This window comes from Methylorubrum suomiense (assembly GCF_022179765.1).
Lineage (GTDB): Bacteria > Pseudomonadota > Alphaproteobacteria > Rhizobiales > Beijerinckiaceae > Methylobacterium > Methylobacterium suomiense.
The window spans coordinates 1-113,715 of the sequence record NZ_BPRE01000013.1 but is presented as its reverse complement, the minus strand read 5'-3'; the positions used below and the strand labels follow the sequence as shown (position 1 = coordinate 113,715).

Annotated in this window: 103 protein-coding genes, 2 tRNA genes and 2 pseudogenes; 46 read left to right on the top strand and 61 right to left on the bottom strand. The window is 66.1% G+C overall.

Features of this window, described 5'->3' with window-relative positions:
- Positions 1 to 178: 178 nt before the first annotated feature.
- The 22 genes from MFF26_RS19135 to MFF26_RS19035 all read right to left on the bottom strand — a co-directional run bounded on the left by MFF26_RS19135 (position 179) and on the right by MFF26_RS19035 (position 14,802).
- Positions 179 to 1,414: an AAA family ATPase gene (locus MFF26_RS19135; protein WP_238308355.1), complete on the bottom strand. Its 1,236-nt coding sequence runs from the start codon at positions 1,412 to 1,414 to the stop codon at positions 179 to 181.
- Positions 1,411 to 1,704: a hypothetical protein gene (locus MFF26_RS19130; protein ID WP_238308354.1), complete on the bottom strand. Its 294-nt coding sequence runs from the start codon at positions 1,702 to 1,704 to the stop codon at positions 1,411 to 1,413. Before MFF26_RS19130 ends, MFF26_RS19135 begins: the two co-directional genes overlap by 4 nt.
- Positions 1,705 to 1,731: 27 nt before the next feature.
- Positions 1,732 to 1,989, bottom strand: a complete 258-nt coding sequence (locus tag MFF26_RS19125) for a hypothetical protein (protein ID WP_238308353.1) — start codon at positions 1,987 to 1,989, stop codon at positions 1,732 to 1,734.
- A 451-nt stretch (positions 1,990 to 2,440) separates the two neighbouring features.
- Positions 2,441 to 2,647 (bottom strand): hypothetical protein, encoded by a 207-nt coding sequence (locus MFF26_RS19120; protein WP_238308352.1) that lies wholly within the window; start codon positions 2,645 to 2,647, stop codon positions 2,441 to 2,443.
- Between the two features lie 163 nt (positions 2,648 to 2,810).
- Complete coding sequence (locus tag MFF26_RS19115) at positions 2,811 to 3,812, bottom strand: phage portal protein (protein ID WP_238308351.1); 1,002 nt, start codon at positions 3,810 to 3,812, stop codon at positions 2,811 to 2,813.
- A 162-nt stretch (positions 3,813 to 3,974) separates the two neighbouring features.
- Positions 3,975 to 4,790 carry a hypothetical protein gene (locus MFF26_RS19110; protein ID WP_238308350.1) on the bottom strand — a complete coding sequence of 272 codons (816 nt, stop codon included), beginning with the start codon at positions 4,788 to 4,790 and terminating at the stop codon, positions 3,975 to 3,977.
- A 257-nt stretch (positions 4,791 to 5,047) separates the two neighbouring features.
- A complete protein-coding gene (locus tag MFF26_RS19105) occupies positions 5,048 to 6,376 on the bottom strand; it encodes a phage terminase large subunit (protein WP_238308349.1) in 1,329 nt (442 codons plus the stop codon).
- 2 nt (positions 6,377 to 6,378) lie between these two features.
- Positions 6,379 to 7,068, bottom strand: coding sequence for a terminase small subunit (locus tag MFF26_RS19100; RefSeq protein WP_238308348.1), 690 nt, complete (start codon positions 7,066 to 7,068; stop codon positions 6,379 to 6,381).
- A 13-nt stretch (positions 7,069 to 7,081) separates the two neighbouring features.
- Complete coding sequence (locus MFF26_RS19095) at positions 7,082 to 7,336, bottom strand: hypothetical protein (protein WP_238308347.1); 255 nt, start codon at positions 7,334 to 7,336, stop codon at positions 7,082 to 7,084.
- Between the two features lie 776 nt (positions 7,337 to 8,112).
- Positions 8,113 to 8,979: a transcription termination/antitermination NusG family protein gene (locus MFF26_RS19090; RefSeq protein WP_238308346.1), complete on the bottom strand. Its 867-nt coding sequence runs from the start codon at positions 8,977 to 8,979 to the stop codon at positions 8,113 to 8,115.
- A gap of 11 nt (positions 8,980 to 8,990) precedes the next feature.
- Complete coding sequence (locus MFF26_RS19085; RefSeq protein WP_238308345.1) at positions 8,991 to 9,176, bottom strand: hypothetical protein; 186 nt, start codon at positions 9,174 to 9,176, stop codon at positions 8,991 to 8,993.
- 7 nt (positions 9,177 to 9,183) lie between these two features.
- On the bottom strand, positions 9,184 to 9,531 hold the full coding sequence (locus MFF26_RS26630) for an NrdR family transcriptional regulator (RefSeq protein ID WP_373324501.1): 348 nt from the start codon (positions 9,529 to 9,531) through the stop codon (positions 9,184 to 9,186).
- A complete protein-coding gene (locus tag MFF26_RS19080; RefSeq protein WP_238308344.1) occupies positions 9,528 to 10,112 on the bottom strand; it encodes a hypothetical protein in 585 nt (194 codons plus the stop codon). Before MFF26_RS19080 ends, MFF26_RS26630 begins: the two co-directional genes overlap by 4 nt.
- A 13-nt stretch (positions 10,113 to 10,125) precedes the next feature.
- The gene (locus MFF26_RS19075; protein WP_238308343.1) at positions 10,126 to 10,974 is read right to left on the bottom strand and encodes a hypothetical protein; all 849 of its coding nucleotides are present in this window, start codon (positions 10,972 to 10,974) and stop codon (positions 10,126 to 10,128) included.
- Between the two features lie 49 nt (positions 10,975 to 11,023).
- Positions 11,024 to 11,437 (bottom strand): GIY-YIG nuclease family protein, encoded by a 414-nt coding sequence (locus MFF26_RS19070; RefSeq protein ID WP_238308342.1) that lies wholly within the window; start codon positions 11,435 to 11,437, stop codon positions 11,024 to 11,026.
- 5 nt (positions 11,438 to 11,442) lie between these two features.
- A complete protein-coding gene (locus tag MFF26_RS19065; RefSeq protein ID WP_238308341.1) occupies positions 11,443 to 11,691 on the bottom strand; it encodes a hypothetical protein in 249 nt (82 codons plus the stop codon).
- On the bottom strand, positions 11,688 to 12,965 hold the full coding sequence (locus tag MFF26_RS26720) for a DNA cytosine methyltransferase (RefSeq protein WP_505744338.1): 1,278 nt from the start codon (positions 12,963 to 12,965) through the stop codon (positions 11,688 to 11,690). The genes MFF26_RS19065 and MFF26_RS26720 overlap by 4 nt, the downstream gene beginning before the upstream one ends.
- Positions 12,962 to 13,378 (bottom strand): VRR-NUC domain-containing protein, encoded by a 417-nt coding sequence (locus MFF26_RS19050; protein ID WP_238308340.1) that lies wholly within the window; start codon positions 13,376 to 13,378, stop codon positions 12,962 to 12,964. Before MFF26_RS19050 ends, MFF26_RS26720 begins: the two co-directional genes overlap by 4 nt.
- Entirely contained in the window at positions 13,375 to 13,506 is a 132-nt protein-coding gene (locus MFF26_RS26510; protein ID WP_283207413.1) for a hypothetical protein, read from the bottom strand. The genes MFF26_RS19050 and MFF26_RS26510 overlap by 4 nt, the downstream gene beginning before the upstream one ends.
- Before the next feature lie 2 nt (positions 13,507 to 13,508).
- Positions 13,509 to 13,739, bottom strand: coding sequence for a hypothetical protein (locus tag MFF26_RS19045; RefSeq protein ID WP_238308339.1), 231 nt, complete (start codon positions 13,737 to 13,739; stop codon positions 13,509 to 13,511).
- Positions 13,740 to 14,126: 387 nt separating this feature from the next.
- Complete coding sequence (locus MFF26_RS19040; protein WP_238308338.1) at positions 14,127 to 14,378, bottom strand: hypothetical protein; 252 nt, start codon at positions 14,376 to 14,378, stop codon at positions 14,127 to 14,129.
- Positions 14,379 to 14,514: 136 nt separating this feature from the next.
- Entirely contained in the window at positions 14,515 to 14,802 is a 288-nt protein-coding gene (locus tag MFF26_RS19035; protein WP_238308337.1) for a hypothetical protein, read from the bottom strand.
- 89 nt (positions 14,803 to 14,891) lie between these two features.
- Here MFF26_RS19035 and MFF26_RS19030 point away from each other — a divergent pair, with 89 nt between their 5' ends.
- The 30 genes from MFF26_RS19030 to MFF26_RS18885 all read left to right on the top strand — a co-directional run bounded on the left by MFF26_RS19030 (position 14,892) and on the right by MFF26_RS18885 (position 35,340).
- A complete protein-coding gene (locus tag MFF26_RS19030) occupies positions 14,892 to 15,557 on the top strand; it encodes a S24/S26 family peptidase (RefSeq protein WP_238308336.1) in 666 nt (221 codons plus the stop codon).
- 620 nt (positions 15,558 to 16,177) lie between these two features.
- On the top strand, positions 16,178 to 16,378 hold the full coding sequence (locus MFF26_RS19025) for a hypothetical protein (RefSeq protein ID WP_238308335.1): 201 nt from the start codon (positions 16,178 to 16,180) through the stop codon (positions 16,376 to 16,378).
- Positions 16,378 to 16,803, top strand: a complete 426-nt coding sequence (locus tag MFF26_RS19020) for an XkdD/Y8K6 family phage-associated protein (protein WP_238308334.1) — start codon at positions 16,378 to 16,380, stop codon at positions 16,801 to 16,803. Before MFF26_RS19025 ends, MFF26_RS19020 begins: the two co-directional genes overlap by 1 nt.
- Before the next feature lie 140 nt (positions 16,804 to 16,943).
- Positions 16,944 to 17,111 carry a hypothetical protein gene (locus MFF26_RS19015; RefSeq protein ID WP_238308333.1) on the top strand — a complete coding sequence of 56 codons (168 nt, stop codon included), beginning with the start codon at positions 16,944 to 16,946 and terminating at the stop codon, positions 17,109 to 17,111.
- Positions 17,098 to 17,448: a hypothetical protein gene (locus tag MFF26_RS19010; RefSeq protein ID WP_238308332.1), complete on the top strand. Its 351-nt coding sequence runs from the start codon at positions 17,098 to 17,100 to the stop codon at positions 17,446 to 17,448. Before MFF26_RS19015 ends, MFF26_RS19010 begins: the two co-directional genes overlap by 14 nt.
- A 4-nt stretch (positions 17,449 to 17,452) precedes the next feature.
- Positions 17,453 to 17,800: a hypothetical protein gene (locus MFF26_RS19005; RefSeq protein ID WP_238308331.1), complete on the top strand. Its 348-nt coding sequence runs from the start codon at positions 17,453 to 17,455 to the stop codon at positions 17,798 to 17,800.
- On the top strand, positions 17,797 to 18,063 hold the full coding sequence (locus MFF26_RS19000; protein WP_238308330.1) for a hypothetical protein: 267 nt from the start codon (positions 17,797 to 17,799) through the stop codon (positions 18,061 to 18,063). The genes MFF26_RS19005 and MFF26_RS19000 overlap by 4 nt, the downstream gene beginning before the upstream one ends.
- Positions 18,064 to 18,792: a hypothetical protein gene (locus MFF26_RS18995; RefSeq protein WP_238308329.1), complete on the top strand. Its 729-nt coding sequence runs from the start codon at positions 18,064 to 18,066 to the stop codon at positions 18,790 to 18,792.
- On the top strand, positions 18,789 to 19,529 hold the full coding sequence (locus tag MFF26_RS18990; protein WP_238308328.1) for a trna delta -isopentenylpyrophosphate transferase: 741 nt from the start codon (positions 18,789 to 18,791) through the stop codon (positions 19,527 to 19,529). Before MFF26_RS18995 ends, MFF26_RS18990 begins: the two co-directional genes overlap by 4 nt.
- 194 nt (positions 19,530 to 19,723) lie before the next feature.
- Positions 19,724 to 20,155, top strand: a complete 432-nt coding sequence (locus MFF26_RS18985; protein WP_238308327.1) for an HNH endonuclease family protein — start codon at positions 19,724 to 19,726, stop codon at positions 20,153 to 20,155.
- Positions 20,152 to 20,601: a DUF1367 family protein gene (locus MFF26_RS18980; RefSeq protein ID WP_238308326.1), complete on the top strand. Its 450-nt coding sequence runs from the start codon at positions 20,152 to 20,154 to the stop codon at positions 20,599 to 20,601. The genes MFF26_RS18985 and MFF26_RS18980 overlap by 4 nt, the downstream gene beginning before the upstream one ends.
- On the top strand, positions 20,602 to 21,006 hold the full coding sequence (locus tag MFF26_RS18975; protein WP_238308325.1) for an HNH endonuclease: 405 nt from the start codon (positions 20,602 to 20,604) through the stop codon (positions 21,004 to 21,006).
- 2 nt (positions 21,007 to 21,008) lie between these two features.
- On the top strand, positions 21,009 to 21,494 hold the full coding sequence (locus tag MFF26_RS18970) for a helix-turn-helix domain-containing protein (protein ID WP_238308324.1): 486 nt from the start codon (positions 21,009 to 21,011) through the stop codon (positions 21,492 to 21,494).
- The gene (locus MFF26_RS18965) at positions 21,491 to 21,940 is read left to right on the top strand and encodes a winged helix-turn-helix domain-containing protein (RefSeq protein ID WP_238308323.1); all 450 of its coding nucleotides are present in this window, start codon (positions 21,491 to 21,493) and stop codon (positions 21,938 to 21,940) included. The genes MFF26_RS18970 and MFF26_RS18965 overlap by 4 nt, the downstream gene beginning before the upstream one ends.
- The gene (locus tag MFF26_RS18960) at positions 21,937 to 22,737 is read left to right on the top strand and encodes an adenine nucleotide alpha hydrolase family protein (RefSeq protein ID WP_238308322.1); all 801 of its coding nucleotides are present in this window, start codon (positions 21,937 to 21,939) and stop codon (positions 22,735 to 22,737) included. The genes MFF26_RS18965 and MFF26_RS18960 overlap by 4 nt, the downstream gene beginning before the upstream one ends.
- Positions 22,734 to 23,078, top strand: a complete 345-nt coding sequence (locus MFF26_RS18955) for a hypothetical protein (protein WP_238308321.1) — start codon at positions 22,734 to 22,736, stop codon at positions 23,076 to 23,078. The genes MFF26_RS18960 and MFF26_RS18955 overlap by 4 nt, the downstream gene beginning before the upstream one ends.
- A 5-nt stretch (positions 23,079 to 23,083) precedes the next feature.
- On the top strand, positions 23,084 to 23,287 hold the full coding sequence (locus tag MFF26_RS18950; protein WP_238308320.1) for a hypothetical protein: 204 nt from the start codon (positions 23,084 to 23,086) through the stop codon (positions 23,285 to 23,287).
- On the top strand, positions 23,284 to 23,793 hold the full coding sequence (locus MFF26_RS18945) for a DUF4326 domain-containing protein (RefSeq protein WP_444543616.1): 510 nt from the start codon (positions 23,284 to 23,286) through the stop codon (positions 23,791 to 23,793). The genes MFF26_RS18950 and MFF26_RS18945 overlap by 4 nt, the downstream gene beginning before the upstream one ends.
- A 708-nt stretch (positions 23,794 to 24,501) precedes the next feature.
- Positions 24,502 to 25,053, top strand: a complete 552-nt coding sequence (locus MFF26_RS18940) for a hypothetical protein (RefSeq protein WP_238308318.1) — start codon at positions 24,502 to 24,504, stop codon at positions 25,051 to 25,053.
- Positions 25,054 to 26,514 (top strand): hypothetical protein, encoded by a 1,461-nt coding sequence (locus MFF26_RS18935; RefSeq protein ID WP_238308317.1) that lies wholly within the window; start codon positions 25,054 to 25,056, stop codon positions 26,512 to 26,514.
- A complete protein-coding gene (locus tag MFF26_RS18930; protein ID WP_238308316.1) occupies positions 26,511 to 27,149 on the top strand; it encodes a hypothetical protein in 639 nt (212 codons plus the stop codon). Before MFF26_RS18935 ends, MFF26_RS18930 begins: the two co-directional genes overlap by 4 nt.
- Positions 27,142 to 27,447: a hypothetical protein gene (locus MFF26_RS18925; protein ID WP_238308315.1), complete on the top strand. Its 306-nt coding sequence runs from the start codon at positions 27,142 to 27,144 to the stop codon at positions 27,445 to 27,447. The genes MFF26_RS18930 and MFF26_RS18925 overlap by 8 nt, the downstream gene beginning before the upstream one ends.
- A gap of 35 nt (positions 27,448 to 27,482) precedes the next feature.
- Positions 27,483 to 27,818 carry a hypothetical protein gene (locus tag MFF26_RS18920; RefSeq protein WP_238308314.1) on the top strand — a complete coding sequence of 112 codons (336 nt, stop codon included), beginning with the start codon at positions 27,483 to 27,485 and terminating at the stop codon, positions 27,816 to 27,818.
- 188 nt (positions 27,819 to 28,006) lie between these two features.
- Positions 28,007 to 28,249, top strand: coding sequence for a helix-turn-helix transcriptional regulator (locus MFF26_RS18915; protein WP_238308313.1), 243 nt, complete (start codon positions 28,007 to 28,009; stop codon positions 28,247 to 28,249).
- Positions 28,250 to 28,254: 5 nt separating this feature from the next.
- Positions 28,255 to 29,385 carry a tyrosine-type recombinase/integrase gene (locus tag MFF26_RS18910; RefSeq protein ID WP_238308312.1) on the top strand — a complete coding sequence of 377 codons (1,131 nt, stop codon included), beginning with the start codon at positions 28,255 to 28,257 and terminating at the stop codon, positions 29,383 to 29,385.
- Positions 29,386 to 29,516: 131 nt separating this feature from the next.
- On the top strand, positions 29,517 to 29,759 hold the full coding sequence (locus MFF26_RS18905; protein ID WP_137827699.1) for a hypothetical protein: 243 nt from the start codon (positions 29,517 to 29,519) through the stop codon (positions 29,757 to 29,759).
- Positions 29,760 to 29,866: 107 nt separating this feature from the next.
- Positions 29,867 to 30,274, top strand: a complete 408-nt coding sequence (locus tag MFF26_RS18900) for a helix-turn-helix domain-containing protein (protein WP_137827700.1) — start codon at positions 29,867 to 29,869, stop codon at positions 30,272 to 30,274.
- A 153-nt stretch (positions 30,275 to 30,427) separates the two neighbouring features.
- Positions 30,428 to 31,603 (top strand): methionine adenosyltransferase, encoded by a 1,176-nt coding sequence (gene metK / locus MFF26_RS18895; protein ID WP_137827701.1) that lies wholly within the window; start codon positions 30,428 to 30,430, stop codon positions 31,601 to 31,603.
- A gap of 12 nt (positions 31,604 to 31,615) precedes the next feature.
- Positions 31,616 to 32,353 carry a tRNA (guanine(46)-N(7))-methyltransferase TrmB gene (gene trmB, locus MFF26_RS18890; protein ID WP_137827702.1) on the top strand — a complete coding sequence of 246 codons (738 nt, stop codon included), beginning with the start codon at positions 31,616 to 31,618 and terminating at the stop codon, positions 32,351 to 32,353.
- Positions 32,354 to 32,514: 161 nt separating this feature from the next.
- Positions 32,515 to 35,340: a bifunctional transaldolase/phosoglucose isomerase gene (locus MFF26_RS18885; RefSeq protein ID WP_238308311.1), complete on the top strand. Its 2,826-nt coding sequence runs from the start codon at positions 32,515 to 32,517 to the stop codon at positions 35,338 to 35,340.
- A gap of 103 nt (positions 35,341 to 35,443) precedes the next feature.
- On the opposite strand, the gene MFF26_RS18880 is transcribed toward MFF26_RS18885, so the two are convergent.
- The 9 genes from MFF26_RS18880 to MFF26_RS18840 form a co-directional block, all read right to left on the bottom strand.
- Positions 35,444 to 36,091, bottom strand: coding sequence for a DedA family protein (locus MFF26_RS18880; RefSeq protein WP_137827704.1), 648 nt, complete (start codon positions 36,089 to 36,091; stop codon positions 35,444 to 35,446).
- Positions 36,092 to 36,172: 81 nt separating this feature from the next.
- A complete protein-coding gene (locus tag MFF26_RS18875) occupies positions 36,173 to 36,415 on the bottom strand; it encodes a hypothetical protein (RefSeq protein ID WP_238308310.1) in 243 nt (80 codons plus the stop codon).
- 225 nt (positions 36,416 to 36,640) lie between these two features.
- Positions 36,641 to 38,101: a methyl-accepting chemotaxis protein gene (locus MFF26_RS18870; protein ID WP_137827705.1), complete on the bottom strand. Its 1,461-nt coding sequence runs from the start codon at positions 38,099 to 38,101 to the stop codon at positions 36,641 to 36,643.
- A 395-nt stretch (positions 38,102 to 38,496) separates the two neighbouring features.
- A complete protein-coding gene (locus tag MFF26_RS18865) occupies positions 38,497 to 39,375 on the bottom strand; it encodes an MBL fold metallo-hydrolase (RefSeq protein WP_137827706.1) in 879 nt (292 codons plus the stop codon).
- 80 nt (positions 39,376 to 39,455) lie between these two features.
- On the bottom strand, positions 39,456 to 42,656 hold the full coding sequence (locus tag MFF26_RS18860) for an efflux RND transporter permease subunit (protein WP_238308309.1): 3,201 nt from the start codon (positions 42,654 to 42,656) through the stop codon (positions 39,456 to 39,458).
- A gap of 142 nt (positions 42,657 to 42,798) precedes the next feature.
- Positions 42,799 to 43,941: an efflux RND transporter periplasmic adaptor subunit gene (locus MFF26_RS18855; protein ID WP_171015387.1), complete on the bottom strand. Its 1,143-nt coding sequence runs from the start codon at positions 43,939 to 43,941 to the stop codon at positions 42,799 to 42,801.
- A gap of 116 nt (positions 43,942 to 44,057) precedes the next feature.
- The gene (locus MFF26_RS18850) at positions 44,058 to 44,381 is read right to left on the bottom strand and encodes a rhodanese-like domain-containing protein (protein ID WP_137827709.1); all 324 of its coding nucleotides are present in this window, start codon (positions 44,379 to 44,381) and stop codon (positions 44,058 to 44,060) included.
- A gap of 137 nt (positions 44,382 to 44,518) precedes the next feature.
- Positions 44,519 to 45,829, bottom strand: coding sequence for a glycosyltransferase family 4 protein (locus MFF26_RS18845; protein ID WP_238308308.1), 1,311 nt, complete (start codon positions 45,827 to 45,829; stop codon positions 44,519 to 44,521).
- A gap of 314 nt (positions 45,830 to 46,143) precedes the next feature.
- Positions 46,144 to 46,674 carry a hypothetical protein gene (locus MFF26_RS18840; protein ID WP_238308307.1) on the bottom strand — a complete coding sequence of 177 codons (531 nt, stop codon included), beginning with the start codon at positions 46,672 to 46,674 and terminating at the stop codon, positions 46,144 to 46,146.
- 1,217 nt (positions 46,675 to 47,891) lie between these two features.
- Between MFF26_RS18840 and MFF26_RS18835 the strand changes: the two genes are divergently transcribed.
- The 3 genes from MFF26_RS18835 to MFF26_RS18830 all read left to right on the top strand — a co-directional run bounded on the left by MFF26_RS18835 (position 47,892) and on the right by MFF26_RS18830 (position 50,134).
- Entirely contained in the window at positions 47,892 to 48,140 is a 249-nt protein-coding gene (locus tag MFF26_RS18835; protein ID WP_238308306.1) for a hypothetical protein, read from the top strand.
- A 47-nt stretch (positions 48,141 to 48,187) separates the two neighbouring features.
- Positions 48,188 to 48,316, top strand: a complete 129-nt coding sequence (locus tag MFF26_RS26505) for a hypothetical protein (protein WP_281405157.1) — start codon at positions 48,188 to 48,190, stop codon at positions 48,314 to 48,316.
- A gap of 747 nt (positions 48,317 to 49,063) precedes the next feature.
- Positions 49,064 to 50,134 (top strand): fatty acid desaturase, encoded by a 1,071-nt coding sequence (locus MFF26_RS18830; RefSeq protein WP_238308305.1) that lies wholly within the window; start codon positions 49,064 to 49,066, stop codon positions 50,132 to 50,134.
- A gap of 186 nt (positions 50,135 to 50,320) precedes the next feature.
- Here MFF26_RS18830 and fdhF read toward each other — a convergent pair whose 3' ends face one another.
- From fdhF to MFF26_RS18815, 3 genes are all read right to left on the bottom strand, one after another.
- Positions 50,321 to 53,290 (bottom strand): formate dehydrogenase subunit alpha, encoded by a 2,970-nt coding sequence (gene fdhF / locus MFF26_RS18825; protein WP_137827711.1) that lies wholly within the window; start codon positions 53,288 to 53,290, stop codon positions 50,321 to 50,323.
- Between the two features lie 64 nt (positions 53,291 to 53,354).
- Positions 53,355 to 55,073: an NAD(P)H-dependent oxidoreductase subunit E gene (locus tag MFF26_RS18820; protein ID WP_238308304.1), complete on the bottom strand. Its 1,719-nt coding sequence runs from the start codon at positions 55,071 to 55,073 to the stop codon at positions 53,355 to 53,357.
- Between the two features lie 60 nt (positions 55,074 to 55,133).
- Positions 55,134 to 55,445 carry a hypothetical protein gene (locus tag MFF26_RS18815; RefSeq protein ID WP_137827713.1) on the bottom strand — a complete coding sequence of 104 codons (312 nt, stop codon included), beginning with the start codon at positions 55,443 to 55,445 and terminating at the stop codon, positions 55,134 to 55,136.
- An 893-nt stretch (positions 55,446 to 56,338) separates the two neighbouring features.
- Between MFF26_RS18815 and MFF26_RS18810 the strand changes: the two genes are divergently transcribed.
- Entirely contained in the window at positions 56,339 to 57,199 is an 861-nt protein-coding gene (locus MFF26_RS18810) for a transglutaminase-like domain-containing protein (protein ID WP_137827714.1), read from the top strand.
- Positions 57,200 to 58,164: 965 nt separating this feature from the next.
- Here the strand turns inward: MFF26_RS18810 and betA are convergent.
- From betA to MFF26_RS18785, 5 genes are read right to left on the bottom strand one after another with little or no spacing between them, the layout of a single operon-like run.
- A complete protein-coding gene (gene betA, locus MFF26_RS18805) occupies positions 58,165 to 59,853 on the bottom strand; it encodes a choline dehydrogenase (RefSeq protein WP_137827715.1) in 1,689 nt (562 codons plus the stop codon).
- Between the two features lie 34 nt (positions 59,854 to 59,887).
- Entirely contained in the window at positions 59,888 to 61,357 is a 1,470-nt protein-coding gene (gene betB / locus MFF26_RS18800) for a betaine-aldehyde dehydrogenase (RefSeq protein ID WP_137827716.1), read from the bottom strand.
- Positions 61,358 to 61,400: 43 nt separating this feature from the next.
- Complete coding sequence (gene choV / locus MFF26_RS18795; RefSeq protein WP_137827717.1) at positions 61,401 to 62,630, bottom strand: choline ABC transporter ATP-binding protein; 1,230 nt, start codon at positions 62,628 to 62,630, stop codon at positions 61,401 to 61,403.
- Positions 62,627 to 63,484: a choline ABC transporter permease subunit gene (gene choW / locus MFF26_RS18790; protein WP_137827718.1), complete on the bottom strand. Its 858-nt coding sequence runs from the start codon at positions 63,482 to 63,484 to the stop codon at positions 62,627 to 62,629. The genes choV and choW overlap by 4 nt, the downstream gene beginning before the upstream one ends.
- A gap of 53 nt (positions 63,485 to 63,537) precedes the next feature.
- Positions 63,538 to 64,482: a choline ABC transporter substrate-binding protein gene (locus MFF26_RS18785; RefSeq protein ID WP_137827719.1), complete on the bottom strand. Its 945-nt coding sequence runs from the start codon at positions 64,480 to 64,482 to the stop codon at positions 63,538 to 63,540.
- A gap of 253 nt (positions 64,483 to 64,735) precedes the next feature.
- Between MFF26_RS18785 and betI the strand changes: the two genes are divergently transcribed.
- Positions 64,736 to 66,709 carry a transcriptional regulator BetI gene (gene betI / locus MFF26_RS18780; RefSeq protein WP_137827720.1) on the top strand — a complete coding sequence of 658 codons (1,974 nt, stop codon included), beginning with the start codon at positions 64,736 to 64,738 and terminating at the stop codon, positions 66,707 to 66,709.
- Between the two features lie 4 nt (positions 66,710 to 66,713).
- Here the strand turns inward: betI and MFF26_RS18775 are convergent, their stop codons facing one another.
- Together MFF26_RS18775 and MFF26_RS18765 are read right to left on the bottom strand one after the other, a co-directional pair.
- A complete protein-coding gene (locus MFF26_RS18775; protein WP_137827721.1) occupies positions 66,714 to 67,667 on the bottom strand; it encodes a TorF family putative porin in 954 nt (317 codons plus the stop codon).
- A 1,566-nt stretch (positions 67,668 to 69,233) separates the two neighbouring features.
- On the bottom strand, positions 69,234 to 69,716 hold the full coding sequence (locus MFF26_RS18765; protein ID WP_137827723.1) for an Hsp20 family protein: 483 nt from the start codon (positions 69,714 to 69,716) through the stop codon (positions 69,234 to 69,236).
- Positions 69,717 to 70,230: 514 nt separating this feature from the next.
- Between MFF26_RS18765 and MFF26_RS18760 the strand changes: the two genes are divergently transcribed.
- From MFF26_RS18760 to MFF26_RS18750, 3 genes are read left to right on the top strand one after another with little or no spacing between them, the layout of a single operon-like run.
- Positions 70,231 to 71,649, top strand: a complete 1,419-nt coding sequence (locus MFF26_RS18760) for a cytochrome ubiquinol oxidase subunit I (protein ID WP_137827724.1) — start codon at positions 70,231 to 70,233, stop codon at positions 71,647 to 71,649.
- 10 nt (positions 71,650 to 71,659) lie between these two features.
- Complete coding sequence (gene cydB, locus MFF26_RS18755; RefSeq protein WP_238308302.1) at positions 71,660 to 72,667, top strand: cytochrome d ubiquinol oxidase subunit II; 1,008 nt, start codon at positions 71,660 to 71,662, stop codon at positions 72,665 to 72,667.
- Positions 72,667 to 72,804 (top strand): DUF2474 family protein, encoded by a 138-nt coding sequence (locus MFF26_RS18750; protein ID WP_137827726.1) that lies wholly within the window; start codon positions 72,667 to 72,669, stop codon positions 72,802 to 72,804. The genes cydB and MFF26_RS18750 overlap by 1 nt, the downstream gene beginning before the upstream one ends.
- A 346-nt stretch (positions 72,805 to 73,150) precedes the next feature.
- Here MFF26_RS18750 and MFF26_RS18745 read toward each other — a convergent pair whose 3' ends face one another.
- Both MFF26_RS18745 and MFF26_RS18740 read right to left on the bottom strand, forming a co-directional pair.
- On the bottom strand, positions 73,151 to 75,163 hold the full coding sequence (locus tag MFF26_RS18745) for a M10 family metallopeptidase C-terminal domain-containing protein (protein ID WP_137827727.1): 2,013 nt from the start codon (positions 75,161 to 75,163) through the stop codon (positions 73,151 to 73,153).
- Between the two features lie 434 nt (positions 75,164 to 75,597).
- Entirely contained in the window at positions 75,598 to 77,730 is a 2,133-nt protein-coding gene (locus MFF26_RS18740; protein WP_373324500.1) for a protein-disulfide reductase DsbD family protein, read from the bottom strand.
- Between the two features lie 223 nt (positions 77,731 to 77,953).
- Between MFF26_RS18740 and MFF26_RS18735 the strand changes: the two genes are divergently transcribed.
- Entirely contained in the window at positions 77,954 to 78,469 is a 516-nt protein-coding gene (locus MFF26_RS18735; RefSeq protein WP_137827729.1) for a TlpA family protein disulfide reductase, read from the top strand.
- A gap of 94 nt (positions 78,470 to 78,563) precedes the next feature.
- Positions 78,564 to 80,117, top strand: a pseudogene (locus MFF26_RS18730) (ABC transporter substrate-binding protein).
- 67 nt (positions 80,118 to 80,184) lie between these two features.
- Here MFF26_RS18730 and MFF26_RS18725 read toward each other — a convergent pair.
- From MFF26_RS18725 to MFF26_RS18685, 9 genes are all read right to left on the bottom strand, one after another.
- The gene (locus MFF26_RS18725) at positions 80,185 to 80,880 is read right to left on the bottom strand and encodes a c-type cytochrome (protein ID WP_137827732.1); all 696 of its coding nucleotides are present in this window, start codon (positions 80,878 to 80,880) and stop codon (positions 80,185 to 80,187) included.
- Positions 80,881 to 80,902: 22 nt separating this feature from the next.
- Positions 80,903 to 80,995, bottom strand: a tRNA-Sec gene (locus tag MFF26_RS18720).
- A gap of 37 nt (positions 80,996 to 81,032) precedes the next feature.
- Positions 81,033 to 82,490 carry an L-seryl-tRNA(Sec) selenium transferase gene (selA, locus tag MFF26_RS18715; protein ID WP_137827733.1) on the bottom strand — a complete coding sequence of 486 codons (1,458 nt, stop codon included), beginning with the start codon at positions 82,488 to 82,490 and terminating at the stop codon, positions 81,033 to 81,035.
- Positions 82,487 to 84,463, bottom strand: a complete 1,977-nt coding sequence (gene selB / locus MFF26_RS18710) for a selenocysteine-specific translation elongation factor (protein WP_238308301.1) — start codon at positions 84,461 to 84,463, stop codon at positions 82,487 to 82,489. The genes selA and selB overlap by 4 nt, the downstream gene beginning before the upstream one ends.
- Before the next feature lies 1 nt (position 84,464).
- Positions 84,465 to 86,012, bottom strand: coding sequence for a PhnE/PtxC family ABC transporter permease (locus MFF26_RS18705; RefSeq protein ID WP_210236177.1), 1,548 nt, complete (start codon positions 86,010 to 86,012; stop codon positions 84,465 to 84,467).
- Positions 86,009 to 86,677 carry an ATP-binding cassette domain-containing protein gene (locus MFF26_RS18700; protein ID WP_210236178.1) on the bottom strand — a complete coding sequence of 223 codons (669 nt, stop codon included), beginning with the start codon at positions 86,675 to 86,677 and terminating at the stop codon, positions 86,009 to 86,011. Before MFF26_RS18700 ends, MFF26_RS18705 begins: the two co-directional genes overlap by 4 nt.
- Positions 86,678 to 86,684: 7 nt before the next feature.
- Positions 86,685 to 87,587 (bottom strand): putative selenate ABC transporter substrate-binding protein, encoded by a 903-nt coding sequence (locus MFF26_RS18695; protein WP_137827734.1) that lies wholly within the window; start codon positions 87,585 to 87,587, stop codon positions 86,685 to 86,687.
- A 74-nt stretch (positions 87,588 to 87,661) separates the two neighbouring features.
- Entirely contained in the window at positions 87,662 to 88,126 is a 465-nt protein-coding gene (locus MFF26_RS18690; RefSeq protein ID WP_137827735.1) for a MarR family winged helix-turn-helix transcriptional regulator, read from the bottom strand.
- 138 nt (positions 88,127 to 88,264) lie between these two features.
- Positions 88,265 to 88,975, bottom strand: a complete 711-nt coding sequence (locus MFF26_RS18685; RefSeq protein ID WP_137827736.1) for a recombinase family protein — start codon at positions 88,973 to 88,975, stop codon at positions 88,265 to 88,267.
- 217 nt (positions 88,976 to 89,192) lie between these two features.
- Here MFF26_RS18685 and MFF26_RS26500 point away from each other — a divergent pair, with 217 nt between their 5' ends.
- A complete protein-coding gene (locus MFF26_RS26500; protein WP_281405158.1) occupies positions 89,193 to 89,318 on the top strand; it encodes a hypothetical protein in 126 nt (41 codons plus the stop codon).
- 278 nt (positions 89,319 to 89,596) lie between these two features.
- On the opposite strand, the gene MFF26_RS18680 is transcribed toward MFF26_RS26500, so the two are convergent.
- From MFF26_RS18680 to MFF26_RS18650, 7 genes are all read right to left on the bottom strand, one after another.
- Positions 89,597 to 91,177: a TolC family protein gene (locus MFF26_RS18680; RefSeq protein WP_137827737.1), complete on the bottom strand. Its 1,581-nt coding sequence runs from the start codon at positions 91,175 to 91,177 to the stop codon at positions 89,597 to 89,599.
- Positions 91,178 to 91,306: 129 nt separating this feature from the next.
- Positions 91,307 to 101,779 carry an Ig-like domain-containing protein gene (locus MFF26_RS18675; RefSeq protein WP_238308300.1) on the bottom strand — a complete coding sequence of 3,491 codons (10,473 nt, stop codon included), beginning with the start codon at positions 101,777 to 101,779 and terminating at the stop codon, positions 91,307 to 91,309.
- Between the two features lie 103 nt (positions 101,780 to 101,882).
- A complete protein-coding gene (locus MFF26_RS18670) occupies positions 101,883 to 104,024 on the bottom strand; it encodes a site-2 protease family protein (protein ID WP_238308299.1) in 2,142 nt (713 codons plus the stop codon).
- Positions 104,021 to 105,433, bottom strand: coding sequence for an efflux RND transporter periplasmic adaptor subunit (locus tag MFF26_RS18665; protein ID WP_137827740.1), 1,413 nt, complete (start codon positions 105,431 to 105,433; stop codon positions 104,021 to 104,023). The genes MFF26_RS18670 and MFF26_RS18665 overlap by 4 nt, the downstream gene beginning before the upstream one ends.
- 1 nt (position 105,434) lies before the next feature.
- Positions 105,435 to 106,214 (bottom strand): efflux RND transporter periplasmic adaptor subunit, encoded by a 780-nt coding sequence (locus MFF26_RS18660; protein ID WP_137827741.1) that lies wholly within the window; start codon positions 106,212 to 106,214, stop codon positions 105,435 to 105,437.
- A gap of 427 nt (positions 106,215 to 106,641) precedes the next feature.
- A complete protein-coding gene (locus MFF26_RS18655) occupies positions 106,642 to 107,076 on the bottom strand; it encodes a response regulator (RefSeq protein WP_137827742.1) in 435 nt (144 codons plus the stop codon).
- A gap of 31 nt (positions 107,077 to 107,107) precedes the next feature.
- Positions 107,108 to 107,623 carry a GAF domain-containing protein gene (locus tag MFF26_RS18650; RefSeq protein WP_137827743.1) on the bottom strand — a complete coding sequence of 172 codons (516 nt, stop codon included), beginning with the start codon at positions 107,621 to 107,623 and terminating at the stop codon, positions 107,108 to 107,110.
- A 445-nt stretch (positions 107,624 to 108,068) separates the two neighbouring features.
- On the opposite strand from MFF26_RS18650, the pseudogene tnpA reads away from it, so the two are divergent.
- Positions 108,069 to 108,407: pseudogene (tnpA, locus tag MFF26_RS18645) on the top strand (IS200/IS605 family transposase).
- A 485-nt stretch (positions 108,408 to 108,892) separates the two neighbouring features.
- Here the strand turns inward: tnpA and MFF26_RS18640 are convergent.
- Positions 108,893 to 108,966: transfer RNA gene (locus MFF26_RS18640), tRNA-Gln, on the bottom strand.
- 367 nt (positions 108,967 to 109,333) lie between these two features.
- Between MFF26_RS18640 and MFF26_RS18635 the strand changes: the two genes are divergently transcribed.
- The 3 genes from MFF26_RS18635 (at position 109,334) to MFF26_RS18625 (ending at position 111,081) form a co-directional block, all read left to right on the top strand.
- Positions 109,334 to 110,053 (top strand): cytochrome c biogenesis CcdA family protein, encoded by a 720-nt coding sequence (locus tag MFF26_RS18635; protein ID WP_137829773.1) that lies wholly within the window; start codon positions 109,334 to 109,336, stop codon positions 110,051 to 110,053.
- 79 nt (positions 110,054 to 110,132) lie between these two features.
- Entirely contained in the window at positions 110,133 to 110,696 is a 564-nt protein-coding gene (locus tag MFF26_RS18630; protein WP_137829810.1) for a metallophosphoesterase, read from the top strand.
- Positions 110,697 to 110,772: 76 nt separating this feature from the next.
- Positions 110,773 to 111,081, top strand: coding sequence for a hypothetical protein (locus tag MFF26_RS18625; RefSeq protein ID WP_137829774.1), 309 nt, complete (start codon positions 110,773 to 110,775; stop codon positions 111,079 to 111,081).
- On the opposite strand, the gene MFF26_RS18620 is transcribed toward MFF26_RS18625, so the two are convergent.
- On the bottom strand, positions 111,042 to 111,407 hold the full coding sequence (locus MFF26_RS18620) for a hypothetical protein (protein ID WP_137829775.1): 366 nt from the start codon (positions 111,405 to 111,407) through the stop codon (positions 111,042 to 111,044). The genes MFF26_RS18625 and MFF26_RS18620 overlap by 40 nt on opposite strands.
- 955 nt (positions 111,408 to 112,362) lie before the next feature.
- Between MFF26_RS18620 and xoxF1 the strand changes: the two genes are divergently transcribed.
- The coding region (xoxF1, locus tag MFF26_RS18615) for a lanthanide-dependent methanol dehydrogenase XoxF1 (protein WP_238308298.1) at positions 112,363 to 113,715 on the top strand (1,353 nt) is incomplete at its 3' end.

Here is a 113,715-nt window from a genome sequence, read left to right as displayed (position 1 = left end):
GTTCAACCGCTACCGTCTAGCCAAATACCCACGTTCCGCACCACTTGCGCCACCTTGCAAAGTGGAGTGTCGCAGACTGGCGCACTGGCGCGTTTCGGCCAATTCTGCGCCAGTGCGCCACTTGCTCCACCTCCCTTTAGGGAGAGTGGAGTAGTGGAGCGGCGCAAAGGCCCGGTTTTCAGTCCGTCGCGAGTTCTCCCACCACCACGCATTTGCGGGCCTTACGGCTCTCGTCTTGGATGGTCTTAACCTTGACCATGCCGGATGCGAGCCAAGCCTTGAGCGCGGTCTTGATCGTGTTTCGGTCCTTCGGTGCGGTCGGGTCCAAGCCCATGACTTCGCCGATGAGGTTTCCGATCCAATCGGGCGACTGAACGCTCTCGCGCCACGGGCCGCTTTGCGCCATGCGCCGCTGAACCTCCCGCAGGTGCGAGACAGTGACGGCCTCCATGGCATCCGGCCATTGCCATGCGGTGACGACGCCAACGCTATCGCCGTCGAGGGGGATGCCCTTCACCTTCCCGCCGTTCGGCAGCATGACGCTTTCCAGCTTGAACCACGTTGCCGCGTCGGACGATGCCGGGGCGAGATTGGCCTTGCCGCTGTCCACCCGGAAGTGCGAGCGGCGGTTCTCGATGCCGGCGCGCTCGGCCTCTTCCTTCGACATAACGTTGAGAACCCTGCCGGCGCGGGCCTTGGACAAGAGCGCCGAAGCCCCGCGTGCATCCTCAACTTGGACTTCGTTGCCGCCGGTCTTTTTCGAATGGTGAATGAGATCGATCGCAATCTCGGTCCGGTCGGCAAGGTCGGCCCATGCCGTGGCGACGGCGTTGATCGCCCCGTTGCTGTTCTCGTCCACCTCATGACAGGACACGAACGGATCGACCATCATGCAATCGATCATCTTGCCGAGAATGTCGGTCCGCAGGTTCTCAAGAACCGGCTCGGCCAATACGATGCCGCTCCGTTCCTGTCGCGCGACGACGATGCCGCCGTCCCGGCCCGAGTTGACATAGAGGAACCCGTCGAGGTCGGCGGGGTCGATCCCGTAGTGCAACGCCGTGGCGATGACGCGCCGCTGTAACTCGTCATAGGGGTCTTCAAGGTTGACGTACCACACCCGGCGCCGGCCGAACGGCTGCTGCCCGATGAGGTTGCGGCCCGTCGCGAGCGATAGCGCCTCGGCGATGGCGAGCGACGACTTGCCGACGCCGCCCGGACTGATGGTCGCCGAGATGAACTTGCGGATGAGATGGCGGCCTAGGAGCCATTCCCGGCGGGGGATTTCGGCGGGGTCGATCCACTCGAAACGCCGCGCCTGGATGCCGGCCGGTTTGGTTTGCGAGGGGCGCGCCGGAGCGGCCGGAACCTCTTCCTCTAGCGGCGGCCACGGGTCCAAGGGGGCGCCCTTCATGCGCGTTCCCCTCTACGCTGGCGACCGTTGAGCCCGCGTTCTGCGCGCCGTTGCTCGGCTTCCGTGGCCGCCTTGGAAACGGCTTCCTCCATGAGCTTCAACGTGGCGACGGCATGGCGAATATGCGCCACCGCGCGCCGCGCATTGTAGAGCGCCCCGGCATCGGCCAAGACTGAGAATTGGTCTACGGCGAGCGTCGAGTGAAAAGCCGTCAAGGCCAGCTGCTCGGCTGCGACTTCGCGCAACTCGTCAACCGTTCCGGCCGGAGCCGGAGCGCGGGGTTCAGGCATCATGATCGGGAAGCCTTTCGCCCTGGTCTAAACCGGGCGGTTGATCGCGGCGTAGCTCGCCAGAACCCGGCGGCGGTCGAGCGGATCAAGAGCGTTGAGGGCGGCTAGGACGACGACGGGGCCAACGGTCGAAACCTCGGCGCGTCGCAGCTTGTCGGACAGGTCGTCGCCGCGCGGGCCGCACGTCAGGTGGACGACGGCGCGCAGGCACCGCAGCCGGGCCATCCGCTCGCCGGGACGAAGGTCGAGGGCGAACGGACCCCATTGGTCGGCGGCGGGGATCATCGAACCACCGGCCGATGCGTCGCGGCGAGGGCCGCCGCACGCGCCTCGGTTTCGTGCCGGGCGATGGCCGCTCGATAGGCCGCCGCCGCCGGGCTGTCTGCATCCACTTGTGCGAGGGCGAGACGTAGCCGGGCGATGGCCCCGGCAGGGCTTTCGGCCATTCGTGACCCCATGGTGATAGGTGCGATCTTCCCGACCTTGGCCGGTCTCGATGCGATGCATCTGCCGGGGCCCCGGAGGTCGAGTGCCGTTTGCGGACGGATCGCGCGCCCTCTGGAGAACGGCCCCGGTGTTAGAATTAGGTGCGGCTTCCCCAACCTTGACTGCCGATTGACGCGCTCTGTCGAGGCGGGCCGGGCGCAGAGGTCGGGTTCCCGTTGTTGGGCGAGCCGCTGCGCCCTCAATGCACAGCCCGGCGTCTCAGTCTGGCCGGATGAACCGGCCGGAAACTCTACTGGCGTACCGACGCCTCAGCCTGCGTCATGCGCTTGGCAAGATAGGCCCTTAAAGCCGACTTCGTCGCGCAAGGCGTGCGGCCAAACTTGAAGGTCGGCAGGTCGCCAGACAGGGCGCGGTGTTTTGCCTGTCGGGCCGTCCAACCCAGGAACTTTCCGATGGCCTCATAGCCAGTCAGCACGTCGCTATCTTGATCCGTCATCGCATGGCCTCTTGCACCATTCTTGCGCAACCGTGCGCCACGGCCCGGCCGGGCAAACGTGAATTATCTTGTACCCTCAGCACTTTAGTTGTCCGTCCCTGTCCCCGCTTGGACAACAAAAAAGGGCACCAAGAAGCGCCCTTTCTTGAACGATAACATACACTTAGCTACAGAGAGTTTCGTAGTAGTTCCTCAGATCGCTTTCGCCGGTCGATTGCAGCCCGGCGGGGGCCTGACCGAGCAATCGCGTCACCGGAATGTCGGCCGCGCCCGAGATCTCCTGCATGGCCCGGATGTGGATGTCCGAGAGGCCGCCGAATTGGTATGTGCGCTGGTGATACTTCTCGTCCTTGCCGAGCAGCAAGGCGTTGTTGATCGCCTTCAGCATGTTGGCGAGTTGGAACCGCTTGACGATCCGGGCTTCGCCATCTGGAGTGCCGATCCCGCTGAGATCGACTTCGAACACATCGACTTTGGCCTCGTGCAGTAGCGAGGCGATGACCGACGACACCGTGCCGGACGTGTTCAGCGTGTCCTCGATCGCCGTGAAGATGCTGTCGCCCCACGTGTTCGTGGTCTGAGCGAACATCGGAGGCAGCGGGGCGCCGACGAACGGCAGCACCCGAGACGCGTGGATCCGAACCTCAGCGCCGAGAGCGGCAAGCCCGCCGCGCACCACCGGCCGGTACATATAGGTCTTGGGCTGGCCGAACAGCGGCGAGGCGATGTCGGCTTCCCACGTGTCGATCAGCAGCCGAGGGCCGACATCGACGTGGAGGTAGTTCAGGTCGCCCGGTCGCATCTTCGACACGTCGAGCGGTTCGGACGGCTCACCGAGGCGCGGGTTTACGCCGACGATGATAGCGGCCGATCCGTAGAGGCGACCCCACCGCTTGGCAGCGGCACACTTGGCCTGGACACCGAAGCGCTTCTCCTGCGCCTCGAACGCCTCCACGAAGTCCTCTTCCCCGGTCCAGCCGCGCCACCGACGGGTGGCATCGTCCACCGGGATGTCGATGATCTTCCGACCAAGCCAGCCCGAGCGGTACATGGCCTCGAACTGCTCCGGCGTGTGAGGCCGGACGTACCATGTGGTGGCGGAAGCCTTGTCCTTCGCCGTGCCGAGGTTGGCGACGATGTTGGCGAGGCCGTCGTTGACGAGCATGGCGACCCTTTCAGCTCGTCAGGCGCTTGACAAATTTGGGGTATCGGGAACATCGGGCTGATGAGTGATCCATCGGGCCGGACACCACACGGGAAAATCGGGTTGATCGGCCCATCGAGAGCATGAAGGCGGCGCGTAGCCCCACACAGCGCAGAGCCGCCTTCATGCGGGTTTAGTTCGCTCTCGTGCATCTCGGCAGGCGGCGCACATGCACCGGCCATCGTCGCGAGGTAGAGCGCCAAACTCCATGATCGCGTCAGTCAGCCAGCGCACCCCAGCGGTATCGCTGAACTTATCCCACCGATTGGCGGCAGCCTCGGCAATGGCGCGGGCCTTTTCATAGGTCTCGCTATTCTCTCGCCCAGCCGAAACTTGCAGGCGCCTCCGGTCCAGCCGCTCAATCTCAGCGAGGATCAGGGCTCCGGCCTTCACGAGGTTGTCGCGGTAAGATCGCGGCTTCCACCACTGAAGCTCCCAGGGCCATAAGGGGCCGGGACCGCCGAGCGCATCAAGCTGCCGACCGGCGGTCGCATAGGCCGCCGCCGCCGCCGCAAGTTGCCCGCCGTTGTGGGCGTCATCATGCTCCGGCGTCCAGCCTTCTACCTCAATCTGTCGTCGCCTATCGGCCAGCACATCGCGGGCGGCCTCACTCACATCCCGCTCGGCGATCATCAGCGCGTCGCTCATCTCCTCAAGCTGCTGCCCGCAAGCGAAGTTGCGCGCTATGAGGTCCGCGTTCTCACGCTTCAAATCCGCGACCTCGGTTGCGCCCACGCCCTGTCGATACCGATCCCAAGCCTGAACTACGGTGCGACGGGTGGCGTCATCTGCCGGTGGCAAGTCCGCCGCCTCATCCACGCCGAGCAGCGCGTCGAAAGCATTGCGAAGCATCTTCGCAGAGCCTGAACGACCGATGCCCTCAAGCTCCTGGGCGACGCCTTCGACCGCTGCGGCGGCATCGACGTATGATTGATCCATGAACAGGCTCCAATCCGATATCTGATTGAAACCTAATCCGACATCGGATACGGGTCAACAAGCGATATCGCATTGGAGGCGATTTTGGCCCTACCGCCTCGTGAGGATCGCCCGAACGCGGGACGCCTCCACCTTCTCGGCAATTGCGGAAATCGCCTTGGAGGCCTCGCCAGCGGCCGAACGCCCATCGCCCATGACCAGAGCCTTGAACGAGGCAGACGCCGCCTGACGGGCTTTCTGGCAAGACTGACAGGCCATCAGAGAAGGTCCATGGTGGAAGGGCCCCCGACGATCATCAAGTCGGTGAGCGCCCACACCAGAGCGTCGGCCCGGTCAGGCGACCCCTCGCCGACGAAGCCGGTCGGCGTGAAGTTGCAGAGTTGGTCTTCCAGATCCGGCAGGTCGCCGACGTGGCTGACCCTGCCTTGCTCGTAGAGTGCGGACACGGGCTCGGCTCGAACCGCCTTGCCGCGCGTGGCGACCACCTCCTTGAACGCTGCCGTGCGGTCTGCGGTAGCCACGGTGAAGCGAACCATGTCGCCGCCGTAGTTGCGCTCGCCGATGATCCGATCCGCGTTGTAGCGGTGGTAGAGATCGACCGCTCTACGTCCCCACCCTTCCGGGGACAGGTTCACGGAGCCGTCCGCGAGAACGTAGGCCCGCCCATCCAGGCCGAGACCCGCGACGATGATACCGATGTCGTCCCCGCCGCCGTCGCCTCGGGTTCCGGACGGATCCACCGAAACCACGATGCGGCGCATCTCAGGGGCTTGCGCGACCCGCTGGCTGTCGATGCCCGGCATCGTCTTGCCGTCGGGGGCCTTGCGGTCCTCCAGCGACCAGAGCGCGCCGTTGACCTCGCTCGCCCACTCACCGGCCTCGAACCGAAGGCGACGCGCCGCCGACATGGAGGCCAGCACGTCGAAATACTCGGAGGGCAGGTTCTCGGCGTTGTCGGCCGGGTTGACCTTCATCTCCACGTAGTCGGCGGGGTTCGGCAGGGCCTCCTTCGTGCCCGGCTTCACCTTGGACCGGAAAAGCTGGTAGCTCCAATGCAGCTTCGACGGCGGGTTGCAGTCAAAGTAGGCCTTGAGGCTCAGGAACGCGCGGCCCGTGGCCTTGGCGATCGCCGGATCCAACTCACAGCGCTGCGCCAAGCGGGACATCGCCGTCTCGACCGACCCCCACGGGATCTGGCTGCTCTCGTTGAAGTAGAGCGTCGCGTACTCCTGACCGAGGATCTTCTCGACCCGCTCCTTGTCGTCAAGGCCGCCGATCCAGATCTGCGACCCGTTCGGCAGGGCGAGGAAGAAGTCGGTCTTGTCGAACCGGGCGCGCAGCCCCGCGAAGCAGAGCTTGAGCACCTTGGGCATCGTGTCCGACCACACCGACGTTTTGGCGTGGTTGAACCGGAACCGGAAGATGGCGTGCCGCGAGCCGGGCGCGTTGATCGCTCGCTGAATGACCGCACGGACCAGCAGGAACGTCTTGCCTGACCGGGATCCGCCCCGAAGCATGACATTGCGGGCGGGGCTGCCGAGAAGGCGGTTGGCTTCCTGTTGTTTGGCTGTCAGCCGCGTCTGCACGGCTAAAGCTCTGCGTCGTCCCGCGTCACGTTGAGGACCATGTTGCCAGAGACCTCAAGCTTCTCGGTGAACATGCCGAGGTGCTTGGCGACGTTCTCCCAGGCCTTGGCCCGGTCCTCCATCTGGATCTCCAAACCGTCCTTCGTGTACTTGGCGCCGCGATAGAGCAGCTTCGCCGATCCCGTCAGCTTTCGGCTGTCCAGGGCATGCATCCGGCCAACACCCTCGCCGAAGCATTCGGGGCAGTCGGGATGCGGATCGCGCTTGGCATCGAACCCGATGCCGCCATGCTCATCCAGCGAGACGATGTGATCTCGGTCGCCCTTGTAGGGCTTGTCCTTGGACGCCGTCGCCTGCGCTCGGGCCAGCTCGGCGGCAGTGAACTGATAGAGGTGATACTCGCCGTAGCAGTAGCGACAGCAGCCGCGGCGGTACTGGACGACCTCGTTGGGGTCCGCGGTGCCGACGCTGTGCCAGAACGCGAGCACGTCGTCCGCGGTGATCTTGGTGCGCTCGGAACGGGCTTTCTGCGCCTCGGCGATAGCAGCGGCGACTTCAGGTTTCTTCAGGTTCTCTTGGCCAACGGAATAGGCCGTTGCCTTGCTGTACCCGGCGCGGATCGCGGCCTGGGTGGCGTTTACGTCAACGAGGTATTCCTCAACGAAGCGCGCCTGTTTGTCGGTAAAGGCCATGGGTGTCTCGCGCCTACTGCGCGGTGTCCTGCTGCGGCTCCCAGCCCATGACCCGCTTGAGATAGTCGCCGATCTTGGCGATGGCGCCGCAATGAGCCTTGGTCACACCGTAGGTCGTCAGATGCTCGCCGTACGGGTCAGGGTCAGCGCCGACCTTGCGAGCGTAGATGATGACTTGGTCGTATCCGTACGTCTCGGCGATGTGACGGGCGGCCGTGATCGGAATGCGCTTCATCACCTTGGTCTTCGGCTCGGTCTCTGAGCCCATGGTGATGGCCTATGTGCTAGGGGAGGCGTTCAGCGGTGAGGCCGAGGGCGAAGAGGGCCGCAAGGATCAGGGCGTAGACGAGGACGAAAGTGGCGGTCAAAAGCCCATCCGAGGGGCGGGACGCAGCGCAGACGGCGGGGGTGGGCGCCGACCCTCGGACCACTCGCCAGTTGCCAGCCAGTTCTCGTCAATCGGGCTATGACAGCCCATGGTCAGGCGAACCGCGCGACGCTTACCGGTGACCGCGTTCTGTTGGTAGGCGTAGACGCCCATCTGTCGGATAGTTCGCCATGCGAACAGGGACTTGAACCAGCGGATCATCTCAGGATGTCTCGCCCTTGAGGAACTTAGCGATCGTCTCCGCCCGACACAGCACATCCTCTACGGGGGCGTCGGGGAGTTCTTGGCGGGCGAGGGTGTAGGCGCGAGCGCGGATGGCTTCGGGAGTCTCGGGCTTGGCGACGGGCTGCGGTGAAGGGTCGATGCGGGGCGCCTACGTCAATAGACCAGGGAGGTCCGCGTTTACGGCTGGCGGCGCCGCCGCATCGATCTGGCCACCACCCAAGACGTTCAGCGTCAGGGTGCAGAGAAGGCGCATAGCGGGATGCGCTGACTGTGCCTGGGTGGTGATGGGGGAATGCTGTGCGCGCCAGGGACAACTCTCTCGGGGGCATCGTCGCGCGCGGCCAGATCGGCTTTGCGGACAACGATGACCCAACGGGGTTTCACCCTCTAAGGCTCACGCGCGCTGAAAATTAAAGAAACGGACGCGCTTGTCAAGCACGCCGCAGGGCAGAAACGCCATTGACCTCCGGTCTCGTCAGGTTTTCCAGATCCTTGACCGAGATGCGGGTGATGACGGCGCGGCCGAACATTTCCGTGATGATGCGGACATGGCCGCTTTCATCGTTGTCGTTCTCGGCGACGTAGGGGCGGCCAGCAAGCGGACCCTTCGTTGGACGGACGACATCACCCGCCCACACGGGAAGAGCAGCACGACGCCGGATCTCTTCTGCTTTCGCCGCGTCGGCTTCGGCTTGAGCCTTCATGCGACCTTGCTCGGCGACGAGGACGGGGCGCTTTCTCTCGTCGAACCAGCCGAGCCGTTCTTCGTCAGCCAAAGGCGCGAGCCCGCAGCGCTGGCCATCGGCGTTCTTGTACTCAAGAGGCATGGCGACCGGCACGCCGTGGAGGCCGAGGACGTGATGCACCTTCAGCTTGGACTGGCCCCAGCCATCGCGGGCGAACAACGGCGACCATGACGGCGGCAGTTCATAGGTCGTGCCGGAATTGCCCTGGCGTGCGATAGGAAGGGGCAGGAGGGCGAAAACGTATCCGCGCAGCAGTGGGCGCTGCAATTCGGTCGGATAGGCCTCCTTGCCCTTCTTTCGGCGCTGCCAGTAGGTTTCCGTCGGGACGTATGTGGCGATGCCAGCATCCGACAGGCCATCGGCGCAGTGAAACTCGCCCTGAGGGTTTGTCACGATGCAGAACCAGCCCATGCCCGGCTCGTTCTCGATGATGGGCGCACCCCGCCGCTCGTCGGGCGGGATCGGGATTTCGCCGGCCGCATTCGGCTTCCAACGATAGTTGTCGTTGTCGGATTGGAAGCCGTTGCGGCTGCCGTACATCTTCGCGCCCATGTGTGGCCTCCTCAGATCGGACGAATGTGAGCGGCCTCGGATGCGCCGAGATACCACCGCCACCGGGGCATGCGGGTCCAGTGCTTGGCGCCGTGATGTTCCACGTAGCCAGAGACGATCTCGTCGGCGTCGGCGCCTATGCGCTCGCAGTAGGCCCGAGCGTCCTGCTCCTGCGATCGGTTGTTCAGCGTGAACACGTCTCGTCTACCTCTGCGCTTGGGATGGGGATGCGGGAGAAGGTGGGACGTTCCACGCTTCAAGGATTTCGGACACGGCCCGGCCGGTCTCGGCGGCCTCGATCCTCGCGTCACGCAGAAGGATCCTTCGTGCATTCCGCGCCTTTCGAACGGCAGGGTCGAGGCGCTGGAAATATGCCGTTGCACGGCGAGTTTCGTTCCTACGCATCCGAACAAGGTCGGCGAGGCCTTCCTGCGTGTTGAACCGATGGCCGCAGCCCTCACAGGCTCGCCGACGCTGGATCACGCGAGCGTTGTCCTTGTGCGGTCGGCTGCTCACGACCTTCGTCTCGGCAGAGCACTTCGGGCAGATCATGGCGCGCTGCCCTCGGACGACGCGGACACAGCAGACGCCTCGCGCCGAATACGTCGGGACTCCAACTCTCTAGCGACCTCCATCCTTTCAGGAGAGGGAGCGGTCGGCATAGGATCGTGCGGTACGAGCGAAGCGCCTGCAATCATAGCGATGACAGCAACTGCCTCAGCCGCCGCAGCGTCGCGCTGCTCTTGCGTCACTTGCTCAAGCTTCGGGGGTAGCTGCGCATTTAATACCGCATCAAGGTCGTAACGCTCGACCTTCATTTCAGTAATCGTCTCATTGACTGCGCGGCGCATGTCGGGCGGGGTCGGCGGAAAGCTGTAATTCGGCCATTTGAACGCCCGCTGGTTCCAAGCTTTACAGGCGCGGTGTACGGCTCCAATGGGCTGATCTTCGACCGCCTCCACGAAGTCGGCGACCATCATCTTACCGCCGCCGCCGTCCAAGGCGCGCAGCGCAGAGAAGCCCATCAAAAACCCATGTAGTCGGTCGTGAACTTGTTTCCGATCAAAACCGTCATCATCCCATCCGGCATCGGCCGCTGTCAGTCTAGCGTCTACGTCGGCACGTAGGGCCACCAAGCGAGCCCGTTCAGCCGGCGCCAGCGCGAAGCCGGTCGAAGTCCAAGAGCCGTCCGCGTTCCGTTTCGTCAAACCCCGTAGTTCCTCCAGCCGAGCGCGCTCGACCTTGGTCATCGGGGCGACCGGTTCGTTGGGCACGAGGTTCGTCGAGATGTGCGAACGGGTCGCGATAGACTGAGACATCACCCTGACCTTTCTGCCTGCCCATTTCGGAGAGACCGTTGCCGCGCGAGGGGAGCGTTGAAGGCGAGCCGCGTGGCGGTGGCGCGACGGCGGCGCGCTCAATGTCCTCGTCGAGGATGCGGTGAAGCGCCTTCGACCAATCGGTTTTGTAGGCGATGTCGCGGTGAGCGTTTTCGTGCGACCAATCGATCAGTTTCTGACACGCCTTGTCGGCGATCTCTGGCGCCAATCCGACCCGCTGGCATTTGGCGTAGTGGCTCGGCGCAGGCTGGAGGTCCTCAGGGCAGAGCACGCCGACCGGTTTCGGAGCCTTTTTGAGCTTTGATTTGGGGGGGACAGAGCCCCCTTTAGGGGGCGAAGGGGGGTAACCCTCTAACTTAGAAAAAACTGTATCCGCTGCGGCATTTGCTTGTTTCAGGCTGTCCGCGCCGTCCGCAGATGTCACGGTTTGTCCCGTGATGTCACGTGATGTCACGTGACCAGAAATGATTTTGTCTCTCTCACGCTGCTCCTGCTTTCGTTGCCGATCAGCAGAGCGTCGCGCCTCCAACGCTGCGCTTGCCTCAGCGCGCGTGGCGTCCTCCACATCACGCAGCATCGAAGCCACGGCTTCGGCCTGCTCATCGCTAAGGCTAAGGCGCGCCAGTTGCGCGAGAGTGCGAGCAGGAATGGTCATTGACCGTCCTTGGCCTTGCCGCCGCAGGGAAGGTGACTGAAGGGCGCGCTCATGGCGTGAACCGCCAGCCGCGCAAACGACGGATAACGCCCTCGGCGTATTCGCGACCACCCGCGAAGTTTAGCAATGACTCCGCATGCTTCGGGTCAATGTCGTGCATCTCACAACGGCTCTGAATGATCGTAATGATCATGTGCACGGCCGAGGCGGGATCAATGTCGAACCACTCGCCTGAAGTGCGAAAGCCAGAGTTGTATTTGTGGAATGCCCCCTCCACATCGGCAGCAACCTTTCGGGTTTTGAACCGAAAGCGTGCGACCTCAATCAACGGCGACGGACATCCGGTTTGGATCGTCCGCAGCCGTGATGTTGGTTCGTCGGATATGCCCACCTTGATCGGCCGCTTCGGCGCACCGCCTGTGTAGTCGGCCACGACGTAGATCCAGGTGCACAGTTCACTCATGCACCCTACTCCGCAGCTATGAGATTGCGCTGGCCTGACGCGCGGGCTTGAGCCTCGGCACAACAGTCCGGATCGATGCAGGCGGAAATCCCGCGAGTGTTCTTGAACTTGCCGAAGCCGAAACAGCCGGCCTCAACCGCCTTGCACACGTCGCAGTCGTTCATCGTCCCGGCAGGCGCCGCTTCCGTCGTCTCACGAGCCCATGAGGGGGCGAGATGATCGGGGTCGCCGACGAGTTTGGGGCGGACCTTCATGCCGCCACCTCAGTCAGTAGCGGCAAGCCTTCGACCATCTGGATGCGATGACTGATCCAGCGCATAACATTCGCCGCCATGGAGTTGCCGAGGGCCTTGTAGCGGGGGCCATCGGGCAGCAGTCCGCCGCGCCATGGCACGAGGGTGTAGTCGTCGGGGAAGCCCTGAAGGCGCTCGCACTCGCGGGGTGTTAGGCGGCGGACGACCCAGCCGCTGGCTACGCCGTTCGGCCGCTTGGCCTTCAGCGTCGGGCTGATGCCCTCAATAATGCCGAGGCCACTGCGCTCGGCCGCAGTCCCTCTGGCCCCCTCGCCAGAGCGGTCGAAGGCATCACACGAAATGCCGAACGCCACCGCGAGCTGCCCGCCGGCGTTCGCGTGCGATCGATCAAAGCCCATCGCGCGCAGGGTCGGCGTCGCGCCTGCGTCGGTCGCGTCGGCACCGTGATCCTTGCACGAGAAGGCGATGAGGTTCTCATCTAGCGGATTGTTGCTGTGGCCGCCGGAGACAAGCGTTGAAGCGACCGGCACGATAGGCGTACCCCGTCCCGTCCCGTCTCTGCTGGCGTCAAAGCCTTCGCCACGTAGGCTGTGCGCTACGAGATGGTCGTGCCTTCCGTCGCCGCCGTCCGGCCAGCCACCGCCGCCAGAGCGTGCAGCAAGGCACCCGGCAATTCCCGTCCCCGCTTCTCGGCGCGGCGGAGTATCCCCGCGCAGGCACGCGCGCTCAAAAAGTACCGCTGCGGGACGGCGCCAGTCTCCAAGATGTCCGACAACGAACACACGCCGTCGTCTCTGAGGGACAGCCCGGCCAAACCCGTCCACTCGGACGTGCTGAGCGTCCAGCACTCGGTAGGCGAACCCATACCCGAGTTCGACCATCCCCCCGAGGATGGAGCCAAAGTCCCGTCCTCCGTTCGTTGACAGGACGCCGGGGACGTTCTCCCAGACCAGCCATCGGGGGCGCAGGCGGCGAGCCAGAGAAAGAAACTGGAGGGCCAAGTTGCCACGGTCGTCTGCCAGTCCGCCTCGAAGTCCTGCGATGGAGAAGGATTGGCAGGGGGTTCCCCCCACGAGAAGGTCGATTGCTCCGTACTGGCCCTCGCGGATCGTCGTGAAGTCGCCATGCAGCGGAGTCTCCGGCCAGCGGTGAGTTAGCACGGCACGCGGTGCCGCTTCGATCTCGGAGAAGAATTGAGGCTGCCAGCCGAGCGGATGCCACGCGACCGTGGCGGCCTCAATACCGGAGCAGACGGACCCGTAGCGAAGCGTCATGCTGCGCCTCCGGTGCGAATAGCGGCATCCCGAGAGGCCACCGGCCAGCTACGCACGGCCTCACGCGCATCGGTGATCGAACGGACGACAGCGACGGGGTAGCCGCACTCTTTCAGGCGGTCATGGATGACGATCTGCTCGGGAGAGGTCTGACCGCGCGGTGCTTTCACTTCGAGGTAGGCGGTGAAAGGCTCGCCGTCCGCAGTGCGCCCCACGATCTGCAGATCGGGCCAGCCTGGCTTCGTGCCGAGCCCGCGATTGCGTCCGTTCTCGCCCTTCGACATGCCGCCGTTGGGGGAATGGTGGATGAGGAAGCCGTGCGGCAGGGTCCGGCCGAGATAGGCCAGGATCGCGCGCTGGATGTTGGCTTCGGGCGACTGTCGGGGCGCAGTCAGACGGAACGGCTTCGTCACTGCGCGCGCTCCCCGAACCAGTCGGCGATGCGGTAGCAGCGACCGCCGAGCCAGATGCCCAGCCGATTGAAGAAGTCCTGTGCAAACGCGCAGAAGGTGCGGCGCCAGCCGCCAGTCAGAGCCTGCATAATCAGAGCCTCGCCAACATGGCTTCACGGGCAGCAATTTCGGCACGCAGGACGGCGGCGCGCTCGTCGCGCACGGCTTGGTCGAGCCAAGCGGGCGGCGTCGCGAAGGCCGTCGAGAGGAAGTCAGGGCCGTAAGCCGAGACGAGCCGAGCGAAGTGGACGACGCTCGGCGCGGAGCCGCGATCCAGCCACTTCTGAACGGTTCCGGCCGGCACGCCGCTGTCAGCGGACACGTTGTCGGCCGTCTTGAGCGGGTGTTGCTGGCGCAGGAACGCGATGACGCGCTCTCCGACATTTGTCCGAGCGGCAGAGTCAGTTTGCCGAGAACGAACGGGCTTCTGACTCGCGGCGGCAGCAGTCTGTCTCATCGATCTCTCCGATGCTGTGAGCATCGGACGAGAGACGGAGACCCCGGCTGTGAAGGAGGCGGCAGACATCTCAACGGCACCCGGTCATGAGGATCGGGAGCAGACAAAGCGAACGGAAGACGCTGCGAGCCCGGCAAGGCAGACAGCGACAGGACCAGACGACAGCGCCGGCAAGCGCGGTCGCCAGATGATGGCCCGGCTCGTGCGGATGCACGGCGGGCGAGGATGCGTGAAGGAAGGATGAGGCGGCGGTCATGCTCGCGCCTCGGCAAGGGCGCGATTGCAGGACACGGCGAACCGCTCCATGCGAGTAAGCCGACGAAGGCGCGAAGCTTGCGCCAGCGTGACTTTTTCGAACTTCACGTCGAGGGTGTGCACGCGGGCACAGACCCATGAGCGACCAACAGCGTGGCCGATGGCTCGGTAGGTCAGGCCCTCGGCGCGAAGGGCTCGCATTCGATGCCGCTCAGGCATCGTGACAGGCTTGGCGCCGATCCGCTTCACCGCTCGCCTCCCCATTGCAGGACGGGAAGATCACCGCGTGAGGCGGACGCCTTGAGTGAAGCGAGGCCACCGAAGACGGTCGCTGTCGTCAGGACAGCGAGGGCGATGTATGCGAGGCGAGCAAGGATGGGTCGGGTCATGCCGAAGCCCTTGCAGGCTCAGCGGTGGAAACCGCTCCGCGCGGCTGGCTCTTCAACGTCTCACGGAGAGGCGCATCGGCCTGGTGAGCCGCATGAAGGGACCGGATGCTGATGCCCCGAACCTTACGCTTACGCGCCGACTCTACGACGGCGGGCCACAGGAACGGGTTGATCTGCATCCGCACCTTCATAGTGCCGATATGCGTCGGGCTCTTGAGCCCGATGTCGCGAGCCAAGTCGGATTTGTTCGGAAAGAGGTCGAGGAGGGCTGCAACGGCGCTCATTCGTCCTTTCTACTGCGAGTAGAAACAACTTGCAAGCCATATTCGCACCCACCGTAGAAAGGTATTTGTTACAGCGGGCAGCTATGAGAATGCCGCCCCCGCCGCCTGGGTTGGAGACCCGTGGCGAACGCCTCAAATGGGCTCGCGAGACCTATCAACGCCTTCGCGGCGAACGACTTTCCGCGCGCGCTTTCGCGGTCGAGCACGACGTCGCCGTGCCGACTTATGCGACGCATGAAAGGGATGGCGGCGAGGGTGGGAAGAGGTTCCCCGAGGACTTAGCCGAGCGATATGCCCGCATTCTTGGTGTAGATTTCCAGTGGCTTCATAGGGGCCGGGCTGGACCGCCTCGCAACGATACCGTTACCATCGTCGGCTTGGTGGGTTTGGGCGACCAGATCCAATGGGCGGAGGAAGGCGATTTGTCCCTCGGCGAGGTGGAACTGCCCTACGTCGTTGACCGCGAATGCTTCGGTTTAGAGGCCAGGGGATCGTCGCAATACCCGCGCGTGAAAGATGGCGAAGTCGTCGTCGCACGATGGCTCTCGGATCGGCCGTCCAACTATGTCGGCCTTGAAGTCGTCCTGAAGACGATGGACGGCACGTACCTACTAAAAACCTTGAAGCGCCATGAGGGCGACGACCACTTTACGATCGGCAGCCACAACGCACCCGATGTCGAGAACGTCCACATCGAGCGAGTGGCCGAGGTCGTTTCCATCGTACCGAACCGGCAGTGGAAGCGGATTGGATAGCCACTTCCTTCTGCCCCTGATGGTTTGAGAGGTTGTTGTGATCTGTCCACAGGTCGCCCCGCGTGAGAGGCCGAGTGAAGGCACAAAGGCCCTCGGCACACCCACACGGCGACGACCTGGGACGGGGGACTGACGGCCGGAGCCGGCTGCCGCTTACCGTCAGATCGCACCACCATCGACGCGCGATCCTAGAAAGTTCTTTCAGCCGATGGGCTTAGACCGCGGGCGTCTTTCCTTCAGGTGCCCCGTAGCTGTGCGGTCGATCCTGGTAGCTACACCCTCCTAGCCGCGGTTTCCCGCACCAGCCGCCCCCAGCGTCGCTAACCGCCGGACGGATTGAGCGCACGGCACTGGCCGTCCGCACGCCGTGGGCGATGGGTTTGGCGGGAAGGTCTGGACAGTTTGCACAGTGTGCAATAAATGAGGCCATCCAGACGGGATCGGTCGCCAAACCTGTCACCCGTTTGCGCCCCGGAGCTTTTGCGAGCTGCCGGGGCATCCTTTTGTAGGGTCCTTTTCGTCGCGACGCAAATTTTGTCTACTCGCGGCAGAAACAGTTTGACGGGAGTTTCTACGCGGGGTAGACATAACCCATCGCCGGTCGCGATGGAGCCGCCTCGATGTCCGTCCCCCTCTACTTTCCCCAGCAGCAGCTTGACGGCCTCTATGCCGTCTACTCGGCTGATGGCGATCTCATTTACGCCGACATCGAGACGCTGGGCGATGCCCGCGATCACGTCCTCGATCTGACGGCCGCCGCGCAGGCTGACGACGCCGCGCAGGACGACTTCGACGCCGATCAAGTTGCGGAGGCCGCGTGATGGCCGCCTCGCATACTCCTGGACCTTGGGACTACGTGCCCGGCAACAAGCAGCACGGTCCCTACGTCACCAGCGATTACGGCAGCACGATTTGTGACTGCTACGTGCTGTCTGAGCCTCATTCGGTCTGGTCAGCGCACAAGCTCCGCGAGCCGGTCAGCTTCATGGCTGAGATGGCAGAGCCGAACGCTCGACTGATCGCCGCTTCACCAGAGATGCTGGAAGCTCTCATCGCCGTGAACCGCCTCATCTCCGAGGCAGCAATGACAGGCTTCAACTGCCACGACGGCGATTGGGCTGAGCGGCTTTTCTTCAGTCAGCAAGCGACGTCAGGCGCCATCCGCAAGGCACTTGGCCGGCGGCCTGATCCGGGCCTGCATCCCGACACGATTGTCATTGGCACGGCTGTGGCACGCGATGCCTGACCTCGGCCCCGCCTTCGCCCTCCTGGCCGCGATCATCTTCCTCATCGCCGCCTCTGGCCTGCTGCTCGTCAGCCTCCGCGCCGCTCAGTTCCGCGCCGAGGAAGAGCAATTCCCCTTCCCTACCGACATGGAGCTGAGCCGTGACGACTGTCCCGCACATCCCGCTGCGTCGGCCCTCTGAGCCGCAGCCGATCAACCTGACGGCTTTGCTCGTCAGCCTCGTCGCCCTTGGCATGGGCATCACCGTGCCGGTTTGGCTGATCTACGCCCTGTTTTACTTAGGAGCCTTCTACCATGGCGTCCGCTGATACTCTTCTGGCCTCCAAGCCCGCCCTGCTGCGCTGCAAGCGCGAAGAGATTACCATTAAGTGTTTTGATGGCCCGCTTAAAATCAAGGCGTGGCGCCTTGGCGACTTTGCCTGCCATCTCGGACGCAGAGACTATTTTGGTGTCTGGGTCATCACCCATCTCGGCACAGGTTTTCAGTGCTCGTCTGCCGGCGTCTTCAGGGACGAGGATGACGCAGCGGAAGCGATGGAGCAGATCGCTGACCTTGATTGGTCTGATCTGTCGGAAGACGGCCGCCGCAAACTAGGCCCGCAGGTCAAGCGCATCTTTGCCGAAAACAACGCGATTAAGGGCTAGTGCCATGGCCTCCGCATGCCTCGAAACCATCCGCGCCCCGCTCTCTCGGGCACGCCAGCACGTCGCCTCTGCCGACGCCAACCTGATTGGTCTCGTCACGAGCCTAGCGGCTAAGAACTACGTCTCCCGCGAGACTATCGACTGCGCCATCGCTCGCTGCGATCACGCTCGCCAAGACATGGACCGGGCGATCTACGCCGCCCTCGGTGTCCAGTCCTCTGACGGTCGGCAACTCTGTGTCGGCGACGCTGCCGACATGCGCTTGGCCATGACCACCGCCCTTGAGCGGATCGAAGGCCGCCCCGCCCCCATCCGCACCGGCACGCCGGCAGTCGGGAGCTTCGTCGCATGACTACGCGCCATCCCGATCCCTGCGCTTCCTACGGCGAGACCAACGACGCCTTGTTCGTCGTCGCCAGTCTCTCAGCGGACATGCGCAACATAGCCGAACGCATCCTATCAGGGGCTCACGACGGTGCCTGCGGCATTCATCACGCGCTGTTGGCGACCGATCTGGGCCGCGAGCTTGTGGCCATTGCTGGGCTTCTCAGCGCGGTCGAGGCTACAACAGAACAGGCGCGCTCGCGTCCTGTCGTTGAGCAGGAGGCCGCTTAGATGGCCGCCTCTCCCGCCTTGGCCGGTATCGGCCACAACAGCAACGTCTCGGACTTCGATCTCTCGCGCGATGAGATCGACGGTCTGCACCTTGAAGCCTCCAACTGGCTCGACGGCAAGGGCGTCCAGTCTCAGGACGATGCCGACGCCATCGGTCGCCTGCTTGATATGATCGGAGAGGCGATCCGCACCGCCGAGACCCGTCGAAAGGCCGAGGCCAAGCCGTTCGATGACGGCAAGGCCGAGATCCAGGCTCGCTACAACAAGCTCATCGGCGACACGAAGGGCTCCGGCAAGGGCAAGGCCATCCTCGCCCGCGAGGTCTGCCAAGCCGCTCTGACGCCCTGGCGTGTGCGTCAGGAGGAAGAGCGACGTGCCGCTGCCGAGGCCGCTCGCAAGGCTGCCGAGGAAGCCGCTCGCCAAGCTGCTCTCGCCTTTCAGGTCACGCGCTCCGACGATCTTGAGGGCCGCGAAGAGGCTGAGGTCTTGGCTCGTCAGGCCAAGAAAGCCGAGACCGCCGCCCGTCGAGCCGGCAAACCGGTAGCAACCGGTCTGCGTATGGTCGTGCGAGCCGAAGTGACGGACTTCCCTGCCTTCCTTCGGTGGGTGCGCGAGAACCGCCCTGATGCGTTGCGCGGTGCTCTCCAGACCATCGCCGAAACCCTGTCCACGCAGAAGACGCGCGGCCTTCCCGGTGTCGTCTATCACGAGGAGCCTGTCGCCAGATGAGGACCGCCGACAAGCAAATCGCCGACGTCCTCGTGCGCTACGGCGAGCCCTTCGCAGGCAACGTCTGGCGCGTGCAGGGCACCGCCGTGATCTATCACAAGACGCTGGAACGGATCGCTACCCACTCGCGCATCCGGTTCGACGCTCCCATCATCATCCGTTCGGAGCGCGACGAGGCGGTAATCCTCGTCACCGGCCGCATGCCTGGAGAGAAAGCGGGCGAGGAACGCGCCGAGTGGTCGATCGGCGAGGCGGTCATCAATGTGAATTACCGCGTCTCGGGCCGGCAGGCGGCCTACGTCTACGCCATGGCCGAGAAGCGGGCGAAGGATCGGGTGATCCTTAAGCTGATCGAGTTGCACGGGCTCGTCTACTCGGAAGAAGAGGCCGACGAGTTTCGCCAAGGTCAGCCCGCGTCGGCAAAGCCTGCCGAAGAGCCTGACGACGCTTCCGACGATGATCGGGACGCTGAAGCCGTGCTCAAGCAGGGCATCGACGAGGCGACGACGATCAACGCCGTCACCGACTTCATGCTCGACGAGCGGACCCAAGGCACGCTCAACAAGCTGCCTCACGGTATCCGGGAAGAGGTGCGGGACTACGCGAAAGCCCGCCTTCGCGCCCTTGGCTGGCCACCCGCAAAGAGGGGTCAGCAGTCAGGCGCTGTCTCCCCGGCAAACGCCCGCATGAACGGCAACAACCATTCGGCCGGTCACCGTGAAGGGGCGCGAGCATGAGCGCTCGGTACATCCCCCCGACTCTGAAGGCCGCGTTCCTGTCGCCGACCGAGAGCAAGGCCTGCGAGCATTGCGGCAAGGCATTTCATCGGGACAAGCGCTGCACATGGGCTCACTGGGGACGGGCTCGGTTTTGCTCTCGTCAGTGCTACGGGCTGCATCACTCGGCTAAGGCGGCTGCTGATCGCGAACCGATGGCGACCGTTTTCGCCCGCTGGTTTGAGCGCACGGACGGGTGCTGGGAGTGGACGGGCGCCAGGGACAAGGACGGCTACGGCATCTTCTCTTATGCCGGCAAGCCGCACCGCGCGCACGTCGTCGCGCTTGAACTGGACGGCAGGCCTGTCCCAGTCGGAGCCTATGGCTGTCACCGCTGCGACAACCCCTCTTGCGTCCGGCCCGACCATCTCTATCCCGGCACACCTGCCCAAAACTTCGACGATGCCCGTCGCCGTGGAAGGCTCGCGCTAGGCGAACGACGCCGCACGTCAAAACTGACGGACGACGGCGTGAGGCTCATTCGCTCCAGCGACGCATCGAATGCCGAACTGGCTAAGCGCCTCGGTGTGACGGCTGGCGCCGTGCAGATGGCGCGCGCCGGCAAGACTTGGAGGCACGTTCAATGAGCGACCTCGAAGGACGCCTCTTCATTCGCCGCGCTCAGGGCTTCGTGCCGGCCGACATCATGGCCGAGGATGCCATGAACAAAGTTGCCGTCGGCTCGACGGTGATGCTGACGGTGCGCCGGCCTCGCAATCCTGCGCATCATCGGAAGCTGTTCGCCCTCTTCAGCGTCGTCCTTGAGCAGACTGATCGGTGGGCTGACAGCACCGTCTTGCTGGAAGATCTGAAGCTCGCGACCGGCCTGTTTGAGACGCGCGTCTCGGCTCTCACCGGCATGCCGTACCCCGTTCCGGCCAGCATCAGCTTCGCCGCCATGAGCCAGGATAGGTTCGAGGCTTGGTACGCGAAGGCGATCCGCGTCCTGTCTGAGCATCTAGGAACCGACGTGGAAGCGCTCGGCCGTGAGGTTGCCGAGGCTGCTGCCGCGAGCGCGCGGAGGGCTGCCTAGATGCCCTTCCAAGACGTCGGCACCTCCAAGCGCAAGTCCATGTCGCGAGGGCGCATCCTGCGCATCTGGGAGCAGCACAAGGGCATCTGCGTCCTGTGTGATCTGCCTATCGATGGGGCCAAGTCTACTTGGTTCATCGAACACGTCGTGGCGCTCGAACTCGGCGGCAAGGACACGGACGACAACTGCGGTCCGGCCCACTACGCGTGCAAGCCTGCGAAGGACCGCGAAGACCACCGTAGGGCTGCCGCCGCGCGCCAGGACAAGGCGGACCACCTCGGTATCCCGCATCGCTCCAAAATCAAAAGCGCCGGCTTCGCTCCTCCCAAGGACAAGCGGAAGCCTGCGACGGCCCCCCTTTCGAAAACCCTTCCCCCTCGCCGCTCTCTGTACGGAGGCGCCTGATTATGTCGGATTACGTCTCAGTTACCGATCCCGCTTCAGAGCAGGAGGCCGTTCAGCGGCTGAAGGGGATCGCATCTCGACAAGCCGCCGCAGCGTCCCGGCTCAACAACAGCCGGCAAAATTCTGAGGCCGCTGAACTTCAAGCCCGCCGCGCTGCGGTTGCCGATAGGGTCCGCGAACTCGCCGTGATGATCACGCCGGAAGAAGTCCGGGCTCGTGACCCCCGTAGGATCATGACTGACATTGGTCGGCAGTTCGGCGTCACGCTCCGCGACATCACAGGCCACAGCCGCGCAGCGCCCATCATGCGCGCCCGACTGGCCGCCATCCACGCGGTGCGTCTCGCTCATCCAGACATGAGCGTGAAGCGGCTTGGACGTAACTTTGGCGCCCGCGATCACACGTCGATCCTGTGCGCCCTGCGCAGAATTGAGCGCGACGGTGTCCCGCAGCCGCCGGCCAACGCGAACATGGAGGCTGTCCAATGAATATGCATCGCCTCGACGCAACGGCTCGACACCTCGCACGGCTCGTCGAAGAGAACGAAACCCTCCGCGAGGAAGTGCGGCAGCTCCGAGAGCAGTTGGAGCCGTCAATCCAGTTCCCGCGCACGTGGCGGCTGACCCAGAGCGAAAGCCGAATATTGTGCGCCTTGTATGCCGCAAAAACCCGGATCGTGACGCGTGAAAGCGCTGTCATTGCCTCGACCAACCGGGAAGACGACCTGCCCGACTTGCAAATTCTGAGCGTCAGCGTCTCTCGCATCCGGACCAAGCTCCGACGCGTCGGCCTCACGTCCGTGATCGAGACAGCTTGGGGCATCGGCTACCACCTCTCGGCAGACGGCGTCATCGCCCTCAACAAAGCTTTGGCCGCCGAGCAGCGCCGCCAAGATGCCCTCGACGCGAGCCTACGGGCTGGGAGGGGCGCGTGACCGACCTTTTCGCACCCCTCTCGGCGGATGCTCGATCCTCGACAATCCGTTTCGTCATCTTTTCCAGCTACGGCAACGATAGCTGTGCTTTGATCCAGTGGGCGCACGAGTGGCGCCTTGAAGGCGTCGCTGTCGTCTACTCGGACACCGGCTGGGCGACTGCGGCATGGGCCGAGCGCGTCCAGAAGATGGAAGCCTGGGCGCGCAGCCTCGGTTTCGCAACCTACCGCACAACCTCCATTGGGTTCGCTGATCTCGCCCGCGAGAAAAAGGGCTTCCCGACCCAACGCTATCAATGGTGCTCCTGGAGGCTCAAGATCGAGCCCGGCATGCGCTGGCTTGCCGAACACGACGCCGAGAAGCGCGCCATCTGCCTTGTTGGCGTCCGACACGAGGAAGCCAAGAACCCGAACGACGGGCGCGCGCAGTGGCCGGGCTTCTCACCGAAAAGCGGCAATCACGGCGATCGTGCCGTCCTCGCCCCATTCGTGGAGATGAAGGAAGACGGCCGCAACGCCCTGCTCGCCCGCGCTGGCATTGAAGTGTTGCCGCATCGCTCGCGTGAATGCCGCTGCATCAACTCGAACAAAGCAGACCTTCGTCTCTTCGACGAGGCCGACATCGACACGATCGAAGCATTAGAGGCCGAGGTCGGCAAGACGATGTACCGGCCGCACCGCTGCATGGGTGCAAAGGGCATTCGCGAAGTCATCAAGTGGGCGAACAGCCCGCGCGGCGCCTATGAACCGCCAGAAGAGCCCGCAGCCATCTGTGACAGCATGTGGTGCGAGCAATGACCGAGCGCAGCGCCCCCACTTTCACCGCGACCATCTACATCGCGGGCGACATCGCGACGGCTCGACAGGCATGCCGCGACTTCTGCATGGCCGGTCTCTGCGTCACCGTGGAGCCGACCGAGTTCATCTACAAGGGCGGCGCCGAGACAGGCGTCCGCGTCGGGCTGCTGAACTATCCGCGCTTCCCGGCCGAGCCCTCCGACATCCTCGGCAAAGCCCGCGCACTCGCCGACCTGCTCCGCGAGCGCCTGTGCCAGCACTCCTGGCTGATCGTCACGCCCGACGAGACGATCTGGAATTCGACGCGGCCATCATCCGCCATTGCTCACCCTACGGAGTGACGTCAATGATAGGCACAATCATCATCCAAGTTTTAGGCTACAGCGCTGCAATTTTCTTTGGCGCTCTTGCCGTAATTTCCTTTATTAGCACAGAGGGCAAGCTCAAGCCGGAAAATGTTAACGCCTTTATTCGTACTTTTGTTCTGTTTTTCGCCATATCAATCGCGTTTGCCTGGGCAACAAGATTTTTGGCGGGGTACGCGCCATGAACCTCGCATCCCCCATTGAGAGAGCACAGGACCGGGCGAGCGAGGGCGGGAAGCCCGTGCGCCTGCAACTCAGCCGGAAGAAGGGTTTCGACCTTCAAGCGCATAGCCGGGCGGTCAATGGACTGCCGGCGGTCAACGTGGCGCGGCCGTCCAAGTGGGGCAACCCGTTTCCTGTTATCAACACTGGCTTCGTCGAGGAGCATCAGAGCGCAGTCGATCGGTTCAAGCGGCTTTTTAAGCAGCCACCAAGCCGCCGCCGACATGCAGTCCTGACGATCTTGGTCGGCAACAATGGGCGCGGGGAAGCAGCCGTCGCTCGGATGCTAGCGGACCTTCCAAGTCTCCGCGGGAAAAACCTCGGTTGCTGGTGCGCTCTCTGCCCTGATCATGCGGCTGGTAAGCCATTCGGCATCCACTGCTGCGAGTGCAGCCCGTGTCATGCGGATGCTTTGCTTGAACTCAGTAATTCACTGGTGTGCGAGGCTGTCGATGCCAAGCAAAATTGATTATCAGGGACGTAGGTTCGGTAAAGCCGTTATTGTGGCGGAAGAAGGTCGCGACAATCACGGAGCCGTTATGTGGCGTATACAGTGTGATTGTGGCGGGACATCACTCGTCCGCGGCTCATCTCTTAAGCAAGGCTCCACCAAGTCGTGCGGCTGCGGCATTGCCGAAGCCTCGTCTCGACCGCGTAAGCATGGAGCTACACACACGCCGCTCTATCGACGGTGGCGCGGAATGCTTGATCGATGCACTCGCGAGACCCACTGCGACTATCACAACTACGGAGGACGAGGAATTTCTGTCTGCGAGCGATGGAAGGAGTTCAAGTCGTTTGCAGAAGATATGGCCGAGGGCTTTGATCCCTCTCTGGAAATCGAGCGAGAAAATGTCAACGGCAGCTATTCACCCGATAATTGTCGCTGGGCTACGCGAGTTGAGCAACAGCGCAACCGCCGAAACAATCACCGTGTTGAATGGCGAGGTTTCAATTACACTGTTTACGAGTGGGCTGAGCGTCTTGGCCACAAGCCGAACACGCTGATCTACCGCCTACGCCGTGGGTGGCCCATTGAGCGCGCCATGACGGAGGGCGCGCCTCCAAACGCGCGGCTCGAACTGGCCAACGCCCCCGTTTGTGACTCCCCGCCCCACCCCGCGGGCGACCATGCCGCGACAGCCGATCACGATCTGACAGCCACGGAGAGACGGTGATGACCTCTGCCAATGGGGAGGCTGTAGCCTCCGAACAATCTTTCACGGACGATCTCGGCACACTGCGCAAGTTCGATCCGCTGAGCGCGATAGATGAGTTGCGCGAAGCCGGGCCGGACGGCGGCGACCTGATGGGCTTCTACTGTCGAGGGCACGTTGCACGCTACGACTTTGCAGAAGCCTGCAATAAGCAGACTGGCGCCAATCTGGAATACGATGTCCGTTTCGTCCGTCCGCTAGAAGCACGGCACGAATGGTGGCGGACTGTGCCGCTCGGCGGAGCCGATGGCTACTCTCAATTCATCTCTGCTGAGCCTGGCTCTCGCGGTGCCTACAAGGTCACCGTCTGGGACGGTGTATCTCGGGCCCGGCGCTACGGCATGCGAGATTACATCTCCGCCGACCGCCATGGCCATCGCCGCGGGTTCGCTGAGGGCTTCAACTACGCCCTAAAGCACCTCGGCATCCGGCACCGCGACGCCGAAGAGCACCTGTTGAAGGTCTGGCACGGGCGTGGCGCTGCCGACGCCGATAAGCAGTCGGAGGCTTGAATGACCCCCACCACACAAGCGGGGGCTACCTCCGCAGAGGATACGACATCCCACAACAAGTGGCGCGAGCCGGACCATCATCCGATTGTCGGCCAGTGGCACGTCCGGCACGAGATTAGCGCGGCCCGCGACACGGGCTACTTGTTCGGAAAGAATTTTGCCACGCTGGCAGAAGCGCTCGACTTCTGCGCCACGCAGGAGGGGCAGTGTCGGCTGCTCACGCATATTGAAGGCGAGGGATGGCTGCGCGTAGACAAGCCGTTCCAGTCGTATTTCGTGATGGGCGCTGAACCGACAGCAGAGGCCACAACCAACCCGGCTGATCTGGCCGAGCGTGTCTGCCACGAAGAGCAGATGACGATCTGGTCAAGCGAGATGGCCGAACGCCTTGCGATGGGCGACTGGCTGCGAGAACACGCGTCCTATGAAGACAAGCTCGCGTTTTACGCTGATCTGTCTGAGGGCATTCGCGACGTCGTTGAGGCAGCGCTTGATCACCCCGAACTCACCGCCGCCCTCGCGTCCCGATCCCCATCCCCGGCCGTAGTGCCGGAGGTCGTGCGGCGGCTGTCAGAGGCGGCCTCGACCGGCCCATTCAGCGTCTCTGGTGTGCGCAAGCGCTACGACGAGAAAAGTTGCGTGATTGTGGACGCGCCGACCTGCCCCAGCCTGTTTGCCTTCGCTACGGCAGACGGTCGAGAGGCACTTGCTGCGCTTGCCGATGCCAAATTCTTCGTGGCCGCAGCGAACTACGTCCGCACCCTCATCGCCGACGCCCCGCCGTCCGGGCGGGCGGCCGAGGGGGCGGCCGAGGAGGGAGAGACGGTAGTCAGTCAGCCGGTGGCCGAGGCGCTTGCGGAATTTCAGCGCAGGAACGGCTACCACAAGCCCGTGATCGAAGATCTTATGACGGAGTTCGGTGAACTGCTGCTGACGAAGATCGATACCGCCCCCACCCCTCCGGCCAGCGCCGGGGATGTGAAAGGCAACCTCCGCAGACTGCTGGAAGTGTTCGACGCAGCCGAGCGAAACCTTGCCCGTGCGGAGGCCGCCTACAGCGCGGCATCCTCTGGCATCCACGAAGCGTCGGACATCAACGACATTATGAGGAAGGTAGGCGCGCGGGAAAACGCAATACGTTGCGAAGCTGACCTTTTGATCGCCAAACGTAACATTATCGCCGAGGTCCGCGCCCTCGCCACCGCACCCGCCGCACCCGAGCCCGCAGCGGGCGGGGAGGCTTTCAATCTGGGCGAGAAAGTTTCCAAGGTCACTGGAGACTATCGGCTCAGTGGCATCATTGTCGGCCAAGCAACGATGACGACGGGCGCTCGGCGATACGTGGTCGAGCATAAAGCCGAAGGCGGCGGCTCGTTCCTGCACATCTACGCTGAGCAAAACTTGCGGCGCCTTGGCGAGGCCACCCCCACCCGCGCCGACGCTGAGGGGAGCCGCCCATGACCCCCGCTAACCGCGACACGCTGCGCGAGGGGATGGAGGACGGTGAGCCAACCCTTGAAGAGGCCGAGGCCATTCTTGCTGAGGCCGAGAATTTCCGCCAGCCAGCACCGGCACCCATCCCCGTGCGCAAGCGCTTTTACCTGACCGAGTGCGAGCATTGCGGTTGGGTCGGATCGTCGGAGCATTGCGGCAATGGCGGCGGCCTGATCGCGGACGATATCGTCTGCCCGGTCTGCTGCTCATCCATCTGCGGCGACGCGCCAGATGAAGCCGACACCGCCAAGCACGGCGAGGCCGTCTATCAGCGCATCACCGCCGCAGAAGCCCGCGCCGACCGCCTCTCTGCCGAGGTGGAGGCGCTGAGGGAAAGCCTGCGCAAAGCTACGGCGCTACCGCTCGGCAGCGATCTCCTTCGGTTCGTCGATAGCCTCTTTGACGTCGATCCTGACCGCACCGCTGACGAGATCATCGCTACCGTGCAAGCGCGAGATCCAGATGCCCTAGAGAAGCAGGTCTACAACGCGCTTGGCTACCTTACGCGCCGCAAGAGGGTGCGCCGTCTCGCGTACGGTCGATACACCGCCCTCGCCCGCGCCGCCGTCAAGGCCGAGACGGAGGGGAGCGATCATGGCTGAGCGTCTTCCAAAGCCGCCGTGTCCGATCTGCGGCGACCCAAACGCCTATCCGCTGTGGGTGGATCGAGCCCGGCCAGAAGCCTGCGCCGCAGATAAGTCTTGGCACGACGGCGGACCCATCACGATCCAGACCGTGCTTGAGTGCCCCTTGCAGATGAGCAAGGCCCGGCAGTCAGCAGAATTCCGAAAATTGGTGCCCGACGCCTTCGACGCCAACGGCAAGATGCTTCCTGGCCAGCTCGCCCGCGTGCTGGGCGCCTACGCGGAAGCCTATCCGGGTCGGAGGGTCGTGCTGTGATCCAAGATGCATCGCCCAAGCCGAGGGAGCAGCAGATGTCTGATCGCGAGATCGAAGACCTTTGCGACCGTCTGGATCGGATGAGCACGATTGATGAGCCGCAAGCCTGCGCCGACCTGATGGACGAAGCGAGGCTGGCTTTGATGCGTCTCGCCGCGCTCCGGGCACAGGACCGCGAGGACGGGGCGCGGGAGATGCGGGAGAGGGCAGCCCACGCTGTCGGCTCACTGCCGAGCCAAATCCTGTTTCTCTACGGACGCCCCGGTGGCCCGCCGGGCAACGGATACCGACCGCTTGACGGGAACTATGCAGCACAGGTGGTTCGGGCCCTCCCCCTGTCCCCCGCACGGAAGGAGGACGGCGATGCGTAGGCTGACGGAAGCGCAAACTCGCGCACTTAGCTTCGTCGCTGGAAAAGGCGGCGCACTCCTATTCGTTCACCCGGTGACGGAAGATCGACTGCTGCGTCGGCGGCTCATTGCATTTGACCGACCGCGTTGCATCCGCATCACCGACAAGGGCCGCGCCGCCCTCAACCACCGCAAGGAGGGAGATCGGCATGGGTAGGGCCCCTCAACTCGATCACCCCTCGCGGATCGAAGTCGCGCCTCGCCGGGGCCTCCGTCGTGAAGAGGCCGCCCGCTACGTCGGCGTCAGTCCGACCAAGTACGACGAGATGGTCCGCGACCGCCGCATGCCGAAGCCGTGGCGGATCGACGGATGCGTGGTGTGGGACATCCGGAAGCTTGACGCCGCACTCGACAGCCTCTTGGACGATGGGGAGGTCAACGAGTGGGACTGAGTGCAATGGCGGTGATCAAGCTGCCCTACGTCGTGTCTGATGTCGATCGTCACGGGAATGTGCGGTACTATTTTCGCCGCCGTCCCGAGCCGAAGGTGCGCCTGCCTGAAAAGCCGGGTTCGCTGGAATTCAGGGAGGCCTACGAGGCGGCCGAGAAACGGAAGCCTGTCGCCAAGCCGACGAAGAAGCCGCACGAGATCAAGGGCACGTTCGCCTACGCCTGCCACCACTACTTCAACGACAAGGCCACCTTCAAGCGGCTCGATAAGTCCACGCAGGGCTGGCAGCGCCGAGCGCTCGACGAGATTGCCGCTACGCATGGAGACAAACAACTGGCAGCCATCGCTCCGCGCCACGTTCGGAAGCTGCGCGATGAGAAGGCCGACACGCCGGCCGCTGCCAACAACATGCTGAAGGCGCTCCGCTCGCTGTTCGAATTCGCCAAAGAGAATGACCTAGTCGATACTGATCCCACACGAGAGGTGAAACGGATCAAGTACGTCGCGAAGGGTCACCACTCGTGGAGCTTGATTGAGGTCGCCGATTTCGAGGAGCGCTGGCCCATCGGGACAAAGCAGCGCCTCGCCATGGCCCTTCTGCTCTACACCGCTTGCCGCCGTGAGGACGTCGTGAGGCTCGGCCCCTCGCACTTCCGAGGTGAGCGCATCGTCTACACGCAAGCGAAGAACGAGCACCGCAACCCCGTTCACATGGACATCCCGGTCCATCCCGATCTGGCCGAGGTGATCGCCGCCAGCACGGTCAAGGGCGACACCTACCTGATTACGGAATATGGAAAGCCGTTTTCCGTGGCCGGCTTCGGCAATCGCTTCCGCGAATGGTGCGACCAAGCCGGGCTTAGTCACTGCTCTGCCCACGGCCTGCGCAAGGCCACGGCGGCACGCCTCGCCGAGCGCGGAGCGACACCGCACGAGATCATGGCCATCACCGGCCACCAGACCCTTGGGGAGGTGCAGAGGTACACCAAGGCCGCACAGATGCGGGGGCTCGCGGATGCCGGCATGGCACTGCTGCCAAACCGCAAAAAGGCGGAAGAAAACGGTGGGACCTCAGCGCCGAAAAGTGTAGAGTCCGATAGGTCCAAAACGAGGTCCCACAATGATCCAAGTCATTGATGGGCTGCACTCGGCGCACTCCTCCCGGGGACGCCATCCCCCGCCCTCGGCCTCTCTCCGTGCAACCCGCGGACAGCTCGGCCGTTGGTCCGCCGATCCGGCACCGTCTTGCGTTGCCGTCCAGGGCGGGCATGAGCAACGACACCGACACCAACTCGACGGAAACCCACCACGTCACCTTCCTCGGGCGCGGATTGGCTCTCCGCTCGTCCGATCGATTGACGCTCCTGATTTGTCCCCTCTGCTCGCAGCGGAATGGGGCGCGGATCGCCGCCCTCGGCACCTGCGTCTGGTGCGGTTACGAGCCGTCGCCGCGCGACGAGGAACCGGTGACAATGGCCCACACATGTGGAGAGGCGACCACCATCATTTAACAAATGAGATTTTCTGTGGGTGTTGTTCCCTAGGCCACTTCCCAGGCTTGCGCCCCGGTCCGATTCGTTCGAACCAGATTGCGAGGGTAGGGCCGTGCGGGACGATTATGGCAGGGCAGAAGACCGATGAGCGCGACATCATTCTGGGTCGGCGCATCGCTGAGCAACGCAAGCGGTCGCGGCTGACCCAGCGAGCCGTGGCCGACAGTTTCGGGATGTCGGCGGCGCAGCTCCAGAAATACGAGAAGGGCGTCAACCGGATCAGCGCGATCCATCTCGCCATCCTCAGCCGCATGACCGGCACGCCCGTCTCCGACTTTCTCGATGGCATCCCCCACCCCGACCAGTCCTACGAGCGCGGCTTCTGCGAGGCGCCGCAGCAAGCCCTGGTGGCCGATCCCTGGTCGAATCTCGCCCGCGCCTTCGCTCGGCAGGTCTCCGAGAGTTTCAGCGAGGAGCAGCGGCGGGAATTGTCGGCCGCGATCGAGGCGTTCGGCCGCGAGTTGAGGAGCTGAGGGGCCGTCGCCTGGGGCGGCGTTCGTTATAACGGACGTTTCCGGCATGGCGGGTTGACCGTTCTGAACGACGGTGCGACAAGCCGAGCTCCTTAATGACCGGGTCAAGCGCTGCCGCCAAGGCGCGCGCCCGGCGATCGGGGGTTCCGTCCGATGCCGCGCTCAGACTTCCTGTTCACCAGCGAATCCGTGTCCGAAGGCCACCCCGACAAGGTGAGCGATCGCATCTCGGACACCGTGGTCGATGCCTACATCGCCGCGATGCCGGAGGCCCGGCTCGGCGTCGAGACGCTGACGACCACGAACCGCATCGTCATCGCCGGTGAGGTGCGCGGCCCCGATTCCGTGACCTTCAAGGACCTGGAAGAGCTGACGCGCGAGGCCGTGAAGGACATCGGCTACGAGCAGTCCGGCTTCCATTGGAAGAACAACGACGTCGCGATCTATCTGCACGCGCAGTCGGCCGACATCGCCCAGGGCGTGGACGCTGCAGGCAACAAGGACGAGGGCGCGGGCGACCAGGGCATCATGTTCGGCTATGCCGCCGACGAGACCCCGGCCCTGATGCCGGCCCCGATCTACTACGCCCACAAGATCCTCAAGGACCTCGCCGACGCCCGCAAGGCCCAGCAGGGCGACGCCGCGAAGCTCGGTCCCGATGCCAAGAGCCAGGTGACGGTCCGTTACGCCAACGGTCGACCGGTCGAGGCGACCCAGATCGTGCTCTCGACCCAGCACCTCGACGAGTCCCTCGACTCGGCCGACGTCCGCGCGATCGTCGAGCCCTATATTCGCGCGGCCCTGCCGCAGGATTGGGTGACCGAGAAGACGGTGTGGCACGTCAACCCGACCGGCAAGTTCGTGATCGGCGGCCCCGACGGCGATGCCGGCCTCACCGGCCGCAAGATCATCGTCGACACCTATGGCGGCGCGGCGCCCCACGGCGGCGGCGCCTTCTCGGGCAAGGATCCGACCAAGGTCGATCGCTCGGCGGCCTACGCGGCCCGCTACCTCGCCAAGAACGTGGTCGCTGCCGGCCTCGCCCGCCGCGCCACGATTCAGCTCTCCTACGCCATCGGCGTCGCCAAGCCCCTGTCGATCTATGTCGATCTGCACGGCACCGGCACGGTCGACGAGGCCAAGCTCGAGTCGGTCCTGATGGATGCCCTCGACCTGTCGCCCCGCGGCATCCGCACGGCGCTTCAGCTCAACAAGCCGATCTACGCCCGCACCTCGGCCTACGGCCATTTCGGCCGCGAGCCGGATGCCGATGGCGGCTTCTCCTGGGAGAAGACCGACCTCGCCGACAAGCTGAAGTCGGCCTTCTGATCCTGATCCGCCATGGAGAGGGATGAGACCATCCCTCCCGGGGCGGGTGGGACCGACGAGCGGGCCTTCTACGGGCGCCGCAAGGGCAAACGGCTGCGGCCGGGTCAGGAGCAGCGCCTCGACGCGCTGCTTCCGGAATTGCGCGTCGCGATCCCGGAGAATGGTGCCCCTCTCGATCCCCCTGCCCTGTTCCCGGTTCCGGTGGACGAGGTCTGGCTGGAGATCGGCTTCGGCGGCGGCGAGCATCTCGCCGCCCAGGCGACCGCCCATCCGAGTGCCGGCATCATCGGCTGCGAGCCCTTCGTCAACGGCGTGGTCAAGCTGCTGCGCGCCGTGGACGATGGCGGCCTTCGCAATGTCCGCGTCTGGGACGAGGACGCGACGGCGCTGCTCGCCGCCCTGCCGGATGCCTCGCTGGCGCGGGTCTATCTGCTCTATCCCGATCCCTGGCCGAAGCGCCGCCAGCGCAAGCGCCGCTTCGTTTCCGACGCGTCGCTGGCCGAGATCGCCCGCGTGCTGCGACCCGGCGGACATTTCCGTTTCGCCTCCGATATCGACGATTACGTGGGCTGGACGCTGGTGCGGGCGGCCCGCTGCCCGTCATTGCGCTGGACCGCGCGTCAGGCCGACGACTGGCGCAAGCCCTTCCCCGGCTGGCCCGGCACCCGCTACGAGGCCAAGGCGCTCGCGGCCGGTCGCCTGCCGAGCTACCTCACCTTCGAGCGCATCGAAGCGTCGTCCGGCCGATAAAGCCCGGCTGACACCTTGCCGAGGCGCCCTCCCCGCACCATCACCGTCACGCTTCGACTTGCGCTGAATCGGACGCTCCTGCGCGTTCGGTGGGGGCCTTGCACGGGCAGGCGCGCCCTATCTACCGGGTGCGGGACGAAAACCACGCGAGGACGACCGAGATGAACGCGCTGAACGCCCTCTTCGCCGAGCACGAGCAGGCGGTCTGGCTCGATTTCGTGGCCCGCGGCTTCGTCGCGAAAGGCGAGTTGCAGGCCCTGGTGGAGCGTGACGACTTGCGCGGCGTCACGTCCAACCCCTCGATCTTCGAGAAGGCGATCGGTCACTCGACGGAGTACGACGACAGCCTCAAGGCCGTCCTCGACCAGGGCGACGCCCGGGTCATCGATCTCTACGAGGGGCTGGCCATCGCCGACATCCAGGCGGCGGCCGACGTGCTGCGCCGGGTCTACGACACGAGCGACGGCGCCGACGGCTATGTCAGCCTCGAAGTCTCCCCCTACCTCGCCCTCGATACCGAGGAGACGCTCGCCGAGGCCCGCCGTCTCCACAAGGCGGTCGCGCGCGACAACCTGATGGTGAAGGTGCCGGCGACCCCTGCGGGCCTTCCGGCCATTCGCCAGCTCACGGCTGAGGGGATCTCGGTCAACATCACCCTGCTGTTCTCGCAGAGCGTCTACGAGGAGGTCGCCCACGCCTTCATCGATGGGTTGACCGAATTCGGCGCGAAGGGCGGCGATGTGTCGAAGGTCGCCTCCGTCGCGAGCTTCTTCATCAGCCGCATCGACAGCCTCGTCGACAAGAAGCTGGACGAAGTCGGCGGCTATGAAGACCTGAAGGGCAAGGTCGCGATCGCCAACGCCAAGCTCGCCTATCAGCGCTACAAGCGGGTTTTCTCAGGACCGAAATGGGAGGCCTTGGAAGCCAAGGGTGCCAAGGCGCAGCGCCTGCTCTGGGCCTCCACGGGGACCAAGAACAAGGCCTATTCCGACGTCCTCTATGTCGAGGAGCTGATCGGCAAGAACACCGTCAACACCATGCCGCCGGCCACGATGGACGCGTTCCGCGACCATGGGAGGGTGCGCGCGTCGTTGGAGGAGAACGTCGATCAGGCACAGGCCGTGATGGAGCGGCTGGCGCAGTCCGGCATCGACATCGAGGCTGTGGCGCGTCAGCTGGTGGAAGAGGGCGTGCAGCTCTTCGTCGATGCCGCCGATGCCTTGCTCGGCGCGGTCGCGGGCAAGCGCGTGGCCTTCCTCGGGCATCGCCTCAATGCCCAATCCTTCAAGCTCGGGGACGCGTTGCAGGCGGCCACCGACAAGGCCGTCGAATCCTGGCGCGCCAGCGGCGCGATCCGGCGTCTTTGGGCACATGACAGCACCGTCTGGACCGGCCGCGACGAGGCGAAGTGGCTGGGCTGGCTGCGCATCGTCGAGGATGAGCTGGAGAAGGTGGCGCTCTACGAGGGCTTTGCCGAGGAGGTTCGCTCTGAGGGTTTCACCGACGCGGTGGTGCTCGGTATGGGCGGCTCCAGCCTGGGCCCGGAAGTCATCGCGGCGACCTACGGCCATCGTGAGGGGTTCCCGAAACTCCGCATCCTCGACTCGACCGATCCGGACGAGGTGCGCGCCGTCGAGGCGGCGGTGAACCTGCCGACGACGCTCTTCATCGTTGCCTCCAAATCCGGCTCGACGCTCGAGCCCAACGTCTTCCGTGATTACTTCCTCGGCCGAATGAAGGACGTCGTCGGCGCCGACAAGGCAGGTCGCCACTTCGTTGCCGTCACCGATCCGGGCTCGGCCATGGAGAAGGCCGCCCAGGACGATGGCTTCCGCAAGATCTTCCTCGGCGTGCCGCAGATCGGCGGGCGCTACTCGGTGCTGTCGGCATTCGGCCTCGTGCCGGCAGCGGCGGCGGGCGTCGAGATCCGCGAGTTCCTCGATTCCGCCCGTATGATGGTTCGGTCCTGCGGACCGGCGGTGCCGCCCGCGGCCAATCCGGGCGTGCGGTTGGGAGCGGCCATGGGCGCGGCGGCCAAGGAGTTCGGTCGCGACAAGATCACCTTCATCGCCTCGCCCGGCATCGACACCTTCGGCACCTGGGCGGAGCAGCTGATTGCCGAGTCGACAGGCAAGGAGGGGTACGGCATCATCCCGGTCGAGGGTGAGCCCGTCGGCGTGCCCGCGGTCTACGGCGAGGATCGCCTGTTCGTGTATCTGCGCCTGACCGGCCGGGCCGATCCGCGGCAGGACGAGGCGGTGAAGGTTCTCGAGAGCGACGCGCAGCCGGTGGTGCGCATCGATCTCGAGAAGGTCGAGCAGCTGCCGCAGGAGTTCTTCCGCTTCGAGATCGCCACCGCCGTGGCGGGGGCCGTGCTCGGCATCAACCCGTTCGACCAGCCCGATGTCGAGGCCAGTAAGATCGAGACCAAGAAGCTGTTCGCGAGCGCCGAGGAGACCGACGCGCTGCCGGCCGAGACGCCGATCTTCGAGGACGATACGGTCGCGCTCTATGCCGATCCGGCCAATGCCGAAGCCCTGCGCCAGGGCGACAGCGTCGAGGCCATCGTGTCGGCCCATCTCGGCCGGGTGAAGGCGGGCGACTACGTCGCGGTCTTGGCTTATGTCGAGCGCAACGAGACCCATCACGCGGCGCTGCAGGAAGCGCGTCTCGCCTTGCGCGATGCGCGGCAGGTGGCGACCTGCCTGGAATTCGGCCCGCGTTTCCTCCACTCGACGGGGCAGGCCTACAAGGGCGGACCAGCCTCCGGCGTGTTCCTGCAGATCACCGCCGACCCGTCGGACGACCTCGCGATTCCCGGCCGCAAGCTCGGTTTCAAGACGGTGATCGCGGCGCAGGCACGCGGCGATTTCGCCGTGCTCTCGGAGCGCAAGCGCCGGGCTCTGCGGATCCACTTGAAGGGCGGCGACGTCCCGGCAGGCGTGAAGCGTGTCGCGACTGCCATCAAGGGCGCCATCGTTTCGTAACGGGATCTCGAAGGGATCATCCCTTCGGCGGGGCGGGGGCAGCGCCCCATCGACATGAGAAAGGGCGGCGCCGCGCGCCGCCCTTTCTCATGTTCGCCATCACTCAGTGCGTCGTCAGCGGCCCCGGGATCGCGGCTTCGGCCTTGACCAGCAGGCGCTCCTCGTGACGCTTCATGAAGAGCCACAGCGCCAGACCACCGAAGATCACGAAAGCCAGGAGGCCGAGGCCCACGGGCCCGACGATGTGCTCGATGGAGCGCCCGCACCAATAGGCGCCGAAGCCCATGATCGAAGCCCAGGCGATGCCGCCGAGGCCGTTGAACACGAAGAAGCGGCGGGCATCGAGCTTGTTGACGCCCGCCAGCACCGCCGCATAGGCGCGCAGCATCGCGGTGAAGCGGCCGAAGAACACGATCTTCCCGCCATGCTCGCGGAACAGGTACTGCCCGAGCTTCAGCCGCCCGTGGTCGAGGGCGATGAGGTGGCCGTAGCGGATGAGCAGCGGCATGCCCCAGCGTCGTCCGACCCAGTAGCCCAGATTGTCGCCCAGGATCGCGGCCGCCGCGGCGGCAGCCACCACGAGGACGATGTTCAATCCGCCCGTGCTGCCGGCATAGACCGCCGAGGTGATCAGGATCGTTTCACCCGGAAGTGGCACGCCCGCACTTTCCAGGGTGATGATGACGAAGATGGCGAGGTAGCCGTAATGCGCGATCAGATCGCCGATCGGCAGCCCCTGCAAGAAGGACATGGAATAATTCACTCCGCGAGTCGTGCGGAGCAATGTGGTGATGAACGTGGCCGCAACAGGGCGCGCCGATACACCCGTAAATTAGGCCTCGGCAGGTGAGGAAAGCGGCGCCGAGGCCGAATCCTGATGCGGGTCGAGGCTGGACTCGTGCGGGCCCTGCGACGTTGCGAATGTCTGGTCCCCCGGAAGCGGGAACAGCCGGGCCAATCCCTCCGACACGCCGAAGAGCAGCGGATTGGCCGTGGGTCCGAAACCCGGAGGGATGAGGAGGACGGTATCGATCATGATGTCACCGGTGCCGGCCCCCCACACGATGGGGCTCAAGGGAGGCTCGCGCGGCGTCCGGCACCCGTTCCCACGGGAGCGGTCGTCGGACGCTATCAGAGATCAGTCAATCCGCGACCCTTGTTTCGGTTGCATCGCTTCGATCGATCCGGTGCTGCCCGGCCCCTATTCACAGTGTTTCGCTCTATCGCCGCCCGTCCTCTGACCCTCGAACGCCCGTCGCCCCGCTCGTGAGATGGGTGGAGCGACGGCCCTGTCGCCCGATCAATTGGCCTTCAGGAAGCGCTCGACGCTGCCGCCGAGGCTGGTGGAATGGTCGGCCAGGTTGTCGGCGATGCCGCGCACCGATTCCGCGAATTGCCCCGTGGCGTTGGCCGCCGCCGAGACGCCGCCGATATTGCTCGACATCTCGTGGGTGGACGCCGCCTGTTCCTCCACGGCGCTCGCCATGGCGACGGTCAGGTTCGACAATTCGGACACGGCGGCGGTGATGCCGCCGATGGCGTCGACCGCTTCGCCCGTCGCGCTCTGGATGGCCGCGATCTGCCCGGTGATCTCGCCGGTCGCCCGAGCCGTCTGCTCCGCGAGCGCCTTCACCTCGGTCGCCACCACCGCGAAGCCGCGCCCGGCCGCCCCAGCGCGAGCCGCCTCGATCGTCGCATTCAGCGCAAGGAGATTGGTCTGGTCAGCGATCGACTTGATCATGGCCACCACCGCATCGACCTTGCGGGCGCTCTCCGCCAGCATCCGCACCGTGGTGTCGGTGGCCTCGGCCTGGCTGGCGATGCGCTTGGCCCGCTCGGACACGCTGCCGACCTGGCCAGAAATCTCCTGAATCGAAGCCGTCATCTGCTCCGAGCCGGCGGCGACGGAGGAGGCACGGTAGCGCGCCTCATCCGCCGAGCGTGTCAGACCCTCGGCGGAACGCTGCATCTCGCCGACCGCCGCGCCGACGGCCTCGACGACGCGTTTCACCTCGGCCGCCATCTGAACTTCCGCCGTCACCACCGCCCAGGTCAGCATCGGCCCGATATAGCGACCGTCCGGCCCGTTGATCGCGGACACGCGCAGATCGAGCGTCTCGGGGCCGACCTTGATCTTGGCCCGGTGCGGCAGGCGGCTCGCATCCGCCAGAAGCGAGCGCTGGTGCTGCGGGTTCTTGTGGAACACGTCGAACGACGTGCCCAGCATCTGCGACACCTTGATCGGCAGGTGTTGCTCGATCGAGCCGAGCGTCGTCTGCGAAGTCTTGTTCAGATAGTTGATCTTGAAGGCGTCGTTGGGATCGGCGGTCATGACGGCGATGGGCATGCCGTCGATCATCGTCATGAGCCGGCTGGTCTCGTTCTTCTTGACGGTGATGTCGGCGGCGAACTTGACCACCCGCTCCGGCTTGCCGGAGGCGTCGAGGATCGCGTTGTAGGTTGCTTGCAGCCAAACCCGCCGGCCATTCCGATCGACCCGGGCGAATTCGCCCGATGCGTACTCGCCGCTGCGCAGCCTTGCCCAGAAGGCGGCGTAATCGGCGCTCGCGACGTAATCCGCGTCGCAGAACATCCGGTGATGCTGGCCCAGAATCTCGTCGAGCCGGTAGCCGACCACCGACAGGAAGTTCCGGTTGGCGTTCAGAACCGTCCCATCCATCGCGAATTCGACGGTGGCCAGCGATCGGTCGAGGGCATCGAGCTTTGCCTGTGCTTCGTTGTGGACAGACTTTCGAAACATTTGCTTCGCCCCCGCCTCGGCGAACCTTCGTATTCACTGACGAAGTGATCGCCATCCAAGCCAGTAAGAGCGTAACCGCCGGCTATTTCTTGGATCCGGTCGATGTCCCTCGCAGGCTCACGAATATTTTATCGCGCGAGTTAACGGGTGGTTAAGAATGATGACGCTGGGCAGAAAAGGAATATTGCATTTTCCGCTAGGTTGCGGCGGCGTTGCGGTGACGGGCTTGTCTCGGGGAGGGCGTGGCGCCGTCGGCATCGCCGGGACGGGGCGATGCCGGGATCGGGCTCCGGATCCCGGTATGTTGGACGGCCGGGCCGCCGCTTCGAGATCAGGAGATCCGGGTTCGCCGCGTGGGATCGACAGGTGCGACGGGGCACGCCCCCGCCGCTGCATCATGCACCATGGGGAGCGTGGAGCCGATCCAGCGGCACCGGCGCCGCGTGCGGCCGAGATCCGAGCATCGCGTCGATCAAAGCCAGCACCTCGGTCCGCCCGACATTCGCCGCCGGTTCGAACGGGGTCCAAGTCTGGGTGAAATCGAGTCGTTCGAAGACGTCGCGGTAACGGCGCAATTCGCTCACGGTGAGGGGTACGCCGCGCACGAACGCCTTGTGGGCCGAGATCGTCGTCGCCTTCCGGAAATTCTCGGGATCGAGCTCGAATTTGAGCGCATCGCCGCAGAAGCAGATCTTTCGCTTGCGGTCGAACAGCACGGCGTGGCCGTCGAAGTGACCGGCGGTGCGATGCAGTTCCAGCCCCGGCAAGGGTTCGAGAAAGTCGTCGTAGGGCCAGGAAACCTGAAGTGCCGCGCTCCAGGTGAAGTCGGCGGCCGGCAGGCAGAGCTCCGGATCGAATCGGTCCTGCAACTGGACCAGCGCACCGTAGGAATGGGGATGCGAGGCGGAGAGCACCTTCATTCCGCCGAGCCGCTCGATTTGGTCGAGCGCGTCCGCGCTGAAGACCGGGCAGCCCTCGAAGCCCATATTCCCGTGTTCGGTCTGGACGAGATAGGCGCTCGGGCCAATGCCGGAGACCGGCTCGTTCCAGAACCGCCAGACGCCCGGTTCCAATTCCTGCCAATGGCAGGGGAAGGCTTCCTGCGCCTCGCGCTCGGAGCGGAAGCGCCACCCGTCCTGCGGTACGACGTGGCGCGCATCGAGACACATCGGGCAGGAAGGCGGCGGCGCGAAGTGGCGCTGCCAGAATCCGCAATTGTCGCAGGTATAGGCGGGAAGCTGCAGCGCGCCCGCGAAGGGCAGGTAACCGGGCACGGGCGATCCTGTGCGTGAAAAAGGGAACGGCCGGAAGCTAGGGCTCCCGGCCGTCTTCGCATCCCCTCTGGCGCAAAAGGTCAGCCGTGTGCGGGCGTTCCGTGTGGCTCGGGCGCGTGGTCGCCCGACTTGCCGCGCTTCTTGCCGATCCAGATCACGATCTTGCGGATCACGACGTAGAAGACCGGGGTGAGGAACAGACCGAAGAAGGTCGCTCCGATCATGCCGAAGAACACGGCGGTGCCGAGTGCCTGGCGCATCTCGGCACCGGGACCGGTGGCGATGACGAGCGGCAGCACGCCCAGGATGAAGGCGAAGGCCGTCATCAGGATCGGGCGCAGGCGAAGCCGGCAGGCCTGCACCGCGGCCTCGACCGGCCCCTTGTGCTCGCCCTCCTCGATGTCGTGGGCGAATTCCACGATCAGGATCGCGTTCTTGGCCGCCAAGCCGATCAGCACGATCAGTCCGATCTGGGTCAGGATGTTGTTGTCCTGCCCCCGCAACTGCACCCCGAACAGGGCCGCGAGCACGCCGGTCGGCACCACGAGAAGGATCGCCAGCGGCAAGGCCCAGGATTCGTACTGCGCCGCGAGCACGAGGAAGACGAGGAGCACGCCCAGCGCGAAGACGTAGATGGCGGTGCCGCCCGCGGCCTTCTGCTGGTAGGCGATCTCGGTCCAGTCGTAGGCGTAGCCTTCGGGCAGGGCCTGCTTGGCGATCGCCTCCATGGAATCGAGCGCCTGGCCGGTCGAGATGCCGGGTTGCGCCACGCCTTGCACCGGCACCGAGTAGTAGAGGTTGAACCGCTGCACGATCTGCGGGCCGGTGATCTCGCGGATCGAAGCGAGCGTCCCCAACGGCACCAGGGCGCCCGTCGAGGAGCGGACCTTGAGCTGCTCGATGTCGCGTTTCGACATGCGGTAGACCGCATCACCCTGCACGCGCACCTGATAGATGCGGCCCAGCGTGTTGAAGTCGTTGACGTACGTGCCGCCGAGCGCCGCCTGCACCGTCGAGAAGACGTTGGCGAGGGGCACGTTGAGCATGCGGGCGACGGTGCGGTCGATGTCGAGATAGAGCTGGGGCGTGTCGTTGCCGAAGGTCGTGAAGACCCGGGTCACGTCCTTGCTCTGATTGGCCTGACCGATCACCTCGCCGGCGGCGGCCAGCAGCGGGCCGATCGCCGAGGATTGGCGGCTCTCGATCTGCATCTTGAAACCGCCGCCCTGGCCCAGTCCTCGCACCGGTGGGGGCGGGATCACGATGACGCGCGCCTCCTGGATGCCGGAGGTGGCCTTGAGCACGTCGCCGGTGATGACCGCGGCGCTGCGCCCCGCCGCGGCCCGTTCCTTGGCGCCCTTGAGCGTCAGGAACATCACCGCCGCGTTGGTGGTGTTGGTGAAGGTCGCGCCGTCGAAGCCGGCGATGATGACGGTGTTGGTCACGCCATCGACGCCGCGGGCGATCTCGGCGGCCCGGTTCACCACGGCGGTGGTGCGGTCGAGCGAGGAGCCCGCGGGCAGCTGCACGACGCCGATCAGGTAGCCCTGATCCTGGTCCGGAATGAAGCCCGTGGGCGTGGTCCGGGCGAGGTGCAGGGTGCCAGCGATGACCCCCGCATAGAGGATCAGCATGGCGATGACGCCGATCGCGGTGCTGGTGAGGAACCGGATGGCGTGGCCGTAGCCGTTCGACAGCTTGTCGAAACCGCGATTGAACAGGTCGGCGAGCCAGTTGATGAAGCGGGTGAGGAAGAATTTCGGCTTCTGATGGGCGTGATGCGGCTTGAGCAGCAGCTTGCAGAGGGCGGGCGAGAGCGTCAGCGAGTTGAAGGCCGAGATGATGGTCGAGGCCGCGATCGTGAGCGCGAACTGCTTGTAGAACTGGCCCGAAATGCCGGGGATGAAGGCGGTCGGGATGAACACCGCCGCCAGAACCAGGGCGATGGCGATGACCGCCGAGCCGACCTCGTCCATGGTCTTGTGGGCGGCCTCGCCCGGCGAGAGACCCTCGGCCATGTTGCGCTCGACGTTCTCCACCACGACGATGGCGTCGTCGACGACGATACCGATGGCGAGCACGAGCCCGAACAGGGTCAGGTTATTGAGCGAGAAGCCGAGCGCCGACATCACCGCGAAGGTGCCGACCAGCGAGACGGGAATCGCGATGACCGGAATGAGCGCCGTGCGCCAGCTCTGGAGGAACACCAGCACCACGATGACGACGAGGAGGACGGCCTCGAACAGCGTCTTGTAGACCTCGTGGATCGATTCCTCGATAAACTCGGTCGGATTGTAGGCGATGCGGTACTCGACGTCCGGCGGGAAGTTCTTCTTCAACTGCTCCATCGTCGCCTTCACGGAGGCGGCGGCGTCGAGGGCGTTGGTGCCCGGCCGCTGGAACGCGCCGATGCCGACCGCGGGCGTCGCGTTGAGGAAGGAGTTCGTGGTGTAGTCCTTCTGGCCCATCTCGACGCGGGCGATGTCGCGCACGCGCACGAGGCGGCCTTGGCTCGCCTTGACGATGACGTCCGCGAACTCCTCCGGTGACTGGAAGCGCCCCTGCGACTGCACCACGAGCTGGAAGGCGGCGCCGGGCGCGGCGGGCGGCCCGTTGAGCTGGCCGGCGGCGACCTGGACGTTCTGCTCCTGCAAAGCGGTGGTGACGTCGGTCGTGGTCAGCCCGTAGGCCGCCATCTTCTGGGGATCGAGCCAGATCCGCTCCGCGTACTCGTTACCGCCGAAGATCGAGATGTCGCCGACGCCATCGAGGCGCAGCATCTCGTCGCGAATGTTGAGGTAGATGTAGTTGGCGAGGTAATTCTGGTCGTAGGTCTTGTTCGGCGAGAGCAGATGCACGACCAGCATCAGGTCGGGCGAGGCCTTGCGGACGATGACGCCGAGGTTGCGCACGTCCGGCGGAAGGCGCGGCTGGGCGACCGAGAGACGGTTCTGCACCAGCACGTTGGCGATATCGAGGTTGGTGCCGACCTTGAAGGTGACGGTAAGCAGCATCGCGCCGTCGTTGGTCGACAGCGACGTCATGTAGAGCATGTTGTCGACGCCGTTGATCTCCTGCTCAAGGGGCGTCGCGATGGTTGCCGCCACCGTCTCGGCGTTGGCGCCGGGGAAGCTCGCGCGCACCGTCACGGTCGGCGGCACGATCTCGGGATATTGCGAGACGGGCAGCTTCTCGTAGGCAACGAAGCCGATGATCAGGAAGATGATCGACGTCACCGAAGCGAAGATCGGCCGGTCGACGAAGAAGTGAGCGAAACGCATCGGTCAAACCTCTGGCCGCCGGGAAGCGCGCGTCACGCGCCCGCGGGCGGCTTGCCGTCCTCGTCCAGGCCGGCGCCGGTCGGCGTCGACACGAATTGTCTTCCCCCGCTGCCCACGCCCCTCAACGCGGAACGGCGCTTCGTCAGCCCTTGGTCGGCGGCAGCTGCGTCGTCTCGGGCTTGACCTGGGCGCCGGGGCGGACCTTGGCGACGCCGTTGATCACCACGCTCTCGTCCCCCTTCAGACCCTCGCGGACGACGCGATAGCCATCGACCAGCGGGCCGAGCTTGACGGTCTTGGCCGCGACCTTGTCGCCCTCGCCGAGCACGTAGACGATGCGCTTGTCCTGGTTGGCCGAGACCGCCTCGTCGGGGATCAGGATGCCCTGGTAGGGCTTGGTCGCCGGCATCGAGACGATGCCGAACAGGCCCGGCTTGATGAAGCCGTCGGGATTCTCGACGGTCGCGCGCAGCAGCACCGTGCCGGTGGCGTTGTCGACGCGGTTGTCGACGAAGTCGAGCGTGCCCTTGCGGGTCGGCTTCTCTTCGCCCGAGAGCGCGATCCGGATCGGCGCGCCCTTGCCGCGCTGGGTCTGGCCCATGCCGATCCCCAGCGTGCCCTGGTATTTCAGGAACGACTTCTCATCGACCGTGTAGCCGAAATAGATCGGGTCGAGGGACACGATCGTGGTCAGCATGGTCTGATCGGTGATGACGATGTTGCCCTCGGTGACGAGACGCTGGCTGATGCGTCCGTTGACCGGGGATTTCACTTCGGTGAAGTCGTAGTTGAGTTGGGCGTTGCGCAGCGCCGCCTCCGCGCTGTCCACATCGGCCTGCGCGGTCTGCGATGCTTGGCGGCGCTGGTCGGTGACTTGCTCGGAGATGTTGCCACCCTTCGAGAGCACTTGCGCGCGTTCCAGATCGGTCTGGGTGAAGGCGAGCCGGGCCTTGGCCGAGGTGAGCGCGGCCTGGGCCTGCTCCAGGGCCGCCTTGTAGGGGCGCCGGTCGATGAGGAAGAGCACGTCGCCCTTCTTCACGTTGGCCCCGTCCTGGAACAGGATCTTGTCGAGATAGCCGGTGACGCGCGCCCGGACCTCGACGAACTCGATCGGATCGAAGCGGCCGGTATATTGATCCTGCTCGACGATCTCCTTCACGACGGGCTTGGCCACGGTCACGCCCGGAGGTGGCGCACCGGGAGCCTGCGCAGCGGCACCGCCGGGGCCCATCAGGGCGGCGGCGATCAGCGGCGAGACGAGAAGGAGAGGCCGGAGGCTGCGCATCATTCGGTTCCCTGCACGTCGCGGCCTAATCCGTGCGGTGAAGGATCGGGCGTGCGCTCGCGCACATGCCATTCACTTTTCGTTCATCGATCAGCGTATCCGGACCGAAAAGGACGTCATGCCTCAACCGGTTCGCCGGCGGCGTACCAGTCCTTGAAGGCGCCGGCATAATGTTCGGTGATGTCGAGCCCCGCGCCCTGGGCCGCGGCAAGTGCATTCACCGAGCGGACGCCGGAGGCGCAGGAGAAGACCGGCCGTCGGCCATCCGCCTCGACCAGGGCCTTGAGGGCATCCGGGTCGAACGTCGAGAGCGGAAACGAGACCGAGCCCGGGATGTGGCCACGGGCAAATTCGTAATCCTCCCGCACGTCGATGAGAAGCATCGAGCCATCCGCGAGGCCCCGCTTGACCGTATCCCGGTCGAGATCGACCACCGTCATCGCAGCAAGACTTTCGAGAAAAGGACAGCGCCGCACCGGCTGCGAGGCGCCGATGCACGCGACTAGGAGAAGTGGACCGACTTCTAGAGCCGATCCCGGCTCGGTGGCAATCATAGGGGAGCGCCGACGGCTCCCCCTCATCCTTCGGGCAGCGTGGCGAGCGCGGCTTCGGCCCGCTCGAAATGTGCCGCCCAGGTCGGTGCCGCGTAACCGGTGAGTCGCCCGCACAACTCCGCCCGCGATCGCGAGCCGGGCTCCGCGAGCGCGCGCACGGCGTGCATCCAGCCGGGTCCGTCGAGGGGATCGAGGAAATGGGCGAAATCTCCGCCGATCTCCCGGTGGACCGGGATGTCGGAGGCGACCACCGGCAGGCCGCTCGCCGCCGCCTCGACCACCGGCAGCCCATAACCCTCGATGAAGGAGGGCATCAGCAGGGCCGTGGCCTCCCGCATCAGCCGGGCGAGGCCGTGGGTGGTGAGGCCGACCACCTCGGTGACATGCGCGCGGATCGCCGGGCAGCGATCGAGCATGTCCGCGACGTTCTCGATTTCCCAGCCGCGCCGACCCACGAGAACGAGGCGCGGGGTCTCGTCTCCCAGTCGCTCGGCAAGGTCGCGCCAGAGATTGAGAAGCAGGAGGTGGTTCTTGCGCGGCTCGATGGTGCCGCAGACGAGGAAGAACGGGCGACGGACCGGCCCCGCTTCGTCCGCTGCGGCCGAAAAGATGGGCTCCACACCGAGCGGCGCCACCGTCAGCGGCTTGCGACCGAGACCGCGCGACACCGCGTGACGGGAGAACCGCTCGCCGACATCGGCGGAGTTGACGATGACATGGGCAGCATGGCGCGCGACCGTCTCCATGCGGATCTCGTGCCGCATCGCCTCACCGGGACGCCCGTATTCGGGGTGCGAGATCGGGATCAGGTCGTGGACGAAGAAGACCGGCTGCACGTCGCGTCGGCCGTAGAGCCAATCGAAACGGCCCGGCCGGTCGAGCCGAAGATGCGAGGTGTGCAGGTAGATCGTTCCCTGCGGCAGGCGGTCCGGTCCGGCGGCGCGCCAGGCGCCCAAGGCCGTCTCGGCCTGAACACGACGGCGGTGCCAGGAGGCTGCCCGCTTCTCCTTCGGCCGCCTCCCCTGCCCGAACCGGGCGGCATCGCCGCTTTCGAGATGATCGCTGAGGGCGCGATAGACCGGATCGTCCTCCGCCGCGACATCCTCGACCCAGCCGGCCGCCACAGCCTCGACGATCGACAGGGCCGCATCGCGTACAAGAATTTTCGGGCCGAATTCCGTGGAAACGAGGCCGAACCGGTCGCTGCCCCCTCCGGCGTGGCCGAGCATGTGCCGGGCATAGGCGAGATCGACCCGGTCGATCCCGGTCGGACTGCTGTGGCGCAGGCGGATGATGAGGCGGGTCAGGTCAACGGCGACGGGGCGCGCGGGCATGGGGTCTCGGGGCTCGACCGTCGATGAAACCGGTGATGCCGTGCCGAACCACTTCAGGGTCGATCCCGGCCTGCTCCCGAAGGAGCCCGGAAGGACCCCTTAAAGCGCTTTGCAATGATAGGCGACCGTTCACCGATGCCGTCGCGTCCGCCCGCCGTCTCGAATGACCGGTCGGCACGCTCCGCACCGGGCCCGGCCCTCGGACGTTGCCGGCGACCGGGCACGCGATCCGGAGAAACCGATGCCGGTTCGTCACATCGCGCGACACGCCTCCAGGGGAGGACCACCGTCCCGGCGCATTCAATCGAATACGGCTAGTGTCGTATCGACTTCGCCGGTTGCGAACGGCTCGCGATTTCTCGGGCGACTTCGAGGAGGACGACGTCCACGAGATCGCGCAGCTTGGGATTTCCGCTCGCGTCGATGGCTCGCCGGGCTGCGATCAGCAAATCCGCCGCCTCGTCGATGGCCGCTCCGGCGACGTCATCGGGGAAGCCGAGCAGCGCGCGGGCCTCGGCACCGATTTCGGCGGCGTCCAGAAGCGTCCCCTCCCCCCGAACGGTTCGACCGAGCGGATCGCGCAGGATCCGGCCGCGGCACAACAGCCGTCGCGGGCGCGACGGACCGGCAGCGCGCAACTCGATCAGGACATCGTCCCCTTCCGCCTCTGCCCGGCGCAACTCCCCGAGAAAGCGTTCGACATCCGCGTCCTCGAGCCCGGCCGTAGCCCGCTCGCAGGACAACGGATCACCGGCCAATCCGGGATCGCCTGCCAACAGAGCGGCCGCGCCCCCGTCAAGGACGAAGCGGCCCGAGAAGGGATCCCATTCCCAGGTTCCCACCACGCCCGTTTCGGCCAGGGTTCTGACGAGCCCCGGTGTCGCGCTGGATGCTGCAACACTGCGTCTTCGTTTCACGTTCGGTCCCCCCGCGCAGCATGCGTCAGGAATATGAAAATCGGAAGCCCGGGCCGCACCGCATACGGTTCGGTTCCTTAAGGAGCCTTATTCGACCTGACGTCATCAGCTTGGCAACTCCAAGTCTCTGTTTTGACGCGCCCCCCATGCAACGAAAAAGGCGATGCCGCAGCATGGGGCGTTTGGTTTGATCGTTCTCCGATCTATTCGGTTCCTTTCACGGTACGTTCGAACGGGCGCATCGACGTTTTCTACGCCTGACATGCGGACCATATGCCGACGGCTCTGGTCTTGAGCGCAGATCGCAGCATTCGCGGCGCTCATCCCCGGCGTTCCAGCTGAAGGATCGAAGGAACGCCAACGGGCGGACCCGTGGTGGGTGCCGAAATTGTGGCTCCGCGGCGGAGCAGCGGCAGGCGCCACGGACCGTCTCCGATTCCCCAAGACGATATCAGTCCGGCCCGCAAACGTGTCTGTGTTTCGGCTCGAGATGCAAGGTCTCCTGACCGTTCCCGCGAAACGACATCCGACCGCGCGTTGGCGGACAACGGAATGGGCTCGCGCACATGGTCTGTCCGATCACCGTCGAGCGACAGAAAAACGCTCGTCGTTGCGCGCGTCGATCGCGGAGCGCCACCGATCCGCGGTGGGTCGTCTGCACCGACCCGGGTCGCATGGCCATGTTGTTGATCGAAGGATCTAGGCCGGATCTGCGAGGAATACGTGTCGAAACCGAATTCAGGCGCGCAAATTGTGTCGCTGATCCTGTTTGCGTGCTCGAAGATGCTGATCCGCGATAGGCCTCGACCAGTCACTGCAGAGTCCCGATCTCTACTCAATGCGCCGTCGTTGCCAGGGTGAGCACCGGGTTCGCGGCGCGAAACACTCTTCGGTCTCTATCCTGGATTGTATCCGCGGTTCAAGTCCGCGGCGATGCCTTGCATGCGTTCTCGTCTGAGATCGACCATGCGGGCGGCCCTGCAATCCATAAGATCGCAAAAATCGGCGCAATGTTCAGCGCGTCGGGACGGCTATCTTTTCCCAAAAGAAAGGCGCAAGTTCAGATCACCGTCGGAAGAGCGACCTTCAGGCTCCGATGGCTGAGGGCGCATGATGTCCCCGCCTGGATGAAACAGGCGGAGATCATGACGAATATCATTCAACTGAAAGATTACGACGGCGCCTCGTCGGCGTACCGGCTCTACGATGTCGGTCGGACCGGCCGCGAGGGCGCCGGGCGCACGCTTCGGGCACGAACCGACACCGAAGCGAAGGCGCTCGCCCTCAAGCTGCTCGGCGATCATCCGATCGAACTCTGGGACCGGACGCGCTTCATCGCCCGCTACTGGCCCGGCAACCTTCCGATGGCGATCTCGATCGAGGCCCGTCACTGATCGCGCCTCGCACACCGTCCCGACACCGCTGAACGAGGAGTCTTACGATGGCCAACGAGAAGAAGCGCGGCAACCGCGAGACGAAGAAGCCGAAGAAGACAGTGCCGAAAGTCATTGCCGCCGCCCCCTCGACCAAGGACATGGTTTCGGCTGCGATCCGATCCGCCAACCGTTAAGGCGCAGCCGACCTTCGTATCCGCATGCTGGGCTGTCTCTTTCGAGGGCCGAGGCATGTGGCTAGGCTGCTCGATGCTGGACCCCGGCGATCGCCATTGTCGTCGTCGCTGAGGGCGGACGGGGCGACCGTTCGCCTCATTCGGGTCGGGCAGCCGCACCCATGGCGGAGAGGCCGAGCGTGCGACCCGAGCCAGGGCCAGGCAAAGGCCATCATCAGACCCGCCCCTGTGCCCAGCTCGTTGTCGATCTTTAGCACTCAATCAAAACGATGCTTCTGAAACTTGATATCGAAGGAAAATCCCGCATCCGCTCGATTCACCGATGGTGAGGACCGCGATCCGAGCGGGATCTATCGGTTACCGCTTCTCGTTGAGCAGAACGCTGCCGATCGTTCGTTCGCTCCGTTGCGCGTGTATCGAGGCATGAGGCCTGCGGTGGGCCAAGTCTGGACATTGCCTCTGTCGCTTGCCTTCACATGGGTCGTTCTTTCGCCTACCGCCGTAGGGCAGGCGTCGTCGAACGACTTCCATCGACGCTTCCCGCGGTTCCGTTTCCGACTTGGCCTTGAGGGTGGGGTAGCCCCTGGGGCCCCGCACGCGTGAGACGGTTCGACCTGAACGTCGATGAATGAGCCGCCCGATCCTCACGCGTGGAACGGTGGTGGACCACCCGCATCATGCGATCGGCCTGCCCGTCCGCATGCCCCGCCTTCCGAAGGCCTTTGACGGACAGGATTGCCGCCCATCGTGACCGACACACCCAAAACCTCGCCCACGCTGGGCTGGGATGCGGCCTCTCGCTCGGAGATCACACAGCTGGCGCGCGACATCGCTCGGCACTGCGCCGCGTTCCGCGAGCCGATCCCCCGGCTCGCCCTTCGGCAGGTGGCCGACACGCTGCTTCCCTACCTGATCCTCTGTGCCCTCATGCTGGGCGCGGCGGCGAGCGGCTACGAATGGTTCGCCTTGCCGCTGGCAATCCCGGCGGGTGGGCTGCTGGTCAGACTCTTCATCATCCAGCACGATTGCGGGCACGGGTCGTTCCTGCCCTCGCGCCGCGGCAATGACGGGCTTGGCCGCGTCCTGAGCCTGTTGACGGTCACGCCTTACGACAGCTGGAAGCGGGCCCATGCCCTGCATCATGCCACGACCGGCGATCTCAGCCGGCGCGGCACGGGCGATGTCCATACCTTGACCGTGCGCGAGTATCTCGCTCTGCCGCGTTCGGCGCGGATTCGGTATCGCCTTTACCGAAACCCGTTCATCCTGATCGTGATCGGTTCACCCCTCAACTTCCTCCTGTTGCAGCGTCTGCCGACCGGTGTCGGGCTCCCATGGCGGACGGCGTGGCGTGATGTGATCGCGCTCGATGCCGCGCTTCTCGCCGCTCTGGCTCTGCTGGCGCTCGCCATCGGCAGTGTCGGGCCGGTGCTCTGGGTGTTCCTACCGGTGATCAGCGTCGCCGCCTGGATCGGGGGCTGGTTGTTCTACGTCCAGCACCAGTACGAGGAGACGGTTTGGGAGGAGGCGGAGGCCTGGGACTTCCACCGCGCGGCGCTCGGGGGCAGCTCGTACTATGCCTTACCGCGGGTGCTTCAGTGGTTCACGGGCAATGTCGGTCTGCACCACGTCCACCATCTCAACAGCCGCATCCCGAATTACCGCCTTCAGGAATGTCTCGACGGACATGAAGTGCTCGGGCGGGTGGGTCGCCTGACGTTGCGGGACAGCCTGAATTGCCTGAGGCTCGCCCTCTGGGACGAAAAGGCCCGGAAAATGATTGGTTTCGCGGATCTGCGACACCATCAACCCGCCTGACCGGCGGCGGCGTCTGCGCATTCGGGGCGGTGCGGCGCCCGTTCCATCCAGGCATGGCGTCCGGCAACCGCGACCCGGCTGCGGACTCGTCCCGGTCGATACACGACGCGCCACGCGCAAGCCGAGGCACGCCGCACGTTCGAAGCGGGCGGTGCGTCTCGAGCACCGCCCGCCTTCACGCCTCGATCATTCGGCCGCCATCGGCGTGGCCTCCACGGGGGCAACCCGCGCCGCGCAGAACTTGAACTCGGGGATCTTGCCGAGCGGGTCGAGGGCCGGATTGGTCAGGAGGTTGGCCGCAGCCTCGGCGTAGCAGAAGGGCATGAAGATCATGCCCGCCGGCACGTCCCGGTCGGAGCGGACCTTCAGCTCGACGGCGCCGCGGCGCGTCTCCAGCCGCATCGAGTCGCCGGGACGCAGGCCGAGGCGGTAGAGCTCCTTCGGCGCCATGAAGGCCACCGCTTCGGGCTCCAGCGCATCGAGCACCCCGGCGCGCCGGGTCATCGAGCCGGTGTGCCAATGCTCCAGCACGCGGCCGGTCGAGAGGACCATCGGATACTCGGCGTCCGGCACCTCGTCCGGCGGGACGATCGCCGCGGGGACGATCTTGGCGCGACCGCTCTCGGTCGGGAAGCCGGCGTAGAAGATGATCTCGTTGCCAGGCTGATCCGGGGCATCGACCGGGTAGGTCACCGCCCCCTCGCGCTCCAGACGCTCCCAGGTGATGTTGTTGAGAGACGGCATCACCCGCGCCATCTCGGCGAAGATGTCGGCCGGGCCCGTATAGGTCCAGTCGAGGCCCAGGCGCTTAGCCAGTTCCTGGATGATCCACCAATCCTGGCGCGCGTCGCCGGGGGGCGCGACCACCGGCTGGGCGATCTGCACGCGCCGGTCGGTGTTGGTGAAGGTGCCGGCCTTCTCGGCGAAGGCGGAGGCCGGCAGCACCACGTCGGCGTGGAAGGCGGTTTCGGTCAGGAACAGATCCTGCACCACGAGGTGGTCGAGCATCGCCAGGGCGTGGCGGGCATGGTTGAGGTCGGGGTCGGACATCGCCGGGTTCTCGCCCTCGACGAACATGCCCTTGATCTCGCCCGCATGGATCGCGCGCATGATCTCGACGACCGTGAGACCCCGCTGCGGATCGAGGGACTGACCCCAGAACTCCTCGAACAGCTCGCGCACCGCATCCTTCTCGACCGATTGATAGTCCGGATAGACCATCGGGATCAGGCCGGCGTCGGAGGCACCCTGAACATTGTTCTGGCCGCGCAGCGGGTGCAGGCCGGTGCCCGGCCGGCCGATCTGGCCGGTGATGAGGGCGAGCGCGATCAGGCAGCGCGAGTTGTCGGTGCCGTGGACGTGCTGGCTGACGCCCATGCCCCAGAAGATGATCGAGGACTTGGCCCGGGCGTAGAGCCGCGCCACCTCGCGCAGAGTCTCGGCGTCGATCCCGCAGACCGGCGCCATCTTCTCCGGGGTGAAGTCGACGATCTTCTCCTTCAACGCCTCGAAGTTCTCGGTGTAGCCGGCGATGTACTGCTCGTCGTAGAGCTTCTCCTCGACGATGACGTTCAGCATCGCGTTGAGCATCGCCACGTCGGTGCCGTTGCGGAACGCGAGGTGCTTGTAGGCGTGGCGCGACAGCGTCTGCCGCCGCGGGTCCATGATGATCAGCTTGGCGCCGCGCTGCTTGACCGCGTTCTTCAGGAAGGTCGCGGCGACCGGATGGTTCACGGTCGGGTTGGCGCCGATGACGACGATCACCTCCGCGTCGAGGGCCGCCGAGAACGGCGCGGTCACGGCGCCGGAATTGAGACCTTCCATCAGGGCCGCTACCGACGAGGCGTGGCACAGCCGGGTGCAGTGATCGACATTGTTGGTGCCGAAGCCGAGGCGCACGAGCTTCTGGAAGAGATAGGCCTCCTCGTTCGAGCCCTTGGCCGAGCCGAAGCCCGCGAGCGCCTTGCGCCCGTCGGTGTCACGGATCCGCTTGAGGCCACCCGCGGCGCGGTCGAGCGCCTCTTCCCAAGTCGCCTCGCGGAAATGGGTCCAGGGATTGGCCGGATCGACCTGATCGTTGGCGTCCTTCGGCACGTTCTCCAGGCGGATCAGCGGCACCGTCAGGCGATGGGGGTGGTGGACGTAGTCGAAGCCGAAGCGGCCCTTCACGCAGAGCCGATTGTGGTTGGCCGGGCCGTTGACGCCCTCGGCGTAGACGATCTTCTCGTCCTTGACCTTGTAGGAGACTTGGCAGCCGACGCCGCAATAGGGGCAGAGCGACTTCACTTCGCGGTCGGGATAGACCGTCCGGGTCTGGTTCGCATCGAGATAGGCCGAGGGCATCAGCGCACCCGTCGGGCAGGCCTGAACGCACTCACCGCAGGCGACGCAGGTCGAGGCGCCCATCGGATCGTCGAAGTCGAACACGATCTTAGCGTCTGCCGAGCGGTAGGCCATGCCGATGACGTCGTTGACCTGGACTTCGCGGCAGGCACGGACGCAGAGATTGCACTGGATGCAGGCGTCGAGGTTGACGCTCATGGCCGGGTGGCTGACGTCGCTCGACCAGCGCTCGGCGGCCGGGAAGCGGCTCTCGCTGACGTCGAGGTAATCGGCCTGGACCCAGAAATGCGACGACGGGTCGTGCGAGGTCTCCCGCTCGGGCTGATCGGCCACGAGCAGTTCCAGCACCATGGCGCGGGCCTTGGTGGCACGCTCCGTCGCCGTCTTCACCTTCATGCCGATGGCCGGCGTGCGCTTGCACGAGGCGGCGAGCACCCGCTCACCCTCGATCTCGACCATGCAGGCGCGGCAATTGCCGTCCGGGCGGTAGCCGGGCTCGGGCTTGTGGCAGAGATGCGGGATATGCGTGCCGAGGCGCTTCGAGACCGCCCAGATGGTCTCGCCGGGCTGCGCCTCGACCTGTTGGCCGTCGAGTTCGAACGTGATGGTCGCGGGCGCGACCGGGGCGTCCTTCAGGCCGAAGGTGCCCGTGGGTTCGGGCGCGGCCTGGCCGCCGGCCTTGGCGCCCTGCGAGTAGGCGCCGCCGGAACCCGGCTGCGGGCCGCCCACCGGACCGCCGGCATCCTGCCGGCCGCTGGCGCGTATCTCGGGCCGCTCGGTCTTGTCGCCGCGCACTTCGGGGCCGTTGCTCATGCGTCCGCTCCAGGCTCTGGCTTCGTCGGGGGCGTCGGGTTCGGGAGGAGGCTCGGGTCGGGCGTCATTCGGCCGCCACGGCCCGCGGCTCCGGGAAGAGGTCCGGAAAATACTTGATCACGGAGCTGACCGGGTTCGAGGCCGCCTGTCCGAGACCGCAGATCGAGGCGTCGCGCATGCACTGCGCAAGGTCGCCGAGAAGCTCGGTGTCCCACACGCCGTTCTCCATCAGCATGCGGGCCTTCTGGGTGCCCGAACGGCAGGGCGTGCACTGGCCGCAGGATTCGTCCTCGAAGAACCGCATCAGGTTCAGCGCGGCGCCGCGCACGTCGTCATGATCGGACAGGACCACGACCGCGGCCGAACCGATGAAGCAGCCGTATTTCTCCAGCGTGCCGAAATCGAGCGGGATGTCGTTCATGGAAGCCGGCAGGATGCCGCCCGACGCGCCGCCCGGCAGGTAGGCCGCGAAGGTGTGGCCCTCGCTCATGCCGCCGCAATACTCGTCGATCAGTTCCTGGATGGTCAGGCCCGCGGGGGCGAGCTTCACGCCCGGCTCCTTCACGCGGCCGGAGACCGAGTAGGAGCGCAGGCCGACCCGGCCGTTGCGGCCGTGGCTCTTCCACCAATCGGCGCCGCGCTCGATCAGGTCGCGCACCCAGAACAGGGTCTCGATGTTGTTGATCAGCGTCGGGCGGTTGAACAGGCCGACCTGGAACGGGAACGGCGGCTTGTGACGCGGCAGGCCGCGCTTGCCTTCCAGCGACTCGATCAGCGAGGATTCCTCGCCGCAGATATAGGCCCCCGCGCCGCGGCGCAGGTGGATGCGCGTGCCACCCTCGGGGAGCTTGGCGATCTCGCGGGTGAGGATCTCGCGGGAGATCGGGTACTCGTCGCGCAGATAGATGTAGACGTCGGTCGCCTCGACCACGTGGGCACCGATCAGCATGCCTTCCAGGAAGCGGTGCGGATCGGTGTTGAGGTAGAGCTGATCCTTGAAGGTGCCGGGTTCGCCCTCGTCGCCGTTGACCGCCATCAGCCGCGGGCCGGGCTCGCCGCGCACGGAGCGCCACTTGCGGCCGGTGGGGAAGCCGGCGCCGCCGAGACCGCGCAGGCCGCCATCGTCGAGGACCTTCAGGACGTCGTCGACCGGGAGCGCGCCGCCGCGCAGCCGCTCCAGAGTCGCGTAGCCGCCGCCGGCCCGGTAGGCGTCGTAATCGACGTAAGTGGGAATATGGGCGTGGGTGTCCTCGGCCTCGACCGCGGCGCGGACGGAGGCCAGATCGGCCTTGTGGAGGAAGTTGTGACCGACCTCGACCGCCGGGGCATGGTCGCACAGGCCGACGCAGGGCGCACGCACGACGCGGACGGCGTCGGACGCCAGTTCGCGCTGCAGCGTCTCGACCAGTTCGTCCGCGCCGAACATCGCGCAGGTGATGCTGTCGCAGACCCGAACGGTGAGGCGCGGGATGTTGGCCTCACCCTCCTTCACCACGTCGAAATGCGCGTAGAACGTCGCGGTCTCGAACACCTCCGCGAAGGCAAGGCTCATCTCGTCGGCGAGCGCGGCCAGATGGTCGGCGCTGATCTGACCGTAGGTGTCCTGGATCAGATGCAGGTGCTCGATCAGCAGATCGCGCTGGTGCGAGCGCGTGCCGAGCAGATCCTCGATCTCGACCTTGGCCTGCGGATCGACCTGACGGCCCTTCGGCACGGCGCGGGCGACGTTGCGGCCACGGCCCGGATGCGCAAAGCGCCGGACAGTTCCCGTATCCTCACTCATGGCGCGACCTGTGTTCCAGCTTGAAGGAGCGAACGGACGTGATGGTTGCGAGGGGCGTGGCTACTGGCCACCGAATGCCCGCAACGGCTGCCCGGCTTCCGAGCGATGTCGGGTCGTAACCGTGGCCGAAGTCTCGTCGAGCGACGCGATCCGGGGGCCGACCACGGCGTCGAGGTCCGTCTCGAACGCGTCGAGCGCGGCGTTCAAGCGCTCGAGCCGATCGGTGTCCGAGACCGCATCCGTTCCGGCACCGATGGCTGACAACAAGGCTTCTCGCACCTTGCTGATCAGTTCCTCCGTGAGCGGCGGCTTGGCTTCGGCGGCGTAAGCATCCGCCGCAGCGCTCGCCAGTCGGCTGGCATCCATGGACATGCCTACCCGGACACCTGAAGGAGGAACCTGCGCATTTCAAACCCGTTCATGCAACACCTGAGGTCCAGGCGATATAATGCAGGTCATATGTCGAATTGTCATTATATCAAATTGCATCTGAGGCATACCCCGCCAGCGTCTCGCGCATCCTATGTCCGGCGGCGGTTTTCTGAAGATCGTCTATTTCGCTATACACAAATATATACTAAAAAAATTATGAGAAGGCTGTCGTTGCAGGGCGCTGTGCATGCCTATTTTGTTTGTATCGAATTGTAAGTGGTGGTCTTTCGCTCGGATTAAGCCGGAATTGTCGATTTTTCGGAGTCCATTTGACAATTGCAATGTCTTGAAAGGTAAGTATCGAAAATGGTGGTGCAATCGTTGTTGCGCCTTCGCAAATCGCAAGTATCAAAATATTTCACAGCCGCTTCCGGCGCAATAAACCACGAGATCTTATTGTGTATTTGCGCTCACAATCGAGGACTCATCGCAAGGATTCGGGAGTGAGCCGCGTGGGATGCCTGGAGCGCCGCAGAAGCATCACGCCGGGTCAAAGATGAGAGATCAATGTGGGTGCTGAGGTATTTAAGCCTCAGCGATTTGAGAACTGGTACAGTTTGAGAGTTTACGGCAAAATTTTTCACGTTCCGTTGTCGAGATACAGAATTGGTCGCCGTCGAAGCGGGTCAATCCGTCGGCAGGAACGTGACGGAGGTTCCGCCCCGGCCTGGCGCCGATCACCGCGCGCCCCAGAATGGCGGGCGGCTTTCGCCGGCCCGCGCAGAGGCAACGTGAGCGCGGCATGAGGCGTCGAGCGCCCTTCGATCGAACAGGTCCGGCGAGGCTCGATCTTTGCTAAACCCTCGGCAGGTCCATATCGGGGGAACCAGAGAATGCGGTTCAAGCTCGGCTGCAGCCTTGCCTACGAGATCAAAGCGCCCACGACCTTCATCTTCAACGTGGAGGTCGCCCATCTGAAGAGCCTCGCGATCCACAGCGAGACATTGACGCTCAGCCCCGATCTCAAACGCGAGGTGTACGTCACCCCCGATCTCAAGAATCGCTACCTCGGCGTGAATGCCGGGATCGGTCCCTTCTCGGTCGAGTACAACGCCGAGGTCGAACTCGCAGTCGTGCGGGCCGATCCGGAGACGATCCGTGAGACCCCGGTGGCGGAATTGCCCATCGACATTCTTCCCTTCCTGCTGCCGAGCCGCTTCGTCTCCTCCGACCGCCTGACGCCCTTTGCCCTGGCTGAGTTCGGGCATCTCCCCAAGGGCCACAAGCGGGTGAACGCGATCTGCAACTGGATCCACGACAACATCGCCTATCAGCGGGGCGCCAGCGACGGTGAGACGACCGCCGATGAGAGCCTGCTCAAGCGGGCAGGCGTGTGCCGGGACTTTGCGCATATCGGAACGGCCTTCTGCCGTGCGCTCGGCATCCCGGCTCGCTTCGTCAGTTGCTATGCCTATGGCTTGGTCCCGCGCGACTTCCACGCCGTGTTCGAGGCCTATCTCGACGGGCGCTGGTGGCTGTTCGACGCGACGCGGCAAGCGCATCTGGACGGGCTGGTGCGTATCGGCATCGGGCGCGACGCGGCCGAGATCGCCTTCGCGACGCCCTTCGGCGAGATGGAGCCGACCGGCATGGAGATTCGGATCGACCGTGCCGATGGCGGCCCGGAGCCGACCGAGCGCACGATCGACGCCATCTCGACGGAGGAGCCTGCGCCGCATGCAGGGGCTGTCTGACGGATGGGCCGGGAGCGATGATGCGTCCCTCGATCTCGGCGTGGGCCGGCATCGCCTGATCTGATCGTCGCAATGGACAACCCAGAGGCGAGCCTCTGGGGCACAATCGTGGACCTGCTGCCGATCGCGCGGCAGCGGTTCATCTCGGGAGGGGGTTCCTACGCCTCGTCCAGCGCAACAGAACTGCGACGGGGCCGGAGAGCCGGACAACGATCCTGCGCCGCTGGCCAGACACGATCGGCACGCCCACCCCATGCAACGCGAAGTAGCCGTATCGTCCCGAGCGGTACCTCGGCGCTGCGAATTCGGCCGCTCTTCAATCTGATCGCGTCGGCGTTGCTCAGGATGCTGCCCAGGTGAGAATCAGCAGCCCACCCAGAAACATTCCGTAGGTAGCCAGGAGAGCCGAGATTTCACGGTGCTGCAGAATGAGGGTGCGGGACGCGGACATCATGGGTCAGGGCCAAGCGCTGGATTGCCGGCGCAGTGAATAGCGAATTCCTTGCGGCTTTGAAGACGGACTGACTACTCACCGCAACGAAATGGTTGGTGTTGCACGGCTGTGACTCTTCGAACGGCATGCCGGAAGCCGGCGAGAAGCCGCAAGCCGTTCAACCATTGCAGAACAACCGCCCTGCCCCCATTTCGAGATCATGCCGATCGCGACTCCATCGCTGGATCGGCCGCGGCCACGATGCCGGAACGCGGGTGACGCCGGATGTACGCGCACCTTTGTTTCGACGCCCGTGGCCGTTTTCTTTTCGCCATCGCGCCGGTTGCGCCATCTTGGGCTCCCACGCTGAGGCCGCCCGTAGACGGGTTCGCCCCGTTCTGCGCGGTCACCGCCCCTACCCAATGAAGCCGTTTCCCTGAACCCGTCGCGCTCGGCGCCGCGTCGGGCTTCACGCTCCGGGCGGCATCGCCGAACACGATAGTGTCGCGCTGTGCAGCCCGGGCCACTGGCCTCAAGCCGCGCGGGCGGGGGCTCGGCGGACCGGGGTGTTGCCCGCGATGTGGTAGGGCGCTTGGCTGCGCGGCAACGGGGTTCGGCCGCGGATGCGGTCGGCGATCTTCTCCGCGATCATGATCGTTGGTGCATTGAGATTGCCGGTCACGATGGTCGGCATGATCGACGCGTCGATCACCCGCAGTCCATCCAGCCCGTGAACGCGGCCCTGGCCGTCGACCACCGCCATCGCATCCTCTCCCATCTTGCAGGAGCAGGAGGGGTGATAGGCTGTCTCGGCGTGCTGGCGCACGAAGTCGTCCAGTTCGGCGTCGGTCTGGCGATCCTTCCCGGGGCTGATCTCGCGGCCGCGATACGGGTCGAGGGCGGATTGGCCGATGATCTCGCGGGTGATGCGGATCGCGTCACGGAACTCGCGCCAATCCTGCTCCGTCGACATGTAGTTGAACAGGATGCTCGGATGGGCGTGCGGATTGCGCGAGGTCAGGCGGATTCGTCCCCGGCTCGGCGAGCGCATCGAGCCGACATGGGCCTGGAAGCCGTGGGCTTTGACCGCATTGGTGCCGTTGTAGCTGATCGCCACGGGAAGGAAGTGGTACTGCAGGTTCGGCCACGCGAATTCCGAACTCGAACGGATGAATCCGCCGGCCTCGAACTGGTTGCTGGCGCCGATCCCGGTGCCGAGGAACATCCATTCCGCGCCGATCGCCGGCTGGTTCCAGGGGCGCAGCGCCGGAGCGAGGGAGACCGGCTTCAGGCACTCGTACTGCACGTACATCTCGAGATGGTCCTGCAGGTTCTGCCCGACGCCGGGCAGATCGAGCACCACCGGCACGTCGAGGTCGCGCAGCCAATCGGCGGGACCGACGCCGGAACGCTGCAGGATCTGCGGCGAGGCGATGGCGCCCGCGCAGAGCAAGACCTCGCGACGCGCCCGGGCGACGACGGCCTCTCGACCCTTGCCATGCAGGTATTTCACACCGGTGGCACGGCGACCTTCGAAGAGAATCTGATCCGTCGTCGCGTGGGTGACGATGGTCAGGTTCGGCCGGCCCTTGGCCTGATCGAGATAGCCCCGCGCGGTGCTGGAGCGGCGGCCCTTCGGGGTGACGCTGCGGTCCATCGGACCGAAGCCTTCCTGCTGATAGCCGTTGAGATCGTCCGTGCGGGGATAGCCGGCCTGGACGCCGGCCTCGATCATCGCCTCGAACAGGACGTTGCGACCGGGCTTGGCCGTCGTGACGCTCAGGGGACCGTCATCGCCGTGATAATCGTTGGCGCCCGCGTCGCGGCTCTCGGCCTTGCGGAAATAGGGCAGGCAATCGTGGTACGACCAATCGCCGAGGCCGGGCGCCTGCGCCCAGGCGTCGTAATCCATGGCGTTGCCGCGAATGTAACACATGCCGTTGATGAGCGAGGAACCGCCGAGTCCCTTGCCGCGGCCGCATTCCATCCGCCGACCGCCCATATGCGGCTCGGGATCCGTGAGATAGGCCCAGTTGTAGCGCCGACCCTGGAGCGGGAAGGCGAGCGCCGCGGGCATCTGGGTGCGGAAATCGAACCGGTAATCGGTTCCGCCGGCTTCGAGCAGCAGCACGGTGGTGTGCGCATCCTCGGTCAGCCGTGTGGCCAGCACGTTCCCGGCCGAGCCGGCGCCGACGATTACGAAATCGTATTCCTGCGTCATGATCGGATGATCCGTGAAAGGGTACGGTCGCGTCTCAGAAGACGGCTGCGAAATCGGACAGTTCGACTTGGATCGATTTGACCTGCGTGTAGCGCTCCAGGGTCTCGACGCCGTTCTCGCGGCCGATCCCCGATTGCTTGTACCCGCCGACCGGCATCTCGGGCGGAGACTCGCCCCAGGTGTTGATCCAGCAGATCCCGGCTTGGAGCCCGTGGACGAGGCGGTGGGCGCGCTCCAGCCGCGTCGTCACGACGCCCGCGGCGAGGCCGTAGGCCGTGGCGTTGGCGCGGGCGAGCACCTCCGCCTCGGTCTCGTAGGCGAGGATGCTCATCACCGGCCCGAAGATCTCCTCGCGCACGATCTCCATGTCGTCGGCGCAGTCGGTGAAGACCGTCGGGGCGACGTAGGCGCCGGCGGCGAGCGTCCCGCCCGGCGGCTCGCCGCCGGTGAGGAGGCGTGCCCCCTGACGCAGGCCTGAGCGGATGAAGCCGAGCACCTTGTCCCGGTGGGCGAAGCTCGCGAGCGGGCCGAAATTGGTTGCCTCGTCGAGGGGATCGCCCACACGGATGCGGGCGACGCGGGCGAGCACGCGCTCCTCGAAGGCGCCCTTGAGAGCCGCGGGCACGAACACGCGCGTGCCGTTGGTGCAGACCTGGCCCGAGCTGAAGAAATTGGCGGCCAGCGCGATGTCGGCGGCCCGATTAAGGTCGGCGTCGTCCAGAACGATCAGCGGCGACTTGCCGCCGAGTTCGAGGGTCACCTCCCGCAGCGGCGCCGCGGCGGCGCTGGCCATGATGCGAGTGCCCGTGGCGGTGCCCCCGGTGAACGAGATCTTTGCGATGCCGGGATGGCCGGTGAGCCACGCGCCGATTTCCGGCCCAAGCCCGGCCAGCACGTTGAACACACCGTCGGGCAGGCCCGCCTCGGTGTAGATCTCGGCCAGCGCGAAGGCCGAGAGCGGCGTCACCTCGCTCGGCTTGAAGATCATCGCATTGCCGGCCGCCAGCGCCGGGGCCGACTTCCACAGGGCGATCTGGATCGGATAGTTCCAGGCACCGATGCCGGCGACGATGCCGAGCGGCTCGCGCCGCGTATAGACGAAGGAAGTCTCCCGCAACGGGATCTGTCGGCCTTCGAGCGCCGGGGCGAGGCCGGCATAATATTCGAGCACGTCGGCACCGGTGACGATGTCGACATGGCGGGTTTCGGCAATCGGCTTGCCGGTATCCAGGGTCTCGAGGCGCGCCAGCGCGTCGTTGCGCTCCCGCAGGATCGCGACCGCCCGGTGCAGCACCCGGCCGCGCTCCCGCGCCGGCATGCGCGCCCATACGGCCTGCCCCTCGGCCGCGCTGGCCAAGGCCGCCTCGAGGTCGGCGCGGGTCGCGTGCTCGACCTGGGCCAGAACCGTTCCGTCGGCGGGATTGATCGAGGCGAAGGTCCGGCGTCCGTCATCGCGGGCGACGCTGCCGCCGATATAGGGACGGAGGGGTTGGTTGAGGTTCATGACGTCACGTTCGCGAGCGGAAGGCATCGATGCGGGCGGCGGGTCAGGCGTTTTTCCGCAGAAGCGCCCGGTAGATCTCGCCGTGATCGCAGAGCCCCGCGAAGCGCCCCGTCTCGTCCACGAAGACGAGCGGATGACGGGCGCGGTCGCGCAGGGCGATCACCGTCTTGAGCGGCAGGTCGGACCGGACAACGACGAGCCCGTCGGCCTCGCCGCCATCGGTCGCAAGCGCCACCGGCCGGCCCTCGACCTCCGCCGCAGCCGGCCGACCGGCCGCATCGAGGGTCAGACGCAGGCCGGACGATCCGTGGAGCAGGAGCATATCGCCCTCGACCGGGAGGTCGTGGGCCGGGCGCATCACCGCCTCCGCGGTCAGCACATCGAGCGGATTCATGTGCTTGACGAATTCGGCCACGTAATCGTTGGCCGGCCGCAGCAGGATGTCGGCGGCGGTGCCGAACTGTACGACGTGCCCGCCCTCCATGATGGCGATGCGGTTGCCGATCTTCAGCGCCTCCGACAGGTCGTGGCTGACAAAGACGATGGTCTTGTGAAGTTTGCGCTGAAGATCGAGCAGATCGTCTTGGAGCTTGTCGCGGATCAGCGGATCCAGGGCGGAGAACGGCTCATCCATCAGCAGGATGTCGGCGTCGGTGGCGAACGCGCGGGCGAGGCCGACGCGCTGCTGCATGCCGCCGGACAGTTCCTGCACGGTCTTGTCGGCCCAGCCCGACAGCCCGACCATGGCGAGCTTCTCGTCGACGATGCGGGCGCGCTCAGGTCCGCCAACGCCGCGCAGTTCGAGCCCGAAGCCGACATTGTCGCGCACGCTGCGCCAGGGCAGCAGGCCGAATTGCTGGAACACCATCGAAACGGTGTTGAGCCGAATGTCGCGCAAGGTGGCGGATCTGCACGTCGTGACGTCGACCGGTTGGCCGCGGTGATGCACGAGGACGCTGCCGCGGGCGACGCGGTTCAAGCCGTTGATCGCCCGGAGCACGGTCGACTTGCCCGAACCCGACAGGCCCATCAGCACGCAGATCTCACCGCGGCGGATGTCGAGATTGACCTTGAAGGTGCCCATGAGGGCGCCGACCTGCTCGCGGATGTGCTCGCGGCCCTCGCCTCGATCGGACAGGGCCAGCGCCTTGGCGATGTTGCGGCCGAAGACGATGTCCACGTTTCGCAATTCGACCGCGTTCTCGGTCCTGTCGGCCGCCACGAGCGGCGTGGCGGCATCGAGGTCGAAGGCGTTCAAGGGCGCGACCGTCATCGGGTAGCCTTTCGGACACGGGGTGCGGGCCGTTTGCACACGCGATCGAGGATGATCGCGAGCACCACGATGGAGAGGCCCGCCTCGAAGCCCATCGCGATGTTGACCGTGTTGAGGGCGCGCACCACCGGCTTGCCGAGGCCGTCGGCCCCGACGAGGGCGGCGATGACCACCATCGACAGGCTGAGCATGATGCATTGGGTCACGCCGGCCAGGATCGTCGGCAGGGCGTGAGGCAGCTCGACCTTGAACAGCATCTGCGTCCGGGTCGCGCCGTAGGCGAGCGCTGCCTCGCGCAGGCTGGTCGGGACCGAGGCGATGCCGAGCTGCGTCAGGCGGATCGGCGCCGGGAGCGCGAAGATGACGGTGGAGATGATGCCCGGCACCGTGCCGAGGCCGAACAGCACCAGCGTCGGGATCAGGTAGACGAAGGTCGGGATCGTCTGCATCAGATCGAGGATCGGCCGGATCGCCGCGTAGAAGACCGGGCGATGCGCCGCCGCGATGCCCACGGGCACGCCGATCAGCACGCAGGTGAGCGTTGACCACAGCACGAGGGAGAGCGTCTCCATCGTGGCATCCCAGTAGCCGAGATTGACCACTAAGAGCAGCGAGAGAACGATGAAGAGCGAGAGCGCGAGCGAGCGGTGCAGCCAGTAGGCGGCGGCGGCGAAGGCCCCGATCAAACCGAGCGGCGGCACCATTTGAAGCGCCTGCGTCAGCCCGTCCACCGTCGCGCTGAGAACGACGGAGATGAAGTCGAACACAGCCTGAGCATGCACGTTCAGGAAATCGACCAGGGCCTTGAGCCAGATGCCGAGGGAAAGCTTGTGATCGACGATCCAGTCGTACATGGGCGCCTCCGCGTGGCAGGGAGTGAGGGGGCGATCGCCGGGGCGGTCCGGCGTCAGCGCAGGAGGCTGGCTCGCGCGGCCGGCAGCGCGGGCTTTCCGTCGAAGGTCTCGACGCCGTCGAGCCAGCGCGACCAGATCTCGGGATTGTCCTTCAGCCACGCGGCAGCGGCTTTTTCGGGCGGCATCCCGTCGAGCAGGATTTTGCCCATGACGACGTTCTCGGTCGTCAGATCGAAGGTGAGGTTTTTGAAGAACCGCCCGAGATTGGGGCATTCCGCAGCGTAGCCGGCGCGGAGATTGGTGAAGATCTCGGCTCCGCCAAAATTCGGACCGAAGGTGTCGTCACCGCCGGACAGATACTTGATCTTGAACTTGGTGTTCATCGGGTGCGGCTCCCAGCCCAGGAACAGCACCGGTTCCTTGCGCTGGATCGCCCGCTCGACCTGGGCCAGCATGCCCTGCTCGCTCGACTCGACGATGTCGAAATTGCCGAGGCCGTACTTGTTGTCCTTGATGATGCCGAGGATCGTTCGGTTGCCGTCGTTGCCCGGTTCGATCCCGTAGATCTTGCCCTTCAACGGGCGGCGGAACTTGGTGATGTCGGCGAAGCTTTGTAGTCCCTGCTCGTAAAGATAGTCAGGAACCGCGAGGGTGTACTTGGCTCCTGTAAGATTCGGGCCGAGCACTTCGACCTTGCCCTGCTCCAGATACGGTTTCCGGTCCGCCTCCATGGTCGGCATCCAATTGCCGAGGAAGGCATCGATGTTCTTCGAGCCCATCGATGCGTAGGTGACGGGCACCGACAGGATCTGCGTTTTGGGGCCGTACCCGATGCTTTCGAGCAGGCTCGACGCGAGCGCGGTCGTCGCGGAGATGTCGGTCCATCCCACATCGGAGAAGCGGACGGTTCGGCAGGCGGCCGGATCGGCGGCGGCTCCTGTGGCCAATGTCGCGAGGGCGAAGCCGGCATAAAGGGCGCGGACAGAGAAGCGTGTCATGCGAGCCTTCTCAATGCTCGCCCGATTCGGGCGGGAAATTTCTTGAACGCTCGTTCAATACCAACTTATGTACGGGTGTCACGCAAAAAATTTCAGCATTACGTGCCTATGTCTCAGCACTCTGCCGTTACGTGCTGCATTGCGGCACGCAGAGTAGCTTTCTTTTGCGTCGCACCGTGTGGGCGGCGATGGCTCGACTCTTGCCAGTGCATTATTTTTGAATGACCATTCAATGCGTCACTAGGAGACGAGGATGACCGCCCCGCAATCGGCCGAGAGCTTCGAAGAGGCCCGTCGGCGCCACCTGATCCAGGCGACGATCGAGACTTTGGGCGATGTCGGTTTTCGCGCCGCCTCCCTGAGCGAGATCGCGCGGCGCGCCAAAGTCTCGACAGGGCTGTTCGCCCATTATTTCGGCGACAAGGACGGATTGTTGGAGGCAACGCTCCGCTTCATGGCCGCCAGTCTCACCCGGGCCACCGCCGAGGGCTTGCGCAAGGCGGCGACCCGGCGGGACCGCCTGTTTGCCGTGAGTGACGCCGCCCTCTCCGACGACCAGTTCGAGAGCCGCACCAGCGCGGTCTGGCTCGCCTTCTGGGGGCAGCTGACCCATTCGGAGCGCTACAAGCGGGTCCAGCGAATCTACCAGCGGCGCATGACGGCCAACCTGCGCCACGGTCTCAAGGGGATGGTCGCACCGGATTGTGTGCCCGCTTACGCCACGATGATCGCCGCGATGATCGATGGCCTCTGGCTGCGCTCGCATATCGGCGACGGCGCGATCGGGAGCGACGGGGCGAGCGCCCGTGCTCTCGTCCGCTCCTTCATCGATGGCCTGCTGGCCGCCCCCACCGCCGGGATCGAGGCCGAGCCGGTCCGGCCGCTCCCCCTGTTGCTGCCCGAACCGCCGCCGGAACCGCTTCTGTTCGTCAGCCCCGTCACCGGCATCGGCAACACCCGCCTCGCCCCCGCCCGCGACACCGAGATCCGCCGCGGGGTACAGGATGCCAGGCGCGGCGCCTCGGAATGGGCCGGGATGCATCCGGCCGAGCGCTCCGAGGTGTTCCAGCGATGCGCCGAGGCACTCCGGCGGGACGGCGCCTCGCTGGCCCATGGCGAGAGCCTGGAGACCGGCCGGCCGCTGCGGATCACGGGTGGCCCCGACCTCGCCTGTGCCATCGCTTCGCTGGAGCGCGCAGCCGGGCTCGCGGCGGGCCTTGCTCCGTCCCGGATCGAACTCGCGGGCGGTCGGGAATGCCGGACCCGTCACCGTCCCGCCGGACTCGTCGCGGCGCATATCCCGTGGAGCCGTTGCCTCGTCGAACTGTGCCAATCCGCGGCGTGGCTCGCGCAGGGCAACGCGGTGATCGCCTGCGCGGACGGGCAGGCCGGCGAGACCGCCGATCGCCTGCTCGGTCTCTTCCGGAAGGCGGGTCTGCCCGAGGGGGCCCTCGTGCTGCTGCGCGGAGACGCGCTCTCGCTGCGGCTCCTCGAGCGGCAACCCGAGGTGCTTCGCACCGAAGCTCTGCGCTTCGTGGACGGCGCGTCGGACCCGGATGGGACATTCTGGGCGACGCGCCCGAAGGGTACCGCCCTGATCCTATCGGGGGCCGACCCGGAGCGCGCCGCCGCGCGCCTCCTCGACGCAACGGCCGCGTGGCGCGCCACGGATTTCCTGAGCGAGACGATCGTCTACGTCCACGAGACCGCGCGCGCCGGTCTCGTGGAATGTCTGGCCGAGGGCGCGGACCAGCTGCGCGCCGGTGATCCCCGGGATCCCGCGACCGATCTCGGGCCCCTGTTGTCGGAGCGGCACCGCGCCTGGGTGCTGGAATTGATCGCCGCCGATTGCCGATCCGGCGCCCGATTGGTGACCGGCGGTCGTGCCCTGCCGCGGCGGGACGGCGCGCCCGTCTGTCTGGCCCCGACCGTGCTCGATGGCTGCAACGAGGACTCGACACTGGTGCGAACCTCCAGCTTCGCGCCGGTGGTGACACTGATCCCCTTCGCCGATACGGATGCGCTCGTAGGGCGCCTGCGGCGTGGGCCGTCGGACGGGGCCGTGGCCCTGTTCGCGGGCGAGGCGGACCGGGCCCAGGCCGTCGCCGAGCGGCTCGACCGCGCCCTCGTCGTCGTCAACGACGAGGGATGGGGCACGCTTCCCTGTGCGGCCGCAGAGGCAGTGGTCCACGCCCACCCCCGGCGCATCGTCGCCCCTCGCGGCTGAACCCCTATCGCACCGCCGGCCCTTCCGCGTCGCTGGTGCGGCCCGGAACAGAAGGGGCCAGGGTCTCCTGGCTGGCAAAGATGCCGGGATCCTTCGACGTGACGTCGAAGGACAGGGTCGCGACGATTGCCGGCCCGCACCATTTCGACGTGAAGGTGCCGTTGGCGATGCCCCGCGGATCGGCGGTGATAAGGCCGCACTCGGTCTTGTTCATCGTGGTGTCGTGGTAGCGCACGTCAAGGGTGAAGTTCTTGGCCGTATAGGCGATGCCGACATTGCCATAGGTGTAGTCCGGCAGGTTGAACCGCCCGAACGAGGCCCGTGTTGTGCCGATGAAATAATGGCCGACTTCCGCCGAGAGCAGGAAGCCGGACGGCATCAGGCCGAACAATCCTTCGGGGATCACGTATTTGGCGATACCCGCGATGTAGGTGCCCGGCGCATGGGTGCCGAAGTAACTCGGTGAGTAATAGGCGTTGAAACCGAGGGTCAGGGCATCGTTGACCGCGTAAGCCGATTTGCCCGCGAACTCGTAGTAATCGGCATTGTTGGCAGTAAAGATCGTGCCATCGGCGCCGATCAGCGCTCGTTCGCCCGGATAGTTATAGAACAGGTAGCCGAGATCGAAGCTCCACGCCCCGAAGGTCGGGCGAATGCCGGCGGAAAAATCCATCTCCATGGTCGGCCGGTTCGGCAGATCGACCTGTTCGCCGGAGATGCCGACATAGTACAGGCCGTCGAGCATCTGGAACTCCAGATAGCCCTGCGCGCCCGGATTCCGATTGGTCTGAGAGATGCCGCGCGAGATGTAATCGGTCACATAGCGAAAGCCGAAGGCGGCCGACACAACCTGCGGATCGACCGGCGGGGCGGACGGCGTTGGTGCGTCGGCGGCTTGGGCGAAGCTCGGCACGGCGAGGGCGAGAAGTGCAACCTGCGATGCGGAACGAAGAGACATCCGGTTTCCGATCATAGTCCAGAGCGCGAGGCGGAGCTTGGCCAAGCCTGACTTGTTCCCGATCAATCTCGATCGACAAGAACAGGATTGGCTTGTTCAAGTAAGATCCGCGTCCCCAAGCAATGATCGATACTGCGGCGCCTCGTGTCACGCGTTCAATGGCTGGCTTAGCACCGCAAGCGCTTGTGATGCATTATTGCAACAAATAGAGTGAAAAATAGACTTTTTATAAGACAAATTGCATTCGTAAAGATCGCGCCTGATTTATGAGTGCCCGTTCGACTGCTGTCAGACATTCAATTGGTCAGATTATTGATCGATATGCCTGATAGCCATAGGATGTATCGAGCGGAAATTTATAATAATTGCCACCCGTGTGGATCTCGGAAGCGACAATGATTTCAAGTGTCTTTGGGTGAGGCGGTATCCGTCTGCTCGTCAATCGGATCGCTGACCCGTTTCGCCAGGTGAATCACCCGTAGAACGCCTCGGCGGTCGCCTGCGGCATGAGGTTCCGCGCTCCGATTCCAAAGCGCTCGCCCGGTCCGACAAAGCGATCGCCGCTTAGTCCGGCACCGTGGACACTCATCGCCTCGGTTTCGCCGTGCGGGCAGCGCTGACTCGATCCGGGGCATTGCTGCTCCGTGTCACGCTCCGCTCATGGAGCATTCGACACCCCGGTGGGCAACCTCTGGCTTGCCGGCGGTCGGGCTGCGGCAGCGCATTGGCCACGTGGCCGGGGCGGACCGAGATGCCCGCCCGCTGGAGGTCCGACCGGACGGGCGCCATGAGTTCGACCGGGAGCGCCAGAAGGCCGGGCGAGGTGACCGACCGCGTCGGCAACATCGCGCGCGTGACAGGCTGCCGTCCACCATCAAGGCGGCGCATCGATCGTTCAGGGCGTCCGTGGGGCTCCATCGCACAGGTTGCTCGGGGCCCGAGGAGGCAGGCAGATCGCTGCATCCTCGGATCGCTGACTCAGGCCGGCATGCCAAGGGCAAGGGAATCGGCATCCGACGGCCGCCTCGGCCGGGGCCTCACGGCGGCCGGGCATGATGGCGGGCCGTCGTCGTCGTCATCCCGGCGGCGAGGCCGGAGGTAGCGCCGCAGAGACGATCGATCTCGCACCCGCCAGCGGGGCGCCGCCCGTTTGGTCGGAAGCACAATGGCCTCGCAGTCGAGTGTGGCCAGCGCGGCGAAGACCGTGTCCACCGACACCGGTTCGGCCTTGCTGCCGGTCAGGCAGCGTAGGCCCGGCGCCCCCTCCAAGGCGCAGGCGTCCGACGCCCAGGAGGCAAGGATTGCGCGCCCGTCCTCACGGGAGAGGTGCGGCTGCGCCAGAACCTCGCGCGGGTGCCGGAATACGTCGCCGGGCACAACGCGGGCCTGCCACGCCTCGAACGATGAGGCTGGAGCACCGCATGGGTTCATCGGGCCGGAATGGGGGAAGTGTGTCTCCATCATCGACATGGGTTGTTCTCCCTGATGGTGCCGACGTTGCACGAAAAGGGTGGGGCCCCGGGGGCGGGCCCCCGAGGAGCGCTCGTCGATGGGTAGAGGCCGGCCTCAGGCGGCCTTGACGCGATGTTCGACCTGGGCCGGAACGTTGTCCTGTCCAGCCACAGCCTGGGTGCCGCCGATGGCGATGCGGCGCGGCTTGTGCGCCTCCGGCACTTCACGTTTCAGGTCGATCGCGAGCAGGCCATTCTCCAGGCTGGCGCCGGTGACTCTGACATGGTCGGCGAGGTTGAAGGTCTGGCGGAAGGCGCGTGCCGCGATGCCGCGATGCAGGTACGCACGCCCCTCCTCCTCGTCCTTCTTCTGACCGGTCACGAGCAGGGTCGTGTCGTGCTGGGTCAACTCGATCTCGTCGGGCCCGAAGCCGGCGACGGCCATGCTGATGCGGTAAGCGTCGTCGGCCCTCTTCTCGATGTCGTAGGGGGGCCACTGCGTCGACGGCTCGACCCGTGCGGCCTGATCGAGCATCGAGAACAGCCGGTCGAAGCCGACGGTGGAGCGGTAGAGCGGCGCGAAGTCGAAGGTCCTCATGACCACATCCTCCTTGAGAGCAACGTGATGACGAGGGCCGCCGGACACCTGGTCCGGCGCCCAACATGCGAGCCGAAAACTGGCCTCGCGCGCACGAAACGCGGAGGTTGGGCGTGGGTTCCGTTGTTCGAGAAAAAATCTGACGCCCGATCCTGCCGTCTTGATCGCAGCAGGCTCGAACCTCCCGGCAATGCGCCTCCCCGTCGAGCCGGAGGAAGCCTCGGCAGACCGCCCTCGACCGGTTGCGCTTCGCGGAATCTGAAGGGTGTTGGACGACTGGTGGCTCAGTCGTCCTGGCTGCGCGCAACACTCCGCCCCTTGCCGGTGATGTGACGCCGTTCCGTTCGGTCGTATCCATGGCGCCGCCTCGGCGACGGGATCGCGAACACCCGCTGCACGCGCTCTGCCTGCCCAGCGATTCCCTCGGCGTCGGTCACAAAGGCGCGGTCTCGCGGACGGCATGAACCCTTGCCCCCTTCCTCGGCTTTACAAAGGTCCGAAATGGGTGACCGACATGCTGGCGAACGTTGACGCATTGCTGCTCGCAAGGTGCCAGTTCGGGTTCACGGTGGCATTCCACATCGTGTTCCCGGCCTTCTCCATCGGTCTCGCGAGCTACCTGGCGGTGCTGGAGGGTCTCTGGCTGGCCACCGGACGACAGGTGTTCATCGACCTGTTCCACTACTGGATCAAGATCTTCGCCATCGCGTTCGCGATGGGCGTCGTGTCTGGCCTCGTCATGTCCTACCAGTTCGGCACGAACTGGTCGGTCTATGCCGACAAGACCGGGCCCGTTCTCGGCCCGCTGATGGCCTATGAAGTGCTCTCGGCCTTCTTCCTTGAGGCCGGCTTCCTCGGCGTCATGCTCTTCGGGATGAGCAAGGTCGGGCCGCGACTGCATTTCCTCGCGACGCTGATGGTGGCCATCGGAACCTTCTTCTCGGCGTTCTGGATCCTGTCCGTGAATTCCTGGATGCAGACGCCGCAGGGTCACGCCGTTAACGCCGCTGGCCAGTTCGTGCCGGCCGACTGGTGGGCCATCATCTTCAATCCCTCCTTCCCCTACCGCCTCGTCCACATGGTGTTGGCCGCCTACCTGACCACCGCGCTCGTCGTCGGCGCGGTCGGCGCCTGGCACCTGCTTCGCAATCGCACCAACGGGGGTGCGCGGACGATGTTCTCGATGGCGATGTGGATGCTCGCCGTCGTGGCCCCCATCCAGATCCTCGCCGGTGACGCCCACGGGCTGAACACGCTCGAACACCAGCCGACCAAGGTGATGGCCATGGAAGGCCATTTCGAGAGCCACCCGGACGGCGCGCCGCTCATCCTGTTCGGACTGCCCGACCAGGAGGCCGGCACCGTGCGCTACGCCGTCGAGGTGCCGAAGCTGTCCTCGCTGATCCTGAAACACGGCTTGAACGAACCGCTGAAGGGTCTCGACACCGTGCCGCGGGAGAACTGGCCACCGGTTCCCGTCGTGTTCTGGTCCTTCCGGGTGATGGTCAGCCTCGGGATGCTGATGCTCCTGCTGGGCTGCCTCAGCCTGCTCGCCCGCTTCAAGGGCAGGCTCTATCAATGGGCGCCACTGCACCGCTTCGCCCTCGCCATGGGCCCCGCCGGATTTGTCGCCGTCGTGGCCGGCTGGATCACCACCGAGGTCGGGCGCCAGCCCTTCACCGTCTACGGCCTTCTGCGCACGGCAGAATCGGCCTCGCCGCTCCAGGCCCCCGCCGTCGCCGCATCGCTCACCGCGTTCGTGCTGGTTTACTTCGCCGTGTTCGGGATGGGCATCCTCTACATCCTTCACCTAATGGCGAAGTCGCCGCACCGGGATGAGGCCGGACTCGAACCCGGGGCGCCGATCCGCACCGCCGGCATCACGCCCGCCTCATCGATCGGTTCCGACCACGCCCTCCGCCCGGCCGAATAAGGAGTCCGTCATGCTGACCGATATCGACCTGACGGTGGTCTGGGCGCTGATCATCGCCTTCGCGGTCTTCGCCTACATCGTGATGGATGGCTTCGATCTCGGCATCGGCATCCTGTTCCCGGCCTTCCGGCCGGGGCACGAGCGCGACACCGCGATGAACTCCATCGCGCCGGTCTGGGACGGCAATGAAACGTGGCTGGTGCTCGGCGGCGGTGGACTGTTCGCGGTCTTTCCGCTGGCCTACGCGGTCATCATGCCGGCCCTCTACGCGCCGATCATCGCGATGCTGCTCGGCCTGATCTTCCGCGGTGTCGCCTTCGAATTCCGCTGGCGTGATCCGCGCCACCGGGCCCTCTGGGACGCTGCCTTCACCGGAGGCTCCGTGGTCGCGGCGCTCGCACAAGGCATCACCCTCGGCGCTCTCCTGCAGGGCATCAAGGTCGAAGGCCGTGGCTATGCGGGCGGCTGGTGGGACTGGCTCACGCCCTTCAGCCTGCTCGTCGGCCTCGGCATCCTCTGCGGCTACGCCCTGCTCGGCGCCACTTGGCTGGTGATGCGGACGGAGGGGAGTCTGCAGGAGCGGTCGCGCGTTTTCTCGCTCTGGCTGGGCGCGGCCACGGTCGCGGCCATCGCCGCCGTCAGTGCGGCGACGCCTTTCTTGGAGGGCAAGTATTGGGAGCGCTGGTTCTCGATGCCGAGCGTGCTGCTCACGGCTCAGGTGCCGCTCCTCGTCGCGGCGGCCTCGTTCCTATTCTTTCGCTCGCTGCGCCAAGGGGGTGAAAGAACGCCGTTCCTGCTGGCCCTCGGCCTGTTCCTGTTGTCCTTCATCGGGCTGGGAATCAGCATATTTCCCGACGTCGTGCCGGGTCGCATCACGATCTGGGAGGCGGCGGCGCCGCATTCGAGCCAGGTCTTTCTCCTGGTGGGCGCGTCCGTCCTGATTCCGGTCATCCTGATCTACACGGCCTATTCCTACTGGGTCTTCCGCGGGAAGGTCGGCGTCACGGGGTACCATTGATGGGCACCGCCTCTACTCCCCAACATCAAGCCCCTCTGTGGCGCCGCCTCCTGTGGTTCGCCGCGCTGTGGATCGGCAGCGTCGTCTCGCTCGGTGCCGTCGCCTTCGTTTTGAGAGCTTGGCTCAAGGCGGGCTGACGCACCGCCCTTCGGCGGCGACCGCTCGCGTGATCGGGGCTGCCAGCATTTCGCGCGCTCTCGACCGCAACGCCGATGGCCGGGGTAAGCCGGTGATGATCGTCTCGGACAACGGCGCCGACCTGATGTCCTGCTCGGCGGGAGGCGTGTGCGGTCGAGCGGCACGGCATCGCTCCCGGCAAGCCGTCGCAGAACGGCTTTCACGTCCCCGTCGTGCTCAGTCCATCGCCGAGGACTGCCCTCATCGCATGGGCTCGGTGGGTGATGCCGCGTGGCGGCCGCCCTGGTTGATTCAACGCGTATGCTCGATGCCCATGAGGCGGTCGTCGATGATCGCGCATCGGGCTCAAAGGACGAAATCGGACGCCTGAAAAGCCATTTTCGTCATGACGTCGATCGCGAAATCGGTCTTTTCATCACCATTGATGTCGGCCTGGACCTGATGGCCGCCGGCGATCGATGCCACCCGCAATTCACCGGCATTCTTCGTAAAGGCGTCCGAACCGATCCAGGTGAAGGCGTCGTTGGTCGCCGTCAGGGCATTGGCATCGATCGCGTGCAGGTCGATCGTGTCCTCGCCTCCGACGAAGTCGCCGATGGCATCGCGGCCCGACCCGGTGGACAGGCTGTCGCTCAGCCTCTCGAACCGGAACGTGTCCTGGCCCGCCCCGCCATAGAGGATGTCCTTGCCGCCCTGCCCCACCAGAATATCGCTGATGGCGGCGATTCTCGGACCATCCGCTTCCGTGCCGCTCAGGATCGCATGAGCGGACGCTTGTTCGATGACGTGATCACCTGAGGCGGAGGCCTCCAGCACGAGGGTCGGACTTGCGGATTGCGCGGGCGGGACGGGTCCGGCCAGCTGACTCGGCGCCGACGCTTTTGGCACGTCAACCGGAGTGGGCGATACGGAAGGATGCGACAACGGAGGCGGCGGCGGGATGCCGGGTCCCGATTCCGGCGGACGGGTCAGCTCTCCCCCGGCCAGGATGAAATCGCTCGTCTGCAGCGGAATCTGACCGGTCAGCTCGAGCTTGAAATCGGCCTTCAGGTCACCGTTGGCATCGACCTCGATCGTCGTGACGCCCGATGTGAAGCCGTAGCGGAGCTGCCAGGTATGGCCGGTGAAGCTCTCCGAGCCGAGCCATTGCCAATCGTTCGGGGCGTTGGGGGCGCCCGTGATGGTCGCCAAATTGATCCGGTCTTCCCCCTGCGTGAAGTCGGCGATGCGGTCGGTGCCGTCATTCGTGAGGGACGTGTAGACGAAGATGTCCTTGCCGCTGCCGCCGGTGATGAAGTCGCGACCGCCACCGCCCACGATGACGTCGTCGCCAGCGCCGGCATGGATGTAGTTCGAGCCGCTGCCGCCCTGGATGTAGTCGCCCTTAGCGGTGCCGATGATGGACGCAGTGGCCGAAGCCGCACTGATCCCGTTCAAGGTCGACAGATCGGGCAGAAGCCCAATGGCTTCTGGGCCTGGGGTAAGGGGGCCTCCACTGGCATGCGTGTTGTCGGCATAGACCATGTCCTTGGGACGCGAGGTCTGCTCCAGGTCGCCGTACTTGCCGAAGTCGATGACGTTCTCGACGATCTTCACGCCGGTGACCGTGCCGACTTGGTCGGCATTGTGGGTCTGGGTGGCACCATCCGATACCAGGACGGTCATGCTGCCGCCGAGGAGGATGTTGTTCCTGACCAGGACGTCCGAGACGTTGCCCAGCTCGCCGGTGATCCGCACGGCTTCGTTGTTCTCGTTCGGCGCATCGGCGCGCGAACGCCAGTCGATCACGTTGTCGGTGATGACGACCGAGCCGATCGTCTTGCCGATCCAGATGGCGTCGGCATGCGCACCCGTGGCGTAGGATCCGCCGGCGAAGTAGTTCCCGCTGATCGTGCCGCTCTGGATCGTGACAGCGTCGGACGGCGCATCGAGGAAGGCGTTGTTCGTCAGGACGGTGTTCTCACCGCGCGAAGCGACGAAGTCGACATAGCCGATATTGTCGAGCTTCAGGCCGTCGAACGTCGAGCGAACGACGGTGAGGTTCTTGGTCCCGGGAAAAGCATTGATGGCATATTTGCCGACCGACGCGTCGAAGGTCGAGTTCTTGATCGTGACGTTGTCGGCCTGCACATTGATCGACACGCCGCGGAAGTCGTAGCCATCGAAGGTCACGCCTGATTTCGTGATGGCGAGCGTGTTCAGGGCCTTGTTGTAGTAGACGCCATCCGTCGACTTCAGGGTGGTGAAGCTCTTGAGCTGCTCATCGGTGAGGGGTGTGCCGACCGCTGCATGGAGGCCAGCCACGTTCAGCAGGTCGTTGTTGCGGGCGATAGCCGCGAGATCCGAAGCAACGTACATATAACCAGCCCCGACTAGCAGCGCATGGTCGACGCTCGCTGCGTATTGGTCTCATCGAGATTTGGGGGCAGGCATTAAAGATTCATTTCGAGCGAAGCATGCAAGTTGCGATGCCGGGTTTGTTTTCAAATGCTTTCGGAAAATATGCCAGGTGTTCCAAGTTCGAGGTTATTAAAAGGTAGCTTGATTTGGGGCTGCCTGATACTGACGGGATCGCTCCGGATCCGATGGTCCGGTCCATGTCGCAGGAGGGGCCGAGCGGGCCGGCGACGGGCTGATTTCGGCGAAGCCTATCGGCGCCCGCTCTCCCCGAGCAGGCCGAGACCCTTCTCTAGCGGGTTTGCGAGAGGGCGTTGCCGGGGCGGCCCTGATCGGACGCGTTGTCTTCGCTCCGCCCGTGATCGTCATCGTCCGACCCGCGCGGGCAATGCGGCTCAGGTCTTCGGCCCCGCCGCGATCGCGTCCAGAACGATTCCCTCGGTCAGGATCTGCGGCAGCACCTGCGCCTCGCCGCGGTCGCGGTAGACGAGGTAGAGCGGCACGCCGCTGCGCCCGTGCCGCTCCAGAAGGCGGGTGATCTCCGGGTTCTGGTTGGTCCAGTCTCCTTTGAGATAGGCGACGTTGCCGGCCTTGAAGGCCGTCTGGACGCTCTGGCGGTCCAGCACCGTCCGTTCGTTGACCTGGCAGGTGATGCACCACGCCGCCGTCATATCGACGAAGACGGTTCGGCCGGTCTCGCGCAGGGTATCGAGGCGCGCCTGCGTGAAGGGCTCGACCCCCTCCGCCACCGCGCCGCGCATGCCCGAGGCCCTATCCCGGTCGCTCAGCACGGCAAGACCCACGGTCCCCGCCAGCGCCGCGACGGCGACCGCGCGCCCGACGAGGCCGCCGACCCGTCCGGCGAAGCGGGCCCGTTCCCAGGTCCAGGCGGCGAGACCGACCAGAACGAGGCCGACGAGCGCCGCCAGCAGGCCGTTCGGTCCGACCTGCTGGGCCAGCACCCAGATCAGCCACGCGACCGTCGCGTAGAGCGGGAAGGCCAGCGCACCCTTCAGGGTATCCATCCAGGCCCCGGGGCGCGGCAGGAGGCGCACCGCGCCCGGATACAGCGTCAGCGCCAGGAACGGCAGGGCGAGGCCGAGGCCCAGGCTCGCGAAGACGGAGAGGCCGACCAGCGGCCCCTGCGTCAGCGCAAAGCCCACCGCGGCCCCCATGAAGGGCGCCGTGCAGGGCGTCGCCACAAGGGTCGCCAGCACGCCGGTGAAGAACGAGCCCTGGTAGCCCCCGCGCCGGGTGAGTCCGTCGCCGAGGCCGCTGATGCCGCCGCCGACATGCACGACGCCCGACAGGCTGAGACCCATGGCGAGAATGCCGTAGGCGAGCCCCGCGACCACCAGCGGCGACTGGAGCTGGAAGCCCCAGCCGATCGTAGCCCCCCCGGCCTTCAGGGCGATCAGCGTGCCGGCGAGCGCCAGGAAGCTCGCCAGCACCCCGGCGGTGTAGGCCAGCCCGTGGACGCGGATTCGGTTCGGAGACTGACCGGCCTGCTTGACGAGACTCAGGACCTTGATCGAGAGCACCGGGAAGACGCAGGGCATCAGGTTGAGGACGAGGCCACCGAGCAGGGCGAGGCCGATGGCGCTCCACAGCGTCAGGGCCTCCTCCGCGCCGGATGCCGCCGCGCCGCCGGCCGCGGGAGCGCCCGGAGCTGTGGCCTCGCCGATCGCGAACGCGCGGCGGGTCCCGTTTTCGGTGAAGGTCAGCACGCCGGGAATCGTCGTCAGGTCGGCGGCTCCGTCGCCGGACTTGAGGGACAGATGCAGCCCCGATGCATCGACGCGCAGCTCCTGGGAGGCGGCGTTGTCGAGTGCCGTCTCGGCATAGGGGAAGAACGCCGCCGCACTCACCGCCTCCGGCTTGAGGCCCGCCGCTGCGTAGGTGAGGATGATCCGCTCGCCCTCGCGCGCGAACCGCACCGGAGCGGCCGCCTCGACGGGCAGCGCCGCGCGCGCCGCGGCGAACAGGTCGGCGCGGGCGGGGTCGGGTTCGGCAGTCGAACCTGCCGCTGCCACGGGCAGGGTCAGGCTCAGCTCGGCCGAGCCGGGGATGCAGATCTCCTCGCAGACAAGATAGGAGAGCGTGCCGCCGAGCGTCGCCTCCCCGCCCGAACCGAGCGTTCCGGGCACGGTCATGGGCAGGAGCAGCACGGTCTCGCCCTCGTAGCCGTAATTCATGAGGTGCTGCACCGGGATGCGCTCGGGCACCGGCCACCGGAACGGACCCGCCGCAAAGCCCTCGGGCACGCGCCAAGCCATCTCGGGCGGCAGACCGGAATCGCCGGGATTGCGCCAATAGACGTGCCAGCCGGGCTTCATCACCATGCGGATGCCGAGCGACGCCGTGGCGCCCGGAACCAGCGCCTTCGCCTCGGCGACGAGTTCGGCCCGCACGAGATCCTTGGCCTGTGCCGCCGTGGAGGGCTGGGCCGCCGCAGGGACGAGGCCGAGACCGAAGATCGTGGCGATGAGGGCCAAGAGCCGGTGCGGACGACGATGTGCTGCGGCCAACCCGATGCTCCTCGCCTTCTCACGTCTTCGCGACCGATGCGGGGCTCGCCCTCGGGAGAAGGCACGGGAGCCGGTCCGATACGGAAGAATCCTGCATGGCCCGCTGGACGGTCCATGGCACCCGTAATATGTCTCGTTCAATTGCACACCACTAATTTGTGCAAAATTTCGCGATGGGCCGGACCGGGATACATCCCGGGATCGGTATCGGGGAGGAACAGGAATGGTCGTGAGCCGGACGGGGCGCATCGGCGCCCTCGCATGTCTCGCCTGGGCGTTGTCCGCGCCGGTCCATGCCGCGGAGGGTGGCTCGCCCTCGACCGATTCCCTCTACGCGACCCCGCTCAAGAACCTACAGGACGAACCCCAGACCCTCGAAGCCTATAAGGGCAAGGTCAGCGTGGTCTATTTCTGGGCGACCTGGTGCGCCCCCTGCCAGATCGAGACACCGAAGCTCGTCCGGCTCTACGACAAGTTCAAGGACAAAGGCGTCGTGGTGATCGGCATCGCCCTCGACAACGCCGATAAGGTTCGCGCCTTCACCAAGAAGATGGGCGTCGCGTATCCGACGGTCTACGGCGGAACGTCCGCAATCCAGATCGGCCGCGATCTCGGAAACGATGTCGGTGCGGTGCCCTTCACCGTGATCCTCGACCGGTCCGGCAAGGTCGTCGAGACGATCAAGGGCGACACGCCGGACGGCAAGCTGGAGTCGATCCTCGCTCCTCTGGCCGGCTGAGATCTTGCCCACCCGCTCTTCGAGATGGGCGTCCGCCGCGGCGGGGGCCCTGCAACCGGGGCCGACAGGCCCCATCCATGGAGGAAACCGCACGATGAGAGCAGGAGCCCGCCCTGCGGGACCCTCGCGTCGGCGCTTCTCCCTTCTCGCGACGGCCACGGTGTTCGCCCTGGCCGCAGCGGGATCGGGAGGGGCCCGTGCCGCAGGTCCCGACAATACGGTGACGGTGGTCGACCCGTCGCCCGTGAACTGGCTGTCGATCACCTGGAACACCATGGAGGAGGCCAACCGGGTCGACTTCAAGGGCCTCCAGCAGCCTTCCCTCGCCGAGAGCTGGGAATGGGTCGATCCCAAGACGCTCAAGCTCAACTTGCGCAAGGGCGTCGTCTTCCAGGACGGTCAGAAGTTCGATGCGGCCGCCTTCAAGAAGGCGTTCGATAAGGTCCAGTCGTGGAAGAGCCCCCATCCGCCGGGTTCGTTCCTGAACTACGACAAGGACGACCAGATGGAGGTGGTGGACGACAACACCATCCTGTTCAAGATGGCGAAGCCCGACGGCGCCGCGTTCATGAAGCTGCGCGGCATGCATGTCGGCTCGAACGCCTTCTGGGACAAGCTCGGCTTCGTGAGCCCCACGAAGCAGTCGGCTGAAGGCAACTGGTGAGTCATCGACGCTGCCGGTCCGTGGGGGACTGGTCCGTTTGTGCTCGCTTCTGGTGTCTCTCAGCTCGATAAGCGCTCACCCGAAGTGGTGATGGAGCCCAACACCAAGTATTGGAACAAGGATCGCATGCCGAGCGTGCGGATCGTGTTCGACAACATCATCTCCAAGTCCGACGCGCTCAAAGCGGTCGCGGCCGGTGACGGCAAGGTCGATGTCGTGACGATGGTGACGCCCTCGGAGGCCATGGCCTTCAAGAGCGACAACGCCAAGATCGTCATGGCCAAGGCCAAGACGGTGCTCGTCGGCGTGTTCAACCAGAACAAGCCGGACTCGCCCTGGAAGGACATCAAGGTCCGACAGGCGATGAACATGGCGATCGACCGCAAGGCGCTGATCGAGAAGGGGGAAGGCGGCCATGCCGAACTGATCCCGGCGATGATCCAGCCCGGCCGCTTCGGCTACAATGACAGCCTCAAGCCCTACGCCCTCGACGCATCCAAGGCGGGTGAGGTGCTCAAGGCCGCCAAGATCCCGGACGCCACGGTGGCGATCGGCGCCGGCGAGGACCAGAAGGCCCTCTTCGATGCGATGACCGAGCAGCTCGCCAAGGTCGGCCTCAAGACCAAGATGGTCGATCCGAAGGGCGACGACTTCGACGTGAAGCTGGTGTGGCACTTCGATTGGTCGCCGCAATTCCCGGTGGGCGTCGTCCACCGTGAGTTCTTCGGCAAGGACGGGGCCTTCCGCGCCATGCCGGAGGATCCGCAGTTCGACGCGATGTTCGCCAAGCTGCTGGCGACGCCGAAGCTCGAGGATCAGGAGCCGATCGTGCGCGACATCGAGAAGTACGTGTACGACCAGGCCAATGTCCTGTTCCTCTACTCGCCGCACACCCTGTACGCCGTGAGCAACCGGGTGAGTTTCCAGCCCTACGACACGTTCATGCTGGAACTGGCCGAGACGAAGATCGTCAAGGGCCAATAAGCGACGTACCGGCCAACCCGGCCGGCGAAAGGTGGAAGGCCCCGGAGAAGCATCTCCGGGGCCTTCGTCATGGCGTCGCCCCAGGCGATGGGCACTCGCTCTTGATCAGCGCACCGATCTCCGCCGGGTGATGGAAGATCAGGGTGTAGCGGTCGCCCTGCATGCCGCCGGGCAGGAGCGCGGGCTCGCCGGGTGCGGGCCCATCGGCGGAGCTGTCGACCCGCAGGCGCAGGTTGCGCTCCCACAGAGGCAGGGTGACGCCGTTCTTGAGCGTCACCCGGAAGGTGTCGCGGCACAGCCGCACCGCCTCGACCCGGCTCGCGCGTCCGAGCGTCTTGAGGTCGAGGACGGTTGTCTGCGGGATGGCGAGGCCGTCCGTCCGGCCATCGTGCAGGGCCTTCAGGTAGGCGATCAGGTCGGCCCGCACGGTCGCGTCGGCGACGAGATAGGTCATGCGGCTGCCCGGCACGAGCGCGGACGGGTTCGCGAGCCACGCGTCGAGCCGTTGCGGCGTCCAATTGAAGCGCGATGCCGCCAGCGCCTCCGAGTAGCGGTCGAAGCCCGCGACCTTGCCGGCCGGCGACCCGTAGATGCCCGACAGGCTCGGTCCCGTCATGTGGCGGCCGGGTTCGAGGGCGTGGCACGAGAGGCAGGCCCGGAAGGCGATGGCGCCCGCAACCGGATCGCCCTCGGTCTTTGCACCCTCGGCCTTGGCGGCGGATGCGAGGAGCAGGAGCGCGGCGGCGAGCCGGACCGGGATCATCGTGGATCCGAAGAGATTGCGTTGGCGGAAGCGGATGGGAATCGAACCCACCGTACGCTGTTGGCGTACCGCTGGTTTTGAAGACCAGGAGGGCCACCAGACCCCGTTCGCCTCCACTCTTGGATGTAGCAGCGTCGGTTTCGAGGGGATAATCACGTTTCCTCGCGTGACGTGGACGCAGACCCAGCCAACGCATCGATCTGGGCGAGGAAGACGGCCTCGTTCTCGAGGGTGCGCAGATCGAGGCGCAACGCCCCGTCGCTGACGCGTCCGATCACGGGCACCGGCATGGCCCGCAGGCGGGCCGCGAGCCGCTTCAACCACGCGCCGGCGCGACGCTCATCGGCCGGCGGGTGGAAGGCGAGGCAGGCGCTCGGCAAGGTCTCGACCGGCAAGGCGCCCGACCCGATCTGGCTCGTGCAGGGCTCGACGCTGATCGCCGCCTGTCCGGCGAGGCGCTCCGACACGCCGGGAAGCAGCCGCTCGCCCTGCGCGCGGATTTCGGCCTCCGGCCGGGTCAGGAGCCGCAGGGTCGGAAGCCGCTCGCGCAGGGTCTCGGGGTGCAGGTAGAGGCGCAGGGTCGCTTCGAGGGCCGCGTAGGTCATCTTGTCGACCCGAAGGGCCCGCTTCAGCGGGTTCTTCCGCACGCGGTCGATCAGGTCGCGCCGCCCCGCGACGATGCCGCATTGCACGGCGCCGAGGAGCTTGTCGCCCGAGAAGGTGACGAGGTCGGCATTGGCCAGCGCCGCCTGCACGGTGGGTTCGGGCGGCAGGCCATAAGCGGCGAAATCGATCAGGTTGCCGCTGCCGAGATCGACCGCGAAGGGGATGCCGCGCTCCCGGCAAAGCCGACCGAGATCGGCCTCGTCCGCCTCCGCGGTGAAGCCGTGGATCGCGTAATTGCTCGGATGCACCTTCATCACGAGGCCGGTCCGCGGGCCGATCGCCTCGGCGTAATCGGCCAGATGGGTGCGATTGGTGGTCCCGACCTCGCGCAGCCGGCAGCCCGCCCGCGCCATCACGTCCGGCACGCGAAACGAACCGCCGATCTCGACGAGTTCGCCGCGGGAGACGATGACCTCCTTGCGCATGGCCAGCGCGTTGAGCACGAGCAGGACGGCCGCCGCGTTGTTGTTGACGACGACCGCCGCTTCGGCCCCGGTGAGCCGCTGAACCAGCGCCTCGACATGGCTGTCGCGCTCGCCCCGTTCACCCCGTTCGAGGTCGAATTCGAGGTTCGATGCACCGGTCATCACGGCGGCAACCGCTCGGGCAGCCTCCGGCGGCAGAAGGGCGCGACCGAGATTGGTGTGCAGGACCGTCCCGGTCAGGTTGAGGACGGGGCGCAGCGAGATGCGCTGCTCGGCGTCGAGCCGTGTCTCGGCGCGCGCCAGGATCACGGTTTCCGGCGCCATCTCGGCGCGACCCGATCGGATTGCGTCGAGTTCGGCCCGGATCGCCTCGGTCACCGCGGTGCGGCCGTAGGCTGCGAGCGGCGCAGCAGCTCTGTCATGCGTGAGCAGACGCTCGACCGAGGGCGGTCGCGGCCGCGCGGGCGGCGGCGTCTCGACGGCGGCGCCGACGGACGGACGGTTCGCGGATTGGTTCATGGCAGGGCCGGTCCCATGGCGGCGGCGCCCTCGCCGGGCGTGAAGATCGTTTGACGGTTGCCGGTGATGCGCCGGCCCTCGCCGAGGCGCGTCGTGAAACCGGCGGCGTCGAAATGCTCGAGGAGCGGCATCGTGATGTGGCGGTCGATCCCCGCCGCCGCCCGGAAATTGCCCACGGTCAGAAGGCCTTCCGGATGCTCGCCGGCGACCGTTTCGGCCACGCCGGCAAGGTCGGCCACCGCTTCGGGCAGAACGTAATAGGCCTTCGAGACGCGTCGCAGCCACCCGATCCGTCCGAGCTTGTCGAGAAGCGGCCGGATCTCGTCCGGCTCGTGGCCGAGCCGCTCGGCGAGGCGACTGAGCCGGTGCTGATCGCGGCCCGCCGCGCGCTGAATCGCGCAGATCTGCTCCCAGAGCTCGACATCGACCGGGGCGAGGCGGACGACATGGCCGGGGCGATGGTGGACGCTCCCGCGCCGCAGGACGCGCCCGGCGTCGAGTTCGGCCTGCAGGGCGGGGCGCAGGGCCGGGTGCAGCATCCGAGGGAGCGAGCCGAGCAATTCCTCGTAGGTCAGTCCCGGATTGTCCGGCTCGTCGCGGTGAAGCGCGTCGAGCCGGGTGCGCAGCTGGTCCGCCACGGCGTCGAGGCGCTGGCCCGAGAAGCCCAGCCGGCCCGACGGACCGGGCACGACGCGCAGATCCGCGGATGCGAACAGGGGGGCCTCGGCGGCAGGCGCCACGTTGCGAACATGGCGGAAATGGTCGAGGTCGATCCCGCCCTCGGCCCCGGCCAGGGCCTGCGACAGGGCTCGCGCATCGTCCGGTTCGGACAAAGCCTCGAGCAGCGCCCGACGATTCGGGCTCCGCAGCCCGCGGCGTGGGCCGAACGGATCCACGACACGGCCCCCACCCAGGGTGCGCCGGGCGGAGACGTCGCGCAGCACGTAACGGTCGCCGCCGAGGGCGCCGAGCGGCGCATCGAGGGTCAGTTGGGCCAGCCCCTCGGCGCCCGGCTCGAGCGATGTCCCATCGAGCAGAAGAACGCGGCCCGCGACCGCGGCCGCGCCGAGATGGACCTGCACGGGCGTCCGGTGGCGCAGCGGGCCGGGCTCGGAGGGCAGCAGGCGCAGGCGCACGTCGAGGCGCGTGGCCGGCCCGTGAAGGTCAGGGGCGACGAGCCAGTCGCCCCGGTGCACGTCCTCACGGGAGAGACGGGGACCGACGATGTTGAGGGCGCATCGCTCCCCCGCCCCGCCCCGCTCGGCGTCCCGGTCCTGCGCCCGGATCCCGCGCACCCGCACCTCCCGGCCGCCCGGCGAGAGCAGGAGCCGGTCGCCCACCGCCACCGTCCCGGCATGCACGGCGCCGGTGACCACGAGCCCGACGCCCGGCACCGTGAAGTGGCGGTCCACGGCGAGTCGGAAGCCGCGCTGCCGCGCCCCTTCCTCCGCCGGCCCGACGGTCTCGACGAGATGTGCCGAGAGCGCCGCGAGGCCGGCGCCGGTCCGGGACGAGCAGGGCAGGATCGGCGCGTCCGCCAGCGTCGTTCCGGCCAGGAGGGAGCGGACCTCCGCGGTCACTGCGGCGAGGCGGGTCGCGTCGACGCGGTCGCTCTTCGTGATCGCCACGACCCCGCGCCCGATCCCGAGCAGGTCGAGGATCGACAGATGCTCGCGGGTCTGTGGCATGACGCCGTCGTCGGCCGCGACGACCAGGAGGGCCCCGTCGACTCCGGTGGCGCCCGCCACCATGGTGCGCACCAGCCGCTCGTGGCCCGGCACGTCCACGAAGCCGAGGGTCGTCCCGTTCCGGCTCCCCTCGTCGTGACGATAGGCGAAGCCGAGATCGAGGGTGATGCCGCGCGCCTTCTCCTCGGGGAGCCGGTCGGCGTCGATGCCGGTCAACGCCTTCACGAGGGAGGTCTTGCCGTGGTCGATGTGACCCGCGGTGGCGAGGATGATGGGGGCACTCATCTCAGGTTCCCCCGCTTGGGCCGAGCGGCCGCGACAGGCGGGTCGGCAGGTCGGCGATGCGCAGGGAGCGGCGCAATGCCCGCGACAGGGCATCGATCGCCATCGTCATCAGGGCGGTCGCGGCGATCAGGACGACGGCCACGTCGAGCCGCAGCTCCGAGATCGCCGCATCGATGTAGAAGCCGAGCGTCGCGACGCCCAGCATCCCGAGGATCGCGCTCTCGCGCAGGATGATTTCCCAGCGGTAGAGCAGGTAGGCCAGGAACTGGCCGTAGAGTCGGGGGACGGTCTCGTAGGCGTAGAGGTTCAGGCCTCTCGGCGCATCCGGGCGGTAGGCCAGATCGTCGGCGTGGCGGCCCAGAAGGAAGCCGACGATCCCCGCATTGTGGATCGAGAGGGCCAGGATGGCGGGCAGCATCGAAGGACCGAGCAGCAGCAGGGCGACGTAGGCCAGCATGTATTCGGGGGTCGAGCGCACGGTGACGAGGAGGATGCGGCCCAGGGGTTGGCCGATGCGCCCGGCGAAGCGGCGCGAGACGAGGGGAAACAGCGCGAGCGCGCCGAGCGCGGTGGCCACCAAGGCGATCTGCGCCAGCATCAGGGTCTGCAGGACGCCCGGCCCGACCTGTTCCGTGAGGATCGGCCGCAGCCACGTCCAGAGGCGAAGCCACGTGTCCGGATCCGAGAATGCCGCGCCGCGCAAGGGGACCGGCACGATGTCGTGACCGAGAAAGCGGGCGAGGCTCGCCCCGATCGCCGGGCTGCCGATCGTGGCGGGTAGCGCCATCAGGCTCGCGACCGCGAGGAACGGCAGGGTGAGCGGGCGCAGCCACAGCCGGCGCGTGCCGATCAGGACGTAGAACACGAGGAGCAGGGCGCCGGCCTCGCCGTAGCGACCCTGGCGGAAGGCGGATTCGAGGTGGAAGCCCATGGTCGGGAGGCCGATGAAGCCGAGCACCAGGGTCGAGCGCAGGCCGCATTCGAGCCGGTAGAGGGTGTAGTGGCGAAGCTTGTCCGCCACGTCCGGCAGGCGGGCGTAGAAGAAGGCGGACGCCCCGCCGGTGCCGGGCGGCAGGACGCGAAGGGCCGCGAGGTCATTCTCCTCGATGATCTCTGAATAGACCTTGGCGCAGATGCCCGCATAGGGGAGCGCGATGGCGAGGATGCCGGTGGTCGCCGAGAGGCCGAAGACCTGGATCAGCAGAAGCGCCCAGAACAGCTCGTGCACCGACCGCAGGAACGCGCAGAGCCCGCGCACCGTCCGGGAGCGCGCGAACGGGATCGCCAGCAGAAAAGCGGATCCGGCCCCGAGTCCGACGCCCAGCACGGCGAACGCGACCGTGTGCGCGACGCTCAAGGCCTCGACCGACGGGAAGTCGGCTTGGACGAATCCTGCAAGCAGTCGACGCAGCTCGGCCCAAGGCTGCAGGCTCGACACGTGGAGATCGGCGGCCAGCAGGGCGGCGAGCGCCACGGCCGCGAACCAGCGGCTGATCGCGGCATAGCCCGGGAAGGGCGCGTGCGGGGAGAGGCGCCCGAGACCGCTCACGCTGTCCCCGCATAGAAGGGGGTGAGCCGCGCCGCATCGAGCTCGCGGGCGGGCGCGTCGAGGACGATCCGGCCCGCTTCCAGAACGACGATGCGGTCGGTCGCGGCGAGCGCCAGGGCGACGTCGTGCAGCGCCAGCACTAGCGTCTCGTGCGTGCGGGCCATCTCGGCCAGAATGCCCGCGCCTTGCACGCGGTCGAGCGCTGAGACCGGCTCGTCGGCGATCAGGATCGGGCCACCATTGTAGAGGGCGCGGGCGACCGAGACTCGCTGCTGCTGTCCGCCGGACAACGCTCCGGCACGGGCACGGATCGTCTCGGCGAGCCCGACGCGGGCCAGCACCGCCCCCACCTCGCGCAGGTCGGCCGCCGCCGGACGGACAAGGGTGCGCAGGTTGTGCAGGGTCGAGGTCCGGTCGAGCCGGCCCATATAGACGTTGTGAAACACCGACAGGGTGCGCACCAGCGCCGTGGTCTGGGGCACCAACGCGGTGCGCCCCGGGGCCTGCGCGTGCAGGAGGCCGAGCAGGGTCGATTTGCCCGCCCCCGAGCGGCCCAGCAACGCCACGCGCTCACCGGCCCGGATCGTCAGGTCGATGCCCCGCAGCACCACCCGCCCGCCATAGGCGGCCGAGGCATCCGAAAGGGCGAGGGCGGGAATGGGCACGGGCGCCTCAGTCGAGCAGCCCGGTGGATTTGGCGACCGCGATCAGCGGGTCGTAGGCGGCATCCGTCACGGGAACGAATTTCGAGCGTCCGAACGGCTCGAGGATCGCCGGGTCCTCGATCGCGACGAGTGCCGCGGTCAGACGCTCGGTGAAACCGGCACCGTAGACGGTGTCCACGTCGCCGCGGACGGTCCACTGATAGTCCGGATAGGTCGGGCTCTCCCAGATCACCGACACGGCGGAGGCATCGACCTTGCCGGCTTTGGTCTCGAGGTCCCACACCGTGTAATCGACCGCACCGACATCGAAGGCGCCGGACTGGACGAGCTGTATCGTGCGCGAATGGTCCCCCGAATAGCCGACCCGTGAGAACACCTGATCCGGCGTCTGTCCCGGGAAGGCCTGGCGGATGAAATGTTCGGGCATGAGGCGGCCCGAAGTCGAGGTGCGGGCCCCGAAGGTGAAGGTTTTCCCCGCGATGGCCTTGGGGAACTCCTTCGACGAGACGAGGCCGGTCCGGATATTGGCGATGAGGTAGGTCTTGAAGGTTGCGTCCTCCGCGCCCTGCGCGATGGCACGGGCGCCGGATGCCGCCCTCCGCGCCTGCACGCCGGTGAAGCCGCCGAACCAGGCGAGCTGCACCTGCCCGTTGGTGAAGGCCGTGACCGCAGCCGGATAGTTCTTCACCGGAATGTAGCGCACGGGCACGCCGAGCTTGGCCTCCAGATAGGAGGCCACCTTGCCGAAGCGTTCGACCAAGCGCCGCTCGTCCTGATCGGGAATGCCCGTGAAGACGAAAGGCGGGTGATCCGCCGCTCGAGCGGCCGCGATGCCCAGCACGGTCTGAACGACGGCGAACAGCGCCGTGAGCAGGCGCGTCCGCAGAGGCCGAAGCCTTGCGTCGATCATCGGCGTCTCCCTCCCACCGGTCCTGTTTCGGACCTTCGTTGCGTGCGACCCGGCGCGGCGGACGTCGGGTCCCGTCAGATTGTCTCGTCCTGCGGCTCACCGCCCTGGGCCGCCACACGGTCGGCGAGGGCCTTCAACTCCTGCCGCAGGTCGGCGAGGCCTTCCTCGGTCAGCCCGGTGCGGCAGACGACGGCCTGCTGCGCCGCGGCGACCCTGTCCTCCAGACGACGGCCGGCTTCGGTCAAGGCGACGAGAACGACGCGGCGGTCGGCGGCACGGGCGCGGGTCACGAGACCGGCCGCTTCGAGCTTGTCGACCAGCGGTGTGATGGCACTGGCGCCGAGCTTCAACCGTGCGGCCAAAGCGTGGGCCGGCGCGGCCCCATCCTGCCAGAGCGCGAGCATCACGAGATATTGCGGATAGGTGAGGCCCAGATCACCGAGCAGGGGCCGGTATGCCCGCACCACCGCGTTCGTCGCGGCATAGAGCGAGAAACAGAGCTGATCGTCCAGTCTGAGACGGCGGTTGCGGTCGACCATCGCTGCGATATCCTTCGAGCATGAATGGTTCATGCATGAAGGATCATGTCAAGCCGCTGCTCACGAGTGCAGCCTGCGAACGGCTCCGGCAGCATGCCGGATCGGAACCACCACCGCCATCGGGCAGAGGCGACCGCCTCAACCAACAGCCGCAAGGCGTTTCGTAACGCGGGCCACCTGCATCGGGTACCAGCGGTTTCCACGGGCCGAGGGGATGCCGAGAGCGTTGAGCGTGTGGGCGACCTGCTCCAGCGTTTCGACGCCGGCCGCGCGAATCTCCGTGAGAAGCGGCGCCACGTCCAGGGCGCGTTCCCAGCTCCGCGACGTTCCGGACCGCTGGTCCTCGATCTGGAAACGCGTCTCGGATCTGCGGACAGACATGTGACCCGACCCGGTCGCGGCGCATTTGCGACGCTCGGCGGTGAAGCGGGCATAGAAGTCGCGGCGGCGGGCAACGATCTCGGGCGTGCGGATCACGTCGAACCGTTCCTCCGCTTCCGTCACCGCAGCCATGATGCCGAGGGTCAGCTCGCTGGCCTCCGGTCTGTCCAGGGCGACGAAGCGGAGATTCAGGTGACGCAGTTCGTAGCCCAGTTTGCGCAGGAAGGCGGACTCATCGCCCCAGATGCCGAGTTCGGCCATCAGCAACGTTGCGCCGTGCCGATGGCACAGGCTCATCGCCTCGCTCAGGTCCGGCTCAACCGCACAGGCCGTGTCACCGATGATCTCGGCAGCAAGGCGCCCGCGGCGACCGAGATGACGGGCGATCGCCGCACGCTGCAAGGCGAGGACATCCTCGGCATCAGCCTGGGCAGACCGGAGGTAGGAAACGAACAGGTCTGAGGACATCGGCGTTCGGCCTGTGTACCCGTCGGATGGTTTCGGCGACGCGTGTCGGCGTGATCCGGAGCGTTATGTCGGTCGCATCGTAGGCGCGGCCCCGAACGGGGCCGTCATGTTGTGAACGACCGTTTTAGAGCCATCAATATGAACCCATATTCCAGATCGGGTCAGACTGTGGCGGCGCTCGGCCTCGGGGGCTGGTTCGGATCGGCAGGAACACGCTGTGACTGACCCGACGGTGATGTTCGAAGCGATGGGCCGGACGGGCTCGGTGCAGGGCTATTCCAACGCGCTCGGTCTGTCCTCCCGCGCCGCCTGGGCCCGTCTTGGGGCTATCGCGCTGCGCTGACGGAGCTCGGCGCAGCCCTGGCCGAAATCTTCTCCGACGGCTCGTCCGGCCTCGAGCCGGCTTCGCGCGCGAGACCCGCCGTGTCGAGCAACGCTTGCGCCGGCTTCTGCCCGGCCGGACCGGTGCGGTGACGCCCGTCGCGAGTGGCTCCCTGATGCCTCGCTACGCGACGATCTGATCGCCGCCCATCGCTCCGGCGGCGCGCTCCCCGGCGCGGGAGCTTTTGCGGTGGCGGGGTCGATGTTCGGCTCGTGCCACGAGGCGAGCGGATCCCTGCCTCAGTGCCTCAGCCTCAGGGGCGGAACGGCGGGCACGCGCGGGATCGGAGGCGCTTCGGCGAGGACCGCCCCGATTCCGAGCCAGCTCGTCCGCACGGCTCGCGTCAGGCCATCGAGATCCTGGCCATCGATGGTCGCCAACGGAAAGGAGTCGAGGCCGAGGGAGGCGAAGACGTTGGCCCGCGCGTTCTGGACGGCAGCATGGGCGAGATCGAATTTGACCTCGGCGATCAGGGTGTTCATCTCCTCGCGGATCAGGGTCTGCTCGCTCGTCGAGAGCGCCGCAGCGGACGCCCGCATCTGCCCCACGATACGGCGCTGGACACGGCGGAAGGCGGCGGCTGTCTCGAATTCCTTCATCGCCAGCGCGTGGCGGATCCGGCTGACATGGACCTGGGTCATCACCGCCATGGTCACGGCCAGTGCACGCTTGTCGAGGAGCGCGTCCTGCGCATCGATGAGGCTGGTCCGCTCGGGGTAGCGGAACACGCTCATCAGGTTCCAGCTCGCGCGCGCGCCCCAGCCGACCCAGTTCGAATTGTAGAGCAGGCGGTTCGAATCGGCGTTGGCGCCGACGATGACGTTGAAACCGGGCAGCATTTCCAGCAGGGCGGCGGTCGCCTCGCGCCCGTTGATACGCTGGCGATAGGCGACCTCGCGGAGTTCCGACCGGTTCTCCAGGGCAACGCGAACGAGATCGGAATCGGCGACGCCGAGCTTCAAACCCGCCTCGACTCCCTCCATCTCGGCCAGCCGGAACGGCAGATCGGGGGGGAGGTTCATCAGCGACGCGAGCTGACTGCGGGCGACGAGCAGGTCTGCCTCGACGCGCTGGGCCTCACGCCTGATCTCGATCAGTTCGCGCTCGTAGGTGAGGGCCGTGATCGGCGAGGTCTGGCGCTCGTTATAGAGCCGACGGGCGTCACTGATCGCGTTCTGAGCGCGGCCTTCGAGGGCGCGCAGGCGGCTCGCAAGGCGCTCACTCGTCAAAGCGCGCCAATAGGCGGTCCGCACATCCTCGATGATGCGGCTCACCACCCGGCGGCGATTCTCCTCGGCGATGAGAACGGCATCGGCGGCCTGCCGCGCGCGCACATACGACAGACCGAAATCGAGGATGTTCCAGCTCAGCGACAGGTCGCCGAAAACGAAGTTCCTGTCCTGGCTATAGGAGGGTTCGAGCGACTGGCGCTGGCTCAGCACCGAGATCGAAGAACTCGCAGCGTAGTTGTCGCGCCCCGCATAGGCGCTGTTGGCGACGAAGTTCGGCAGCATCGAATAGCTGGCGAAGCTCAGCTCCCGAGCTCGCACGGCCGTCTGCATGATTTCGACGCGCTGATCGAGATTGTACTTCAGAGCGCGGGCGAAGGCCTCGTAGAGATCGATGCGCGGTCCCGGTAGCGGCTGATCGGAACCGACGCGGCGCAGCTTGTCCGCCGCATAGGCACCGATTTCGGCCTGCCCGAGCGGTTGGGGCGTCACGGTGCAGCCGGCCGTGGCCGTGGCCAGCAGCGTCGCTCCAAGCCACGCGGAACCGATCCGACGCCGGTACCTGCCGTCGCTTGGCCGAACCTGCGCCATGATCCCCGCTTCCCCTCCGGGCTTAAGCGCCCTCGGGAAGCCCCGGGAGCCCGCTCTCGCGCTCCCCCGTTCTTTCAATCGGCATGGTAAACGAACCGTCAAAATGAGGGTTTTGGCCGGTGCCACAAATCAGTGAGCGCGGGCGAGTGCCTTTTCGATCAAGGTGAAATCGGCACGTCCGTCCCGTTCAAGGGAGGCCAGTTGGGCCGTAAACATCGGCGCTTCGCTGCGAAGCCCGAGATCGGGGGTCTCGATGACCTTCGAACCGGCACCGAGACGTGCAGGTTTGGTCGCCAGGATTTCCCCGGTCTCCGCATCGACGGTCATCGGCCAGCGGACGACGCGTCCATCCCGGAGCGCGACGTCCACCTCGATGGCGACGAGCCGGGTCCCGGCCGGGGGCCGACCCCAGAAGCCGCCCCTGCCATCTCCCTCGATCCAGGCCGGGCCGGGCGTGCCGTCCGGCCCGTAGATCCGGACGGTGCCGATGGACGCGACGTCGGGCGTCCGGTTGCGCAGGTTGATCACCAAGATGTCGGGCCGTCGGATCGCCTCGATCAACAGGTCGTTCCGGTGCGCAACGGTATCATCGACCGTCGACAGGGCGAGGGCGAGCGAACGGCCGAGATAGGGGCTCGGCGAGAACCAGGGCCCTTCGCTGTCCGAGGCGCCTTCGAACCGCTCCCAGGCGAGCGACGCGATCCGATCGCCCATATCGAGCACCACGTCACGGTCGGTGTCGATCACCGTACCGTGCAGGTCGTCGACGCCGTTGACCGCGGCGACGACCGCACCGTCGGCCAGGATCACCTTTCCGATGGAGCCGAGCGGGTCGATCGCGGCGACGGCCGGTAGGAGGAAGCCGTTGGCACTGATCCCCGCTTCCAAGGCCGGTGTCGGCCACGGGGCCGGCGCATGGAGGATCGGCTGGGCGCCGGGCAGCGGGAGACCGAGCCCGGGCGGCGGCACGAGATCCCGATTTGCCCCGACCGTGACAGCAATCGTGACGCGCGCGATCCCGCCGCTGCCGTCGCTGACCTCGACCGTGAAACGGTCGCGGCCGCTGAAGCCGGTTCCGGGCGTGTAGGAATACGACCCGTCTTCCGCCAGGAGGACCGTACCGTTCGCCGGGTTTCCGGCGAGGTGGAAGCCGAGGGAATCACCATCGCGATCCGTCGCCACGACCCGTCCCCTGCCGACCTCGCCGGCCGATACCGCGAGATCGTCGGCATGGGCGTCCGGAGCGTCGTTGACCGTGGCGACGGTCACGGGGATCGTGACGAGGGTAAAGCCGCCGGCTTTGTCCGAGACCCGAACGGTGAAGCCGTCGCCGCCATGGAAGTCCGTGCCGGGGGTATAGGTGAAGCTGCCATCGGGACGGAGCGTGACCCGGCCGGAGGCAGGCGGCGCCTCGATCGAGAAGATCAGGGTTCCGTCCTCTCGGTCGTTCGCGACGACGCGGCCATCGACGGGTGTGTCCTCGCGCGTCGTGACCGGAGCCGCGGTCGCCTTGGGAGCGCTGTCCACGAACGCGACCGTGAGATGGACCGTGGCCGTCGAGCGGCCGCCATCGGAATCGATGACCGCGTAGGTGAAGGCGTCCTCGCCGTGAAAATCGGCGTCCGGCCTATAGGTGAAGCTGCCATCCGCTCGCAGGTCGAGACGTCCGTGCAAGGGGCCGGCGACGGGCTTCGGGTCGACCCGGATGGCGTCGCCGTCGGGATCCGCATCGTTGTCGAGGACGTGGCCTTCAAGATGGGTGTTCTCGTCGAGGGTCGCGGCGTCGTCGAGGGTGATCGGAGCAGGATTCCCGACCGTGATCGTGAAGCGCGCCGTGGCTGAGGCGCCGCTGCGATCGGTGCCGGTGAGCATGACCGCGTAGACGCCGCCCGGCACCCGGGTCGATGCGTCGGGAGCGAGGGTGCCGGAGATCAGGCCGGTCGCGCGATCGAGGACGAGACCGGGGGGCAGGCCATTCGCCGAGAACGTGAGGACGTCGCCCTCGTCGATGTCCCTGAAGGCGCTTCCGGCCGGGATCGATACCCGTGCGGCATCCTGGGCCGACCAATCGGCGATGGCCGATGAGGCGGCATCGAAGACGGGTGCATCGTTGACCGGGTTCACGTCGATGGCCAAGGAAGCCGTGGCGAAGCCGTCATTGCCGTCGGTGACCGTGTAGACGATGGTGTCGGTGCCGTTGAAATCCGGGTCGGGCGTGTAGCGCAGGCTGCCGTCCCGGTTGATGGCGACCGTGCCGTGATAAGCCGTCACCGAACCGGCGACCACCGAGAGCGGATCGCCGTCGGGATCGTGGTCGTTGCCGGTCACATCGATGTCGACCGGGGTATCCTCGTCGGTGGTGAGGACGTCGTCCGAGGCCGAGGGCGCGGGATTCGTGACCGTCCAGGCGAACTTTCGCGAAACCGTGAGGCCATTCGGATCGGTGGCGGTGAGCGTCACCACGTAGGTAGCCTGCCCGCTCGAACCCGAGGCGTCGGGGTTGATCGTCCCGCTGATCTCGCCGGTTGCTGGATCGATCGTCAGGCCCGGCGGCAGGCCGGTCGCGGTGTAGGCGAGGCGCGCTCCCTCGGGGTCGACGACGAGATGTCCGAACGGCACGCGCAGGCTCTCCCCATCGACCGCGTTTCGGGCCGAGAAGGTATCGGGGGCGACCGGGCGCAGGTTCTCGGGCGTCACCGTGACGGTGAGGAGCCCGGTCGCCCGCAGGCCCTGCGCCGTCTCGACCGTGTAGACGACGGTGTCCGTCCCGGAAAATCCGTCGTCCGGCACGTAGGTGAGCAGACCCGTCGCGGGATCGACCGAGACGGTGCCGTGGGCGGCACTCGTCGCGCCGGGTGCGTCGACGAGACGGACGGCGCTGCCATCGGCGGCGGAATCGTTCGCCGTGACCGCGACGAGGACAGGGGTGCCGGCGCGGGTGGTGGCTTGGTCCGGCCCGGCCGTTGCTGTGTCGCTCACCGTCCAAGTGAAGCTGCGGGCAATGCTCGCGCCGGCCGCGTCCGTCGCCGTGACGGTCACGGTGTAATCGGTGGCCGCGGCCGATCCGACCGGCAGGGAGCCCGTGATCAGTCCGGTCGCCGGATCGATGGAAAGGCCCGGCGGCAGACCCGTCGCGGTGAAGCGGAGCCCGTCGCCGCTCGGGGCGGATGCCGATCGATCCGTGTCGGGATCGCGAAAGCGCGTGGCGATGTCGTAGACCACGGACGCGCCGCCGCGGCCGGCCTGATCGGGCAGGGTGACGGCACGCGGCCCATCATCGACCGGGGTGACAATCACCGTGACCGAGGCGGTGCTGGTGCCGCCGTTCCCGTCGACGATGGCGTAGGTGATCGTATCCGTGCCGTTGAAATCCGCATCCGGCGTGTAGACGAGCTTGCCGTCCGCGATCGCCACCCGGCCGTGTCCGGCGCGCGGAGCGGCATCGCCCGTGGCGACGATCGCGAGGACGTCCCCGTCGGGGTCCCGGTCGTTTGCCAGGACATCCACCACGACCGGTCTGTCCTCGGGCGTGGTCGCCCCGTCGTCTATCGCCTGCGGGGCGGGGTTGGTGACCCGGAGGGTGAAGCGCGTTTCGGTCTGCGTGCCGCCCGGATCGGTTGCCGTGACCGTAACCTGGTAATCGGCGAGGCCGGTGGGGCCGGAAGCGGCCCGGTCGATCGTCCCCCGGATGGTTCCCGTGGCCGGATCGATGGCGAGGCCGAGCGGCAGGCCGGTGGCGCTGTAGCTCGGGGCCGCGCCGTCCGGACCCTGAGATGGGTTGCCATAGGGCAGGACCACGGTCCCGCCGTCACCGGCGGCGCGGTCGCCCGGTGCCAGGGATGCCGGGGCATCGGTGAGGCCTACGACCGTCACGGTGAGGGTTGCCGTCGCGGTGCCGCCATCGCCGTCGCTGATCGTGTAGTCGATATGCGTCGTGCGGGTCTGGCCTGCCGTGAGACCGTTGAAATCCGTGCCGGGATCGAACCGGTAGCTGCCGTCGGCGCGCACGGTGAAACGGCCGCCGTTCGAGCCCGTCACCGCCTGTCCGACGCCGGCCGCCGCGCCGTTGACGGCTGCCACGGTGAGGGGATCGCCGTCCGGATCGCTGTCGGCCCCGTTGCCGTTATCGGCGAGCACGGAGCCGAGGGCCGACATGCGCGCGTCGGTGAGCGCGCCGTCATTCCGCGCGATCGGTGCCGGATCGACCACGCGCCACGTGAAGCTGCGGCGCGTGGTGCCGCCGTGGCCGTCATCGGCCGTGACCGTGACGGTGTTGTCGCCGTTCGCCCCGCCCCGCGACGCGGAGCGGTCGATCGTGCCGTGGACAGAGCCGGTGGCGCTGTCGAAGGTGAGCCCGGTCGGCAGCCCGGCGATGCCGAAGGTGAGCGTCTCGCCCTCGACGTCGGAGAAAAAGCGGCCGAGATCCAGTCCGGCGACGCTGTCCCCATCGAGGCTGCCGACGGCCGGAAGCGTCCCGGCCCGCGGGGCGTCGTTCACCGGTGAGACCGTCAGCGCCAGCGTATCGGTGTCGCTCTTGGCTCCGCCCGAGCCGGTGTTGCCGCCGTCGTCGGTGACGATCGTGAGCGTCTCGTTCCCGTTGTAATCGGCGTCCGGGCGATAGACCGTGCCGTCGAGGGCGGCGTTGATCGCCGCGACGGTGCCGGTCAGCGTGACCGTCCTGGTCCCGTCGTTCGCCACGGTGACGCCGGTGCGCGACCCGAGGCTCAGCGTGCCATGCGCAACGCTGAATGTGGTGGTGAGAGTTCCGGTTCCCGCATCCGGGTCCGCGACGGTGATGGCGTTGCCATTGCCCGACGAGAAGATGAGCCCGGTGTCCTCCGCCGTGGTCTGGCCCGCCGGCACTCCGTTGAGGGGGGCATCGTTCACCGCCGTGACGTCCACGGTCGCGGTGGCGACGTCCGAGCGCAGCGCGCCGTCGCTGACGCTGACGTCGATGCGGCGGGTGACGGTGGAGGGATCGCGCTCGGACGAGGAGAACCGCACGCGGCTCAGCGCCGTCTGATAGTCGGCGTTCGCGGCCGCACCGGTCAGCGTCAGCGTGTAGGTCGCGGCGTCGAAGCGGGCCACGATGCCGGCGGGCAGCGGCCCCTCGACGGCGAGCGTATCGCCCGCCTGCCCGTTGGTGATGACGGCCGTGGCCGAGGCCATGCTGGCGCTGTCGACATCGCTCACCGACACGTCCGCATCGACGATCGCCACGCCCGAGGCGCCTTCGGTGTAGCGGGTGGCGTAGCCGTGCGTGGCGGAGAGGTCGAGGACCGGGGCGTCGTTGATCGGGCGCATCGTCACCGTCACCGTCGCGGTTTCGGTCGTCCCACCCGCCGTCACCGTATAGGTGAAGCGGTCGGTTCCGTCGAAATCCGCGTCGGGCGTGTAGGTGAGGAGGCCGTCGGGCCGGAAGGTGACGCTGCCATGCGCGCCCTGCGAGACCGCGGTCACGGCACGGGCGGGATCCTCGAAATTGTCCGCGGTGCCGCCGTCCATGCCCGTGACGGCGTTGAAGGTGACGGCGGTGTCCTCGTCCGTCGTGACCGTATCCGGCTCGATGTCGGCGACCGGTATGATGGTGGCGCCGATGGTGCTGGTTGCCGTCGCCCCCGTCGGATCGACGGTGACGAGCGAGATCTGCACGGCCCCGTTGCGGTCAGCGGCCGGATCGAAGCGAAGTCCTTCGAGAGCGGCGTTGATGTCGGCGACGGTGCCTGAGAAGCGCATCGACTCGTCGCCGGTGCCGGTGCCCTGCTCGAAGGTAAGGCCGGTCGTCCTCGGCAGGGTGAGCTGGCCCTGCGCCGAACTCAGCGTCACGGTGAGCGTTCCGCCGTCCGCATCGGCCACGCGGATGCCGTTGCCCCCGCCGGTCGAGAAGATCAGCGGCGTATCCTCGTCCAGCGTCTGCGTCGCGGCCGGCACGGCGTTGGTCGGCGCGTCGCCGATCGGATTGACGGTAAGGCCGACGGTGTCGGTGTCGCTCTTGGCTCCGCCCGCGCCGGTGTTGCCGCCGTCGTCGGTGATGACCGTAAGGGTTTCGCTCCCGTTGTAGTCGGCGTCCGGGCGATAGGTCGTGCCGTCCAGAGCTGCGTTGATGGCGGCGACGGTGCCGGTCAGCGAGATCGAACCGCTGCCCGAACCGGTGACCGTGACGTTGGCCGTGTTGCCGAGCGTCAGCGTGCCGTGCTGGACCTGAAGCGTGGTGGTCACGCGACCGCTACCGGCATCGAGGTCCGAGACGGTGATGGCGTTGCCTGACGCCGCCGAGAAGACGAGGCTGGTGTCCTCGTCCACGACCTGTGGGCCAGGGACGCCGTTCACGGGCGCGTCGTTCACGGCGGCGACGGAAATCGAGACGGTGTCGGTGTCGCTCTTGGCACCGTCCGTGCCGGTATTGCCGCCGTCGTCGGTGACGACCGCGAGGGTCTCGCTCCCGTTGTAGTCGGCGTCCGGGCGATAGACCGTGCCGTCGAGGGCGGCGTTGATCGCCGCGACGGTGCCGGTCAGCGTGACCGTCCCGGTCCCGTCGTTCGTCACGGTGACGCCGGTGCGCGACCCGAGGGTCAGCGTGCCATGTGCCACGCTCAGCGTCGTCGTGAGATTGCCGGTGGCCGCATCCAAATCCGAGACGGTGATGGCGTTGCCGTTGCCCGACGAGAAGACGAGCCCGGTATCCTCGGCCGTCGTCTGGGCCGCCGGCAATCCGTTGACGGGGGCGTCGTTGATCGGGCGCACCGTTACCGTCACCGTCGCGGTTTCGGTCGTCCCTCCCGAGGTCACCGTGTAGGTGAAGTGGTCGGTTCCGTTGAAATCCGCGTCGGGCGTGTAGGTGAGGAGGCCGTCGGGCCGGAAGGTGACGCTGCCATGCGCGCCCTGCGAGACGGCGGTCACGGCACGGGCGGGATCCTCGAAATTGTCCGCGGCGCCGCCATCCGTACCCGTGACGGCGTTGAAGGTGACGGCATTGTCCTCGTTCGTCGTGACCGTATCCGGTACGATGTCGGCGACGGGATCGATGGTGACATCGACGGTGCTCGCGGTCACGAAGCCTTGCTCGATCCGGATGCCGTCGATGAAGTTGCCGACGCTCTGCGAGCCGCCGGCCGCGCTGATCGAGCGGAATTCGAAGCGCAGCTTGTTGCCGCTGGCGGTTTCCCCGATCGTCTCCCGATAGGCCCCCCAGGCCGTGTTGCCGTCGGAATAGCTCTTGTCGAAGAGCGTGCGATCGTCGGCCGTGCCGGCGATGCCGTCGGCACCGAGATCCATGACCCTGACCTGCATGGTGTCGACGCCCTCGCGCCCGCGATGGGCGAAGTCGAGGGTGATGGTCGAGCCGGCCGTCGCATCGAACGTCTGAAAGAGCGCCGCCACCTGATTGGCGTTGATCTCGGCGAACTGGTTGCCCTCGTAGGCCGGCACGCCGTTATAGCCGGAACTCCAGATCTCGATCTGGTGGTCGGTGGCATCCGTCTTCCAGCCCGGAACCGACGATTCCGACACGATCGCGTAGCTGCCGCCGGCGATCGTCGGGTTCTCGAACGAGCCGTTGGTGAAGTTCTCGGCGGCGCGAATGGGATCCCGCGTCACGAGGGAGATCCGGGCGCTGCCGTTGTAATCGGCCCGGGGGGCGAAACGCAGACCGTCGAGCGCGGCGTTGATGTCGGCGATCGCGCCGGAGAACGTCATGGTGGCATCGTTCGCACCAACGCCCGCCGTGAAGGTCAGGCCGGTGACGCGCGATAGGCTCAATAGCCCCTGATCCGCCGAGAGGGTGACCGTGAGCCGGTCGCCGTCCGGATCATCGACGCGAACCGCGTTGCCTGTCGCCGACGAGAAGACGAGGTTGGTGTCCTCGGCGAGGGTCTGGCTGGCCGGGAAGGTATTGAGCGGGGGGTCGCCGACCGCCGTGACCGTGATGGTGATGTCGTCGCTGTCCCTCAGGGGGCCGCCGGTCCCGGTGTTGCCGTTGTCGTCGGTGACGAATGTGAGCGTCTCGCTCCCGTTGTAGTTGGCGTCCGGCCGGTAGGACGTGCCTTCGAGGGCGTCGTTGATCGCCGCGACGGTGCCGGTGACGCTCACCGTGCCGGTCCCGTTGCCGCTCACCGTTACGCCGGTGATCGAGCCGAGGGTGACCGTGCCATGAAGGACGCTGAGCGTCGTGGTGAGATTGCCGCCGCGGGCGTCGGCGTCCGACACGCTGAGGGCATTGCCGTTGCCCGAGGAGAACACGAGTTTGGTGTCCTCGTTCACGATTTGCGCGCGCGGAATTCCGTTCACGGGTGCATCGTCGAGGGCCGTGAAGGCGATCGTGGCCGTCGCCGTGTTTGAGTCGATCGTTCCGTCATGGACCGTCACCGCGATGGTGCGGGTCGTCGTCGCGGGATCGTGGTCGGCGGACGCGAACCGGATCTGTTGCAGGGCGGTCTGGTAGGTGGCGAGGCTCTCCGAGCCGGTCAGCGTCAGCGTATAGGTCGCCGCGTCGTAGGCGGCGCTGATGCCCGCAGGCAAATTCCCCTCGATGCTGAGGGTATCCGCGCCGCTGCCGTTGGTGATGACGGCCTTCGCCGACGTGATGGTCGTGCTGGCGACGTCGTGAATCGAGGCATCGCCGTCGACGATGGCGACGCCCGCCGCCCGCTCGGTGTAGTTCGTGGCGTAGCCGGTTCCTGCGGCCGAGTCGTCGAGGTCGAGCACGATGGCGGGATTGTAGCCGAAATCCGGGCCGGCCAGCGTCGCGCCGACCCTGGTGTCGGTGAGGGCGCCCGATGTCGCCGTCGTCGCCGTCGCCGTGGTGAGGCGGCCCTCGGTGTCGGTGACGCGCACGACGAATTGGCCGGGGAGGAGCCCGGTGAAACTGTAGCTGCCGTCGGCCGCGGACGTGTCCGTGGCCAGGACGCGCTCTCCGGCATCGACCTGCCTGTTGCCGTTGACGTCGTCGACGAGCTCGACCGTCACGCCGCGGATGCCGTTCTCGCCGCTGTCGGACGTCCCGTTCTTGTTCGCGTCGCCGAACACCCGCCCGCCGATCGTCGAGGTCGGCGGTGTCCAGGCGGCGGCGTCATTGATCCCGGTGAGCGCGGTCGAGCCGTCCGTGGTGATGGCCTTGCCGCTGCCGATGGCGGCTCCGGTATTCGGATCGATCCGGGTGATGTTCGTCCCGAGGGTGTAGAGGAAGCCACCCGAATCGACGCCGGTCTGGACCTCGGTCCGGGTCACCGTCTCGTCGTGGAGCACCTCGCTCCCGTCGCTGAGATTGAAGCGTGCGAAGGAGTTCCCCGTCACACTGATAAGCTGTCCGCCGGCCTGATCGATCGAAATGTCGCCCCAGTCGTAATTGTGGTTCGACTGATTACCGAAGGTCGAGCCCGATGCTACGGCCTGGCCCGCTCCTGAGAAGGTAAGCTTGTAGATCTGATCGGTATTGCCGGAGACGTTCTCCACGGCAAGGTAGAGAACACCGTTAGAGAAGGCGGCACCGGCTCCACCCAGTCCCCGAGTGCCGGTCGTGATGCCTCTGGTCGATAGATCGGACTCGATCACGATGTGCCGATCGTTCCTGAAATCGTAGGCGAACAGGGCGTTCTTGTCGGCGGCATTCGGGCTGTTGTTGTCGACATAGTAGATCAATCCGTTCGCCTGATCGACGGCGAGCGAATTGAGGGACGCGCCCAACGTGATCCCCCCGACGCTGTCGAGCGCCCGCGTGAGTTCGGTGGCCTTTCCGGTCGCGATATCGACGCTGTAAATCGCGCGGCCCGAGACCGCGAGCAGGGCGCCGCGGCCGTTATCCGCGGCTGCCAGGAGATGATGCCAGTCACGTTGCGCCGCCTCATCGAGGACGACACCGGTCTCGATGGCGCCCCGGTGTGTCTCGAGGTTCCAATCGCCGCCGAGTTCGGTCGCGCCGGTGGCATCGTCCGAGGCGGCGATGTCGGCCCCGGTGGCGGAGGCCAGGAGGGCTACGGCACGGGCGCCGACGGCGCCGGCGGCGAAGTCGCAGCCGTAGATCAGAAGATCGCCGGTGGCGGTGAGCGCGTTGCCGATGACGGCAAGGTCGGCGGCGTAGCGGCTCTGGATCGTCTCGGCCGTCAGCTCTCCCGTTCCGAGATGCAGGTCGCCGGCGGAGCCGTGCGAGAGGATATGGATGGCATCGATGCCGCTGCGCCCCGCGAGCGCGTCGGCGAGTTGATCGAAGCCGTCCCTGGCAGAATCGATCAGGATGATTTCCGCCGAGGACGGCATGCCGGCGAGTAAGGTCGCCAAGTCGGCGGCGCCCTTGTCGATCACCACGATCTCGTGCCGGCCGCTCGCGGTGGCGGTCTCGTGCGTCGGCGGCGCCACCGGCGCCGCTGCACGGGCATCGGCTGGTTCGGCATGCGCTGCGTGCCCGTCTGGCTCGGGCCTCTCCCCGGGGGGCGCATCGCCATGCGATTGCGTGGCGGCCGCGTCCGAATGCGCCTGCGCGGCGGCCGGAGCCGCAGCACCATCGAAGACGAAGCGGGGCTCCAGCGCGCGGATTGTCGGTGTCCGCGCGCCCGTCGCGGCCCGCGAATCGGAGCCGGCCCGCGTCTTGCTCCGGAAACGTTCGAACATCGACACCGCTCAGCCTGCGACGGAACGCGTGGCGCGTCCACGCGGGCGAGGCTAAGGCCGCATGGTTAACGAAGGATGGGGCGGGGGCCGTCCCTCGCGGCGTTCAGAAGCCGCTCTCGCGAATGAGAACGGCGACGATGCGCCGAAGCGCGTGCGTGGCGATGCTCTCGCGACGACCGGAGACCGCGACCACGCCGCGCAGCACGGTGGGCGTGCCCGACAGGCGCATCTCGTCGTCGGGCCGGTTCAGGACGACCGTATACTGGGCCTCGACGGGCACCGGACCGACGTTCTTCTCCTCGCGCACGGCGACCGGCCCACCGAGCGTCGATAGGAGCGACGGGATCTCGACGATGGCAACCGCCGCGTCGGACACCGAACGGACGGTGACCGGTATCGAGCCCGTGGTAAGATCGTCCGGCACGAAGGTGCCGGAGGCGCCGCCATAGAGCCGTGCCATGGCGGCCTCGGGCACGAGGCCGCGCACCTGACGGCGTCCGTTCGAGACCAGCGTCCCGAGTTCCTCACCCTTGCCGACCCAGCGGCCGGGCTGCAGATCGGGTTCGATCTCGGCGACGACGCCGTCGAAGGCTGCGCGGATCACGAGTTCGTCGTGGCGCCGCTCCAATCCTCGCACGGCTTCGCGCCGCGCATCGTGCTCGCCCTCGAGGACGAGGCTGCCGGCCCGGTCCTGCGGATCGGCGGCGCGGCGGTCCTGCTTCAGCGCGACGAGGGCGAGGCGGATCCGCGCGGTGTCGAGGTCGTGGTCGAGGGCGGGGGAGCGCAGCCGCATCAGGACCTGTCCGGCGCTGACGGCGTCGCCCTGTTCGACCTCCACGGTCTCGATCCGTGCCGGGGCCACGGCCGTGAGGCGCTCGGTCCGCTCCGGTTCGGCGATCGCCGGAATCTCGACTCGGCCGGAGAGGGGCAGGAAGAGCAGCATCAGCACCGCGGCGAGCGCCGCCCCGGTGAAGCGCACGCGTCCACCGGGGGCGATGCGGCCACGGTTCGTCCACCAGAACAATGCCTCGCGGGTGATCGGTCGCAGGACGAACACCCCGATCTCGACGGCGAAGAGCAGCAGGCCGAGGAGCTTGAAGGCGAGGGTGTAGACCATCACGGCGATGCCGGTGAACAGCACCAGCCGGTAGATCCAGACCGCGACACCGTAAGCGATCACGCCCAAGCGCCGCCGCGCGCTCCAGTTCTCCGGGCAGGGATCTCCAAGCCCGAACAGGATCTCGCGCAGGGCCCAGGTAGTGAGCGCGAAGGCGCGGGGCTGGAGGTTCGACACGCCGAACAGGTCGGCGGCGATGTAGTAGCCGTCGAAGCGCATCAGCGGGCTGAGGTTGATCGCGACGCTCAGCACCCAGCCCGTCGTGGCGAGGAAGAAGGCGATCGAGCGCGCCGTCCCCTCGGGCAGGAAGGACCAAGCCAGCGTCGCGATGGCCGCCACGGCGAGTTCCACCGCAACTCCGGCGCTGTCGATGGCGATGCGCTGTCGGCGATCGCGCAGGCGCCAGGCATCGGTGGTGTCCGTGTAGAGCACCGGCACCAGCACCATGAAGGCGAGGCCCATGCTGGGGACGCGGCAGCCGTAATGGGTGGCGACGTAGGCGTGACCGAGCTCGTGCAGCGCCTTCACGGCGACGAGGGCCGCGAGATAGCCGATCAAACCTTCCGGCGTGAGGAATTGCAGGAATGTCGCGCAGAACGCGTCCCATTGCTGCAGGACGAGATAGAGACCGAGCAACCCGGCGAGCGCGATTGCCGTCAGGCTGCGCCGATCGGCAAGCCGGCGGGCGAGGGGCAGCGTGCGATCGAGAAAGGCCTGCGGCCGCACCAGGGGAATGCGGATGAAGAGGTAGTTGTGCAGCAGCCACGCGCCGAGCCCGTGCCTGCGAGCCGCCGCCTGCCGCGCCAGGGCCTGCCACCCCCCTCGAGGCGCGATCAGGCTGTTGGCCTCGCAGAACCCTCGGAACGCCGCAACCTCGGCCGGCCGGATGGCTCGCCCGAGAGCCGTGCCGGCGGCCTCGGCGAGATCGGCCGGCGTGATGCCCGCCCGCCAAGCTCGCAGGAAGGCGAGACCGGTCCCGTCGATCTCGTAGTAGCGGTGCGCCAGGGGATCGTAGAGGAGCCAGGGGGCGGGGCCGCCATCGCCCGGCATCGCCCCGCGCTCGATCCGCAGATCCTCGCGCAGGGCCGTGAGCGGCAGGCCGTCCACCGGATCCGCCCCGAAACTCACAGGCCGACCTTCTGGCGCAGGAACGCCAGCGGTTTGCGAAAGAGGGTGAAGCCGAACGGCACGCTCGACCCGTAGAGCTGTGCCGTCCCGCGGGCACCGAGCCGTGGTGCCGATGCGCCGGCGGGCAACTTCGCGACGACGCGATGGGCGAGCACGCCGGCCTCCGTCATCCGGGCGACCGGCGTCACCTGATCCACCTGTGCGTCCAGGGCGTTGAGGGGATCGGCGTCGAGGAAGACCCGCACCCGGCCGCCCACCGCGAGGGCGATGGCATCGGAGACCGGAAGGTCGATGCAGATTTCCACCGTCTTCGGGTCGGCGATCTCCAGGATGCGCTGCCCGGCGGCGACGGGTTTGCCGTACCATTCCTTGCGATCAGCGTAGACGGCGACACCGGCCCGCTCGGCGCGGACCTGCGTCTTGGCGAAGGTGTCACGGGCGAAATCCCGTTCGGCCACTTTCAGGGCGAGCTCGGCGCGGGCCTGCCCGATCTCGCGCCGGGCGCGTTCCTCGGCATAGGCCCCCAGCGTCACCTGCCGGAGCTTCGCGTCGGCGACCTGGACTTCGCGCTCAGCCACCGAGAGGGCGTTGCGTTGGGCGGTGTCGACGTAACGGAGGACGAGGTCACCCACGGCGACGGGCGCGTTCGGCGCAGGCGCGATCTCCTCGATGATGCCCTCGATCGGCGCCGCGACCACGAAGGGCCGGTCCGCCGTGATCGTGGCCGGGGCCAGGACCGTCATCGAGACGGGCCAAGCGAGCCCGGCCAAGACGAGGCCGGCCATCACGAGGGCAGGTTTGCGCAGATCGCCCGACAGGCGCGGCAGAACCGGCGACCGCAGGGCGAGGAGGGCATGGGCACCCGTCTCCGCGAGCCGTCCGGCCAGGGCCGTGTCGGCCTCGTCGAAAGCCCGCTCGCGGGTCAGCAACAGGCCGCCGACAGGCCGCCCGGACCGATCCAGCAGGGGGACCCAGAGGCCGTGGCGGAAGGGATAGGTCCGGGCTTCCTCGCCGTCCAGAACCGAGAGGTCGATGCTGCGGGGCGCGGCGCGCGCGGCTTTCGGGATCGCGGTGACGGCCGCCTCGACGAAGGCGAGGAGGGGCGCATTCCGCTCGACCTGGATCGTGCCGGACACCCGTTCGACCGCGAGACCGCCGACGCGATCCGTCCGCAGCAGGAAGCCCTGGCGGGCCCGCACCAGCTTGACGCACTCGTTGGCGAGGGCGATGCCGAGCGCATCGCGATCCGAGGCTCTGCGGAAGACCGCCTCGACGGCAAGGAGCTGGCGCAAGCCGGCGCTCGCGTCGTCCACCTCCACTTGCCCCGGCCCCGGCGGGATCGTCCCGCCCAATGGGTTGACGCGGACACGGCGCCCCCCGGCCTCGGCCTTCGGCTGCGGCGCGGCCATGTCAGTGGGTCGGACGTTCGAAAGCGGCGTCGAGGCTCATGCCGGGCAGCACCGCCGAGATGTCGCCGGGGGCGAAGGCCGCCGTGATCCTGATCGTCTGGGAGACCGGATCGACGGCGGCCGCGGTGCGGATCACTGTTGCCGCATAGGTCTTTCCGGTCTCGTCGACCTTCACTTGGAGGGGGGCAGCGGTCCGCAGCCAGGCGAGCCAGGCCGAGGGAACGATCAGGTCGATTTCCAGGGCGGTGGTATCGACGATCCGAAGGAGGGGCTGGCCGGCCACCGGCATCTCATGCTCGCGTGCGCGCATCTCGGCGACGCGGCCGGTGAACGGCGCGACGATCCGGCAATCGCGAACCCTGACGCGCAGGGCATCGGCGGAGGCCTGCGCCTTCTCCCACCGCGCTTTGGCCGCCTGCACCTCGACACGCCCGATGGCGTGACGGCGGTCGAGCAACTGCGCATTGTCGAAGGCGATGCGGTTGATCGCGGTCTCGGCCTCGGCCGCACGCGATTCCGCCTCGGTTCGATCGCAATCGAAGGTGACGAGCGTATCGCCGGCATTGAAGGACGCACCCTCGCGGAACGGCAGCGTAAGGATGCGGGCATTGAAATCCGTCGCGACGCTGGCGTCCCGGATCGCGCGCACGACACCACGAATCGGAGGTTCGGATTGTGCGAGCGCGGGCAAGGCTGCCAGGGCGAGGACGATGACCGTTGCCGCGCGCACGAAACACCCCTGACCCATGAAGGCGATAGCGGCCGGATCGTAGGTCGACATGGTTAAGGCATCGTAAGAATGGGTTTGGCTCAAGCGGAGCGGACCGGCGAGACGCACGCCTAGGGGCCGGCTCCCACGCCTCGCAGAAGGTTGCGGGCGCTGTCTCGATCGAACCAGGGCCTGCTGCAGCGGCAGCGCCAGGGACTCTGCTCGTGAACTCGCTGCGCGTTCTTCCACAGGCTCAGGATCAGGTGGCCGATCGCATCAGGGCAACTATGGAGCGTGCTGCACAGCCCTTACTGCAATCATTTGCCTGATTACCTGTACGGATATAGCAGACACACTCGGAGATCTAGGGCGTCTAGATAAATATTAGTTCAATCTCCTGATGAAGTATTACGCTGAAGATGGATTGTCGGCTGCCAGTGAAGTGTAGAACGCTCCATGACGACCCGTTCTGGTATTTTGGCGCAGTGATGCGAAGCGCTCACACGAAAGTCAGGTTGCCAGGCTGTCGCGACTGTTGAGCAGTATTGGCTGAACCAAACTGCACCTTTGCGCTCATGAGGCGTGCTCGCAGCTCATTCGGCGTGAACGGCTTTAGCAGGACATCGTCGACACCAGCCTCACGGGCTGCTCGCACGATCTCAGCGTCGAGCGATGTTGTCGTGAGGAGGGTGACCGCCTTGCCATCTGTGAGCGCTCGGACCAAGGCGATGAGCATAGGCGCACGTGTTGGCGATATGTTTGCATCCACGACGACGATGTCAGGCTGCCGTCGTTTCAGCTGCTTGTGTGCGGTCAGCGAGTCGAACGCGAACTCAGCCTCCGCGAGACCGATCAACCCGAAGATCTTCGCGACCAGCCGTGCAACCGCCACGTGGCTGTCGACGATCAGGACGTGAGCGTCGGAACGCAGCATGGCTCATCCTCCCTAGGCTAGGCGTCGTGAACTAGGCCGACCGATCGTCAGGCGCATGCAGGGCCTGCCGCACCCAGATCTCACCCGCAACCCGGTCGGCCAGCATCTTCAGGGTCGGAATATCAATGTCAGAAGCTGTACGGGGCTTTTGATCGATGATGCAAAGTGCACCCAAGCGGATGTCTTGGCCGTAGTAGAGCGGCGCGCCTGCATAAAAGCGGATGTGAGGCGGACCGACGACGAGCGGGTTTGCTGCAAATCGAGGATCATCCCTGGTGTCGGGAACAATCAGGACAGCGTCCTCGGCGACGACGTAGTTGCAGAACGAGACGCCTCGCGTGGTCTCGCACGCCGGGAAACCGACCCGAGCCTTGAACCATTGCCGCTGGGCATCAAGCAACGTGATGAGTGCGGTGGGAGCACCAAACGTCTGAGCTGCCTCGCGGCATAAATCATCGAATGCCTGCTCTGGCGGTGTGTCGAGCAGATCGAGCTTGGACAGGACGCCCAGGCGTTCTGCCTCGTTGGATGGAACAGGGTAGGTCATCGGTTGAGCCCAAGAGCTTTACGGGGTCGGAGGCACCTTATGGCAGGGCAGGCAGATACCCTTTTCCACGTATCCCGACTCCATACCGTCCAGGCGTTGGCAGAGAGTTACGCTTGCAATTCTGATGGCTCGGCTGAGTGCCGGCTTCCCACCCTGTGCGAATATTCGAGTCGTTGCCGCTGAAGCGGCGCATGGGGTTGAAGCGGCGATCCAAGGACTCTCGGCCTGAGGTTGCCGCAGGACGCTCCGAGGCGCGTAGCTCGCAGGGCAACCCTATCTTAAACAGAGTTCCCCCGGCTTTGCCGAGGTGGCAGTGTGACTTTTTTGCAGTGCCCATCGCAGATTTTACTCCCGTGAGCCGCGAGGCACACGAAGTTATTCCACGATAGGCGGTTTCGGAGCATCTTATCGTATCATGTAAAATTGTGAATATTACGTCGTACTCATAATACAAAGTGCTCAATAGTATTATGCAGGATACGTCGGCCGCAGTTAAGCGAGGTGTTCCGCGCCCTGGCGCCGTAAAAAGAAAGCTGGATCGGAGAAGGTGCCTCTCGACCGATCATGTGCATATGATGATCACCATCCTACCCTAATATGCTGTGTCCCAGGTGGTCGGCGACATCAAGGGTAAGAGGGCCATACATCTCGCGCCGGTTTATGGCGAGCGAAGCGTAATTTCGTCGGGCGGCATTTCTGGGCCGGGGGCAACTTCGTCTCGATGATGGGCCGAGACGAAACCATGATCGGGGCCTACATCGAAAAGCAGGGGCGAAGGAATTAGCACTTCGAGCAACCGAACCTCTGGTACTGACAGTCACCGGCAGATGGCTCCAGCTCTCCGGACCGCTTCAGCGATCCCCACAGCTGCTTTGAGCGGCCCAAATCGTGAAGTTCCCAGCTCTGCCGGGGGATACATACTCCTACCAATGAATTGATCCTGGCCGATACCGGGGCGTGGCGGATGCATGCGGGCGATCTCGGCGAGGGAGCGCTCGAAGTCTGGACCGGGTGGTTTCTCTAGGAGGGCTGCCTGAAAGGTCGTCGCGGGATCGTTATCGTGCCCTTGCGCCACCGAATGAGCGACAGAGCTGCACCTCTAGGTACCGTGTCTATGCAGAATTCTTATTTCTGATGGTGCTTTGGACGCCGAACCGTACGTCCGCGATCGGAGGATCTAGCCGCTACCAGCGCACGACGCTTGTCCAACGATCTGTGACACTCGCCACGAGGCACGAGTGAAAGTTTGAATTGGTGAGTGATGATAAGTGGCTGGGGGACCTGGATTCGAACCAGGACTAGCGGAGTCAGAGTCCGCGGTTCTACCGTTAAACTATCCCCCACCGGAACGTCGTCGCGCGAGGAGCGAAGCTCCAAGGCGCGGCGTCAGGATCGCGGGGCGACCCTCGTACGCGGCGTTGGGCGCTCAGATAGGCTGGCTTGGGCGCGGCGTCAACAGAATCCGGCGGCATTGCGCACCGTAGGGCGCAATCACACCGTTTTCTTCCGATCATCGAGATCGGCGCGCGCGACCAACGCCGTTCGCAGCGAACACGAATGTGAAGGATTCGGCGACGAAGGCTGTTCCGTCGGGGTGCGGATGTGGAGATAGGAAGAGGGCATGGTCGTCCGCGCCTACCTATCACAGCGGTGCGTCGATGCCGCGCTCGCGGCTGGCGCGGGCGGTGGTTGTCGTTCGGAGGGACGTCGGTGATCGGAACGCTCGGCCTTGCCGGTCTTGCCGGGCTGCTCTCGGTGTTGTCGCCCTGCGTGCTGCCGCTGCTGCCGCTCGTGCTGGGCGCGGCGGCGGCCGAGCATCCGCTCGGGCCGGCGGTGCTGGCGGCGGGGCTTGCCCTGTCCTTCACGGTGATCGGCCTGTTCGTGGCGACGCTGGGCTTCGCCATCGGCCTGGACGGCGCGGTGTTCCGAGGCATCGGCGCCGGCCTGTTGGTCGCCGTCGGTCTCATTTTGCTGGTACCCTTTGCCCAGGCACGGCTTGCGGCCGCCGCCGGACCTCTGGTCGACGCGATCGACCGCCGCCTCGGTGGGCGCTCGACGGCCGGTCTGCCCGGCCAATTCGGCCTGGGCCTGCTGCTCGGAGCCGTCTGGAGTCCCTGCGTCGGGCCGACCCTCGGGGCCGCCTCGCTTCTGGCCGCCCAGGGGCGCGACCTCGCCGCGGTCGCGGCGACCATGGGGGCGTTCGGTCTCGGCGCCGCCTTGCCCCTGCTGGTGCTCGGAAGCCTGTCGCGGAGCCTCATCCTGCGCGCGCGGGGCGGCATGATGAGGCTCGGTCAGGGATTGAAGGCGGGACTCGGACTGATCCTCGTCACCATCGGGCTCGCCGTCCTCACCGGTCTCGACAAGGCGCTGGAGACGTTTCTCGTCGAGGCCTCACCCGAGTGGTTGAACACCCTCACCACCCGATTCTGATCCGGTGCGCGCCGCGGCGGTGCGCCGCCTTGCCCCGCGCCCTGCCCCGCGCCACCTCGCCGGTCTCAAGGGACTGGGCATGGCCGTCTTCTTCACCGCCGATACTCATTTCGGCGACACTCATATCTTGCGCCATCGCGGGGATCGCTACGCGAGCATCGAGGCCCATGACGAGGCGCTGATCGCCCGATGGAACGCCGTGGTCTCCGAAGCCGACGAGATCTGGCATCTCGGCGATTTCACTGCCCATGCCGATCCGGCCTACTGCGCCGCGGTCTTCGACCGGCTCAACGGCATCAAGCGTCTCGTCCGCGGCAATCACGACAGCAACCGCGTGCTGCGTCTGCCCTGGGTCGATCCACCGGTGGAGAGCGTCCGCATCGGCGTGCGGGATGCGGAGGGCCGGACCGAGCGACTGTTCCTCGCCCATTACGCGCATCGCGCTTGGCCGGGGCTGTGGCGGGGCACGCGCCACCTCTACGGGCACACCCATGCGACGCTCGCCGACACCACCCGTTCCTGCGATGTCGGAGTCGATGCTTGGGACGATGCGCCGGTCGGGCTCGCTGCCCTGACGGCCCGGCAGGACGCCGCGACGCTTGTCCCCGAGGAACTCGTGCGTGACGGGCGCGGTGAGGCCTGAACGGCCGAGCTTTCAGGTTCGGTTCAAGTGCCGCAGCGCAGCGTACCGATATCGCGCGACCGGTGCCCTGGACGACATGCCCGCCTTCTCGACCGCCTTATCCGTTGCGCGCCCCCTGCCCTCGCCGTCCCTGTCGCTCGCGGCGTTCCTGCGCAGTGTGATGCCGGCCCTCGACGGTGCCTACGGTCTCGACGTCGATCCCGATCTCCCCGAGGATCTCGCCATCCTCGTCGCCCGTCTCGAGGCCGGGCCGGAGCGCATGTCGGACGCCGCACCGGCCCTATCGGTCGTTCCGGGATTGCGACCCGGCGGCGAATCCGTGCCACGGTCATGTGACCAATCGGGTCAAGCGCCGATGGTGGAGTCTTTGCCCGTCGCGGCCTGATCCCGGCGACGTTGCCCTCCGGCAAAGTCTCGCAGGGCCGTCTCCACCATCACGGCGATCTGGCTCGGGTTGCGCGGTTGCCGGATCACGAGGCTCGCCAGCACTTCCGGATGCCCGCGCCGCTGTTTCGGGGTCCGGGCATGGTTCGAGAGGCGCAGGCGGCCCGGATCGTTGCCGCGCGCGAGATAGAGGCTGTCGCCGCGCGCGTTGCGCGCCACTTCGTGAAAGCCGCGTTGAGTCAGGAGCGCGCTCGCGTGGGCGAGCGCCGGACCAGGTGCCAGGGCGTCATCGCCCACCGCCGGGCCATTTCGGGATCGCGCGGGCATGTCATCTCTCCCGATCGGGCTCTCGCACCCTCTATAGAACGCAGGCGCTGGAACGAAGCGCGAGACTTGTCGACCCGCTGTGATGACCGGCGGATCGGCCTGCGCCGACATCGCGCAGCCATGCCGTGACGTTGCGGTCAGGACGTAAAGATCGGGCTACGCGCAGCGAAAGGTGATCTGTCGATGGATCGGTTCGGACCGGGTTGCTCCTGCGGCCCATCCTTGCGGATTTGCCTAAATATCCCGTGATAGGAATATAAATTACAAGAAATTTTGCAGCTAGTTACCGCAATTTTTTGCCGAAACATCCCGCATATTGACGCGAAAATCGGCGCTCTGCACAGTGTTCCCGGCAAAGGCGGGAAGAGGTGAATGCAGGTGCGCTTGCAGACGTCTTTTCCGCTTTCAGCCAGCGGCGCGTGACGCCGTCTCGAGGCGAAGGAGTGCCACCATTCAATAAAAAATTGGCGAGGTCCGAAGACCTCGCCGTGATTGGAGACATCTTTCTAGAATGTTGAGTCTAGAGAGATCTCTAATCCTAGTCGCAAACAAGAGAATTATCGACGTAAGGGCGGAATTGTCAATGAATGGTTCCTAATTTCATCGGATGAAACTCATATAATATGCTTATGGTATTGTGGCATTTGGCTTGATGGGCGGCAGTCCTTCGAGTTTTTGGTTGTTTATAGGTATTGTAAGTGTAAATACAATATATATTTCCGGAACTTATGCTTTTATTATTGCCTTTCGTTTTCGATGCCTTATGTCTCGCTGTGTCGATCCGATTGTCGCCCGTCGCGGGCAGGCAGAAGGGGCGACCGACTCTGCTTCGGTCTCGGGCGGGCGTCGTCTCCGGTGATGAACCGGCAAAACCGACAACGATCACAGCAAGGCAGCAGGCCGTTCCGCATCACGGACGAACGTGGCCGGAACCGGACCTCATGCGGAGGAATCCATGAGAGCGGTCCATCTTCTCGCACTCGGTGCGGGCGTCGCGGCGGCCACCCCGGCGCTGGCCAACGACAGCGTCCTCAAGTCCATCGCCAACCCGGCGGAGCAGGCGCTCCAGACGGTTGACTATGCCAACACTCGCTATTCCAAGCTCGACCAGATCAACGCCGGCAACGTCAAGAACCTCCAGGTCGCCTGGACCTTCTCGACCGGCGTGCTGCGCGGCCACGAGGGCTCCCCGCTCGTCGTCGGCAACATCATGTACGTCCACACCCCGTTCCCGAACATCGTCTACGCCCTCGACCTCGATCAGGGCGCCAGGATCGTGTGGAAGTACGAGCCGAAGCAGGACCCGTCGGTCATCCCGGTGATGTGCTGCGACACCGTCAACCGCGGTCTGGCCTATGCCGACGGCGCCATCCTGCTGCACCAGGCCGACACCACCCTCGTCTCGCTCGACGCCAAGTCCGGCAAGGTGAACTGGTCGGTCAAGAACGGCGACCCGTCCAAGGGCGAAACCAACACCGCCACCGTGCTGCCGGTGAAGGACAAGGTCATCGTCGGCATCTCCGGCGGCGAGTTCGGCGTGCAGTGCCACGTTACCGCCTACAACCTCAAGGATGGCAAGAAGGCGTGGCGCGGCTACTCCGTCGGCCCGGACGATCAGTTGCTCGTCGATCCTGAGAAGACCACCCATCTCGGCAAGCCGATCGGCAAGGATTCCTCGCTCGCCACCTGGGAAGGCGATCAGTGGAAGACCGGCGGCGGCTGTACCTGGGGCTGGTTCTCCTATGATCCCAAGCTGAATCTGATGTATTACGGCTCGGGCAACCCCTCGACCTGGAACCCGAAGCAGCGTCCGGGCGACAATCGCTGGTCCATGACCATCTGGGGCCGCGATGTCGATACGGGCGTGGCCAAATGGGTCTACCAGATGACCCCCCACGACGAGTGGGACTTCGACGGCGTCAACGAGATGATCCTCACCGATCAGAAGATCGGCGGCAAGGATCGCCCGCTGCTGACCCATTTCGACCGTAACGGCTTCGGCTACACCCTCGATCGCGCGACCGGAGAACTCCTCGTCGCCGAGAAGTTCGATCCAGTGGTGAACTGGGCCACCAAGGTCGACATGGACAAGGGCTCCAAGACCTACGGCCGTCCGCTGGTCGTGTCGAAGTACTCGACCGAGCAGAATGGTGAGGACGTGAACTCGAAGGGCATCTGCCCGGCCGCTCTCGGCACCAAGGACCAGCAGCCGGCGGCGTTCTCTCCGAAGACCAACCTCTTCTACGTCCCGACGAACCACGTCTGCATGGACTACGAGCCCTTCAAGGTGACCTACACCCCGGGCCAG

Coding starts and splice junctions, on each gene's coding strand:
- MFF26_RS18685 (WP_137827736.1), bottom strand. CDS start 88,975: ATGTCCTCAGACCTGTTCGTTTCCTACCTCCGGTCTGCCCAGGCTGAT.
- MFF26_RS18820 (WP_238308304.1), bottom strand. CDS start 55,073: ATGAGTGAGGATACGGGAACTGTCCGGCGCTTTGCGCATCCGGGCCGT.
- MFF26_RS18965 (WP_238308323.1), top strand. CDS start 21,491: ATGAATATGCATCGCCTCGACGCAACGGCTCGACACCTCGCACGGCTC.
- MFF26_RS18935 (WP_238308317.1), top strand. CDS start 25,054: ATGACCCCCACCACACAAGCGGGGGCTACCTCCGCAGAGGATACGACA.
- choW (WP_137827718.1), bottom strand. CDS start 63,484: ATGTACGACTGGATCGTCGATCACAAGCTTTCCCTCGGCATCTGGCTC.
- MFF26_RS19110 (WP_238308350.1), bottom strand. CDS start 4,790: ATGGATCAATCATACGTCGATGCCGCCGCAGCGGTCGAAGGCGTCGCC.
- MFF26_RS18850 (WP_137827709.1), bottom strand. CDS start 44,381: ATGACGGTGGTCGATCTCGACCGGGATACGGTCAAGCGGGGCCTCGCG.
- MFF26_RS18975 (WP_238308325.1), top strand. CDS start 20,602: ATGCCCTTCCAAGACGTCGGCACCTCCAAGCGCAAGTCCATGTCGCGA.
- MFF26_RS26630 (WP_373324501.1), bottom strand. CDS start 9,531: ATGATCTGCCCGAAGTGCTCTGCCGAGACGAAGGTCGTGAGCAGCCGA.
- MFF26_RS19020 (WP_238308334.1), top strand. CDS start 16,378: ATGGCCGCCTCGCATACTCCTGGACCTTGGGACTACGTGCCCGGCAAC.
- MFF26_RS18660 (WP_137827741.1), bottom strand. CDS start 106,214: ATGTCGACCTACGATCCGGCCGCTATCGCCTTCATGGGTCAGGGGTGT.
- MFF26_RS18695 (WP_137827734.1), bottom strand. CDS start 87,587: ATGATCGACGCAAGGCTTCGGCCTCTGCGGACGCGCCTGCTCACGGCG.
- MFF26_RS18885 (WP_238308311.1), top strand. CDS start 32,515: ATGAACGCGCTGAACGCCCTCTTCGCCGAGCACGAGCAGGCGGTCTGG.
- MFF26_RS19065 (WP_238308341.1), bottom strand. CDS start 11,691: ATGAAGGTCCGCCCCAAACTCGTCGGCGACCCCGATCATCTCGCCCCC.
- MFF26_RS19135 (WP_238308355.1), bottom strand. CDS start 1,414: ATGAAGGGCGCCCCCTTGGACCCGTGGCCGCCGCTAGAGGAAGAGGTT.
- MFF26_RS19030 (WP_238308336.1), top strand. CDS start 14,892: ATGCCGCCCCCGCCGCCTGGGTTGGAGACCCGTGGCGAACGCCTCAAA.
- MFF26_RS18870 (WP_137827705.1), bottom strand. CDS start 38,101: ATGTTTCGAAAGTCTGTCCACAACGAAGCACAGGCAAAGCTCGATGCC.
- metK (WP_137827701.1), top strand. CDS start 30,428: ATGCCGCGCTCAGACTTCCTGTTCACCAGCGAATCCGTGTCCGAAGGC.
- MFF26_RS19005 (WP_238308331.1), top strand. CDS start 17,453: ATGGCCTCCGCATGCCTCGAAACCATCCGCGCCCCGCTCTCTCGGGCA.
- betA (WP_137827715.1), bottom strand. CDS start 59,853: ATGACGCAGGAATACGATTTCGTAATCGTCGGCGCCGGCTCGGCCGGG.
- MFF26_RS19010 (WP_238308332.1), top strand. CDS start 17,098: ATGGCGTCCGCTGATACTCTTCTGGCCTCCAAGCCCGCCCTGCTGCGC.
- MFF26_RS18680 (WP_137827737.1), bottom strand. CDS start 91,177: ATGGCGCAGGTTCGGCCAAGCGACGGCAGGTACCGGCGTCGGATCGGT.
- MFF26_RS19095 (WP_238308347.1), bottom strand. CDS start 7,336: ATGGGCTCAGAGACCGAGCCGAAGACCAAGGTGATGAAGCGCATTCCG.
- MFF26_RS18745 (WP_137827727.1), bottom strand. CDS start 75,163: ATGTACGTTGCTTCGGATCTCGCGGCTATCGCCCGCAACAACGACCTG.
- selA (WP_137827733.1), bottom strand. CDS start 82,490: ATGAACCAATCCGCGAACCGTCCGTCCGTCGGCGCCGCCGTCGAGACG.
- MFF26_RS18945 (WP_444543616.1), top strand. CDS start 23,284: ATGAACCTCGCATCCCCCATTGAGAGAGCACAGGACCGGGCGAGCGAG.
- MFF26_RS18735 (WP_137827729.1), top strand. CDS start 77,954: ATGGTCGTGAGCCGGACGGGGCGCATCGGCGCCCTCGCATGTCTCGCC.
- MFF26_RS19130 (WP_238308354.1), bottom strand. CDS start 1,704: ATGCCTGAACCCCGCGCTCCGGCTCCGGCCGGAACGGTTGACGAGTTG.
- fdhF (WP_137827711.1), bottom strand. CDS start 53,290: ATGAGCAACGGCCCCGAAGTGCGCGGCGACAAGACCGAGCGGCCCGAG.
- MFF26_RS18810 (WP_137827714.1), top strand. CDS start 56,339: ATGCGGTTCAAGCTCGGCTGCAGCCTTGCCTACGAGATCAAAGCGCCC.
- MFF26_RS19000 (WP_238308330.1), top strand. CDS start 17,797: ATGACTACGCGCCATCCCGATCCCTGCGCTTCCTACGGCGAGACCAAC.
- MFF26_RS18995 (WP_238308329.1), top strand. CDS start 18,064: ATGGCCGCCTCTCCCGCCTTGGCCGGTATCGGCCACAACAGCAACGTC.
- MFF26_RS18950 (WP_238308320.1), top strand. CDS start 23,084: ATGATAGGCACAATCATCATCCAAGTTTTAGGCTACAGCGCTGCAATT.
- MFF26_RS18690 (WP_137827735.1), bottom strand. CDS start 88,126: ATGGTCGACCGCAACCGCCGTCTCAGACTGGACGATCAGCTCTGTTTC.
- MFF26_RS18905 (WP_137827699.1), top strand. CDS start 29,517: ATGAGCAACGACACCGACACCAACTCGACGGAAACCCACCACGTCACC.
- MFF26_RS18985 (WP_238308327.1), top strand. CDS start 19,724: ATGGCGACCGTTTTCGCCCGCTGGTTTGAGCGCACGGACGGGTGCTGG.
- MFF26_RS18990 (WP_238308328.1), top strand. CDS start 18,789: ATGAGGACCGCCGACAAGCAAATCGCCGACGTCCTCGTGCGCTACGGC.
- MFF26_RS19035 (WP_238308337.1), bottom strand. CDS start 14,802: ATGAGCGCCGTTGCAGCCCTCCTCGACCTCTTTCCGAACAAATCCGAC.
- MFF26_RS18860 (WP_238308309.1), bottom strand. CDS start 42,656: ATGCGTTTCGCTCACTTCTTCGTCGACCGGCCGATCTTCGCTTCGGTG.
- MFF26_RS19125 (WP_238308353.1), bottom strand. CDS start 1,989: ATGATCCCCGCCGCCGACCAATGGGGTCCGTTCGCCCTCGACCTTCGT.
- MFF26_RS19070 (WP_238308342.1), bottom strand. CDS start 11,437: ATGAGTGAACTGTGCACCTGGATCTACGTCGTGGCCGACTACACAGGC.
- MFF26_RS18725 (WP_137827732.1), bottom strand. CDS start 80,880: ATGATCCCGGTCCGGCTCGCCGCCGCGCTCCTGCTCCTCGCATCCGCC.
- MFF26_RS19025 (WP_238308335.1), top strand. CDS start 16,178: ATGTCCGTCCCCCTCTACTTTCCCCAGCAGCAGCTTGACGGCCTCTAT.
- MFF26_RS18665 (WP_137827740.1), bottom strand. CDS start 105,433: ATGGCCGCGCCGCAGCCGAAGGCCGAGGCCGGGGGGCGCCGTGTCCGC.
- betI (WP_137827720.1), top strand. CDS start 64,736: ATGACCGCCCCGCAATCGGCCGAGAGCTTCGAAGAGGCCCGTCGGCGC.
- MFF26_RS26505 (WP_281405157.1), top strand. CDS start 48,188: ATGGCCAACGAGAAGAAGCGCGGCAACCGCGAGACGAAGAAGCCGAAG.
- MFF26_RS18880 (WP_137827704.1), bottom strand. CDS start 36,091: ATGTCCTTCTTGCAGGGGCTGCCGATCGGCGATCTGATCGCGCATTAC.
- MFF26_RS18940 (WP_238308318.1), top strand. CDS start 24,502: ATGACCTCTGCCAATGGGGAGGCTGTAGCCTCCGAACAATCTTTCACG.
- MFF26_RS18630 (WP_137829810.1), top strand. CDS start 110,133: ATGGCCGTCTTCTTCACCGCCGATACTCATTTCGGCGACACTCATATC.
- MFF26_RS19100 (WP_238308348.1), bottom strand. CDS start 7,068: ATGGCCTTTACCGACAAACAGGCGCGCTTCGTTGAGGAATACCTCGTT.
- MFF26_RS19090 (WP_238308346.1), bottom strand. CDS start 8,979: ATGGGCGCGAAGATGTACGGCAGCCGCAACGGCTTCCAATCCGACAAC.
- MFF26_RS18655 (WP_137827742.1), bottom strand. CDS start 107,076: ATGCTGCGTTCCGACGCTCACGTCCTGATCGTCGACAGCCACGTGGCG.
- MFF26_RS18900 (WP_137827700.1), top strand. CDS start 29,867: ATGGCAGGGCAGAAGACCGATGAGCGCGACATCATTCTGGGTCGGCGC.
- MFF26_RS18815 (WP_137827713.1), bottom strand. CDS start 55,445: ATGTCCATGGATGCCAGCCGACTGGCGAGCGCTGCGGCGGATGCTTAC.
- selB (WP_238308301.1), bottom strand. CDS start 84,463: ATGAGTGCCCCCATCATCCTCGCCACCGCGGGTCACATCGACCACGGC.
- MFF26_RS18845 (WP_238308308.1), bottom strand. CDS start 45,829: ATGCCCGCGCGCCCCGTCGCCGTTGACCTGACCCGCCTCATCATCCGC.
- MFF26_RS18765 (WP_137827723.1), bottom strand. CDS start 69,716: ATGAGGACCTTCGACTTCGCGCCGCTCTACCGCTCCACCGTCGGCTTC.
- MFF26_RS18750 (WP_137827726.1), top strand. CDS start 72,667: ATGGGCACCGCCTCTACTCCCCAACATCAAGCCCCTCTGTGGCGCCGC.
- MFF26_RS18760 (WP_137827724.1), top strand. CDS start 70,231: ATGCTGGCGAACGTTGACGCATTGCTGCTCGCAAGGTGCCAGTTCGGG.
- MFF26_RS18930 (WP_238308316.1), top strand. CDS start 26,511: ATGACCCCCGCTAACCGCGACACGCTGCGCGAGGGGATGGAGGACGGT.
- MFF26_RS18650 (WP_137827743.1), bottom strand. CDS start 107,623: ATGACCTACCCTGTTCCATCCAACGAGGCAGAACGCCTGGGCGTCCTG.
- MFF26_RS18910 (WP_238308312.1), top strand. CDS start 28,255: ATGGCGGTGATCAAGCTGCCCTACGTCGTGTCTGATGTCGATCGTCAC.
- MFF26_RS18675 (WP_238308300.1), bottom strand. CDS start 101,779: ATGTTCGAACGTTTCCGGAGCAAGACGCGGGCCGGCTCCGATTCGCGG.
- MFF26_RS18775 (WP_137827721.1), bottom strand. CDS start 67,667: ATGTCTCTTCGTTCCGCATCGCAGGTTGCACTTCTCGCCCTCGCCGTG.
- MFF26_RS18970 (WP_238308324.1), top strand. CDS start 21,009: ATGTCGGATTACGTCTCAGTTACCGATCCCGCTTCAGAGCAGGAGGCC.
- MFF26_RS18915 (WP_238308313.1), top strand. CDS start 28,007: ATGGGTAGGGCCCCTCAACTCGATCACCCCTCGCGGATCGAAGTCGCG.
- MFF26_RS18855 (WP_171015387.1), bottom strand. CDS start 43,941: ATGCGCAGCCTCCGGCCTCTCCTTCTCGTCTCGCCGCTGATCGCCGCC.
- MFF26_RS19120 (WP_238308352.1), bottom strand. CDS start 2,647: ATGACGGATCAAGATAGCGACGTGCTGACTGGCTATGAGGCCATCGGA.
- MFF26_RS18920 (WP_238308314.1), top strand. CDS start 27,483: ATGTCTGATCGCGAGATCGAAGACCTTTGCGACCGTCTGGATCGGATG.
- MFF26_RS26720 (WP_505744338.1), bottom strand. CDS start 12,965: ATGACGCTTCGCTACGGGTCCGTCTGCTCCGGTATTGAGGCCGCCACG.
- MFF26_RS18955 (WP_238308321.1), top strand. CDS start 22,734: ATGACCGAGCGCAGCGCCCCCACTTTCACCGCGACCATCTACATCGCG.
- MFF26_RS18835 (WP_238308306.1), top strand. CDS start 47,892: ATGACGAATATCATTCAACTGAAAGATTACGACGGCGCCTCGTCGGCG.
- MFF26_RS18980 (WP_238308326.1), top strand. CDS start 20,152: ATGAGCGACCTCGAAGGACGCCTCTTCATTCGCCGCGCTCAGGGCTTC.
- MFF26_RS18925 (WP_238308315.1), top strand. CDS start 27,142: ATGGCTGAGCGTCTTCCAAAGCCGCCGTGTCCGATCTGCGGCGACCCA.
- betB (WP_137827716.1), bottom strand. CDS start 61,357: ATGAACCTCAACCAACCCCTCCGTCCCTATATCGGCGGCAGCGTCGCC.
- MFF26_RS18625 (WP_137829774.1), top strand. CDS start 110,773: ATGCCCGCCTTCTCGACCGCCTTATCCGTTGCGCGCCCCCTGCCCTCG.
- MFF26_RS26510 (WP_283207413.1), bottom strand. CDS start 13,506: ATGCAGGCTCTGACTGGCGGCTGGCGCCGCACCTTCTGCGCGTTTGCA.
- trmB (WP_137827702.1), top strand. CDS start 31,616: ATGGAGAGGGATGAGACCATCCCTCCCGGGGCGGGTGGGACCGACGAG.
- MFF26_RS19115 (WP_238308351.1), bottom strand. CDS start 3,812: ATGCTCGTCAACGACGGCCTCGCCAACATCGTCGCCAACCTCGGCACG.
- MFF26_RS18785 (WP_137827719.1), bottom strand. CDS start 64,482: ATGACACGCTTCTCTGTCCGCGCCCTTTATGCCGGCTTCGCCCTCGCG.
- cydB (WP_238308302.1), top strand. CDS start 71,660: ATGCTGACCGATATCGACCTGACGGTGGTCTGGGCGCTGATCATCGCC.
- MFF26_RS19075 (WP_238308343.1), bottom strand. CDS start 10,974: ATGACCATTCCTGCTCGCACTCTCGCGCAACTGGCGCGCCTTAGCCTT.
- MFF26_RS18620 (WP_137829775.1), bottom strand. CDS start 111,407: ATGCCCGCGCGATCCCGAAATGGCCCGGCGGTGGGCGATGACGCCCTG.
- choV (WP_137827717.1), bottom strand. CDS start 62,630: ATGACGGTCGCGCCCTTGAACGCCTTCGACCTCGATGCCGCCACGCCG.